Source organism: Actinoplanes sp. NPDC051537, assembly GCF_055586105.1.
In genome coordinates, this window is sequence record NZ_JBVJIU010000004.1 from 336,887 (window position 1) to 436,777 (window position 99,891).

Here is a 99,891-nt window from a genome sequence, read left to right on the forward strand (position 1 = left end):
CCAACACCCTCAACGACGAGAACATCGTGGTGCTGGGCGATCTCGAGGAGACCGACGACGACGCCAAGGTGGCCCAGAAGGAGCTGGCCGCGTACGCCCTCGCCGAGATCGACCGGATCATCATGAAGTTGTCCCGCCCGGTCTAGGTCAGCCGAGCAGGTCAGCCGAGCAGGGCGGCCAGCGGGTCGGCGTCGGCCGGCGGGTCGAACGACAGCCGGCCGGCCATGGCGATCATCATGGCCCGGTACTGCGGGCCGTGCTCGGCGAACGGGGTGGACAGCTCGAAGGTGACCAGCCGGTCGCCGGCGGCGGACGGGACGAACGCCTCCAGCTGCCACACCGGGGTCTCGGCGCCCTCGGCCAGCACGTGCTGACCCGGGATCGGCGGCGCCGGCAGCAGCAGCGTGTGCTCGAAGAACGCGACCGGCCCGTTCGGCAGGTCGAGGATGTCGGCCTGGCCGTGCTCGGCCGCCTCGGCCTTGCCGACCAGCAGGTCGCGCAGCACCAGGCGCGGGTTGCGCTCGCCCGGGAAGTCCAGCACCGCCGCGACCAGGGTGGACGTGATGACCTGGCCGTTGAGCGCGGACTGGTGGCGGCCGAGTCCGCAGTAGATCGCGTTGCGCTCGGCCAGCGCGATCAGGAAGACGTTGAGCGAGCGCAGCACGAAGTCGGCGGCCTGGCGCTGCTCGGGCGGGCCGAGCTCGTCGACGAGCTTGCGGGTCGTCTCGATGGTCTCCGGGATGTTCTCGAGCGGCAGTTCCGCGTACCCCTGGGGGATCGACAGCCAGATCGGCGCCGCCGCGTCAGTCGTCTCCGCCACCGGTCACTCCGTTCCACACCGTGCTGATCGTCTTCTTGGCCGAGCCGACCGACTTGTTGACGAAGTTGAGCCCGTCGGCGACCGCGCCGTCGAGGCGCTGCGCGCCCGGCTCGAGGATCCGCGCCGCCTCGAGCACGTTGCCGATCTTCGGGATCTTGGCGACCTGGTTCATCACGAACCCGGGGTCGTGCGCGACCGCGCTGCCGATGTCGACGATCGTCGGGAAGCCGCGGGCGCCCTCGGCGAACAGCTCACTGCCCGCCTTGATCGACTTGGTGGCGACGCCGACGCCGGGCACCAGGCCGATCACGTCGCCGCCGAGCTGGATCACCGAGCCCCAGTTGCCGGAGAAGTTGCCGTGCAGCACCTCGCCGAGGTCGCCCCGGACCTTCGGGTCGGCGAGCGTGGTGACCAGCGCGCCGGCCCCGGCCACCAGGGAGACGCCGAGCGCGATCGCGTCGATCGGCGGCGGCGTGCAGAGCGCGATCAGGCCGGAGATCGCCGAGATCGTGCTGAGCACGGCGTGGATGTCGTCGAGGTGGTCCATCACCCAGTCGCCGACCGCGTCGACGGCGTGCGCGATGCCCTGGCCGAGCCGGCTGAGCAGGCCCGGCTTGTGCGGGGCGAACTTGGCCGCGTCCTTGAGGGCGTCGGCCGCCCGGCTCGCCGCCTCGTCCCACTCGTCCTGCAGGTCGCGCGCCTTCTTGCGGATGCTCTCCAGCCGGTCCTCGGCCGCGTTCAGCCCCTCGGTCGCGTTGCGCAGGGCCAGGGCCGCGCTGTCCAGCCGCCGTTGCGCGCCCTCCAGCTCCTCGTTGGTCTCGAAGTACTGACCGGCGAGCTTGAGGTCGGGGTTGCCGGAGGCCTGCTGCTGCCGCTCGCGCGCCGCGTTCAGCTCCTGGACGGCCTGCGCCGCCTCCTGCTCGAGCGCGGTCGCGCGCTGCTGGAAGCCGGCCAGCGAGCCACCCCAGCCGCGCAGCGTGGACATCGCCTGGTTGAGCGACTGGTTGGCCTTGCCCAGGTCCTCGATCAGGGTGGAGTTCAGGTGCTGGCGGAACGCGTCGCCGGCCTCGCCCTGCCACACCGACGACTGGTCGTTGCGCAGCCGGTTCATCAGGTCGTTGGCCTGCTGCATCGACGTCGCGGCCGTGTTGATCTTCGTTTGCAGCGCCGACACGCTGTCGACGTTTCCCGGGCAAGGATCAAAACCCAGGTTCGGGTACGTCGCGGTAGCCCCCATGAATGTGTCCCTTCCCCCGGCTCAGCGGGACCTTCCGAATCGTGCCGGTCCGCCGGGCCGGTAGAGCCGCGCCTCGGCCGCCCACGGCGCTTTGCCGCTCGGCTTGTCGGGCTGCTCGGTGTACCAGCGGCGGTACTTGTCCAGCAGGTCCCAGTCGACGAACTGATACGGCGGCGGCAGCTGGCCGGCCGCCCCCGACCGCAGCGCCGCGATGCCGTCCCGCAGCGCCAGGTGGTTGAGCCACGGGTTCCAGCTGAACCGGATGTCCGCCCCCGCGCCCGGCAGGCGGTAGACGCCGATCGTGGCCGGGCTGCCGGCGAACTCGACCGCGCCGCCGGGCTGCACCAGGGCCTCGGGCCGGTCGTACGGCTTGCCGGCCATCCGGGCCAGCCGGGGCTGCGCGTAGAGCTCGCCGAGCCGTTGCCCGCTGTGCGGGTCGAACAGCTGGAACGTCTCCTCGTTGCGCGCCCAGCGGTACGACTCCCAGGCGTCGAAGGTCAGCACGCCCTTCCAGGGGTTCGCCTCGGACTGCCAGCGGCCCCACCGGTAGTTGAGCCGTTGCCAGGGCAGCGCGGCCAGCAGCGACCAGGTGTCCTGGGCGTTGGCCAGCGCCTCCTTCTCGTGCTTGCCGCCGGACGCGGCCGCCGACTCGAGCGACGGGAGGGCGGCGGCGAGCTGGGCGGCCAGGTTGGGGTCGGTCGCCAGCGCCGAGCCCGGGCGGATCTGGTCGGGGGGTGCCATGGTCGCGCTCCTGGGGTCAGCCGGCGTGGTTGAGCTGGGCACCGGCCTGCCCGACGATGCCCAGTGGCTGGCCGAGCGTCTTCACGGCGTCGGAAATCGCCGTATCCGTCCCGGTGTACGCCTGCTGCACGTCGCGGACCGCGTCGGTGGTCTCGGTGACCAGCTCGCCGAGCTGCTTGGACCCGTACTCCCAGCAGTGCTGGAAGTCCCCGGCGGCGTCGTTGAGCTTGCCGTTGCCGATCTCGGTGTCGTTACCGGAGAGCAGTTTGGGCAGGTCGGCGAGGTGTTGCTGGGCCTGCTGGAGGGTGGTCATGTATTGCCCCAGCGTGTCCAGCTCGACCTGGAAGAACTCCGCCATGTCCCACCGCCCCGTCCGACTCCGATTTCGTCACCGTGAGTAGGTCGGGACAGTACCAAACCCGGGCAGCCCGAGTGAGCCTGGTCGATCCGGCGTCAGCGCGGCGGCTCGCTGTCCCGGCCCGCTCCGGCGCGGAACCGGACGGTCTTGTGGGTGCCGTCGCAGAACGGCTTGATCGCGGAGCGGCCGCAGCGGCAGAGGGCGATCGTGTCCCGGCCGGGCTCGATCGGCTCACCGTCCGGGGTCCGCAGATCGAAGTCCCCGCGCACGATGAGCGGCCCGTCCTCGTACGGTGTGATGGTCGCCGGCATGCCGCCATGGATCCCCGGCCACCGCGTGATCAAACCCGCCGTTTAGCTGGTCCGGCGGCGGGAATCCGCCGGTCCATGAAACTTCCCGCCCCGCGTGGCACCGTGTCGGCCGCCGTGATCGACGCGCTCGGCGGCACGGCGGCCACGCTGCCGCCAGTGGCCGAGCCGGACGACGACGAGGACCTCCAGCTGGCGCTGTTCGTCTGCTACGAGCTGGCCTACCGGTCGTGGGACGGCGTCGACGACGCCTGGGAGTGGGATCTGGATCTGCTTCGGTTACGCGCCGATCTGGAAAATCAATTCGAGGCGGACGTACGCGTCATGGCCGGCCCGCCGCAGGCAGCCGACCCGGCTTCGGTGCCGTCCGGCCTGGCCGGGATCGTCGCCGCCGACGACGGTCCGTCGCTCTCGAAGTACCTGCGCGGCCGGGCCACCCACGAGCAGTTCCGCGAGTTCGTCACCCACCGCTCGATCTACCACCTGCGCGAGGCCGACCCGCACACGTGGGCCATCCCCCGGCTGAGCGGCCGGGCCAAGGCGGCGCTGATCGAGGTGCAGCTCGACGAGTACGGCGGCGGGGTCACCGACCGGATGCACCAGGAGCTGTTCAAGAAGACGATGTCCTGGTTCGGCCTCGACCTGACCTACGGCGCCTACGTCGAGGCGGCGCCCGCCCCGACGCTGGCGGTGAACAACCTGATGTCGCTGTTCGGCCTGCGGCGGGCGAACCGCGGCGCGCTGCTGGGACACCTGGCCGCGTACGAGATGACGTCGTCCCTGCCGAACCGGGCCTACGCGAACGGCCTGCGCCGTCTGGGCGGCGACCGCGACGCGACGGCGTTCTACGACGAGCACGTCGAGGCCGACGCCGTGCACGAGCAGATCGCCGCCCACGACCTGTGCGGAAGTTTCGCCCGCGCCCAGCCGGAGCTGGCCGGCCAGGTCCTGTACGGCGCCCGCTGCGCCCTCGCGCTGGACAACCGCTGGGCACAGGCCGTGCTGGACGCGTGGGCGGCGGGCCGCTCGTCGTTGCGCGACTGAGCCGTCGACGCCGGCCGCCCGGATCGCCGTACGCGCGCGTCACTTTGGCAGCTCGCCCCTCGGGATTACCGCTATCATTATTGATATCGGTGGGGAGGGCTCATGGCGTCGGCGGATCTGCTGCTGCATCCGGTCCGGTTGCGGATCGTGCAGGCGTTCCTCGGCGACCGCGCGCTGACCACCGGCGCGCTGGCCGCCGAGCTGCGCGACGTGCCGCACGCGACCCTCTACCGCCAGGTGGCGCGGCTGGCCGAGGCCGGCGTGCTGCAGGTCGCCGGCGAGCAGTCGGTCCGCGGCGGGGTCGAGCGGACGTACGTGCTGCGCGCCGGCGCCGCCCTGATCACCGCCGACGAGGTCGCCGCGATGAGCCGTGACGAGATGCGGCAGGCGTTCCTCGCCTTCGTGGCCGGCCTGCTCGGCGACGTGGACCGCTACCTGGCCCGTGACGACGTCGACCCGGCCCGCGATCGCGCGAGCTTCCGCCTGGCCGGGCTCTGGCTCGACGACGACGAGTTCGCCACCCTGCTGCGCGACCTGCTGGTCGTGCTGCAACCGGCCGCGGCCAACCCGCCGCGCCCCGGCCGCCAACGCCGCATCCTCGCCACCGTGCTCCTGCCCGGCGACGAGCCACGCGACGAGCCCCCCGACGAGCCACCTGACGAACCGAGGACATCATGAGCGTCGCGGAAAAGCTGCTCGGCCTGCTGCGAGAGGAACGGTTCGCGGAGATCCACGAGATGTTCCCGCCGAACCTGCGCCCGATGGTCGCGCCCGGGACCCTGAAGGCGGTGTGGGAGGCCGAGCTCGCCCGGCACGGCGCGCTTTCCTCCTTCGGCACGCCGGTGAGCGAGCCGGCCGGACCCGCGGCCGGCCTGATCCGGGTGCCGGTGACGTTCGCGCACGGCGCGGCGACGCTGATCGCCACCGTCAGCGACGACGGCTGGCTGACCGGCCTCCAGGTGGCCGCCCCCGCCGCCGCCGAGCCGACCCGGCCGTGGGAGCCGCCGGCCTACGCCGGGGACGCCGCGCCGGTCGAGCGGGAGGTGACGGTCGGGACCGGCCCGCTCGCCGTGCCCGGCACGCTCGCCCTGCCCGCGACCGGCGAGACCCGCGCCGCCGTGGTCCTGCTCGCCGGCTCGGGCCCGCTCGACCGCGACGAGACCATCGGGCGCAACAAGCCGTTCAAGGACCTGGCCTGGGGCCTGGCCGCGGCCGGCGTCGCCACGCTGCGGTTCGACAAGGTCACGTACGCGCACCCGGCCGAGGTCGGCCGAACCGAGTCCTTCACGGTCGACGACGAATACCTGCATCACGCCCGGGCCGCGGTGGAGCTCCTGCGTGAGGCCCACGACCGGGTCTTCGTGCTCGGCCACAGCCTCGGCGGCACCGTCGCGCCGCGGGTGGCCGCCGCCGACCCGTCCGTCGCCGGCCTGATCCTGCTCGCCGGCGGGGCGCAGCCGATGCACTGGTCGGCCGTCCGGCAGTTCCGCCACCTCGGGGCCGCCCCCGAGGTCGTCGAGGCGGTGACCGCGCAGGCGCGGGCCGTGGACAGTCCCGGCCTGTCGGCCGAGACGCCGGCCTCGTCGCTGCCGTTCGGCGTCCCCGCCGCGTACTGGCTCGGCCTGCGCGGCTACGACCCGGCCGCGGCCGCCGCCGCGCTGGGCAAGCCGATCCTGCTTCTCCAGGGCGGCCGCGACTACCAGGTCACCGTCGACGACGACCTGGCCCTCTGGAAGGCGGCGCTGGACGGCCACCACGGCGTGACCGTTCACGTCTACGACGCCGACAACCACCTGTTCTTCCGCGGTTCGGGCCCGTCGACGCCGGCCGAGTACGAGCCGGCCCAGCACATGGACCCGGCCGTCGTCGCCGACATCGCCGCCTGGGTCACCGTCGGCTCCGGGCACGGTCCCGGACGGCACGGTTCCGCCGCCGGGACGGAGATGCAGTGACCGCCGAGCACGTTCGGACCGGGAGCAGGTGGGGTACACGTCCCGCATCGAGCCGATGAGGGAGGCAACATGTCCGTGGTGGTCACCGGGGCCAGTGGCGGCGTCGGGCGGGCGGTAGCGCGCCGGTTCGGAGCTCGTGGCGAGAAGGTCGCGCTGCTCGCGCGGGGCGAGAAGGGCCTCGAGGCGGCGGCCGAGGAGATCCGCGCCGCCGGCGGGACGGCGCTGCCGCTGCCGGTCGACGTCGCCGACTACGCCGCCGTGGACACCGCGGCGGCCAAGGCGGAGAGCGAGCTCGGCCCGATCGACATCTGGGTCAACGTGGCGTTCTCCTCGGTGTTCGCGCCGTTCACGCAGATCACGCCGGACGAGTTCCGGCGGGTCACCGAGGTCAGCTACCTCGGTTACGTGTACGGCACGCACGCCGCCCTGGCCCGGATGAAGCCGCGCGACCGCGGCGCGATCGTGCAGGTCGGCTCGGCGCTGGCCTACCGGGGCATCCCGCTGCAGACCGCCTACTGCGGGTCCAAGCACGCCATCCAGGGCTTCCACGAGGCGCTGCGGTGCGAGCTGCTGCACGAGCACAGCGGCGTGCACACCACGATGGTGCAGCTGCCGGCCGTGAACACCCCGCAGTTCTCCTGGCTGCGCTCGCGCCTGCGCCGGCACGCCCAGCCGGTGGCGCCGATCTACCAGCCCGAGGTGGCCGCCCAGGCGATCGTCTACGCGGCCGACCACCCGCGCCGCCGGGAGTACTGGGTGGGCGCCTCGACCGCGGGAACGCTGCTGGCCAACGCCGTCGCGCCGGGCATTCTCGACCGCTATCTCGCGCGTACCGGAATCGACTCGCAGCAGACCGACCAGCCGCACGACCCCAAGGCGCCCGGCAACCTGTGGGAGCCGGCCGACGACGCCGGCGGCCACGACTTCGGCGCGCACGGCGAGTTCGACGACAAGTCCAAGTCCCGCAGCTTCCAGGTCTGGGCGTCGCAGAACCACGCGCTGCTCGGCGGCCTCGCCGGCACGGTCGCCGCGCTCGGCCTCGGCGCGCTGGCCCGACGGGCCAGGTGACTCCGGGCGAACGGAACGTTGCGGTAACTTGACCCGAAGCTCGCGGGAAGGGACTGGATGGAAGCGGTCGACAGTCCGTTCGAGGAACTGCTGCTGCGCGTCAAGGAACTGCGCGGCTTCGACTTCACCGGCTACAAGAGGTCCAGCCTCAGGCGCCGGGTCGACCGCCGGATGACTCAGGTCGCCATCGACTCGTACGGGGAGTACCGGGACTATCTGGAGGTCCACCCCGGCGAGTTCACCGCGCTGTTCAACACCATCCTGATCAACGTCACCGGCTTCTACCGCGACGCCGGCGCCTGGGACCACCTGCGCTCCGGCGTGCTGGAGCCGCTGCTCGAGACCAAGCCGGCGGACGAGCCCGTCCGGGTCTGGAGCGCCGGGTGCGCCTCGGGCGAGGAGGCCTACACCCTGGCCATGACGCTGTGCGAGATCCTCGGCCTGGAGCGGTACCGCGAACGGGTGAAGATCTACGCCACCGACGTGGACGAGGAGCAGCTGGCCGAGGCGCGGCACGGCAGCTACGGGCAGCGGGCCGTCGCCGGGGTGCCGCCGCAGCTGCTGGAGCGCTACTTCGAGCCGACCGGCAATCGGTACGTGTTCCGCAAGGACCTCCGCCGTACCGTCATCTTCGGCCGCAACGACCTCGTGCAGGACGCCCCGATCTCCCGGGTCGACATCCTGACCTGCCGCAACACGCTGATGTACTTCACCGCCGAGACGCAGGCGCGGATCCTCGGCCGGTTCCACTTCGGCCTGCTCGACGGCGGCGTGCTCTTCCTCGGCAAGGCCGAGATGCTGGTCAGCCACGGGCACCTGTTCGTGCCGGCCGACCTCGAGCGCCGCATCTTCCGCAAGGTGTCCCACTCGCCGGTCGGCGCGGCCTTCGGAGAACCGTCGTCGAAGTCCGGCCGCACCCCGCTCGCCGGCCTCGACCAGCTGCGTCACGCCGCGCTGCTGGCCAACCCGCTGGCCCAGATCGTGGTCACGGCGTCCGGCGTGGTCGCCTTCAGCAACCGCAACGCCAACGAGCTGTTCGGCCTGGCGGCGTGCGACGTGGGTCGTCGCCTCCAGGACCTCGAGCTGTCCTGCCGGCCGGTCGAGCTGTGCAAGCACATCGATCAGGCGCAGGCCGACCGGAGCTCGCTGCGCGTGTCCGACGTCGAGTACACCCGCTCGCCGGGCGACACCGTCCATCTCGACGTGCAGGTGAGCCCGCTGTTCGACGCCGAGGCCGGCCTGCTCGGCGTGACGGTGATCTTCCACGACACGACCGGGGCCCGGCGGCTGCGGGCCGAGCTCGGGCACGCGAACAGCGAGCTCGAGGCGGCGTACGAGGAACTCCGGTCGACCAACGAGGAACTCGAGACGACCAACGAGGAGCTGCAGTCCACGGTCGAGGAGCTGGAGACCACCAACGAGGAGCTCCGGTCGGCCGACAAGGAGCTCGAGACGATGAACGAGGAGCTGCAGTCGGCCAACGACGAGCTCCGGAGCATCAACGAGCAGCTGCGCCGCAGCAGCCGGGAGCGGGACGACGCGAACGCGTTCCTCGACGCCATGCTCGGCGGCCCGCGTGCCGGGATCGCGGTGGTCGACCGTGACCTGCGAGTCCGGGTGTGGAACCGGGAGGCCGAGAACCTGTGGGGGCTGCGGCCGGCCGAGGCGGTCGGCGAGCACCTGCTCGACCTCGACATCGGGCTGCCCGTCGACCGGCTGCACCCGCTGGTGCGGCAGGCGCTGACCGGCGACCGGAACGTGGACGACGTCGAGCTGCGGGCGGTCAACCGACGGGGACGGGCGATCACCGTACGGGTGGCCTGCAGTCCCCTGGCCGGATCGGAGGGGCCGGCCGGCGCCGTCATCGCGATGGAAGCGGGGGAGTTTGGCGCGCGCTGCGCGGGGCATCCCCCGGGGCGGACGGAGGTGTGATCGATGGTCGGGTCGCTCGGCTGGACGGTGCACGATCACGACGGGCACACCGTGGTCGCCGTGCGCGGCCGTCTCGACCTGCGCGGCGCCTCCGCACTGCGTGACGTTCTCCTGAAATGCCTGGCCGAGCAGCCGTACGCGCTGCTGGTCGAGATGTCGGCGGTCGAGCTGTGCGACGAGGCCGCCCTGTCGGTCCTCACCGTCGTCGTCCAGCAGGCCGCGCAGTGGCCGGGCACCCCGCTCCTGGTCTGCGCCCCTCGGCCGGACATCGCCGAGCTGCTCGGGCGCGGCCGGTACGGCAAGCTCCCGGTCTACCGCGACCTCGGGGAGGGCCGGCGAGCGATCGGCGACGGCCGGGCCGTCGTGCCCTCGATCAAGGACAACCTGTTCCCCGCGCCGGGCGCCATCCGGTACGCCCGCAACCTGGCCACCGAGGCCTGCGCCACCTGGGGCCTGCCCGAGCTGATCGGCCCGGCCAGCCTGGTGACCAGCGAGCTGGTCACCAACGCCGTCGAGCACGCGGGCACGATGATGACGGTCCAGTTCACCGGCAGGACGCGATCCATCCACCTTGCCGTACGGGACGGCTCGCCCCAGGCTCCGGTGCTGGCCGACCGGGTCGGCGCCGGCGACAAGGGCCGCGGCCTCATGCTGGTGAACAGCGTCGCCACGCGCTGGGGATGGCTGCCCTCGAAGGACGGCAAGGTCGTCTGGGCCACGCTGGCCGGGTGAGCGTCAGGCCTCGATCAGGTCCTGCAGACCCGAGGCGATGACGATCCGGGACGCGTACGCCTGAAGCCCCGTCACCCGCATCGCGATGCCCCGCACCCGGGCCGCCTCGTGCACCGCCACCAGCACCCCGATGCCGGCCGCGTCCAGCAGCGGCACACCGGACAGGTCGAGCCGCAGGCTGCACATCCGGGCGCCGTCGCGTACCGCCGCCATCAGCTCGTCCCGCAGGTAGCCGGCGTTGTCCCGGTCGATCTCGCCGGTCACCCGGGCCGCGATCGAGTCGCCCCGACAGGTGGCGGACAGCGCGAGCCGGTGGTCGGTCTCGTCGGCGCCGTTCCACACCGGCGGGACGTCACTGAGCATCGCCTGCCGCAGCCAGGCCAGCGCCCGGGCCAGCAGCCGCGACACGTGCATCTGGGAGACGCCGAGCTCGCGGGCGATGTCGGCCTGGCTGCGGTTGCCGTAGAAGCGCAGCGCCAGGATCCGGCGCTCGCGCTCCGGCAGCCGGCAGATCAGCCGCTCCACGCTGGTCCGGTCGTCGACCAGCCCGAGCCCGGGATCCTCGGCGCCGAGCAGGTCACCCGCCTCGGCGCCGTGATAGCCGTCGGCCTCGGCGTTCAGCGACCCCGGCGTGTACGCGGCGCCCGAGATCTCCGCCTCGCGCACGTCGGCCACGCCGATGCCGACCCGGGCGGCGACCTCCTCGTCGCTGGGCCGGCGGGACAGCTCGGCGGTGAGCGCCGACCGGGCCTGGCCGACCTCGAGGCTGAGGTCCTGAAGCCGCCGCGGCACGTGCACACCCCAGCCGTGGTTGCGGAAGTGGCGCTTGATCTCGCCGGTGATGGTGACGATCGCGTACGCGGTGAACGAGCCGCGCTCCGGGTCGTACCGGTTGACCGATTTCACCAGCCCCAGCCGCGCCACCTGCTCCAGGTCCTCCGCGGGCTCGCCGCGCCCGCGGTAGCGCCGGGCCAGCCGCCGCGCGAACGGCAGCGCCACGCCGACGAAATCGGAGCGCAGGCGCCGGCGGGTCGGGTCGTCGGCGCCGTCGCAGGCACGGGTGTATGCGGCCGCGGCGGCGTCCAGATCCTCCAGCGGTTCGAGCTCACCGGCGATCGGCATGCGCAGACTCCCTCGTCGCGACTCCTTGCCGAGTGTCAACCACGCAACGTTTCCCGGGTACCGGATTCGCAAACATCCCCACGATGAGCGTCTTGTCCGGTTGTGGTCCGCCGGGTGGGTGACCGTTTCGGCGGCGTCGTCGCCCGCCGGTTATCCGCGCGGATCGATGGGTACCGGGCAGGCGTGAGCGACGAGGGCGGAAGCTTCAAGACGGTGCTGGTGGCGGTGGCCGCGAACCTGGCCATCGCGGTGGCGAAGATCGTGGCGGCGCTGCTGACCGGGTCGGCGTCGATGTGGGCCGAGGCCCTGCACTCGGTCGCCGACACCGGCAACGAGGTGTTGCTCTTCGTCGGGCTGCGCAAATCGGCGGGCGGGCCCGACCCGCAACGGCCGTTCGGCTACGGGCAGGAGCGCTACTTCTGGGCGTTCCTGGCGGCGCTCGGCATCTTCCTGGTCGGCGGCACCCTGTCGATCGGGGAGGGCGTGCGCAGCCTGCTGCTGCCCGAGCCGGTCGAGTCGCTGTGGGTCGGCATCGGCGTGCTGGTGGTGGCGGCCGGCTTCGAGAGCTGGTCCTGGCACACCGCCCACCAGCAGCTGCGCCGCGACGCCCGGGAGAAGCAGCGCTCGGTGGTCGAGCACCTCAGCCGCGCCTCCGACCCCAGTGCCACCACCGTCTTCCTGGAGGACACCGCGGCGCTGATCGGCCTGGCCATCGCGCTCGTGTCGCTGGTCCTGCACGCCGTGACCGGCTGGGCGGCCTGGGACGCGATCGGCAGCATCCTGATCGGCCTGCTGCTCATCGTGGTGGCGTTCCTGCTCGCCCGCCGGGCCAAGGGACTGCTGCTGGAGGAGGCCGCGCCCGAGGACGTGGTCGAGCCGATCCGCCGCCGGGTCGCCGGCGCCGACTGGGTGGGCGCGACCACGGTGAGCGCGGTCTACGTCGGGCCGTCCCGGCTGCTGGTCAACGTCGAGGTGGCGCCCCGCGAGGGCGGCGACCTGGTCGCGAAGGTCGACCGGATGCGCGACGACCTGCTGTCCGACCCGGCGATCGCCCACGTGACGGTCACGCCGACCCGATCGGATCGGGACGGCCGCTCTGGGTAACATCTCCGGAGATTGCAGGGAGCTGAGAAATGCCCGGTCACTACCGCACGCGCTGACCCGTCGTCATCGCGTGCTGCCCCGAAACGTGCGGCACGTCGCCCTCCACCCGCGAAGGTGTGCCTCACCGTGCCCGCGCTTCTGCTCGCCTGCCTGGCCTATCTCAGCTCGGCCCTGCCCGGATCCACCCTCGGCCTGCTGTGGCCGTCCATTCGCACCGACCTCCACCAGCCCGTCGCCGTCCTCGGCCTCCTCATCGTGTTCGCCGTCGGCGTCTCGGTGGCGGCCAGCGCCGCGACCGGGCGGCTGCTCGCCCGGCTCCCGGCGGGCACGGTGCTCGCCGCGGGCATCGCGCTGACCGGGATCGCGCTCGCGGCCGAGTCCCTGGCACCGTCCATCGTGGTCTTCGCCGCCGGCATGCTGCTGTTCGGCGCCGGCTGGGGAGCGGTCGACGCGGCGCTCAACGCGTACGCCGCCCGGCATTTCGGCGCCCGGCGCATCAACTGGATGCACGCCGCGTACGGGCTCGGCGCCACCCTCGGCCCGGCGGTCGCCACCCTGATGCTCGGCCACGCGCTCAGCTGGCGCTGGGTCTACGGCGTCATGGGGATCGCCCAGCTCGTCGTCGCCGCCGGATTCGCCCTGACGATCCGGGCGTGGCTCAGCGTCGCCGCCCCGGCATCGGCGCCACCGGCCCGGCCCCGGCGCTCGAAGGTGGTCGCCGGCTCACTCGCCTTCACCGCCGTCGAGGCCGGCATCGAGGGCGCGGCGGGCATCTGGGGCTACGTGTTCCTGACCGGCGGGCGCGGTCTGGCGCCGGCGGTGGCCGGGCTGGTCGTCTCGGCGTACTGGGCCATGATGTTCGTGGGCCGGGTGGTGCTCGGCGCCGTCGCCGAGCGTCTCGGCGCGCGCCGCGTCCTGGCCGTCGCGGTCGCCGGCGTGTGCGGGGGCGCCGCGCTGATGACCGGCCCCGGCATGGTGGCGGCGGCCGGCCTCATCGTGGTCGGCCTGGCCGCCGCTCCGGTCTTCCCGCTGTTCACGCTGACCACCGCCGAGCGAGGCGGCAACGCCGAGACGATCGGCCTGCAGGTCGCGGCGTCGGCGGTCGGGTCGGCGGCGCTGCCGGCCGGGATCGGGCTCGCGATCGGCGCCATGGGCGCCGCGGTCCTCGCCCCGCCGCTACTCCTTTTGAGCCTGGCCATGTGCGGCGTCTACGCGGCCGTCTCCCGCTGATGCCCGCAGATGGAACGCCGCCCACGTGCGGAAGGGCCGCCACCGCGGCGCGACCTCCTCGAGCGTCGTGCCCGCGCCGTACCGCTCGGCCACCACCGCCCGCAGCCGCGCCTCGTGCTGCGGCACCGCGTCCGGGTGGCCGGCGCCGCGGACCACCACGAGCTCGGCGGCGAACGGCCCCAGCCCCTTCACCTCACGCACCTGCGCGACCGCCGCCTCGGCGTCGAGCTCCCGGAGCCGCCCGCCGTCGAGGATCCCGTCGAGGGCGGCCTCGGCCACCGCGCGCAGATATTCGGCCTTGCGGCCGGGCAGGTCGAGCTCCAGCGTGCGCAGCCGGCCCGGCGCGGGAAAGGCGCCGCCGTCCCCGTGAGCCTCGATCAAAGCGGCCCGGAGGTTCGCGGCCTGGGCGATCCGGATGCGCTGGGAGAGGACCGCCCACACCGCCGCCTCGTACGGTGAGTGGAACCCGCACGGGCGCAGACCGGGCAGCAGCCGCTGGATCGCCCCGATGACCGGGTCGCGCTCGCCGACCGCCGGCCACCCGGTGCCGTCGACGTCGAGCGACAGGAACCGGGCCGTCTGCACGGCGGCCGCCTCGAGGTCGCCGTCGCCGCCCACCGTGAGATGCGCGGTGGCCCCGTCCTGCCGCACCGCCACCTCGGCCCGCGACCAGTCCCGGTCGACGCGAAAGACCGTCCGGAGGTCCCCGGGCCGATGCGTCAGGGCGGCCGGCGTGAAGTCTTCCCAGAAGGCCCGGCACGCCGCCAGCGACCACGGTCCGGCCACCTCACGTACGGCGGTGATCTGCATGATCTCAGCGTAGGCCGTTCGCCATGTCGATCAGGTGGCCGAGCACCGCCTCGCCCGAGGTGCGCAGGCCGTCGTGCTCGTGCTCGTTCGTCACCCACGTGCGGACGTTGCCCACGGCCGCCGCCGTCGCCAGCGACAACCCCGCGTCCACGTACATGTCGTCGGCGTAGACCGCGGCCACCACCGGCACCTCGTTGGCCGCCAGCCGTTCCCGGTCGTACAGCACCGGCCAGTCCCCGGTCGCGGCCAGAATCTCGGCCGCCTCGGCGAACGGGCACAACGCGGCGATCTCCTCGAACATCCAGGGGTACATCATCTCGCCGGTGAACAGCAGCGGGTCGGCGCCGGCCGCGAACGCCGGATGCTGGTCCAGAGCCCGGGACGCGGCCCATCCGGTCGGCCCGTTGGCCTGGCCGTAGCAGTACTCCTGCAGCGCGAACAGGGGCTGGTCGATGAAGCCGGTGCGGGTCATCACCTCGTACCGGAACGTGTCCGACAGCCTCGAACCATGCCAGGCCTCGTCGAGCAGCCAGTGCACGTCGGCGTACCCGTAGCTCATGCCGAAAGCGTTGCCCAGGGTGCGAAGGCGCGCCACGGTGAGCCGGTCCCCGTCGGGCAGCCGCACGTCGTCGGACGCCAGGTGGTCCGCGATCCGCCGCACCGCCGCCCGATCGCCCGGAAACGCTTGGTAGAACTCGGCATTCTTGGCCGCCACCCGCGGATAGGTGCGCGCGTAGATTTCGTCGGCGGTCGCGGTCAGCCCGGGCAGCCCGCCGGTGACGTAGCAGGTGCGCAATCCCTGCGGCGCCGCCGACAGGTAGGCCATCGTGATGAATCCGCCGTAGCTCTGCCCGAGCGTGTCCCACTGGGCGCCGCCCGCGACGCGCTCCCGCAGGATCTCGGCGTCGGCCACGATGCTGTCGGCCCGGAACAACGTCAGATACGAGGCCAATTCCGCGCCCGTACGCCCACCAGCCGTCCCGGCGACGATGGCGGTGCTCCGGCCGGTGCCCCGCTGGTCGAGCAGCAGCACCCGATGCGTCTCGACGGCCCGGCCGATCCAGCTCTCGGCCCGCACCGGCCGCGGCGACTTCCCGCCCGGCCCGCCCTGCAGATAGAGCAGCCACGGCAGATCCTCGCCGGCCCGGCCGGCCGCCACCACCTCGCGCGCGAAGACCTCGATGGTCCCGTTCCCCGGCCGCGCGTGGTCGAGCGGCACGGTGACGGTGTGGTCGGTGAAGCGCAGCCCCGGGTGAGCGATCATGAGCCTCAGCCTAAGGTCCGGCCGGGCATCGGCTCGGCGATCGCCGCCCGCCAGGCCGGCGAGCCGAACGGGTCGCCGAAGTACTGCGTCTCGTGCGCCACGAGCCCACCCTCGAACTCCATGACGCTCACCGAGTAGCTCGGCGCCCCGTCGTACGTGATGACGCACTCGCTCACCCAGAGCCGCCCGCCGCCGCTGATCCGCCGGACCGTGAAGTGCCGGTCGGCCGGGTGCCCGCCGCGCTGCGCCGCGATCGTCGCCCGGCCGCGGAACCGCTCGCCCGACTGGGGATAGTCGAGGATCGCGTCCTCGGCGTAGATGGCGTGCTCGGCCTCGGTCTCCCCGGCCTCCGACGCCCGCCAGTGCTCCTCGATCGCCGCCCTGATCTCCTCGTCCATCTCTCGATTAGACCCCGGGTTGTCATACCGTGCTCCGATGCCTTCCCGGGCCGTTCTCCCTACCATCCCCTCATGACCGCCCCCTTCATCGACTGGTCCCTGGTCACGGCCGTCATCGACCGTCTCATCCCCGCCGACGACCACCCGTCCGCCGCCCAGGCCGGCGTCGCCGCCCAGCTCGCCGCCCAGGTCTCCGAGATCCCGCACGTCTGGCGTGACCTGCTCGCACCCGGCTTCGCCGCCCTCGCCGCCGCCGGTTTCGGCGCGCTGACCACCGCCGAGCAGGACGACCTGCTGGTGGCGATCGCCGAGGGTCGCGTGACCGCCGCGTGGCCGGTCCCGCCGGCCGAGTTCCACGCCACGCTGCTGCGGCTGACCTGCGAGCACTACTACGGCACCCGGGGCGCGGCGAGCTGGGCGATGGTCGGCTACAGCCCGGCCCTGCGGCGCGACTCCGGCGTGACCTCGGCCGCGGCCGCACCGCTGCGGGTGGGCCGGCTCGCCGACACGGCCGAGACCTACGACGCCATCGTGGTCGGGGCCGGCGCCGGGGGAGGGGTGGCCGCGGCGGTGCTGGCCCAGGCCGGGCTGCGCGTGCTGGCGGCCGATCGCGGCGACTATCTGAGCTACGAGCAGATCGGCAACGACCATCTGCGCAATTTCCGGCTGAGCACCTACGGGCACAACACGCCGCCGTACGACGATGCCGGCCCCCGGTTCCTCGGCGACACGCTCATCGAGCACCCGTGGGAGCCAGGGTGGTCGGCGCTGCCCCAGACGATCGGCGGCGGCACGCGGGTCTACCAGGGGATGGCCTGGCGGCTGCTGCCCGCCGACTTCCGGCTGGCGAGCCAGTACGGCGTGCCGGCCGGGAGCTCGCTCGCCGACTGGCCGATCGGGTACGACGACCTCGAGCCGTTCTACACCGAGGCCGAGTGGGCGCTCGGGGTCTGCGGCGACGGGTCGAGCCATCGGAACCAGGGGGCGCGCGGGCGGGCGTACCCGATGCCCCCGCTCCCCGACAACACCGAGGCGCAGGTGTTGCGCCGCGCGGCCGGGCGGCTCGGGTGGTCGACCGGCCCGGTCCCGATGCTGATCAACTCGGAGCCCCGCGGCGGGCGCGGCCGCTGCGGCCAGTGCGGGGAGTGCGTCGGCTTCGCCTGTCCCACCGACGCCAAGAACGGCCCGTTCAACACGGTGCTGCCGGCCGCGCAGTCGACCGGCAACCTCACGCTGATCGGCTCGGCGCGCGCCACCGCCGTCACCACCGGCCGGGCCGGGGCGGTGACCGGCGTCGACTTCGTCGACGAGACTTCGGGGGAGCGGCGCACGGTCCGGGCCGGTCACGTGGTGGTGGCGTGCTCGGCGATCGAGACCGCCCGGCTACTGCTCGCCAGCCGGTCGGAAACTCACCCGTACGGCCTCGGGAATCGCACCGACCAGGTCGGGCGGCACCTGCAGGGCCACGTCTACGTCGGCGCGTACGGCATCTTCGGAGAGCCGGTGATCGACGGCCCCGGGCCGAACGTCCGGATCGCCACCTGCGACCACCAGCACTCGGCGCCCGGCCTGCTCGGCGGCGTGCTCGCCAACGAGGTCGTCAAGCTGCCGATCCTGCACTGGAGCTGGGCCCTCCCGCCGGGCGCGCCCCGCTCCGGCCTGCCCGGCAAGCGCGCGATGGCGTCGCTCTACCGGCGGACGAGTCACCTGTTCGGCCCGATCCAGGAGATCCCGAACGCGGAGGCGCGGGTGACCCTGGCCGAGCCGACGCGCGACCGGCACGGCGTCCCGGTCGCCCGCATCAGCGGTGCGCTGCACCCGGAAAATCGGGGCAGCGCCGACCTGCTCATCGCCCGCGCCACCGAGTGGCTGACCGAGGCGGGCGCCGAGCGGGTGTGGAACGGCCCGTACCGCATGACCGTCTCGGCCGGCCAGCATCAGGCCGGCACCTGCCGCATGGGCGACGACCCGGCCACCTCGGTGACCGACCCGTGGGGCCGGGTCCACGGCCACCCCAACCTATGGGTCATGGACGCGTCGGTCCACGTCACCAACGGCGGCTTCAACCCGGTGCTGACCGTCCTGGCGCTGGCTTTCCGCAACGCCCACCACCTGGCGGGCGTCGCATGAGCCGCCTCAGCCGTTGCGAATGCGATTGTCGAGGGGCGGTGGCTGACTGACCCACCACTCCTCGGGCACGGCTTCCCGCATCTCGGCCGCGAGCTCACGCAGATGCGCCTCGATCGGCTGATGCCGGTGCGCGTCGGCGAGCCCCGCCAGCCGGACCTGCCACCGGGCGATCTTCTCCACGTCCACGCTGACCTGGTAGTCCATCGCTCAACCGTAGGCGAGAACCGGGCGAAAAGCGCGCATTTCCCCCGCCCACCGTGGCGCCCGCGCGGCACCGTGGCTCGTTCGGCCGCGGCTCGCGCGGGGGCTACGCGGTCGACCGCGCCCCCGTGCGCTCGTGTCCCCGCGCCCGCCGCGTGGCCTGCGCTCACCTCGGCCTCGCACTCACCCTGCGGCCTCGTGCTGACACTGCGGCCGCGTATTCACCCTGCGGCCGCGCACCGACCCCTGCGGCCTCGCATTCACCCTGCGGCCGCGCACCGACCCCTGCGGCCGCGCACCGACCCCTGCGGCCGCGCACCGACCCCTGCGGCCGAGCACTGACCCCTACGGCCGCGCATTCACCTGCGGCCGCGCACTGACCCCTGCGGCCGCGCACTCACCCTGCGGCCTCACGACGGTCCTACGCCGCGCCCGGCAGCGTGCCGGTGTTCGCGTTCTTCGCGGCCGGGGTCACGGTCGGCGCTTGGCGGCCGCCCTCGGCCTCGTGCCGGCCGCTCGCGGCGCTCACCGCCCGCTACGGCTGGGTGAGGGCCACGGCCGGCCGGCGGCGGAAGCGCAAGCGCCACAGGCGTCCGGCGGCGACGGTGATGATGAGCCAGACGACGTAGGTGAGGGGAGTCCAGGCGCCGCCGTGGGTGGTCGCGGTGCCGTTGCTGAAGGTGTAGGTGGCGGCGCTCTGCAGCCACATCACGCCGGACCACGTGTAGGTGCCGGTGGCGTGCGGGTCGACCGCGGTGACGCCGTGCTGGAAGGCCTGACCGGCCTCGCCCAGGAAGAAGTTGAGCAGCAGCGGCGTGTAGGCCGCCGCGAAGGCGGCGCCGATCCAGGAGTGGCGCGGGCCGTCGCCGAACTCGGCCACCAGGTACTGCTCGGCCAGCCGGCGACTGCCGCCGACCCGGCGCAGCGCCTCGGTGGCGCCGACGTCCTGGGTCGCCTCGAGCAGGTTGGCGCGCACCTCGCGGCGGATGGCGATGCGCTGCGCCCGGGGCAGGTCGTAAATCTGCTGGTCGAGCATCCACACGAGACGCTCGATACGCAACCGGTCGAGAGTGCGCGGCATGGAGATGTCCTTTCACGGAAGGGACCCGCAGGGCGGGAGGGACTCGCAGGGCGGAACGACGGGTCAGCGGCGCGGTCAGGAGGGCGGAAGCGGCGCGATCAGGCGGCGGCGCGATCAGGCAGCGGCGCGGTCAGGAGGGCGGCGCGGTCAGGAGGGCGGCGCGGTCAGGAGGGCGGCGCGGTCAGGAGGGCGGCGCGGTCAGGAGGGCGGCGCGGTCAGGAGGGCGGCAACGGCCGGGAAAGGACGGCGTCCACCGCCGCGATGTAGCGGGACCAGGTGGCGGTGCCGCTTGCGAGGGCCTCATGGCCGGCGGGGGTCAGGCGGTAGTACTTGCGGGCGGGGCCGCTCGGCGAGGGCACGAGGCGGGTCTCCACCCGGCCCTCGCGCTGCAGGCGGGTCAGGGCGGGATAGACGCTGCCCTCGAGCACGTCGGCGAACCCGGCGCCCTGGAGCCTCTGCACCACCTCGTAGCCGTACGACTCGCGCTCGGCCAGCAAATGCAGCAGCAACAAGGAAAGCACCCCCTTCAACAGCTGCGGATCGTGTGTGTCCGTCATGCATCTATACAAAGGCAAGTACTTGAGAATGTCAAGTAGCGGCCCGGCACCCAGGGATCGCATGCATCGCAGGTATACCGGGACAGGTACTGTATCTGATACAGTAGCTGTCGTGATTGAGGAAACACGCGACGACGGCGTGGACGTCCTCGCGGCCGATCTGCTGCGCGGCCACACCGACACGATCGTGCTGGCGGTGCTGCGCGACGAGGACCGCTACGGATTCGAGATCTTCAAACGGATCCGGGACGCCACCGGAGGGCGACATGAGATCAAAGAGGCGACGCTCTACGCGACGTACCGCCGGCTCGTGAAGGACGGCCTCATCGAGGCCTACTGGGGCGACGAGAGTCAGGGCGGCCGCCGCAAGTACTACCGGATCACCGACGCGGGCCGGGCCGTCCACCGGCGCAGCGTCGCGGCGTGGCAGCTCACCCGCGACCTGATCGACACGCTTCTCGACATCGGCGAAGCGACCGGCGACAAAGCCCGCGAGAAGGCCCCCGACCAGACCCCCGACCGGACCCCCGACAAGGCAAGGCGATCATCGTGACCAACCCCAGTGACACGGCGGACGTCCATCGCCTGCTCGACGAGGCGTTCGCGGGCATCGAGATGACCCCGGAACGACAAGATCTCAAGGAGGAGGTACGCGCGAATCTCGTCGCCCGCACGGCGGAGCTGACCGCCGGCGGCCTGTCCGGCCCGGCCGCCGCCCGCACGGCGATCGAGGAGCTCGGCGACATCAACGCGATCATCGACGGCACCGAGACGACCGGGTTCGCGGCCAACGCCGTGCTCCGGGTCCGCCCCCGCCCGGCCTTCGTGCTGCGCACCGTGCTGCTCTCGGCGGTCGGCGTCACCGGGCTCGCGGTCCTGGCCCTCGCCGCCACCGCGGGCGGCGTCGCGCTGGCGGGAGAGGCGGTCGCCGCCCTGGTCGTGGCTCTGGCCGGCGGCGCGATCACCGCCGACGCCCTGCGCCAGGAGACCACGAGCAACCACCCGCTGCCGGCCGGGCGGGCCGCCTGGTACGGGGCCGGCACGTTCCTGACGCTGGCCGGTCTCGCGTGCGGCTGGCTCTACCTGCGCGCCGACGACCTCGCCTGGATCGTTCCCGGCGCGGTGCTGCTGGTGGCCGGCGTGGGCACCCTGAGCTACCTCGGCGCGACCCAGACCAACCGCCGCAAGCAGTGGGCGATGCGGATGGCCGAGTCGCACGCCGAGGTCGGCAACCGGTTCACCGAGGACCCGTCGGCGGCGGCCCGGTTCGGCATCTACGTCCTGGTCGACTGGGTGATCGCGATCGCCGTCTTCGTCCTGCTGACCCTCACGGTCGGCTGGCTGTGGTCCTGGCTCGCGATCGTCGGCGGCATCGTGCTCATGATGATCATGGTCGCCCGCATGCTGTTCGTGCCGGCCGAGCCCGGAGAACAGAAGTAGAGGCGTGGCCGCGGTGTTGGCGCACCGCGGCCACGGACACACCCGGAGCCGTCACCTGACTCTGCCGTGCGTGCCTGCAGACAACACGGTAGCGCCCCGTGCGGCTCCTTCGCGAAAGCCCGAAGAAGGAGACCCACCATGCCCGCACCCGCACCCGCCATCGAGGCGGCGGAGCTGGTCAAGACGTACGGCAAGGGCGGCAAGGCCGTCCACGCCCTCACCGGCCTGAGTTTCGCGGTCGAGCCCGGCATCGTCTTCGGCCTGCTCGGCCCGAACGGCGCCGGCAAGTCGACCACGGTCCGGATCCTCACCACCCTGTCCCGCCCCGACCACGGCCGCGCCCGGGTCAACGGCCTCGACGTGGTCGAGCACCCCGATCGCGTCCGGCGCCTCATCGGGTACGTGTCGCAGAAGCCCGGCTTCGACCCGATGGCGACCGGCGTCGAGAACCTGGTCCTCCAGGGCCGCATCCACGGCGCCCCGGCCCGGGACGCCCGAGCTCGCGCCGCCGAGCTGCTCGAGCGGTTCGACCTGACCGAGTCCGGCCGCCGGCTCGCCGGCACCTGGTCGGGCGGCATGCAGCGCAAGCTCGACGTCGCCATGGGCCTCATGCACCGGCCGCGCGTGCTGTTCCTGGACGAGCCGACCACCGGCCTCGACCCCGAGGCGCGCCTCGAGCTGTGGGCCGAGATCGCCCGGCTGGCCCGGCAGGACGGCCTGACCGTGCTGCTCACCACGCACTACCTGGAAGAGGCCGACCACCTGGCCGCGCGGCTGGCCATCGTCGACTCCGGCCGGGTGGTCGCGGCCGGCACCCCCGACGAGCTCAAGAGCGCCCTCGGCGGCGACACGATCCGGGCCGTCCTGGCCCGGCCGGCCGACGCCGGGCGGGCCCGCGCCGTGCTCGGCTCGATCTCCGGCGTGGGCGCGGTCGGGGCCGAGGGTGGCGCCCTGCACGCCCGCGTCACCAACGGCGCGGCGGTGCTGCCCGGCGTGCTGGCCGCGCTCGACGCCGCCGGGATCGAGCTGGCCGCGGTCGGCGTCGCCCGGCCCTCGCTCGACGACGTCTACCTGCACCACGCCGGCCGCAGCTTCGGCGAGGCCGACCGCGTGGGCAACGACCGAGAGGCGGTACTGCTGTGACCCTCGCCCTGACCCACGCGCGGCTGCTGACCGGCCGTTCCCTGCGCACCCTGTCCCGCCAGCCCGCCTACCTGCTGTTCACGCTGGTCCAGCCGATGGTCTGGCTGCTGCTGTTCGGCCAGCTCTTCCGGCGCATCGCCGAGCTGCCCGGCTTCGGCGGCGGCAACTACCTCGACTACCTGACGCCCGGCGTGGTCGTGATGACCGCGATGATGTCGGCCGGCTGGAGCGGCACCGCCATCGTGCAGGACATGGACCGGGGCGTCATGGACCGTACGCTCACCTCGCCGATCCGCCGCTGGGCGCTGGTCTCCGCCGGCCTGACCCACCAGGGGCTGGTCACGATCGTCCAGTCGCTGATCATGTTCGCCACCGGACTGCTGGCCGGCGCCCGCTACCCCGGTGGCGGCGTCGGGCTGCTGGTCGTGCTCGCCTGCGCGGTGCTGATCGCGCTGATCTTCGCGGGGCTGTCCAACGCGATCGCGCTGGTCGTCCACCAGCAGGAGGCGCTCATCGCCGTCTCCCAGTTCCTGGTGCTGCCGCTGGCGTTCCTGTCGTCCATCATGATCGCCCCCGAGCTGATGCCCGGCTGGGTGGCGACGGCCGCGAAGTACAACCCGGTGGACTGGGCGGCGGTGGCGAGCCGCGAGGCGCTGACCGCGACCCCGGACTGGGGCCTGGTCTTCGGCCGGATGGGGCTGCTGGCCGCGCTGGCCGCGCTGATGGCCTGGCTGGCGGCCCGCGCCTACCGCGCCCACCAGCGGTCCCTTTAGGAACGGGCGGGGCCGGCCGGCACGATCGCCTGGTGGAACCGGAAGAACCGGTCCGGGTCGTACCGCGCTTTGACGGATTGCAGGCGGGCGTAGTTGGTCCCGTGATACGCGCGGGACCAGTCCGCCAGGCCCGGGTCCGGGAAGTTCGGATACACCCCGCCGGAGCCCCACTCCCGCACCGACGCGCGCGAGCGGGCCGCCCACTGCCGGGCGGCGGCCCGCTCGGCCGCCGGCGCGTCGATGCCCACCGTTGCCGAGTGCTTGAGCAGGAACAGCGCGTCGCGGTGGGCGAAGGCGGTGGCGTGGACCGGGACCCGGTTGTACGCGCCGCCCCACGGGGTGAAGTCGAGCTCCCGGGCCTGGCCCGGGACCCGATTGCCGATGGTCTGGTCCACCACGGCCGTGATCGCCTCCTCGGGCAGGCGACGGCCGAAGAACCCGGAGATGATGACCGTGTGCCCGGCCGGCCCGGCGTCGTCGCCGGCGCCTGCCAGGTACCGCTGCGGGTCCTCGACCGGCCGGCGGCGGATGACGGTGGAGAGCGGCTCGGCGCCGGCCATCGCCGCGAGCTCGCCGAGCAGCCGGGCCGCCGGCGGCTCGGCGTCGAGCATCGCCCCGATCAGCGTGAGAACCGGCGGCCGCTCGACGTCCGGGCCGGCGGTGAGCAGCAGGCTGGCCGCCAGCGCGTCGGGCCCGGCCGGCGCCCAGTCCTGCCAGGCCCCGATCACCCGCACGGCGTCGGCCGGCCGCCAGGCGAGCCGGAAGCCGGTGACCGGCGGCGCCGGGCCGGCGCGGAACGTCAGCGAGGTGACCACGCCGAACTGACCGCCCCCGGCGCCGCGCAGCGCCCAGAACAGGTCGGCGTCGTGGTCCTCGTCGCAGTCGACCACCCGGCCGTCGGCCAGCACCACGGTCGCCGAGAGCAGGTTGTCGCAGGTCAGGCCCCGGCTGCGGCCGACGATCCCGAGTCCGCCGCCGAGGGTGAGGCCGGCGATGCCCACCGTCGAGTGGCCCCCGGCCGGGATCGTCAGCGCGTGCTTCCCGAGTGTTTCGTAGATCTCGCCGAGCCGGGCCCCGGATCCCACCGTGACGACATCGCCGTCGAGCGACACCGACCGCATCGGCGACACGTCGATGACGATCCCCGGGCCGGACGAGCGCCCGCCGAAGCAGTGCCCGCCGCTGCGGACCGCGCAGGCGGCCCCCTGCCGGCGCGCCAGGGCGATGGCCTCGGCGACGTCCGCGGCGGACGCGCAGCGCACCACCGCCGCCGGCCGCACGTCGGGCAGCAGCGGGACGGCCGGCCGGCGTGCTATTTCATAGCCGGGCGTGCCCGGGAGAAGAACGACGACCATGCCCCGACGCTAGGGCCGGCCAGCGGCCCCGCTCTTGAACGAAACGGTCAGCGGCGCGAACGACGCCTCGTGGTCGTGCCCGTGCCCGCACGACCGCTCCACCTCGCGCAGGAACGCTCGCGGCGTCTCCCCGGTCAGCCGTACGCATTCCCGGGTCAGGTGGGCCTGATCGGCGTAGCCGGCGTCGGCCGCCGCCCGGGCCAGCCCGTCCTCCGCCGGGCGGCGGCCGCGAGCGAGGGCGTGCTGGGCCCGCGCGAGAAACCCCTGGAACCGCAGCATCCGGTGCAGCGACTTGGGGGAAACCCCGATCGCGGACCGGCACCGGCGGCGGAAGCTGCTCTCGGACACGCCCATCGAGGTCCAGATCGACCGGAGGTCGGTGGTTCGCCCCGGCATCAGGCGCCGCACCGCCTCCGCGACCAAGGGATCGACGCCGGTCGCGCGCGAGCGCACCACCTCGTGCATGACGGCCACCGCCCGATCCGGACCCGCCTCCGCCATGCGGTCGCCGGCCGCGTTCCCCCAGATCGCGGCCGCGTCCACGGTCAGATCGGCCAGCTCCGACACCGGCACCCCGAGCAGGGCGGCCGCCGCGCCGGGCCGGAAGCGAAGGCCGGCGAGGGCGCTGCCCGGTTCCAGCATCTCGACCCGCGGCCCGGTCAGCGGCCCGGCGATCCGCGGCGCCGAGCCGGCCCGCCACACCAGCTCGACCTCGCCGCCGGGGACGCTGCGGTGGGCGTAGGGCGCCGCATCCGGCCGCACGCGCCGCACCCACGCCGCCGCGACGAACGCCGCCAGCTCGGGCGCCGGCGGCCGCTCCCGATAGGTTTGCCCCGGATCGGCGACCCTGGATCGATCCATCCCCGGATTGTCGCAGCCCGCGTGGCAGGCTGTACCCCATGAGCGACGCCGGACTCGGGCTTCTCTGCCTGCCCTGCATGCTGGCCGGCGAGATCCGGCGGGCCTGGACGGTCAGTGAGGGGCGAGCGTGCTGCATCCGGCACGCGGTCGAGGACACCGACCTCGACGACATGGACCAGCACGACCTGTTCGTGGTGCTCTACGAGGCCCTGCGGAAAATGGGCTATCCGGAGGCGTACTGATCGAGGGCCGCCGCCCAGCCCCTCCGCTTCTGCTTCGACGACCCTGAATGGGGTATCCGGCGTGCCATGCGCATCGGATATTTCCTCTCCTGCGAGGAGTACACCCCGGCTCAGCTCATCGAGCAGGCCAAGCTGGCGCAGGACGCCGGCTTCCGCGGCCTCTGGATCTCCGACCACTACCACCCGTGGAACGACGCCCAGGGGCAGAGCCCGTTCGTGTGGTCGATCATCGGCGCCCTCGCCCAGGTCGTCACGATCCCGATCACCACGGCCGTGACCTGCCCGATCATGCGGATCCACCCGGCCGTCGTGGCCCAGGCCGCGGCCACCAGCGCGGCCCTGCACGACGGCCGGTTCGTGCTCGGCGTCGGCACCGGCGAGGCCCTCAACGAGCACATCCTCGGCGATCGCTGGCCGTTCGCCGACGAACGGCTCGAGATGCTCGAGGAGGCCGTCGACGTGCTGCGGCAGCTGTGGCGGGGCGAGTATGTCACCCACCACGGCCGGCACTACACGGTCGACCAGGCCCGGGTCTACACGCTGCCGGCCGAGCCGCCGAAGGTTTACGTCTCCGCGTTCGGCCCGAAGGCGCTCGAGGTCGCGGCCCGCATCGGCGACGGCTACATCTCGACCATGCCCGACGGGGACGCGCTCACGGCGTACCGCGACCACGGCGGCCGGGGACCGGCCCAGGGCGGCTTCAAGGGCTGCTGGGCGCCGACCGAGGACGAGGGCGCCGAGATCGCGCACCGGCTGTGGGCCAACGCGGGCGTGCCCGGCGAGCTGTCCCAGGTGCTGCCCTCGCCCAAGCACTTCGAGCAGGCGTCGCAGTTGGTCACCCCGGACATGATCCGCGAGTCGATGCCGTGCGGGAACGACCCGGCCGGGCACGCCGAGCAGCTCAAGAAGTACGAGGAGGCGGGCTTCGACGAGGTGTACGTGGCCAACATCGGCCCGAACTACCGCGAGCTCATCGACCTCTATCGCCGCGAGTTCCTCTGAGGGGTTTGCTGCTCCCGGGGCCGGGCATCCCGCTAGGCCCCGGGACGATGGTGGAGGCACGTGTGGCGCGGTTACGGCGGAGCGAGTTGTCCAAGCCCGGCCTGTCGCGCCGCCGCTCCGGGAAGGGCTTCACGTACCTCGACGCCGCGGGCGCGCGCCTGGGCGACGCCGCGACGGTCGAGCGGATCAAGGGCCTCGTCATCCCGCCGGCCTGGGAGAACGTGTGGATCTCGCCGGACCCGCGGGGGCACATCCAGGCCACCGGCGTGGACGCGGCCGGCCGCAAGCAGTACCTCTACCACCCGGAGTGGCGCACCGCGCGGGACGCCAAGAAGTTCGACCGGGTGCTCGAGCTCTCCGCCCGGCTGCCGAAGATCCGCGAGCGGCTCCAGGACGACCTGACCGGCCGCGGGCTCACCCGCAAGCGGGTGCTCGCCGCCATCGCCGGGCTGCTCGACATGGGCATGTTCCGGATCGGCAGCGACGAGTACGCGGCGCGCGACGAGGATCCCTCGTTCGGGTTGTCCACCTTGCGGCCCGGCCACCTGAGCACCAAGGGCGGCTGCGTGCTGCTGAACTTCCCCGGCAAGTCCGGCGTCGAGCACTCCGGCACGGTCGGCGACGGCGAGGTGTGCGCGGTGCTCAAGGACCTCAAGCGGCGCCGGCGGGGTCAGGACCGGCTGTTCGCCTACTGGGACACGCACGCCCGGCGGTGGCGGGAGATCGACGCCGACGCGGTCAACGACTATCTGAAGGAGATCAGCGGCGAACAGATGACGGCCAAGGATTTCCGTACGTGGCACGGCACCGTCAAGGCCGCCAAGGAGCTGGCCGAGGCCGGGCCCCAGCCCACGAAGGCCAAGCGCAAGAAGGCCGTCGCGCACGCCATGAAGGAGGTCGCCGACCTGCTCGGCAACACGCCGGCGGTGGCCCGGTCAGCGTACGTGGATCCCCGGGTGATCGAACGGTTCGAGGACGGCCGGATGGTCACGAACGATACTGAGCGGGCGGTCCGTGACCTGATCCGCGGGGATTCATGAGTAGGTTGTGCACATGGGTGTCGACAGCATGCGCAACGACGAGCGGCTGCGTCGTCTCGAGGCGGTCACCGACGCCACCCTGTCCCGGCTGGACGCCTCCGACCTGCTCGATGAGCTCCTCGACCGGGTGCGTGAGCTGCTCGGCGCGGACACCGCCGCGATCCTGCTGATCGACCCCCATTCCCGCCAGCTGGTGGCCACCGCCGCGAAGGGACTGGAGGAGGAGGTACGCCGCGGCGTCCGCATCGCGATCGGGCGGGGATTCGCCGGCCGGGTCGCCGAGACCCGTCACCCTCTGGCGGTCAACGACGTCACCCCCGAGAGCGTCGTCAACCCGATCCTCATCGAGCTCGGCATCCGCTCGCTGCTCGGCGTGCCGATCATCGTGGCCGGCGAGGTCGTCGGCGTGCTGCACATCGGCACCCTGCAGCGGCGCGAGTTCACCGCCGACGAGGTCCAGCTTCTCCAGCTGGCCGCCGACCGGGCCGGCGCCGCCGGGCGCATCCGCAGCCAGAAGCTCGAGCAGGCCGCCGCGCTCGCCCTCCAGCGCAGCCTGCTGCCCAGCACGCTGCCCGAGACCCCCGGCGTCGAGCTGGCCGCCCGCTACGTCCCCGGCCACGAGTTCGGCATCGGCGGCGACTGGTACGACGTGTTCACCCTGCCGTCCGGCTGGCTCGGGGTGGTGATCGGCGACGTCTCCGGGCACGGCCTGGCGTCCGCGGTGGTGATGGGCCGGATCCGGAGCGCGCTCCGCGCGTACACGCTGATCACCGACGATCCCGCCGAGGCCCTCACCCTCCTGGACCGCAAGGTCCGGCATTTCGAGGCGGGCAGCCTCACCACCGCGCTGTACGCGATGATCCCGCCCGACCGTTCGACCGCGTTCGTCTCCTCGGCCGGCCACCCGCCCCCGGTGCTGGCCGTCCCCGGCGAGCCGACCGTCGTGACCGCGCTGCCCGCCGACCCGCCGCTGGGCGTCGGCACGCTGCCGCATCGCCGCCGCACCACGGTCCTGCCCCTGCCGCCGGGCGCCACGCTGGTGCTCTACACCGACGGCCTGGTCGAGCGGCGCGGCGAGGTGATCGACGTCGGGTTCGAGCGGCTCACCCGCGTGGTGCGCGCCGAGCCGGCCGAGCAGCTGTGCGGCCGGATCATCGCCACCTCCGGCCTCGACGAGCCCACCGACGACGTGGCGCTGCTGGTCGTGCGGCGTTTCGCCGATCACTGAACCGGGCATCCACGGGCGTCATGACGCCCGAGAAACGCCGCATCGGACACGAGGACGAGAAGCACCGCTGGGACCGCAACTTCGCCGATCTGCTCCAGGAGCTGCGGGTCGCCCAGACCGGCATCCAGATCCTGTTCGCGTTCCTGCTGACGCTCCCGTTCAGCAACGGCTTCCCGAGGACCACGCCGTTCCAGAAGGACGTCTACGTCGTAGCCCTGCTGGCGGCGGCCGCCTCCACCGCAATGATCATCTCGCCGGTCGCGTTCCACCGCGCGCTGTTCCGCCAGGGCCGCAAGCCGGAGCTGGTCCGCTACGCCCACCGCATGGCCACCGGCGGCCTGGCCTTCCTGCTGATCTCCATGGTGACCAGCGTCTTCCTCATCGTCGACTTCCTGCTGAGCCGCCCGATGGCCCTGCTGCTGGGCGGCGTCACCGCGGTGTTCTTCCTGCTCTTCTGGGCCGGCATCCCGTGGTACCGCCACAACTGGATCGACGAGGACGACGAGGAGGAGGACGAGCAGGCGAGCGGCGGCGGCGAGAACGAGCCGGGCCCGCGCCACGACCCGTTCTAACCGCCGGCGATTCCGCGATTCGTCAGGGCTGACGAACCTCCACCTGCCCGCCGCGCACGCGGCACGGCAACACCGGCTGATTGCTGGCGGCCGGCCCGTGCACCACGGCCCCGTCGGCGAGGCGGAACGTGCTGCCGTGCCACGGGCAGACCACGCACGCGTCCCGGCCCGAGCCGACGATCTCGCCGTCGCCCAGGGGGCCGGTCTCGTGGGCGCAGCGCTCGATGAGGGCGCTCACCCGGTCGCCGTCGCGGTAGAACAGCACCGGCACGTCGCCCACCGTGCGGACGGCGGTCTTGCGGTCCGGCAGCGAGGCCAGCGAGCCGGCCGTCGTCCAGTCCTCGGGCAAGCGGGCGATCTCGGGAGCTGCCTGATTGGTGCCGGCGCTCTGGGCGTACGCGAGATGGCCGCCGAGGTAGGCGCCCAGGCCCGCCACCGACAGGCCGGCGTACGACAGGGCCTTGCCCCGCGCCGAGTGCCCGCGCAGCCGCGCCACCAGCGAGGTCGCGTAGAGGCCGACCGCGGTGAGGTTCGCGGCCGCGTGCACCAGGCCGACCCGCCGCCGGTCCTTGGTCATCTCCGACCAGTCCATCCAGCCGGCCCACGCCGCCGGGCCGGCGGCCGCCGTGCCCAGCGCGATCAGCGCCGTGGCCGACTTGCGCCGCCCGGGGATCAGGTCGAGGACGGCGGCGCTGATGAACGCGCCGACCGGCACCTGCACCATCACCGGGTGCAGCGGATGACCCAGCCACGTGCCGTGCAGCAGGTCGCGCAGCGCCCGGGGCCTGACCACGGCGTTGACCGCGCCCTGGATCTTGTCGCTGACCGGGTCCAGTGCGCGGGCTTCCTCAAGCCTGGTTAGCAGTCTCATTTCGGGAGAAGTCCTTTCGTTCCGCGAGCTCGGACAACCGGCGCAGCGTCTCGACGTTGCGGCCGTGCAGCAGCAAGTCGTTGACCTTGTTCTTCATCCAGTGCAGCGGCCCGGCGTGGAAGTCCTCGTGGATCGTCACCTTCGTCGCCTCCGGGCCGGCCGCCTCGAGCACGAGCAGGACCGTCGCCTCGCCCAGCGGCCAGAGCCCGGCCTTGAGCTTCAGGAGCCGGCCGGGGACCATCTCGGTCACCGTCGACGAGTCCTTCAGCGAGAGCGGCCACGGCCCGGCCTTGTGGTGCAGCCGCGACCCGACGGCCGGCCACGAGCGGTCCACGTTGCGGATGTGGGCGGTGCCGACCACCCAGTCGCTGTAGGCCCAGCCGTCCGCCAGAACGGCGAAGACGCGGTCGGGGGAGGTCCGGATCGTGCGGGTGACGGTCGCCATGGGTCTGGGGTACCCCGGCATCGGCGCTGGTAACACGCACGGGCGGCGCAACGCCGGGTACGACCCGGCCGGCCCGGCACCGAGCTGGCCGGCATGCAGCCCGGCGACCTGGGCGTCACATCGGGCGCGGCTGCCCGGTCTCTCCTGACGAAGAAGGAGGAACCGATGTCCGATGCATGGAAGACCGCGGTCACCGTGGTCCAGGAAGCCGCGCCCCCGTCGATCCCGGCGGGCGCGCACGCGATGACCATCGTCGTCGAGTACCCGCCGGGCGACCCCGGCGCGCCGCCGCACCGCCACCCCGGTCCGGCGTTCGGCATCGTGCTCGAGGGCGAGATGGTCTTCGAGCTCGAGGGCGAGGCGCCGCGGGTGGTCAAGGCCGGCGAGGCGTTCTGGGAGCCCGGCGGCGACGTCATCCACTACCGGGACGGCAACGCACGCGACGACGTGCGGCTGCGGTTCGCCGTCACGATGCTGTGCGAGCCGGGCAAGCCGATGCTGGTGCTGGTCGACGAGGACGAGCTGGCGGCCCGCAAGGACCGCCGGGTGCCGGCCTAGCTGGACGTCACATCTGGCCCGGCACGGAGCCGGGGGTGGCGGCCTCCGTTACCCTCGGCTGGTGTTCTCGCCGCAAGGTCCGTCCCTGCGTGAGCTGACCGTTCAGGCGCTCTCGTCGGTCGAGCACGGCTACGACCTGCTCGCCCCGAAGTTCGACCACACGCCGTTCCGCACGCCCGAGGTCCTCCTCGACGCGACGGAGCGGGCGCTGGCGGGGGAGGGCCCGTTCGAGACCGGGCTCGACGTCTGCTGCGGCACGGGCGCGGGCCTGCGAGTTCTCCGGCCGCTCTGCGCCGGCGCGATCACCGGCGTCGACTTCAGCGCGGGGATGCTGGACCGGGCCCGGGCGGCGTACCCGGAGGCCACGCTGGTCCGGGCCGACGTGCGCGACCTGCCGTTCGACGGCGAGTTCGACCTCGCGGTCACCTTCGGGGCGCTCGGGCACTTCCTGCCCGCCGAGCGGCCCGCGGTCTTCGCCGGCGTGTTCCGCGCGCTGCGGCCGGGCGGGGTCTTCGCGTTCCCGATCGGGGCGCCGCCGTCGCCGGCCTCGTTCTCCTACTGGGCCACGGCCGGCTTCGACCTGGCCATGCGGGTCCGCAACGCGGTGTGGCGGCCGCCGTTCGTGATGTATTACCGGACGACCCCGTTGCGGGCCCTCCGCGACGACCTGGCCGCGGCGGGCTTCACGGTGACCACGCCCGGCCTGTCCGGCCTGGGCCGCGACGAGGGCGACGACCCGCGCTTCCGGCTGCTCCTGGCCCGCAAGCCGTCAGCCCGCAAGCCGTCAGCCGGGCCGGCCGGCGCTCGCTGACAATCCGGGGGGCGGCCCGGTGGCGGACGGGATGAGCTCGGCCCAGACCACCTTGCCGTCGCCGGTGGGCTCACTTCCCCAGGTGCGCGCCACGGCGGCGACCAGCAGGAGACCACGGCCGCCCGGGCGGCGCGGGTCGGGGCGCTGAAGGCGGGGGAACTCGCGGCTGCGGTCGCGGACTTCCACGCGTACGTGATCATCGCCGCACGCCACCCGCAGCTCGCCGCCGTCCGCGGTGTGTTGCACGACGTTGTCGACCAGCTCGGTGATCACCAGCAGCACGTCCTGCACCAGCTCGACCGGCTGCCCGGTGAGCAGGTGAGAGACGATGTTCCGCATCGTCGCGTTCTCCTCGGCGCGGACGAAGCGCAGCCGGACGGAATCCATACCTTCCCTGCTACCCGGTGGAAAGCGGGATACGCCACTCGAACGGGTTAAGGTCCAGCCCCCGGGACGAGTGCTTGCGCAAAACCCATAGGCAGCCGCTGGGCGGGCTCCGACCCGGCGGTCCGCCGCCTTCTCTCGTTCCGCTGCACCGGCGCGCTCTCGCGCGTACGGCCGGAAACGCCTGCCCTCCGCGGCAAGAAGGTGGCCACGCCGTTCGCGGCCGGCCACGGCGGGCAAGCACACCGACGTGACGTTCATGAAGCGGCCGCCGCCCGGCTCGATCCTGCGGGCCGTGGTGCTGCCCCCGACCGGCGGCGACACCCAGTGGGCCGACGCGCGGGCCGCCTCCGACTCGCTGGCCGAGCCCGTCCGGCGGCTGGCCGACCGGCTCACGGCCGTGCACGACGGCAACCGCGAGTTCGGGTACTACCTGGCCCAGCGGCGCGGCGGCCGCGGCAACGAGCGGGACGGCGAGGTCCTCACCAAGCCCGAGCACATCGCCCGGCACCGCTGGCGGCCGGGCGACGTGGCCATCTGGGACAACCGCGGCACCGCCCACTACGCCAACCGCGACTACGGCGCCCGGCGCCGCGTCGTGCACCGCATCACCCTGCGCGGCGACCTCCCGCTGGGGGGGGGGCTCAGCTGCCGTAGACCCGGGTCGGCGTGATGAGGACGGCCGTGCGGTGCTGGTCGCGCATCGTGCGGTCGTACTCGTCCCAGTCGTCGTGGGTGCCGCCGGCGGCGGTGAAGATCTCGCGCAGCAGCAGGCGCAGGCCCTCGGCGTCGAGGCCGGGGCTCGGGTCGTCGGGGCCGGCGAGCTCGGCCGTGCCCTCGACCGTCGCCCAGCGCCAGCCGGTGCGGAAGCCGACGGCGAGCTGCGGGCGCGCCCTCAGGTTGGCGAGCTTCACCCGCCCGTACGTGACGAAAGCGAGCCTGCCCCCGACGATGCCGGTGTTGACCAGCGAGGTCTGGATGGTCTGGTCGGCGCGCAGGGTCGAGACCAGCGCGAGTCCCGTGTCCTGGCGGCTCAGCTCCCACGCGTCCTTCAGCTCCACCATGACAACCTACCCGAGAAGCAGGCCCGCGAGGTCGGACGCCACCGGCGGCTGCCAGCCGGGCTCGAGGCTCAGGTAGCTCTGCTCGTCGGCGCGCATCAGGCCGATCAGCACCTCGGCGACGATCCGGCCGCCGACCGGGCCGAGGCGGTCGCCGGCGGCCCGGCACTCGGCCTCCTTCAGGATGTAGAACCACAGTGGAGTGCCGCCCGGCCAGTGCCGGTGCAGCTCCTCGTCGCTGAGCGGGGCCTCGCCGAGCAGCGCCGCGACGGCCTCGCCACTGGGCAGGCCGGTCGTCTCGCCGCGGAGCAGGTCGCGTACGGCCAGGGAATGGTAGGCCTCGGTCTGCACGGCGCCGGTCACCTGCTCGGGGAGGCCGATGAGGCTCGCGGCGAGCCGGCCGTCGAGACGCTTGGCGCGCTGGGCGGGCGGACGGCCGGGCACGTCGAAGATCTGCGCCAGGTCGAGGCGCCTCTCGGCCGGCAGCGGGCCGAAACCCACCAGGTCGGGGAAGAGCGGCACCGCCGGGCCGTCCGCGGTCAGCCGGTACGTGTGGCGGATCTGCCCGTGCCCGTACCGGTAGGCGGCGTCGGCGAACTCGAGCGGGATGAACGCCTCACCCGGCTCGGGCGCGAACCACCGGCCGCCCTCGGCCAGAACCTCGTCGACCAGCGCCGGCCCGACCAGGCGCGGCAGGAAGTCGTGCACCACGATCCACTGGTAGCTCCAGGTCAGCGTGATCCGCGCCCGCTCGAAGACGTCGGACTCGGCGACGCCGTTCGCCCGCAGCCAGTCCACGATCCGGTTGTGCGCCTGCAACAGCGCGACATGCAGGGACAGAACGAACAGGTGTACGTCGTTCCGCGGGTCCCCGATCAGCGCGACACCCTGGGGGTTGCGCGGCACGTCGTCCCCGACCAGGAACTTGGCCGGGTCGTGCACGTCGAACAGGTAGGGCGAGCCGACCGGCCCGTCGGAGTAGAGCATCTCCAGGTTGAGCTTGGGCGCCCGAGCGTTCCGCAGCACGTCGGTGGCCACGCCGCCGCCGATCGGCGAGCGGTCGGCGGTGATGTCGTGCGCGACGATCTGCCCGAAGAACGGCCACCCGGCGGCCTCGGCCGCGTCGTCACCGTCCGGGTAGGCCTCGTCGAGCACGGCCGCGGCGTCGCAGATCCCGCCGGTGTCCCCGGCCCGCATGAGCAGCTGCGGATCGGTGCCGAGCGGCTCGAGCCCGCCGAACATGCGCCCGTACCGGGCCGCGCCGGTCGGCCGGTCCACCGCCCGCACCAGACTCAGGCAGTGATCCCGGGCGACGATCTGACTTCCGTGCGGCTGCCCCATGATTTTCCCCTGCATGTCAGCTAGGACCGGACAACCCTACGACTTGTGACAGCCGGCCGTCCCACCAGATCGGCGACCGCGTCTTCGACCCCGCGCCGGGAACACGGCCTCAGACACTCGGTCTCGGACTGGGACTTCCAGCTCGATCGCGGTACCGCGGTGCTTCCGACGCGCGGAACCGATGGCGTCAACCGATTGCCAGGAGGGCGAGGCCCATGCCGGCGCTCATCAGCCCGTGGCAGACGGCCGGCCAATGGGGCGTCAGATCGGCCGGGGTGGTCGCGTCGAGGCGCATCCCGCGCACCACCCACCACAGGCTCGCGGCGACGAGACAGCCGCCGAGCGCCGCGTTCACCCAGCTCACGTGGGCGGCCCCGGGGTGGTGGTGCGGCATGTGCGGGTGCGGGCCGGCGCTCATCCAGACCATCGCGGCGGCGCCGGCGGCGAACAGGATCGGCGCGGTCCGGCCGGCGGTGGGCCGGACCGCGCGGGACACGAACCATCCGGTCGTGAAGGCGAAACCGGTGATCCACAGGCTGGGCGGGACGGCGTCGCCCCAGGGCCAGATCATCACGATCATCGCGGCGCCCATCAGCAGGTGCAGCGCATCCTCCGGGGCCTTTCTCAGCCGTACGGTGTGAAAGGCCGCGGCGGCGGCGAAGACCAGCGTCAGTGACCATCGCAGCGAGTCAAGACCGATCATGGGCCCTCACGCTAGGCGGGAAAGATCCACCGGTCAGTACCGCGAGCGAGTGGGTGATGGCGAAACAACTAGGGTGAGCCCATGGCGGTGCTGGGCACCAAGCTGCGCGTTCCCGCATCGCGCCGCCCCTTGGTGCCCCGGCCCCGGCTCACCGGCCGGCTTCGGCCCGGACCCCGGCTCGTGCTGGTCTGCGCGCCCGCCGGATTCGGCAAGACCACGCTCCTGGCCCAGTGGCTGACGTCCGGCGACGCGCCCCGGGTGGCGTGGCTGTCGCTCGACCCGGCCGACAGCGACCTGCCCCGGTTCCTCGCCCACGTGGTCGCCGCCGTGCGGGCGATGGATCCGGCGGCCGGCGCGGAGGCGGCCGCCCTGCTCGAGGCCGACCCGGGCGCGGCCGCCCCGGAGGTGCTGACCGCCCTGGCCGGTGACCTCGACGGGGGCGTGCTGGCGCTCGACGACTATCACGTCATCACCGACCCGGCCGTGCACGACGCCGTCGCCTTCCTGCTCGACCGGACCCCGGTCGCCGTCGCGCTCGCCACCCGCGTCGATCCGCCGTTCCCGCTGGCCCGGATGCGCGCCCGCGGCGAGCTGCTCGAGGTGCGCGCCGCCGATCTGCGGTTCACCCCGGACGAGGCGGCCGGTTTCCTCGATCAGGTCGCACAACTGCGGCTGCCTCCCGCGTACGTCGAAGCCCTGCACTCGCGCACCGAAGGCTGGGCCGTCGGTCTGCAGCTGGCCGCCCTGTCCGCGCGCAACCGTCCCGCCCTGGGCGACTTCGTCGACTCCTTCACCGGCAGTCACCGCTTCGTCCTCGACTACCTGGTCGAGGAGGTACTCAACACCCTGGACGAGGACGTACGCCGTTTCCTGCTGGAAACCTCGGTCCTGCGCCAGATGACCGGCCCGTTGTGCGACGCCCTCACCGGCCGCGACGACGGCGACCGCGCCCTGGCCGGCCTCGAGCGCGCCAACCTGTTCGTGGTCCCGCTCGACGACGAGCGCCGCTGGTACCGCTACCACCGCCTGTTCGCCGACGCCCTCGCGGCCCGCCTGCTCGCCCAGAACCCGGAGCGGGTGGCCGGCCTGCACCGCGCCGCCGCCTCGTGGTGGGCCGGGCAGGGCGACCTGGTCGAGGCCGTCGCCCACGCCGTCGCCGCCGCCGACCACGAGCTGGTCGCCGACCTGGTCGAGCTGGCCCTGGCCGGCCTGCGCAAGCACCGCCAGGACCACACCCTGCGCGAGTGGCTCGGTCACCTGCCCGAGGCCGTGCTCCGGCGGCGGCCGTTGCTGGCCGCCCTGCGCGGCTGGAGCCGCCTCGCCGAGGGCAACGTCCCCGACGCGCTCTCCTGGCTGGACGTCGCCGACGAGGCTTTGGCGGACGCCACCCCGGGGGTGATGACCGTCGATGTGCCCGAGGCGGTCCGGCACGCGCGGGACGAGGAGCTGCGCGCGCTCCCGGCGACGATCGCGCTCTACCGGGCCGCGATCGCGCAGGCCGGCGGCGATGTCGGCGGCACCGTCGCGTACGCGCGGAAGGCCTTTGATCTTTGCGGGCCGCAGGACCATCTGAGCCGGGGCGCGGCGGGTGGCTTCCTCGGGCTGGCCGCCTGGGCCGCCGGCGACCTGCCGACCGCGGTGAGCACGTTCAACGAGGCCGTGACCAGCCTGCGGGCCGCCGGGAACATCGCCGACGCGCTGGGGGCGACGGTCGTGCTGGGCGGGATGTGGCTGGCGCTCGGTCAGCCGGTCGAGGCGCGGCGGCTCTACGAGCAGGCCCTGGGCAGCGCGGGACGGCATCGCGGGCCGGTGCTGTCGACGACCGGCGACCTGCACGTGGGCCTCGCCGGCGTGCTGCGCGAGCAGGACGAGCTCGACGCCGCCGAGGAGCACCTCCGGACGGCGAAGGAGCTCGGCGAGCGCGCGTCCCTGCCGGAGAACCGGCACCGCTGGTACACGGCCATGGCCGGGCTGCTGCGGGCCCGGGGCGACCTCGACGGCGCCGTCCGGATGCTGGACGAGGCCGAGCCGCGCTACGCGCCCGGCTTCTTCCCCGACGTCGCCCCGATCGCCGCCGCCCGCGCCCGGATCCGCATCGCCCAGGGCCGTCTCGCCGACGCCCGCGCCTGGGCCCGCGAGCAGTCGGTCTCGGCCGGCGACCCGCCCTCGTACCTGGCCGAGTACAACCAGCTCACCCTGGCCCGCCTGCGCATCGCCGAGGGCGGCGACCTCGGGCCGGTCATCGCCCAGCTCGGCCGGATCATCGACGCCGCCGAGGCCGCCGGCCGGGGCGGCAGCGTCATCGAGGCCCGTTTCGTGCGGTCGCTCGCGCACCGGGCCGCGGGCGATCCCGAGGCCGCCCGCGACGACCTGCGCCGGGCCCGCGACGAGGGGATCCCGGCCGGCTACGCCCGGCTGTTCCGCGACGAGGGCGCCGATCCGCCCGCCGGTGGCGCCGAGGGGCTGAGCGAACGCGAGCTCGACGTGCTGCGGCTGCTCGCCACCGACCTCACCGGACCCGAGATCGCCCGCCGGCTCTACGTCTCGGTCAACACCCTGCGCACCCACACCAAGCACATCTTCACCAAGCTCGGCGTCAACACCCGCCGCGCCGCCGTCCGCCGGGCCGGCGAGCTCGGCCTGATGTGACCGGCCTGATGTGACCGGCCGCAATCACATCGTCTGGTGATGTGCGCTCACCCGGCCCGTTCCTACCGTCTATCGGCATGACGATTACGACAACGCACCTGACCCGGGCCGCCGCCGCGGCCGCCGCCGTCGCCGGTCTGCTGTTCATCGGCGTCCAGATCAACCATCCGCCCATGGAGACCGCGTCCGTCACGAGCGCCGAATGGGCGATCCGCAACGTGGCCAAGGTGGTCATGGCCGGGCTCGCGCTGGCCGGCATCACCGGCCTGTACCTGCGCCAGGTCCGCCGGGCCGGCGTGCTCGGTCTGGCCGGCTACGTGCTGTTCGCCATCGGGTTCCTGACGATGCTGAGCATCGCGTTCGTCGCCGCGGCGATCCTGCCGAGCCTGGCCGCGACCCAACCGGCGTACGTGCAGGACGTGCTCGACGCCGCCGCCGGCGGCAGTGCGAAGGGCGACATCGGGCTCCTCGCGCCCGCCTTCATCGTCTCCGCGGCCGGCTACCTCGGCGGCGGCCTGCTCTTCGGCATCGCCCTGTTCCGGGCCCGGGTGCTCGCCCGCTGGGCCGCCGCCCTGCTCGCCGCCGGCACCACGGCCACGCTCGCCCTGCCCGTCCTGCCGCAGTCGTTCGAGCGGCCGTTCGCCGTGCCGACCGGCGTCGCCCTGATCGGCCTCGGCGTCTCCCTGTGGCGCCACGCCCGCGAGTCGGCGGCGCCCGCTCCCGCTCCCGCCGACGCGTTCGCCCTCCGATGACCTACGAGTTCCGGGTCGCCGGTCACCTCGACGACCACTGGTCCGCCTGGCTCGGCGACGTCACCGTCGTCCGCCGGGCGGACGGCACGTCGTCGTTCCGCGTCCCGGTCGCCGACCAGGCCCGGCTCTACGGCATCCTCGACAAGCTGCGCGACATGGGCGCCACGCTGTTGTCGGTGAATGCCCGCGGCTGATACCTACGTCATGTAGGTTTCGGGTGACGGGTGCTGCTGCGGGGGCGGGACGGCATTTCTGCATGACGACAGTGGTGCTGGCGGAGGACGACGGCGACATCCGTGCGATCGCGGCGCGAATCCTGCGCCGGGCCGGATACGACGTGATCGAGACGCCCGACGGCGCCGCCGCCCTGGAGGCGGTCCGGGCGCATCGGCCGGCGGTGGTGGTCAGCGACATCGACATGCCGACGATGTCCGGCATCGATCTGTGCCGGGCCCTGCGAGCCGATCCGGCGACCGCCGGCCTGCCGGTCCTCTTCGTCAGCGGCAGCCTGATACCCGGCGACGCCCGCCCGGCCGAGGCCGGCGCGACCGCGGTCCTGATGAAGCCGTTCCTGCCCGCCGAGCTCGTGTCCCGGCTGCGCGACGTGCTGGGCGGCGGGTAGGCGCGACCTGCCGCGGCATTTCATGCGCGGAATCGGCTCAGCCGGCCGGGAGGCGCACGACGACCCGGGAGCCCGGCTCGCCGACCGGAACCAGCCGGATGCTTCCGTGGTGCCCCTCGACGACGGCGCGGCAGATCGTCAGGCCGAGCCCGGTGCCCTCGATGCCGTGCAGGCGGGAGCGCTGCGTGCGGTAGAACGGGGCGAAGACCCGGTGCTGGTCGTCGTCCGGGAGGCCGAGCCCGGTGTCGGTGACGGTCAGCTCGATCGAGGCGTGGTCGGGCCGGGTCACGGTCACGGTCACCCGGCCCCCGCCGCGGCTGTGCTTGATGGCGTTGTCGAGCAGCTGATCGGCCACCTGCCGGATCCGGATCGGGTCGCCGGCGATCACGGCGCCGTCGCCGAGGGCGAGCGTCACCGCCACCCCGGCCGTCGCGGCGACCGGCTGCGCCGCCTGGGCCGCGGCCCGCACGACGCCGGCCAGATCGATCGGCTCCCGCGCCAGCCCGGCGTGACCGCCGTCCAGCGCGGCGAGGTCGAGCAGCTGGTCGACGATCCGCCGCAGCGCGGTGCTGTTGCGGGCGAGCACGTCGAGCGTGCCGGGCAGGTCCTCGGCCAGCGTCTCCGGGTCGCTCTCCCGCAGCATCTCGATGTACGCCGTGATCGACGTCAGCGGCGTGCGCACCTCGTGGCCGATCAGCGCGAGGTAGTCGTCCTTGCTGCGGGACAGGGCCAGCGTGAGCTCCTCGGCCCGCCGTCGCTCGAGGAACTCGGCGATGTGGGTGCCGATCCCGGACAGCAGCGTGAGGAGCGGATCGGCGGGATCGTCGACCACGCCCGCCGAGAACGACAGGACGACCAGGACGCCGCCCCCGGAGGGCGCGGGCACGGCCAGCCCCCGCCGTGCCGCCGCCTCTCGGTCTCCCGGCCCCGGCGGGACGTCGCCGGCGTCCGCGGCGATGTCGACGGTCCAGACCGGCGCGCCGGTTCGCCAGGCGGCCCGGGTGAGGGCGTCCTCGCATCCGGCCGGGCCCGGCGGTGCGGCCGGGTGCCGGGCGGCGAGCACGAGGGCGTCGGCCTGCTGGTCGACCAGCCAGATCTCGGCCCGCGGCCAGCCGAAGGCGGCGCACAGCTCGGCGAGGATCACCGGCCCGGCGTCGTGGATGCCCGCCCGCGTTCTCGAGCGCGGCCGCGACCGCGCGTTCCACGCCGCCGAACCGTTCGGCCCGCCGCCGGTCGGTGACGTCGCGGACGGCGGCCACGGCGCCCAGGCGACGCCCGTCGGCCCCGGTGATCGGCTCGGCGTCGGCGCTCACCGTCCGGACGGGCCGGCCGGGAACGCCGACCGTGAGCTCCGCACCGTGCACCTGCTCGCCGTGCAGGGCCCGCCACAGCGGGAGCTCCTCGGGCGGCAGGCGGCGGCCGGTCACGTCGGTGAGCAGGCTGTGCGTGCCGCACTCGCCGATGTGCGAGCCGATCGGCATGACCCCCACCAGCCGGCGCGCGGCCTCGTTGCTGAACACCAGCCGCCCGCTCTCGTCACAGGCCACCACGCCGGTACGCAGCTGGTGCAGCAGCGCCTCGAGAAAGCGGCGGTGGGTGTCGGCCTTCTGCTGCTCGGCGACCAGCGCGGTGCACGCCTGGGCGGCGTCGTCGATGGCGGTCAGCTGATCCGGCAACCAGTGCCGCGGCCGGAAGTCGACGACCGTGCACACCCCGACGACGTGGTCCCGCGGGTCACGGATGGGGAAGCCGGCGTACGCGCGCACGCCGAGCGCGAGGGCCGGGGCGAAGCACGGAACCCGCGGATCCTCGGTGATGTCCGGGATGATGATCGGGTGCTGGTGGCCGACGACCAGCCCGGCCAGCGTCGAGCTCGTCGGGGCCGGTCCCATCGCCGCCCAGCCGGCGGGCATGCCCGCGGCGCCCGCCACGTAGAGCCGCTCGCCGTCGTCGGTGAGATGGATCAGGGCCGTGGGCGCGCCGGCCGACCGGGCCAGCAGGGCGGCGAGCTTCGCCGCCGGGCCGTCCGGGCCGAGACCCAGGCACAGCTGCGCGATCCGGCTGCCGGCGACCGCCCCGGTGGCATCCGACGAACCCATGGTCCCAGCCAACCACCTGCGGCGCCGCCGTTCGGGTTACCGGCCGGTAGCGACCAGGGGGGCCTCGCAGATCCGGTTGCGCCCGGCGTTCTTGGCCGCGTACAGGGCGGCGTCGGCGCGGGCGGTCAGCTCGTCCGCGGTCTCGGTGCCGTTCCACACCGCGATGCCGGCCGAGAACGACTGCCCGAGCGGGGTCGCCAGCCGCATCCGGTCGACGATGTCGTGGGCCTGCTCGGCCGTCGCGTCCGGCAGCATCACGACGAACTCCTCCCCGCCGTACCGGGCCAGGTGGTCGGCCGTCCGCAGCTCGTCCTGCCACGCCGCGGCGGCCTCCTTCAGCACCCGGTCGCCGGCCAGATGCCCGTACGCGTCGTTGAACTGCTTGAAGTGGTCGATGTCGAGGATCGCCACGGTGAGCGGATCCCCGGTCCGGCGCACCCGCTCGATCGTGCGGGGCAGCTCGGTGTTCCAGGCGCGCCGGTTCGGCAGCCCGGTCAGCTCGTCGGTGACGGCGAGCGCGCGGACCTTCTCGGTCTGCACGTCGAGCTGCTTGATCAGCTGGGACATGCGGGTCACGACCAGCAGGAACAGCACCGCGCAGCCGAGCCCGATGGCCAGCGCGTCGGTGACCCGGTGCCGCGACGCCTGCATGATCAGCATCGCCGGGCCGATCAGCGAGGCGACGGTCAGGGCCAGCAGCAGCGGCCGGCTGATCCGGATCGGGCGCGGCTCGACCGTGCTGGAGAGCGAGCGGACCGCGGGGTGCAGGGCGGCCGCCCCGAACAGCAGGTAACCGGCGAGGAAGACCAGCGCGAGCAGCTTGTGCGCCATCGGCCCGGGCTCCCAGACCATCTGGTTGACCACGGCCCAGGCGCCGTCGCCGGCGAGGAAGCAGATCAGCGCGGCACAGACCAGCCGGAACGAGGTGTTGCGGGCGCTGCCGCTGAGCATCAGCCGTACGGTCATGGCGACCAGCACGATGTCGCCGACCGGGTAGGCGGTGCTGACGATGTGGCCGAGCAGCCCGATCGACGGGTCGGAGGCGGCGGGCCGGACCATGAAGACCCAGGCGAGCAGGCCCATGCCGGTGGTCAGCGTGGTGGCGTCGATCACGCTCGACCAGTCGCGGTACAGGGTGCGGCGGCGGATCAGCAGCAGCAGCCCGGTCGCGACGGCGGGATAGAGCGAGAGGTACGCGATGTCGGCCAGCGACGGGAAGCCGGGCTCGGCCTCGGTGCGGGTCAGCACGTACTCGACCAGGATGCCCCCCGAGTTCCCGGCGACGCCCAGCGCGAACAGCCACCACGTCGCCCGCATCGCCGGCCGCCGCGTCCGCACTCCCACGACGATCATCGCGGTCGCGAACCATCCGCACGCGATCTGCCAGACCAGCTGCAGCGTGCCACCGTCCGGCACGACCAGGAACCCGGCCAGCACCACCACCGCGACGGCGACGTGCCACCGCATCAACCGACTGCCCATGACTCGCCGCAACCTCCGCTAGTGCTCCCCAGCAATAGCAACGCCACCCGGTTGCGGCCGGGGTGCCTTCACGGGTGCGAATCGGTAGCGGCCGCCACGAGGCGGTGGGTGTCCGGGTCGACGTGGACGGTCGTGCTGGTCAGCCGGGGCACGGAATGGGACAGCCGGTGCTCGGCCTCGTCGGCGATGTCGTGGGCGGCCACCAGGCTGAGCCGGGCGTCGACGACGATGGCGGCCTCGGCGTGCAGGCGGTGGCCGATCCAGCGCAGCCGCAGGCCGGAGACGTCGTGCACGCCGGGGACGCCGCGCAGTGCCTGCTCGGCCCGGTCGACGAGCTCGGGCTCGACGCGGTCCATGAGCCGGTGGTAGACCTCGCGGGCGGCGTCCTTGAGCACGAACGCGATGGCGACCGTGATGGCCAGGCCCACGACCGGGTCGGCCCACCGCCAGCCGAGCCACGCGCCGGCCGCCGCGAGCACGACGGCGAGCGACGTGAAGCCGTCGGTGCGGGCGTGCAGGCCGTCGGCGACCAGCGCGGCCGAGCCGATCCGCCGCCCGACCGCGATGCGATAGCGGGCGACGATCTCGTTGCCCAGGAAGCCGACGACGCCCGCGGCCAGCACCCACGGCCGGTGCGTCATCTCCCGCGGGTCGGCCAGGCGCTCGACCGCGAGCCAGGCGGCGGCGACCGAGGACCCGGCGATCACCAGCACGATGACGATGCCGGCCAGGTCTTCGGCACGGCCGAACCCGTAGGTGTACGCCCGCGTCGCCGCCCGCCGCCCGAGCAGGAACGCGATGCCGAGCGGCACCGCCGTGAGCGCGTCGGCCGCGTTGTGCAGCGTGTCCCCGAGCAGCGCGACCGACCCCGACCACACCACGATCAGCGCCTGCAGCGTCGCCGTGACGCCGAGCCCGGCCAGCGACACCCACAGGGCCCGCATCCCGGCCCGGGAGGACTCCAGGGCCGTGTCGACGTGCTCATGGGTGTGCTTGTGCATGCCGCCAGCTTACGTCCGGCACTAGTCGTGCGACAATGTGGCAACTGCCAACGACCTGCAGTTGCTCAGGCGTGGTGACCCAGCTGCTGGAGAACGCTCATCCGGTCGGGCACGCCCCAGTGCTCGACCATGCGCCCGTCGGCGAAGCGGGCGACGTCGATCACGTCGATGCTGATCGGCTTCCCGGTCGCCGGATGCCCGAACTGGCCGGTCCCGCTGTCGGTGCCGCGGGCCCGGACGCGGATCCAGACCCGGTCGCCGGCCGCCGCCGCGTCCTCGACCGTGTAGTGCAGATCGGGGATGCCGGCCCGCAGCGCGCGCACGAATCCCTTGAACTGGTCCCGGGTCAGCTCCCGGCCGGGGCTGCCGTCCGGGGCGAACTGGTGGTCGATGATCGTCGGGGCGACGAGCCGGTCGGCCGCCTCGAGGTCACCCTTGGTGAACACCTCGTCGAAGAGCCGGGTGAAGGCCTCGATGCTCATGATCGTTCTCCTTCGGTAGAGTTACGCTCTATCGAATAGAGGACTACACTCGCCGAGTGGCTGTCAAGAGGCGGTACGAGTCGGCACACCGACAGGAGCAGGCGCGCCAGACCCGGCGTGCGGTCCTCGACGCCGCCGCCGTGCTGTTCGTCGACCCCGGCTACGCCGCCACCCCGCTCGCCACCGTCGCCGCCGAGGCCGGCGTCGCGGTCCAGACCGTCTACAAGATCTTCGGCAGCAAGCAGGCGCTGCTGTCGGCCCTGATCGACGTCACGATCGCGGGCGACGACGAGCCGGTCGCCGTGCCCGAGCGGCCCTTCACCGCCGAAATCCGGCAGCTGGCCGGTGTCCGGGCCAAGCTCGCGCGTTTCGCCGAGCACCTCGCCGGGACGCACGCGCGGCTGGCGCAGGTGATGCTCGCCCTCGAAGCGGCCGCCACCGCCGACCCCGGCGCGGCCGAGATCTGGCGCAAGAACCTCGACGACCGCCGCACCGGCATGACCATGTTCGCCGCCGAGCTGATGGCCACCGGCGAGATCCGGGCCGAGCACACCGCCGACACGGTGGCCGACGTGCTGTGGCTGGCGATGGACGTGCGCAACTACGACTGGCTCGTCCGCCGGCGCGGCTGGCCGCCGGCACGTTTCCGCGACTGGTACGTCGACACCGTCGCCGCCGCGCTGCTCGGGTCTTAAGACCCTGTCGCCGGGGTCTGTCGGCGCGCGAGGCTCGGCCCATGGAGAAGACGTCGCTCATCGAGCTCGCCGCCAAGAACCTCGCCGCCGCCCGCGACGCGCACAGCGGGCGCAGTGCGCACACCGTGCACGGCGGTCACGAGAGCGTCATGCGTCAGACGCTGATCGCGCTGGTCGCCGGGCAGCGGCTGGACGAGCACGAGAACCCGGGCGAGGCGACGCTGCAGGTGCTGACCGGCCGGGTGCGGATGACCAGCGGCGACGACCGGGCCGAGGCGAGCGACGGCGACCTCATCCTGGTGCCCGGCGCGCGGCACGCGCTGGAAGCTCTCGACGACAGCGTGGTGCTGCTGACCACCGGGCTCAGCGGTCGCGATCGGAGCTGATGTCCTCCTGGTAGGTGGCGCCGCCGTCGGCCTCCGACGTGAGCAGGCGCGCGCCACCCTCGGGCGGCCCGGCCAGGGACTGCTCGCCGGCCGCCAGGTGCGGGAACTTCGCGTCGAACGCCGGCCGCTCGGAGCGGATGCGGGGCATGTGGTCGAAGTTGCGCAGCGGCGGCGGGCACGACGTGGCCCACTCCAGCGAGTTCCCGTGCCCCCAGGGGTCGTCGACCTTCACGATCTGGCCGGCCCGGTACGAGTGCCAGACGTTGTAGAGGAACGGCAGGGTGGCGATGCCGAGCACGAACGAGCCGATCGTCGAGAACGTGTTCAGGAAGGTGAACCCGTCGGAGGGCAGGTAGTCGGCGTAGCGGCGGGGCATGCCCTCGGTGCCGAGCCAGTGCTGCACCAGGAAGGTGGCGTGGAAGCCGAGGAAGGTCAGCCAGAAGTGGACCTTGCCGAGGCGGTCGTCGAGCATGCGGCCGAACATCTTGGGGAACCAGAAGTAGATGCCGGCGAAGACGGCGAACACGATGGTGCCGAACAGCACGTAGTGGAAGTGCGCGATCACGAAGTACGAGTCGGAGACGTGGAAGTCGATGGGCGGCGCGGCCAGGAGAACGCCGGACAGTCCACCGAACAGGAACGTCACCATGAACCCGATGGCGAACATCATCGGTGTCTCGAAGCTGATCTGGCCGCGCCACATGGTGCCGATCCAGACGAAGAACTTCATGCCCGTGGGGACGGCGATCAGGAAGCTCAGGAAGCTGAAGAACGGCAGCAATACCTGGCCGGTGACGAACATGTGGTGCGCCCACACCGACATGGACAGTGCGCCGATCAGCAGGGTGGCGGAGACCAGGCCCTTGTAGCCGAAGACCGGCTTGCGGGTGAAGACGGGGATGACCTCGGTGATGATCCCGAAGAAGGGCAGCGCGACGACGTACACCTCGGGATGCCCGAAGAACCAGAACAGGTGCTGCCAGAGCATGGGCCCGCCGGTGCCGACGTCGAAGACGTGCGCGCCGACGATGCGGTCGGCGGCGAGGGCGAACAGCGCGGCGGCCAGGAACGGGAAGACCATGATCACGAGCAGGCTGGTGACCAGGATGTTCCACGTCATGATCGGCATGCGGAACATGGTCATGCCGGGCGCGCGCAGGGTCAGGATCGTGGTGATCATGTTGACCGCGCCGAGAATCGTGCCGAGACCGCTGATCGCGAGGCCGACCACCCACATGTTGCCGCCCATGCCGGGGGAGTGCAGCGAGTCACTCAGCGGCGCGTACGCGAACCACCCGAAGTCCGCGGCGCCGCCCGGGGTGATGAACCCGCACATGGCGATCGTGCCGCCGAACAGGTAGAGCCAGTAGGCGAAGGCGTTGAGCCGCGGGAACGACACGTCCGGCGCGCCGATCTGGATCGGCACCACGAAGTTCGCGAAGGCGAACACGATCGGCGTCGCGAAGAACAGCAGCATGATCGTGCCGTGCATCGTGAACAGCTGATTGAACTGCTCCGGCGACAGGATCTGCATGCCCGGGCGGGCCAGCTCGGTGCGCATCAGCAGCGCCATGAAACCGCCGATCGCATAGAACGCAATCGACGTCGCCATGTACATGATGCCGATCTGCTTGGCGTCCGTCGTGCGCAGGATCCGGGCCAGCGCCGTGCCCTTGACCTGCCGCCGAACCGGATAGGGCCGGGTGGCAGCCGGGCGCGGGGCGACTGTGGTCATGCGAGCTCCTCGGAATTCCCGTCTGACGGTGCTCCCTCGGTTATAGGCTTCTAGCCGTCTTAACCGCTCGATTTCGCCGCATTACCAACATCTAAGGCGTAATGCGCGTATGGCAGCCCGCTGCGGGGGCTCTGCTTACACATACGCGCGGGCGGTGGTGCGCGTGTGGCAGCCCGCCGTGGGGCGCCGAATAGCTCTGCTTACCTATACGCGCGGGCCGTGGTGCGCGTGTGGCAGCCCGCCGTGGGGCGCCGAATAGCTCTGCTTACATATACGCGCGGGCGGTAGTGCGCGTGTGGCAGCCCGCCGTGGGGCGCCAATCGCTCTGCTTACATATACGTGCAGCCCTCGGCCGGCGTCAGCTGCGCGGCGCGGAAGGCGGCCCTGGGTGGTGGGGCGGCCCTGGGTGGTCGGGCGGCCCTGGGTGGTGGGGCGAACCCGGCGGGTGAGGCGGGGGCGGGGGCACGGTCGACAGGTCCGGCGGCTCGTCCGGCCAGATCAGCAACACCCGGCACGGGGCGTGGTCGATCACGAAGCGGGCGTGGTGGCCGATGCTGTGCGGCCCCAAGCGGGTGTGGTCGCCGTCGCGGGCCAGCACCAGCAGGCCGGCTTCGGCGCAGGCGGCCACCACCTCGCGCTCGACGCGGCCCTGAAGCGCCAGGCGGGCGGCGGGGTGGCCGAGGCGGGCCTCGGCGGCGTCCAGGAGGTCGGTCTGGCCGTCGATCAGGACCTGCTCGGCGCCGCCGGAGTCGTGGTGTCCCCGGCCGAGCAGGCCGGCGCGGGCGCCGGCTACGGCCTGCACGGTGTGTTCGTCGATCACGTGCAGCAGGGTGAACTCGGCGTCCGGGACGTTGCGGGCGGCGTCCACGGCGGCCTGCCAGGTGCCCTCGGCGACCCAGACGACGGTCCTCATGCCAACACCCTGCCATCAAGCCGGGAGGACGGCAGCCGGAGGGTGCGGCCATCATGCCGGGCGGCGGCCAACATGCCGGGCGGCCATCACGCCGGGCGGCAGCGGCACGCCGGGCGGCAGCGGCACGCCGGGCGGCAGCGGAACGCCGGGCGGCAGCGGAACGCCGGGCGGCAGTTGGCGCGCCGGGCGGCAGCGGCACGCCGGGCGGCCATCACCCCAGGTGCTGCGGGGGAGGGGGCGGCGACTCTCACTCGGCGAGGGCGGCGGCCGGCTCGGGGGACGGGGCGGACGCGGGCAGCGGGCGCACGGCCGCGGCGATCAGGGTGGCCACGCACAGCAGGGCGGCCACCACGATCAGGGAACGCAGCACGGTGAAATGGTCGCCCAGGAAGCCGATCGTGGGCGGCCCGGCCAGGAACGCGCAATAGCCGATCGACGCGATCACGCTGACCCGGCCCGCGGCCCGGCGTGGGTCGTCGCCGCCGGCGCTCATGCCGACCGGGAAGCCGAGCGAGGCGCCGAGACCCCAGAGCAGGGTGCCCGCGTACGCGTAGGCGGGGCTCGGCCCGAAGACGAACAGCGCCACGCCGGCGATTCCCACGAGCGCGAGGGTGCGGACGACGCGGGTGCGGCCGTAGCGGTCGAGCAGCGCCGGGCCGAACCAGCGGCCCGCGGTCATCGCGGTGAGGAAGCCGGCGAACGCCAGCGTGCCCACCGCGGGCGACACGTGGTGGCCGTCGATCGCCGCCACGCTGATCCAGTCGTTGCCGACACCCTCGGCGAAGGCGAATGCGAGGACGAAAACACCGATCAGCAGCGTACGGGGTTCCCGCCAGGCCCACAGCGCACGGTGGCGCGACGGCTCGGCGGCGTCGGCCGGCGCCTCGTCGTGGTCGGGAACGAACCGCCGGGCGTGCCACGCGACCCCGGCCACCACGAGGACCGCGACCGCCACGAGGTGCACCGCGACGGCCACGTGCAGCGCGACCATGGCCGCCCCGGCCAGCGCGCCGGCGACGGTGCCGAGGCTGAACCCGGCGTGGAAGCGGGACATCACCGAGCGGCCGAGGTGGCGCTCGACGACCGTCCCCTGCACGTTCATGGCCACGTCCCAGGCGCCGTTCGCGAAGCCGAGCAGGAACAGCCCGATCACCACCGGCACGATGCCGCTCAGCGACCCCAGCGCGGCGATCGCGAGCCCGACCCCGAGCAGCACCGACATCCAGGCGACCGTGCGTGACGAGCCGATCCGGGTGACCACCGGCCCGGAGAGCGGCAGCGCCAGCAGCGAGCCGGCGGCGATGGCCAGCAGCACCAGCCCGAGCGCCGCCGAGTCCAGCCCGAGGCTGTCGCGGACCTGCGGGATCCGGGACGCCCAGCTGGCGAACGCGAAGCCGGAGCCGATGAACGCGGCGTAGGTGGCCGCGGTGGCGTCGCGGACCGCGGGCGGCGGGGCGAGGGTGGTGGTCATGTGTACGAGCGTACATATCGCGGGTCATACCATCAACCGCGTGGATGCTGCTCTGAAGACCGCGGCGGCGCTGGGGCCGTACTTCGTCTGGGAGCCGTGGGACGGCGACCCCGCCTGGCGTCCGCTCACCGACCTGCTGAATCCCGAGGTGGCGGCCGAACGGGTCGGCGTGGCCCGGCAGACCCTCGAGCGGATGACGGGGCTCGGCCCGGACGAGATCGGCGAGCGCGAGGTGGCGTCAATCACCTTTCTCGGGTACGCCTCCCGGCTCCTCTCGCCCCTCGTCGGCGCCGCCGCCCTGACCGGCGAGCGGCCCACCGCCGGGATCGACGACCTGTATTGGAAACCGGTCGGTGGTGGGCCGCTTCCTCTCGCGTACGGGAAAGTCGGAGAAGGAGAGCCGCTGAGGGTGACCGAGGCGCTGGTGTTGGTGTTCTCGCGGCGGTTCGCGCTGCCGGAGCACCTGCTGTGGGGGAACGTGGCGTCGGCGCTCGGTGGCGCCGCCGGGATGATCGCCGATGCCCGCCCGGAGCACGCCGAACGCGCCGCGCGAGTGGTCGGGGAACTGCTGAGCGATGCGCCGCTGGCCGGCACGGCCACGCTCGAGCAACCCGACCCGCGGATCGCGCGCTGGTTCCTGGTGCGGCGCAACTGTTGCCTGTACTACCGGATTCCCGGCGGCGGGACGTGCGGCGACTGCGTGCTGACGCCGGAGGACGTCCGGCGTCAGCAGTGGCAGCGGGTGCTCAGACGTCGATGAGCCCGGCCGGCGCGGTCGAGGATTTCGGGGTTTTCGGGGCCAGCAGCCGCTCCGCCATCGGCGCGAAGACCAGGCCGATCGCCGCCCACAGCACCAGTTGCGCGCCGATCGAGTAGAGCCGGAAGTTGTACAGCACGTCGGCCGGGAAGCCCGGGAACACGATCTGCCCGCCGGCGTCGGTCAGCGGCTGCGGCGTCTCGGTCGCGCGGCCGAGCGAGTCGCCCATCTCGCCGAACGACGGCAGGACCAGCATCACGATCGCCGTCGCCGCGACGAAGACGCCCCCGGCGATCAGGGTGGCGTTCCCGTTGCCGAACCGCGGCCGCAGCCGCTTGCCGAGCCACACGGCGAGCACCAGGAACAGCAGCGACGCGACGACCATCAGCAGATAGAAGGTGCTGCGCTGCTGGATGGTCTCGTCGCGCCCGATCGCCGGCGGGTTGGCCGGGTACTTCAGGAACGGCACCAGGTACATGCCGAGGAAACCGCCGCCGGCCACGAGCAGGGCGAGGTTGCGGGGGCGGATCCGGCCGGCGCGTCCGAGATAGAGCGCGTACGCCACGGCGAAGAGCGCGCCCATTGCCGCTCCGAAGAGGATCAGGGCCACGCCGATGCCGACATTGCCCTGCACGGCCCGCGAGAACACGTCGTGCTCATGGGCCTCCGCGGCGAGGCCGGCGGCCCGGTCGAGGGCCTCCTGCGCCTCGTGCCGCCCGCTCTCGTAGTCGATGGCCTGCTGGATCGACGGCTCCGCGAAGATGCGGGCGAAGACGAAGGCGAGCAGCCCGGCGATGGCGCCGGCCAGCAGGCCGCGCCCGATGATGCGCTTTTCCACGTGGTTGTCGCCGGCCCGGCTCAGTGGCAGGGGAAGCCGAGGAAGTGCCGCCCGTCGTGGACGAACTCGTGGATGTGCGTGTCGCTCCCGAACACCGACACGGCGCCCTGGTCGACCCCGATGAAGTAGTACACGGCCAGCGCGAGCAGGGCCGTGCCGACCAGCCAGTAGACGGCCTTCGACCCGGGAATGACGAGCGGCGTGGCCGCCGTGGTGGGATGCGGCATAGAGCTCACAAAAGCCTCCTTGGGGATCGTGCGTCCCTCGAACGGATGGGGCAGCGGAACGGGTGAGTATCTGACTTCCCGGCAGTTGCCGGCTCACAGTGGCGCGACCGTGCTGGCTTCGTTCCCAGCTTCCTCACACCGTTCCGGGGTCGACCCTAGGCGGCCGCGGTGAGACCCGTCAATCGGCGTGGGTCCCGGTGGCGGCCGCCACAGCGTCCTCGGCAATCCCATTTTCGTGGCAGGGCTTGCCGCCGACGGACGTGCTCTGCCCACGGTGGGCTCGCGGGTGCGCCTGCGAACGAAGGGGAGCGCCGGGGTGATCATCGGGGGCGGTTGGCGTGGGTGGCGGGCGGAGAGCCTCCCGCACCGGCAGCATGGGGGCATGAGCTCACCCACGCTGCGCGTGTCCATGGAATCCGGCGACGTCTGGGCCGACCCGTCGGAGGATCTGCTCTTCGAGCTGCTCGCCGACGTCGCCCGCGGTGACGAGCAGTTTCTGATTGTGGACCGTGCGGGCGGGGAGCAGACCTACATCCAGGTGGCCGGGCGCGACGGCGGCGGTTTTCAGGTCGAGCATCGCGACGGCGGGGCCGATCGGCACTACCAGGCGCTCATGGACGACCGGCGGGCCGTGCACGGGGTGCTCACGGCCTGGGCCTTCGGGCTGCCGGGGTGGCGGGAGAACGCGCCCTGGATGCGGCTTGCGATGCCGGACTCAGTCGACCAGGGCGGGTAGGCCGTCGATGCTGTGGGCGTTGCGGGTGCGCCGGTACTCGGACAGGTCCTCGTCGCTCTTGCGGTCGGTCCAGCGGGTCAGCAGGTCGCGGTCGCCGTCGTACGACATCAGCGGCACCTGGTAGCCGCAGGAGTCGCTGATCCGCTCGATGGTGACCTCGATGACGGCTCGCAGGCCGCGGGCCGGCGCGACCGGGAAGGCCGCCAGCAACGCCGCGAACCCGGGATCGCCGGGCAGGACCGCCCGGCCCCGGCCGTGCAGGCGGACGATCTTCGGCGGGCCCTGGAAGGCGCAGGCCATCAGCGTGATGCGGCCGTTCTCGCGCAGGTGCGCGATGGTCTCGGCGCCGCTCCCGGTGTAGTCCAGGTAGGCGGCGCGGTGCTCGTCGAGGACGGCCAGGCAACCCCGGCCGCCCTTGGGCGAGACGTTCACGTGGCCACCGGGCCCGCTCGGCGCGGTGGCCACGAAGAACACCGGCTGGTCCAGGAGGAACACGCGCATGCGGTCGTCGATCGACTCGTAAACCTTGCCCATGGTCCTCATGGTGTCACCGGGGTCGTCAGAAGTCGTGGTCGAAGCTCACACTTCCGGTCACGCCGACCTGGTAGGCGGAGACGCGCCGCTCGAAGAAGTTGGCGAGCTCCTGGACGTCCTGCAGCTCCATGAACGCGAACGGGTTCTTGCTGCCGTACAGCGGCTCGATGCCGAGAACCGCCAGCCGCCGGTCGGCCACGTGCTCGAGATAGGCCCGCATGTCGGCCGGCGACATGCCGGAGACGCCCTGGGCGAGCAGATCCTCGGCGAACTGCGCCTCGCATTCGACGGCCTCGGCCAGCATGTCCTTCACCTGCTGCTCCATCGCGGCGTCGAACAGGCCGGGCTCTTCCTTCCGTACGGTGTCGACGACGTCGAACGCGAAGGCCATGTGCATGGACTCGTCGCGGAACACCCAGTTCGTGCCGGACGCCAGCCCGTGCAGCAGGCCCCGTGAGCGCAGGAAATAGACGTACGCGAAAGCCCCGTAGAAGAAGAGGCCCTCGATGCAGGCCGCGAAGCAGATCAGGTTCAGCAGGAACGCCCGCCGGTCCTCGCGCGTGGAAAGTGACCGCAACTCGAAGACCGAGTCGATCCACTTGAAGCAGAACTCGGCCTTGCGCGCGATCGACGGAATGTTCTCGACCGCCGCGAACGCCTCGAAACGGTCCGCCTCGGAAGGGACATAGGTGTCGAGCAGGTTCAGGTAGAACTGGACGTGCACGGCCTCCTCGAACAACTGCCGGGAAAGGTAGAGGCGTCCCTCCGGCGAGTTCACGTGCTGATAGAGGTTGAGCACCAGGTTGTTGGCGACGATCGTGTCGCCGGTCGCGAAGAACGCCACCAGCCGCGACACCAGATGCCGTTCGGCGGCCGACAGCTTGGACAGGTCGGCGAGGTCGGCGTGCAGGTCGACCTCCTCGACGGTCCAGGTGTTCTTGATCGCGTCCTTGTAGCGGTCGAAGAAGTGCGGGTACTTCATCGGCCGCAGGGTCAGGTCCATTCCGGGATCGAGCAGCATTACTGGCAGGCCTCACACGATTCGGGGTTCTCCAGGGAACAGGCGACGGCGTCGGAGGCGGGAATCACCGCGACGGTCGCCTGCTGAATGCGCGTCGCGGGGCGCGAGCGCAAGTAGTACGTCGTCTTGAGCCCGGACTTCCAGGCGTGCAAATACATCGAGGAGAGCTTGCCGATGGTGGGCGCGCTCAGGAACAAATTCAGCGACTGCGACTGATCGATGTACGGCGCCCGCGCCGCGGCGAGATCGATCAGCGCCCGCTGCGGGAGCTCCCACGCCGTGCGGAACAGCTCGCGCACGTCGGCGGGCAGGTCGGCGATGCCCTGCACCGAGCCCTCGGCCCGCTTGATCTGCTCGCGGATCGGGGCCGTCCACAGACCACGGGCCTTCAGCTCGCGTACCAGAAAATTGTTGATCTGAAGGAACTCGCCGGACATCGTCTCGCGCTTGAACAGGTTGGACACCTGCGGCTCGATGCACTCGTAGCACCCGGCGATCGACGCGATGGTCGCGGTCGGCGCGATCGCGATCAGCAGCGAGTTGCGCAGGCCGGTCGCGGCGATCCGGTCCTTGAGGGCGGCCCAGCGCTCGGTCTGCGCCGGCGTCGCGCCCCACAGCTCCGGGTGCAGGTCACCGCGGGCGGCCCGGGTCTCGGGGAACGCCGGGTGCGGCCCCGCCCGCTCGGCGAGGCCCGCGCTGGCTTCCAGGGCGGTCAGGAAGATCTCCTCCTGGACGCGGGTCGACAGCTCCCGCGCGGCCGGCGAGTCGAACGGCAGGCGCAGCGTGAAGAACGCGTCCTGCAAGCCCATGAGGCCCAATCCCACCGGACGCCAGCGCGGGTTGGAAGCGGCGGCCTGAACCGACGGGTAGTAATTGATATCGATCACTCGGTCCAGGAAGACGACCGCCGTCCGCACGGTGTCGCGCAGTTTCTCCCACTCCACCCCGTCGGCCGTGACGTGCGCGCCCAGATTGATCGAGCCGAGATTGCAGACCGCCGTCTCGGTGTCGCTGTTGACCTCGAGGATCTCGGTGCACAGATTCGACAGGTGAATGGTGTTGCCCGGCTCGCCGGTCTGGTTCGAGAGGCGGTTCGACGCGTCCTTGAACGTCATCCAGCCGTTGCCGGTCTGCGCCAGCGTGCGCATCATCCGGCCGTACAACTCCCGCGCCTTGACGGTTTTCACGGCCTTCTTCTCGGCCCGCCGGTAGGCCTCGTCGAACGCCTCGCCGAACAGGTCGGGCAGTTCGGGCGCGTCGGAGGGATCGATGAGCGACCATTCCTCGTCGGCCTCGACCCGGCGCATGAACTCGTCCGGGACCCAGTTCGCCACATTCAAATTGTGGGTACGCCGGGAGTCCTCCCCGGTGTTGTCCTTCAGCTCGAGGAACTCGTCGACATCCGGGTGCCAGGGCTCGAGGTAGACGCACGCGGCGCCCTTGCGGCGGCCGCCCTGATTGACCGCGGCCACCCCGGCGTCGAGCGTTTTCAGGAACGGGACGATGCCGTTCGACCTGCCGTTCGTGCCCCGGATCAGGGCGCCCCGGCCGCGGACCCGCGACCAGGCGATGCCGATGCCGCCGGAGAACTTCGACAGCCTCGCGACCTGGTGGTAGCGCTCGTAGATCGAGTCGAGCTCGTCCCGCGGGGAGTCGACCAGGAAGCAGCTCGACATCTGGGTGTGCCGGGTGCCGGAGTTGAACAACGTGGGTGAACTGGGCAGATAGGCGAGGCTCGACATCAGGCGGTAGAAGCCGATCGCCTCGGCCGGCGTCGTGGACAGGCCGCACGCCACCCGGAGCAGCCAGTATTGCGGGGTTTCGACGACCAGCCGCGTGTGCGGGTGCCGCAGCAGGTAGCGATCGGTCACCGTACGGATGCCAAAGTACTCAAATCTTTGGTCATTTTCCGGATTTATCGCGTCATCCAGCTTGCGCGCGTTGCGGGCCACGAACTCGGCCGTCGCATCGCCGATCAAACCCTGCTGGTGGGCGTAGCGGATGGATTGGCTGAAGCTCGCGACGCCTTGGTGGCGAACTTCCTTGTCCACGTACGCCGAGAGCAGTCGCGCGGCGAGCTTGGAATACTGCGGTTCCTCGCCGATCAGCTCGGCCGCGGTCTGAATGGACAGCTTGTCGAGCTCGGCCGTCGTCGCGCCGTCGTACAGCCCGCTGATCGTCTTGGTCGCCACCCGCAGCGGGTCCACCTCGGCGAGGCCGCCCACCCATCGCTCGACCGCCTTGACAATCTTGTTGACGTCGACCGTCTCGAGGTCGCCGTTACGTTTGCGCACCTGCATGGTCGTCATTCCCCGTCCCCTCGTCCGTTTCGTCCGTCGAGAGACGCGCAGGGGGACGCCACCGGCTGGCCGGGCCGGCTCGTGGCGTCAGCCGTCCCGCGCGGCCTTCGACCGCCGCACACCGGTCGGCGTGCGGCGCGCTGGCAGGTCTTCGGACTCGCGGGCGTCGTGCTCGTGCCTACCGGCCGTCGCTTCCCAGGCCCGGGCCCAGTGCTCGTGACGGCTTTCGTTCCCACTCACCGCTGCGGGGCAGTCCCGGATTTCCACCGGGTTCCCTCTTGCCTCGACCCTCCGAAGAGGAGGCTCGAACCAGCTGCGAGAGACACCATATATGGGGGAGCCGGGTCGGGCACAACACTACGGGTTGTGTCGGCGTGTCGCGTTTCCGAGATCACTCGACGCGTCCGACGGCAGCGGTCGCGCTCGGCGTTCCGCACCCTGGAGATGTCGGCGGATGGCGGCGCCGCGCCGCCGTCACCTGGTTCGTCAGGTACTGGTTCCCGGTAACGCTGCTGCTCACGGCCGTCCTCGCAGGAACCGGCGCCTGGGCGATGTTCGACCGCGGCACCGCCGTCCCGCGGGAGCCGGTCGCCGGGACGATCGACTTCGCCATGGACGGCAACGGGCCGGTGACCGTGGCCGTCGACTACGTAACCTTCGGCAAACCACCCGCCGATCAACCGGTCGAGGCGACCAGGGTGGGTGGGGCCGAGGACCCGACCTCGGAATTGGCCGGCGGGCGCACCGGCTGGGAACCGGCCGCTCCCACGGACATCGATGGCGTGTTCATCTCCATCGACGGCATGCATCCTCTGCCCGGGAAACCCGTGCACTGGTCGATGAGGCTGACCGGCGCCGCGCGCATGGTGAACGCGGTAGCGGCTGCGAACTACAAAGGCATGGAACTCAACGCGCCCATCAATGGCATGACCGTCTCGCACTCGAACGGCCCCATCGGTCCATGGACCCACCCGCTCCATGAGAGCGAACCTGACGACGTCTTCGACTTGGCCTGCGACTGCCAATACATCGAAGGCCAAGTCGAGGACGCTTATCCAGGCGCCGGCCAGCAGGTGGTCATCTACGGAGATCTCACCGAACCCGTCGCCAGCTACGGCGCGGGCGCCACTTACCTGCGGCTGCCGTCGATCCAGGCCAACAATTACGACATCACCCCGGATTCCGATCGGATGCCGCCGCTGCACGCACCTCGGGGCTTCGCCGTTACGGTCACTGCGGGGCGACTGCATGCCGGAGACCTTGCGACGTTCACCTACCCCGAAGGTGGCGTCAAGTCGGACCCCACCTGCTGCGGCGACATAGGGCCGACCCGCACGCAGGATCCGGGGCTCATCATCCGATGGACCGGGTCTACCCTGCCTACCCTGAGAGCCGATCTGATCAACCGGGAGAAGCAGCGGAAGGCCGGCTCGCTCGTCTTCTTCGCCGGACTTGCGACCGGCCTGCTCGTGGAGGCCGGACTGCGCCTGCGGGAGAGCTCTGCACCTGCCGCCGCCCCCGAGCCGGGGACATTGGGTTCACGCCATGGGCGGGGGAGCCCTGCCCGCCGTGACCGACACCGGCGGCTCGGCGCCATGTACCGGCGCGCCCATCGGCATCACTTACCGATCCGCCGGCGGCGGGCACAGCCACCGCACCCGAAGACCGAGCATGACTTCCGCCGCGGCGGACCGCGCACAGCCGTGGCGCCGCCCCCGAAAGCCCGTCCCTCGGGTGTGCAGAGACGACCGATCGACCTGGGGCGTTGGTTGCGCCGGCTTTGGTAGGCCTGCCGCGGCCCTCGCGGCCGGGTCAGGCGTAGATCACAGCCGTCTCGACGACGGGGATTCCCTGGTCCGGTCGTGGTGAACGGTGCCGCAACCGAAAGCGCCGCCCGCAGTGGGGCGCTGCCGCTGGGCGTCGGGTACTTCCCCGCGACCCACCATCGGCCGATCACCCGTTCTCACATGCCGAGGTGGGCGCGGCGCACGGCGGCGATCGCCTCGTCCGGGCCGGACAGCTCGACCTGGGCCGCTTCCTGGCGGCCGAACAGGTAGAGCAACAGCTCGCCCGGCGGGCCGGCCAACCGGGCCTCGAGCTCGCCGCGCCGGGAACGGAACGACTGGCCCGAGCCCTCGCGCAACAGGGTGAGGCCGGCGCCGCGCAGGCGGCGGGCCAGGAGCCAGGCCGAGTGGCGGACGTTCTGCCACAAGGCGTCGTCCAAGGCGGCCGGGTGGGTGCGCGGGCCGAGGCCGTTCGCGCGGCGTACGTCCTCGTGGTGCACGTAGAACTCGTTGAGGCTGGGCAGCCGCCGCACCCAGCCGAGGCGGAAGAAGCCGTACGGCGGTCCCGATCGGAGGGTCGCGAGCAGGGCCGCGTAGTCGCGCCCGGCCAGCGAATCCTGGCGGCGGGCGGCGAAGCGGGACCAGGCGCCGGGGACCACCAGGCCGGGGGCGGCCAGCGGGTCGCGGTCGCGCAGGATCAGGTGGGCGGCGATGTCGCGGGTGGTCCAGGGCGGGAGGAGCGTCGGCGCCGCCGGGCCGAGCGAAGCCAGCAGGTCGCTGAGCTCGGCTCGTTCGGCGGCGTCGAAGTACACATCAGCGAGCGTAGACCCGGCGGCCCGCCACGTACGTCTCGTCCACTGTGGTGCCGCCGATGGCCGAGACATCGGTGAACGGATCCCGGTCCAGCACCACGAGATCGGCGACATTTCCCGGGCGAAGCGTGCCGCTGTCGTCGCGATGGTTCACGTACGCGCTGCCGGCCGTGTACGCGGTGAGCGCGGTCCCCAGATCGAGGCTCTGCGCGGGCAGGAACGGCGGATACGTCGAGCCGGGGTAGGCGCGGTTCACGGCCACGTGCACGGCGGCCAGGGGAGAGGGGTCGCTGACCGGCCAGTCGCTGCCGGCCGCCAGGGTCGCGCCCGCGCGGAGCAGGTCGGCGAACGGGTACTGCCGGGCGGCCTGGGCCGGGCCGAGGAACGGGATGGTCAGCGTGTCCATCTGCGGCTCGTGCGCGGCCCACAGCATCTGCAGGTTGGCGGTCGCACCGAGGCGGCGGAACCGCGGCACGTCCGCGGGGTGCACGACCTGGAGGTGGGCGAGGTGTGGCCGGGTGTCGCGGAAGCCGTTCGCCACCCGGGCGGCCTCGACCGCGTCGAGCGCCTCCCGCACCGCGCGATCGCCCAGCGCGTGGAAATGGACCTGGAAATCAAGGGCATCGAGCGATATGACGTACGCCCGGAGCAGCTCGGGATCGATGAAGCTGAGCCCGCTGTTCGCAGTCCGGCAGCCGCAGGCGTCGAAGTAGGGCTCGGTCATCGCGGCCGTGAAGTTCTCCGCCACCCCGTCCACCATGATCTTCACGGTCGAGCAGGTGAGCCGGCCGGTGGTCAGCTTGTCGCGGCGGGCGACCAGGTCGGCGATCTGCTCGTCGCCGCGCTCGCGGTCCCACCACAGCGCCCCGGTCACGGTCGCGGTCAGCGTGCCGTCGGTGGCGCAGGCCAGGTAGGCGTCGGACGGGTCGGGATTGCCGAGCGCCTGGCCGAGCAGCGCGTCCTGCCAGCCGGTCACCCCGAGCGAGTGCAGCATCGCCTGCGCCCGCAGCAGGCCGTCGACCCGGTCGGCCGGCGTGGGCGGGGGCACCAGCCGCCCGACCAGGCCGACCGCGCCCTCCTGCAGGCACCCGACCGGATGGCCGGCGGCGTCCCGGTTGATCACCCCGTCGGCGGGATCGGGCGTGTCCCGGGTGATGCCGGCGCGTTCCAGCGCGAGCGAGTTGACCCAGGCGCCGTGATGGTCGCGGTTGGTCAGCCACACCGGCCGGTCGGGCACCACCTGGTCGAGCAGCTCGCGGGTCGGCACACCACCGGGGAAGCTCTCCATCGACCACCCGCTCCCGGTGATCCATCCGCGGCCGGGGTTGCTCTCGGCGTACGACCGGATGCGTTGTAGATAGTCGCCCACCGCGACCGTCCCGGAGAGATCGCAGAGTCCCAGCTCGAGGCCGCCGAAGACCGCGTGCACGTGCGAGTCCTGGAAGCCGGGCATCAGCAGCCGCCCGCGCAGGTCGACCACCTCGGTGCCGGGCCCGCGCAGCTCGTCCAGGTCGTGACCGACGGCGAGGATCCGCCCGTCCCGGACGGCCAGCGCCGACCCGCTCGAGGAGCCGGCGAAGACGGGCCCGCCGGTGAACAGCAGATCGGCGGTCACGACGCGACCTCCTCGAGGACGGGCTCGGACGACGCGAAGTAGGGCGAGCGCCGCCGCCACTTGGCGACCGCCGCCGTGACCAGGCCGGCCAGGATGACCACGACCGGCACGGCCAGGCTGAACAGCCCGTTGCCGGCGCCGATCGCGAACGACGTGCTGAGCGTGGCGTAGTAGCCGGCCAGGTAGACCCCGAGCCCGAACAGCGCGAGCCCGCTGACCAGCGGCACGATCACGGCCTTGACGCCCTCGGCCGGGTCGGTGCGCAGCAGGCCCCGGAACCGGACGGCCGACGCGATCGCGGTGAGTCCGTAGTAGAGCGCCACCAGCAGCCCGATCGTGTTGACCGCGGCCAGGATCGCCTCGTTCAGCGTCGGGATCGCGGCCTCGAGGCAGGCGATGACGCCGCCGATGACGGCGACCGTGATGGTGCCGGCGGCCGGGACGCCGCGCTTGCTGAGCCGGGCCCAGATCGGCCCGAGCGTCTTGTCGCGGCTCATCGCCAGCGTGAGCCGGGCGTTCGGGATGACCCCGGCCTGCAGCGACGCGACGGCCGAGAACATCAGCGCGACCAGCGGCAGCGTCGCCCACGGCTCGCCGACCAGCCGGCTCGCGAAGTAGCTGAGGCCCTCGGCGCCGTGGTCGGCCAGCTCCCCGGCCGGCAGCACGCGCTGGAACGCGATGGCGCCGAGCACGAACAGCCCGAGCATGGTGAACAGCGCGATGTAGCCGCCGCGGGCCGCGTCCTCCGGATGGCGGGTCTCCTCGGTGACGCTGAACGCCGCGTCCCAGCCCCAGTAGAAGAAGACCGCCAGCACCAGGCCCTGGGCGAGGTGCGAGAACGAGTCGATGGCGAACGGGTCGAGCCAGGACAGCGAGAACGGTTCGTCGCCGACCACGAGGCCGGCGCCGCAGAAGGCGATCAGCACCGCGTACTCGAAGATCAGGAGGTATTTCTGGAACTTGGCCGCCTCACCCACGCCGCGCACGGCGGTCCAGGTGACGGCCGCGAGCACGACCAGGCCGATCAGGGTGCTCTGCAGCGTCGAGTTGGGGTCGAGCGCGTGCACGCCGGCCTTCTCGGCCGACTGGATGAGCAGCGACCCGCAGATGGCGGTGGTGTAGGCCAGGAAGATCGTGGTGCCGACGACCGGGATCCAGCCGGCCAGGAAGCCGAGCCACGGCCCGAGCGTCCGGCCGACCCAGGTGTACCCGGCGCCGCAGTTGGGCTCCGAACGGTTGAGCCGGGCGTACGCGCCGGCGATGCCGAGCATCGGGAGAAACGCGAGGATCAGCAGTACGGGGACCTGGCGCCCGGCGATCGAGGCCAGGACCCCGGTGCCGATGGCGATGCTGGTGGTGGCGGCGGTGCTGGAGGCGGCGATGACGACGCCGTCGACCACGCCGAGCGAGCGGGGGAGTGAAGTCGTTTCGTCCATGTCGCGTGCTCCCGGGAGAGGGGGAGTGGGTGCGAAGAATGAAACGGCATGTGAACGCCGAAGTCAACAGTGTTCACATCAGCGGTCACTTCGGCTCCTATTTGCTGCCCCGGGCCTCTACAGCGTCCAGGAGCAACCGGATCGACAGCTCGAACTGGTCCTCCTTGTCGACCTCGGCCAGGTGCTCGGCGACCGACTGGATGTGCGGGAACCGGCCCTTCGGCAGCACGAGGTACTCCCGGCTCCAGGCCAGGCCGTCGCGCTCCATGATCTCGGGCCCGACCGCGCGGGAGGCGGCCGCGAACGCCGTCCAGGCCAGCACGGTGTCGGCGATCGCCCGGTAGACGCTGGCCGCCTCGCGCCCACTCAGCCCCGCCTGCTGGACGGCCCCGATCACCAGGTCGGCGGCGCGGAACTCGGCCTCCCGCCGCAGGGTCCGGTTGGCGACGAGCAGCGCGACCCGCGGGTGCGCCTCGAACGAGCGGCGGGTGGCCCGCGACAGCGACAGCAGCCGCTCCCGCCAATCCGGCTCGTCCTCGTCGACCTGGGCGAACGCGTCCTCGAGCAGCCGCGCCCCGAGCGCGAGCAGCAGGTCGTCCTTGTCCCGGAAGTGCCGCAGCACGGCGGTCGGCGCGACCCCCAGCGCCTTGCCCAGCCGCCGGAAGGTCAGCGCGTCGGCGCCCTCGGCCTCGGCGATCTCGAGGGCGACCGTGACGATCTCCTCCTGGTTGAGAGATCCCCGCACGCGACGCTCGTCCATCCGCCCACCTTAGGAGGCGCGGCCCGGAATCCGGTCGGCGACTCCGTCAGGGGCGGCCGGCTCGGGTCGCGGCGGCCATTGGACGGCTCCGCCGGGGGCGGTCGGCTCGGGTCGCGGCGGCCGGCAGACGGCTCCGTCAGGGGGCGTCGGCTCGGGTTGCGGCGGCCAGCAGCGCGGCGGTGGGCAGCGCGAGCCGGCCCGCGGGCGTGCGGTACGGCGCGGTCTGCCGGTCGAACTCGCGCCGGATGCGGGCGATCGTCTCCGGCGTCTGCCGGCCCATCAGCACGCCGACATTGCTCAGGCCACTCGCCGGGCCGCTCCACCACGCTTCCGGGTCGGTCTCGTGCGCCCACTCCAGCGCCTCGCAGGCGACGTCGGTGACGCCGCCGGCTTTCCGGATCAAATGCGACAGGCCTTCGCGCGTACGGGGAAAGTCGACGTCCCGTGGCAGCCTCGGCAGGTCGCTGGAACGTTCCACCCCGGCCGCGTCGAAGATCGTCCCCCACAGTGCCTGGGCCGGCGGGGTCGGATTGGGCCAGATCGCGACCGCGACGCGGCCGCCCGGGCGTACGAGCCGAATCATCTCCGTGATCGCCGCAAGCGGATCGCCCACGTGATTGAGCACGAAGTTGGCCACCACCGCGTCGAACGACGCGTCCCCGAACGGCAGGCGCGGCAGAATCGCGGTCGTCACCTCGGCGCCCGGCACGCGGCGGCGGGTCAGGTCCACCATGGACGGTTCCGCATCGACGGCCGTGACCCGGGCGCCCCGCTCGGCGGCCAGGGCGGCGACCGTGCCCGACCCGGTGCCGACGTCGAGAACCCGCGTCCCCGGCCCGACCCCGGCGGCATCCAGCAGCGCGGGCGCCGGGCGGGCACAGAGAAGGGCGAAGCTGCGGTCGTACGCCTCGGCGCGCCCCGCCCAGACCGACCGCTCGTGATCATCAAATGGCACGGTAGGATGCTCGCACGCCATAGTTTTGGCTCACCGGGAAGGAGGTCAGAGCACCATGTCCGATGTTCTGCGCCCCCTCCGCGGCAAGGCGTTCCCGCGGGGCTGAGTCCTGGGGCGCTTTGTCGCCTGGAGGATTCGCCATGCCCGATCCCGTTGCCCGCCCACCCGAGGCGGATTCTGTTGCGCGCCCGCCCGCTGGTGAGGCGCGCCCGCTCGTTGCCGGGCCGCCCATCGTCCGGCCGTCCGGGGCGGATTCCGTTGCCGGGCCGCCCGATTCTGGTCTCGTCATCCGTTCGCTCGTCGATGGTGAGGAAGAGCTGTTCGCCTCGATGGCCGATCCGGTGCCGTCGCCGGCGCAGATCAGCTATGCCGACGGTGTCGCCGGCGGCGGATATCACCCCTCGCGGACCTGGATTGCGCTGCGCGACGGCCGTGTCGTCGGCCGGGCCGCCTGGCTGCTTCCGCCCGGGGCGGTGGGGAGGCCGTGGCTGGAACGCTTCGACCTGACCGCCCCGGCCGCCGACGGCGCGGCCCTGTTGCGGGCGGCGTTCGCCTCGCTGGGCGGCCCGACGGCCTGGTACGCCACGATGCCCGCGGGCTGGCGCTCCCGGCCGGATGTGGTCGAGGTCTTCGCCCGGCCGGCCGCCGCGGCGCGCGAGGCGGGGCTGGCCGAGCGGGGCGAACGGCTGCGTTTCCGCTGGGTTCCGCCGGCGCCGGGAGAGCTGGCGGCTGGCCAACCGGCCGAGCTGGCGGCTGAGCTGACGGCTGGGACGGCGGCCGACCTGGCGGGTGGGCAGACGGCTGAGCTGAGGCCATCGGCAGAAGGCGATCCCGAAAGGCGCAACCGCCCGGCCCGGTTCACGGTCCGCCCCGCAGCGAGCGCCGCTGAGATCGAGGCCCTGGTCGGCCGGATCCCGGCGCCCGATCTGCTCACCGGCAGCGAGATCGCCCGCCTGGTCGCCGGCGTCGACCTGGCCCGCCGCCCGCTCGACTGGCTGCGCGGCGGCCCGGCGCCCTGGCGGGTCGCCCTCGGCGGCGACGGCGAACCGGTCGGCCTGGCCGGACCGGCCGGTGACGCCTGCTATCCGATGGTGGCCTACCTCGGCGTGCTCGACCCGGCGGCCCGGCCCGTCCTGCTCGCCGACGCCGTCGCGACCCTGGCCGCCGCGGGCGCCCTCGAGGTCGTGGCCGACACCGACGCCGGCAACGCGGCCGTCATCGGGGACCTGGAACGGGCCGGGTTCACCGCGGTCCGCTCCCGGATCCTGTTCGCCCCGGCCTGAAGCCGCTCACCGGGCGGAGTCCGGCGGCCCGGGACCGCTCACCGCAGGGTGTTCAGCGGCCCGGGACCGCTCGCGGCGCGGTGTTCAGCGGCCCGGAACCGCTCACCGCACGGTGTTCAGCGGCCCGGGACCGCTCGCGGCGCGGTGTTCAGCGGCCCGGGCCCGCTCACCGCGCGGTGCTTCACGGCCCGGGACCGCTCACCGCACGAAGCTCAGCCGCCTGAAACCCTCACCGCACGGCGCTCAGCGGCTCGGCGGTCTTGCTCTCCGCGGCCACCACCGGCGGCGGCGCGGCCAGGGAACCGTGCCGGAAATGCGGGTGGTGGCGGGCCGGCCGGGCGCCGCTGATGGTGAGGGCGGCCAGCGCGCCCGCGGCCACGCACAGCAGGGCGCAGATCAGGGCGGCCGTGTGGAAGCCCGCGGCGAACAGGGACGGGTCCAGATAGGCCGCTCCGGTGATGCCGGCCGCGGCCGGGAGGACGGCCACCGCGATCAGCGACGCCGCCCGGGCCACGTCGTTGTTGACGGCCGAGGCCACGCCGGCGTGCTGGGCGGGGACGGCGGCCAGCACCGTCGCGGTCAGCGGGGCCACCGTGACGGCCAGGCCCAGGCCCAACACCGTCAGGGCGGGGAGGACCTCGGTGACGTACGGCGCGGATGGCCCGATGCGCAGGAAAAGCGCGATGCCGGCGCCGACCAGGATCGCGCCGGCGGTCATCGGCCAGCGCGGGCCGATGCGGGACGCCAGGGCGCCGAACCGGGCCGACAGCAGCAGCATGACCACGGTGATCGGCAGCATCGCCAGGCCCGCCTGCAGCGGCGAGTAGCCCGAGACCTGCTGCAGCTCGATCGGCAGCAGGAACAGGGCGCCGCCGAGCGCGCCGTAGACCGCGAACGTCACCAGGTTCGTCGAGGTGAACGCGGTCGACTTGAACAAGTGCAAGGGCAGGATCGGCATGCGCGTACGCCGTTCCCAGGCCACGAACAGGACCAGCAGCCCGACGCCGAGCCCGATGCTCAGCCCGCCGGCCTGGATCAGCCCGTACGTCAAACCGATGAGGCCGAGCGTGACCAGCGCGCCTCCGATGAGGTCGACGCGCCCGGTTTCGGTGGTGTCGCGCGACTCGGGGACGTGACGCGCGGCGATGACGGCGACGGCGATCGCGATCGGCAGGTTGACCCAGAAGATGAGCCGCCAGGACGCCGACTGCACGAGCCAGCCGCCGAGGAACGGTCCGATCGCGCCGGCCACGCCGCTCAGGCCCGACCAGGCGCCGATCGCCTTGGCGCGGTCGCCGGGCGCGAACGACGCCTCGAGGATCGCGAGGCTGCCGGGGGTGAGCAGGGCCGCGCCGACGCCCTGGAGGGCGCGCGCGGCGATCAGCGTCTCGGCGGTGGGGGCGACCGCGCACAGCACCGACGCGGCGGCGAACCAAAGCACGCCGAGGGTGAAGACGCGGCGGCGGCCGTAGCGGTCGCCGAGCGCGCCGGCGACCAGTAGCAGGCCGGCCAGCGTGAGCGTGTACGCGGTGACCACCCACTGGAGCGTCTCCAGCTCGGCGCCGAAGTCGCGGCCGATCGCCGGCAGCGCGATGCCGACGGCGTTGGCGTCGATGGCGGCGACCGCCGAGCCGCCGACCGTGGCCGCGAGGACCCAGCGGCCCTGCGCGCGGTTCACCGGGACTGCCCGAGCTCGTAGACCTCGCGGACGGCGTCGGCGAACGCGGCCGGCGCCTCCTGCGGCAGGTTGTGCCCGGCGTCGGCGACCTGCCGGTGCACGCGGCGGCCGGTGAAGCGGGCGGCGTCCTTGCCGCCGTTGCCGGCCGGGAAGTTCCCGTCGGCGGTGCCGTCCAGCGTCACCGTCGGCACCGCGATCGGCGGCAGCGTCGCGAGCTGGGCCTCGGCGCCGGCATACCGCGGCGCGCCCGGCGCCTGTCCGAGACGATGCCGGTACGAGTGGAGCACCACCTCGACGTAGTCCTGGTTCTCGAACGAGGCGGCCGCCCGGTCGAGGTCGCGCGGCTCGAACATCCACTTCGGAGAGTTGCGCCGCCAGATGACCTCGGCGATCTCGCGCCGGTTCGCGGTGAGGCCGGCCCGGCCCCGCTCGGTGAGGAAGTAGAAGAAGTACCAGAAGCCGGCCTCGAGGTCGGGCCGCAGCGGCTTCGCCGAGGCGGCGATGTCCTGGATCAGGTAACCGTTGACCGACACCAGCCCGGTGACCCGCTCGGGGTGCAGGGCCGCGGTCACGCAGGCGGCCCGCCCACCCCAGTCGTAGCCGGCGAGGATCGCCCGCGGGATGCCGAGGGCGTCCAGGAGCTCGACGACGTCGGCGCCGAGCGCGGCCTGCTGCCCCGATCGCGGTGCGTCGTCGTCGAGGAACCGGGTGGGCCCGTGGCCGCGCAGGTAGGGCACGATCACCCGGTACCCGTCCCACGCCAGCAGCGGCGCCACCTCGTCGTAGCTGTGAACGTCGTAGGGAAAGCCGTGCAGGAGGACGACGGGCCGGCCGTCGGCGGGCCCGGTCTCGTGATAGGCCACCTCGAGCACGCCGGTGGTGACACGCTTGATCATTACCTGCTCCCGTGCTGCCGTCTCAGTTTGTTGTCAACTCAGACAGCGCAGGTCCGGGATCTGTGACGCGGCCGTCGCCACCCCACCCCGTCCCCACCCCACCCCGTTCAGTGGGTGGGGAGACTTTACGACCCGCCTACGACAATTTCGCGGAACCATCCACAGGCCGGATCTCCTTCGCCACCATCAAGCGGGGAACGGCGCTCGTGTCGGGTGAGCGAGCGTGAAAGACATGCAGATGCGCGATCACCACGTCACCCGGCGATCCGGTCAGCTCCACGACCTCGACCGGCACACCGTCGATCTCCGCCGCCGCCCCGACCAGCGACCGCCCGTGATCCGGCAGCGAAGCGCCGTCGAGGAGACGGGCCAGCCACGGGTGATGACGCATGAACCGAACCCAGTTCTCCTTGCCGGCCCCGAGCGGCGCCGGCAGCGCGGCCCGGTAGCGGTCGACCAGCCGATGCGTGCCGGGCGCCAGCATCGTCCCGCCGCCGCGCGGCCCGACCTCGCCGGCGAACGCGAACAGCTTGACCGCGGGCACCGGCCAGGTCGCGTGGTCGAAACCGCAGTCGATGTGCCAGCCGTCGGGCATGACCCACGGCCCCGGTTCGGGACGGGAGAACAGGATCTGGGCGCCGGGCCGCGGCCGACGCCAGCCCCCGGCCCCGAAGATCGCGTCCAGGGCGCCGCTCACCGCCGGGTTGTCGACGAGGGGCCGGAACACCGGGTCGCGGTTCATGCCCTGCCAGTTCACGACCGGCGAGTCCGCCGAGCCGGCGCGGAGCAATATCGCGTCGCGCATGGCGGCCGCCTCGCCGGCCGTGAACGCCCCGTCCAGACGTACGACACCGGTGGCTTCGAAATCGACCGTCGACATGGTCCCAGTGTGTGGATCCGCGGGCGTAAAGCCACCCAAATACGCCTACCGATGCGGCTGCCGCGCCACCAGCTCGGCCGGCACCGCGGACCACGGCCGCGCTGAGCACGTCCTCCTCCTCGATCTCGGCCGTGCTCAACGCCACCCGGCGGTTGCGGGGCAGCGCGAACGCCACCAGCAACCCGGCCGCCGCCGCGACCCCCGCGCCGGCCATGAAGATCGCCACGTACTGCGACTCGTGCGGGAGCGGCACGCCGGGGACGAGATTGCGGGTCAGCATGGTCACCACGAAGGCGGTGCCGAGCGACATCCCCACCGAGCGGGCGATCGAGTTGACGCTGTTGGCGATGCCGGTCTCGGCCGGGGTCACGTTCTCGATCAGCAGCGCGGGCAGCGCCGCGTACCCGAACATGACCGCGGTGTTGACGATGGCCGCGCCGACGATGACCTGCCACGTCGCGCCGTGCAGGAGGGCGAGCATCGCGAAGCCGGCGAAGGCCAGCGCGGCGGCGACGACCAGGGTGTTCTTGGCGCCGAAGCGGGCCACCAACCGGCCGCCGAGCGGCGCCGTGACGACCCCGCCGGCGGTGCCGGGCAGCAGGTAGACGACGCTCGCGGCGAGCACGGTGGAGCCGAAGCCGTAGCCGGTCACCGACGGCGGGGTCTGCACCAGGTACGACACCGCGAGGAACACGGCGAACATGGCGAAGCCGAGGAACAGGCCGGCCGCGTTGGCGATCACGATCGGGCGGTGGGTGAGCATCCGGGTGCTGACCAGCGGCTGGGTCATCCGGCGCTCGACCAGCACGAAGACGGCCAGCACGACGACGGCGGCGGCCAGCAGCAGGATCACCCGCGACGAGCCCCAGCCCCAGTCGTTGCCCTGCTCCAGCGGCAGGAGCAGCAGCACCAGGCCGAGGCCGAGGATCGCGGCGCCGACCGCGTCGAGGCGGCCTTTGGCGACGCCGGCGCGGCGGGGCAGCAGCCCGACGCCGGCCAGCCCGATCACGCTGAGCGCGGTGGCCAGCCAGAACAACTCGTGGTAGTCGCCGCCGTGCCGCATGAGCAGGCCGGTGACCGTCAGGCCGAGGCCGGCGCCGACCGCGAGCATGCCGCTGACCAGGGCCATCGCGCCGGTCAGCCGTGGCGCCGGGAGCTCCTCGCGCAGCACGCCGATCGACAGCGGGAACAGGCCGAAGCTGGTGGCCTGCGCGACCCGGGCGAGCAGCAGCAGCGGCAGGCTGGAGGTGGTGGCGGCGAGGATCGAGCCGGCCAGCACGACCAGCAGCACGCCGAGCATGACCGGGCGGCGGCCGTGCAGGTCGCCGAGGCGGCCCAGCACGGGGGTGAGCACGGCGGCGGCCAGCAGGTTCGCGGTCACCACCCAGCTCGCCGCGGTGGCCGAGACGCCGAGGTCGGCCTGGATGTTGGCGACGACGGGCACGACCAGCGTCTGCAGAGCCGAGACCAGGAGCACGGCGTACGAGGCGACCGGCAGCGCGAGCCGGGAAGAGGGAACCGTCATGACGCGAACCTAGATCCGATGCCGACGATTCTCAACACAGTGTCGAAAACCAAAGATGTGACGTCGAATGCACCCGACGACGAGGTTGTACGATCGGCGTGTGCCTGCCATCGGAAGCCGCCGCGGCCCCACGAAGGGTGACCAGCGGGAACTGGCCCTGCTCGACGCCGCCCGCGAGGTGTTCCGGGAGAAGCCGATCAGCCAGGTCACGATCGACGAGCTGGCCGGCGCGGCCGGGATCGCCCGGTCCGGCTTCTACTTCTACTTCGAGTCCAAGCAGGCGCTGCTCGCGGCCCTGGTCGACCAGGTGATCGGCGAGAACGACGAGGAGATGGCCGAGTTCCTGGCGTCCGAGGGGATCGACCGCGGCGCGCTGCGCCGGGGGCTGGGCCGGTCGCTGTCCCGCTGGCTGGTCGAGGGCCGCTGGCTGCGCGAGGCCTTCATCACGCCCTGCCCCGGGCCGGAGATGCTCCAGGTGCGCGAGCGGCTGATGACCAACGGCTGCACGGCGTTCCGCGCCCGCATCGAGAAGGACCTGCGGGCGGGCCTGCAGGTGAGCGGCCCGCCCGAGCTGGTGGCGACGATGGTGATGAACTTGCGCATCATGACCTTCTCGGACGCGTACGGCGACCCGGACGCGTACCACCATGAGGTGCTGCTCGATGCCCTGACCGACGCGATCCTGCGTCTCGTCTACGGGGTGACCCCCGGCATACTGGCGCCGTGAGTGATCCACTGACGCCGGGACAGCCGGAGAAGCCGCCGTCCGCCGAGCGGCTCGTGTTCTTCACCGACGCGGTGGCCGCGATCGCGCTGACGCTGCTGATCCTGCCGCTGCTCGAGTCCGTCAACGACGCCGCGAGCGAGATGTCGTTCCCGGAGTTCGTCGACGTGCACCTCGGCCAGTTCGGGGCGTTCCTGCTCAGCTTCGCGGTCATCTTCCGGTTCTGGTGGGCGCATCACCGGCTGTTCCGGCACGTGGAGACCATCCGTGGGCGGCTCGTGCTGCTCAGCGCGCTCTGGGCGTTCGCGATCGTGCTGCTGCCGATCCCGACGGCGCTGATCACCGCGTACGCGCCCTCGGCCGGCACCGTCGGTCTCTACGGCGGGACGCTCGCGCTGTCGAGCGGGTCGCTGACGCTGGTCGCGCTCTACGTCTACCGGCATCGCGCGGTCAGCGAGGGCCGCACGCCGGCCACCCGCGAGGAGGTGCTGGGCAACCTCACCATCTTCGCGACCCAGCTGCTGGCCACGGCGGTCGGCGCGATCTTCTACGACACCGTCAACTACTGGGCGTTCCTGCTGATGTTCCTCACCGGCCCGGTCGAGGCCGTCGTGAAGTCCCGATGGAGGCGGCACGAAGTAGTGAGGTGAGTTGCCGTCCCGGCGGGTTACCTGGGGTGTATGCGACGACTTCTGCTTCTGATGGCCGCTCCCGCGCTGCTCGTGGCCGGCTGCTCGGCCCCGTCCGGCCCGGCCGCATCGGGCTCGGCGGCATCGGGCTCGGCGGCATCCGGCGCCGGTGCCGCGCCCACGGGCGCGCCGACCGCGACATCGAAGCCCACCGCGACCGAAGCGGAACCCGGTTCCGGTTCCGGGTCGGGCTGCGGTGGAGCGACCCCGCGATGCCACAGCAACGACGTCAAGCTGAGCCTGGGCGAGACGGATGGCGCGGCCGGCAGCCGGTTCACCCCGCTGGTCTTCACGAACGCCTCGGACCACACCTGCACGCTGTACGGCTACCCCGGCGTCTCGTGGGTCGCCGGCGACGACGGCCACCAGGTCAACGAGCCGTTCGAGCGTCAGCGGTCCACTCCGAAGGTCACCGTCACCCTGACCGCGGGCGCCGCCGCGCACGCCACGCTCCAGACCCACGACGTCGGCTTCTTCGACGCCGCGAAGTGCAAGCCGGTCGCGGTCCGGGGCTTCCGCGTCTACCCGCCGGACGAGACGAAGTCCCTCTTCGTAGCGCTGCCGGAGAAGGCCTGCTCGGCCAAGGCCGTCAACGAGGGCGTCGTCACGACGATCACCAAGGGCGCCTGAGGAGAGCGCCGTCACAGCGCGGATTGTCACGCCGCACGCCGCGAGATCCGTCGTTGTCGCATGAGCGAACGATTCACCTGGGCCACCGCCAACCCGGCCGGCTTCGCGGCCATGATGCAGATCGAGAAGTTCACGCGGACGACCGTCGACGCGAAACTGCGCCACCTCATCAAGATCCGCGCGTCGATCCTCAACGGGTGCGCGTACTGCCTCGACATGCACACCACCGAGGCCCTCGCCGACGGCGAGGACCAGCGGCGGCTGTTCGCGGTGGCGACCTGGCGGGAGGCGACCGACCTGTTCGATGAGAGGGAGGTGGCCGCGCTCGCGCTGACCGACGCCGTCACCCGGCTCGGCGAGCACGGCGTGCCCGACGACGTCTGGGAACAGGCCACCAAGCAGTACACCGAGGCGGAGATTGCCGATCTCATCCTCGTCATCGGCATCATCAACGTGTGGAACAGGATCTCGGTGAGTACCCGGCACCAGCCGCCGGTGAAGTGACGGCGAACTTCGAGGAGCACCGCCCGATGCTGACCGGGCTGGCCTACCGCCTGCTCGGCAGCATGCACGACGCCGAGGACGTCCTCCAGGAGGCCTACCTGCGCTGGGCGGCCGCCGACCGGACGACCGTGGAACAGCCGCGCCGCTACCTGACCCGGGTGGTGGCGCGGCTCGCCGTCGACCACTTGCGGGCGCGGCAGGCCCGGCGGGAGAGCTACGTGGGGGAGTGGCTGCCCGAGCCGGTCGCGACCGATCCGTCGCCGTTCGGCGCCGTCGACACGTCCGACCTCTCGTTCGCCGTGCTGCACCTGATGGAGCAGCTCACCCCGCCGCAACGCGCGGTCTACGTGCTGCGGACCGCCTTCGATCTGCCGTACGCGGAGATCGCCACCATCGTCGAGCGGCGCGAGGAGGACTGCCGTCAGCTGTTCCGCCGGGCCGAACAGGCGCTGCACGAGAACCGGCAGCGGTTCACCCCCGCCCCCGGCGAGCACCGCCGGCTGCTCGAGGACTTCGTGGCCGCCGCCCGCGGTGGCGACCTCGACCGGCTGCGCGGCCTGCTGCACGACGACGTGATGTCCTGGTCGGACGGGGGCGGCCGGGTGCGTACGGCGCTGCGGCCGTTGATGTCCCCGGCCAAGGTGGCCCGCTTCTTCGGCGCGATCTACACCCGCCCGGCCGAGTTCCGGGCCGAGCCGCTCGAGGTCAACGGCGCCCCGGCCCTGCTCGTCCGGTTCGGCCCGAACCGGCACGTGCTGGTGGTCGAGCCCCGCGAGGGCCGGATCGGCAAGATCTTCGTCCAGTCCAACCCGGACAAGCTCACCCCAGCGTGATGGTGATCCGGGTCGGCCCGCCGAGCGGACTGTCGATCTCCAGCCGGCCGTCCACCGCGTCGAGCCGATCGGCGATGCCGCGCAGCCCGCTCCCGCCGGCCGAGCCTGACGAAACGGACAAAGCCGCCCCGCCCAGGCCGTCGTCGGTGATGAGGATCTGGTTGTCCAGGAACGTGACCGTGGCGGCCCCGGCGCTGCTGTGCTTCACGACGTTGCCCAGGCACTCGGCGACCGCGAAGTAGAGCGCCGTCTCGGTGGCCGGCGACGCCGTCGCGAACGACCCGGTCACGGTCACCGGGACGGCGAGATCCAGCGCCAGCGCCCGGACCGCGTCCACGATGCCCCGGTCGGCCAGCACCGGCGGGTGGATGCTGTGCATGACCGCCCGCAGGTCGTCGAGCGCCGCCACCGCCGTCTGCCGGGCCTCGGCGATCAGCTTCTCGGCCCCGGACGGGTCGCGCCGCAGCAGGTCCCCGGCCAGCCCGAGGGCCAGCGCGAGCGACACCATCCGGGCCTGGGCACCGTCGTGCAGGTCGCGCTCGACCCGTTTGAGCTCGGCCGCCTGCCGGTCGAGGGCGCCGGTGCGCGAGCGGGACAGCGTGGCGACCCGCGCCGCGAGCTCCCGCTCCCGGCGGCCGGGCGGCCGGCTGGCCAGCCACGCGTGGGCGCCGAGCAGCAGCGACAGCCCGGTCATGGTCCAGACCGGCCAGAAGTAGCCGCCGCCGCTGAGCACGTAGACGGTCACGTCCACGGTCGCCAGCACGACGCAGAACGCGGCGTCGACCGCCAGCCACCGCCGCCGGCCGCCCTCGACCCGCAGCGCGCGACGGAAGGCGTACGTGCCGAAAGTTATTGTCGCGAAGCCGAAGTAGACCCACCGTGGCCAGAATTCGCCGCGCCCGGTCGCCGCCCAGACGGCGGTGACCGCGACGCTGAGCGCCACGGCCACACCGGCGAAGACGCGGTTCATCGGTACGCGATCCGGCGCAGGAGGACCTCGGCCGGGCCGCGCCCGTTCATCCGGGCGGCGACGGCCACCGACACCAGCCAGACGGCGACGGCCGCGAGCACCGCCACGTAGGTGTTGCCGCCGAGGTCGAGCGCCCACGGCGAGAACAGCGTGATCCAGCAGACCGACTGGAAGAGGTAGCCGCTGAGCGAGCGCTGCCCCAGGGCGGCGATCCGGGGCCGTGTGGTCATCCGGGCGGCAATCAGGCCGAACAGCGCCACGTACCCAGGGCCCCCGTACTCGCCGGTGACCGCGTGAACCATGGCCATGGCGTCGACCGTACCGGCATCCACGTGCAGCAGGCCCGCCGACACCAGGGCGTAGGGCAGCGCGCCGAGGATCGAGAAGCCGAGGCAGCCGATCGCGGTGCGGCGCAGCAGGGTCAGGTGCCGGCCCGGCTCCTCGAGGATGCGGTGGCGGGCGGCCCAGATGCCGAGCCAGACGATGACGATGAACGGGATCACGGTGGCGGTGTGCACGGGCCACTCGGCGAGCCGGTGGACCATCGAGGACAGGTAGGAGCCGGCGGCCAGCGACGGGTTCGGGCTGTTCACGATCGCGGCGTCGCCACCGTGGGCGGTGCCCACCGCGATCACGGCGAGGACCAGTGCGTACACCGTCTGGAATCCCCAGAGCCAGAGAACCACGCGGTGGAAGCGGTCACCGCGCCGGAGCAGCAGGGCGGTGCAGATCAACCCCACGATCCCGTACGCGCCGAGAAAGTCGCCGAAGTAGAGCAGGCTCGCGTGCACCAGCCCGAACCCGACAAGGGCGGCGTTGCGGCGCACCAGCACGCGCCGCGGGCTGCGCCGGGACAACTGCACCAGGCTGTAGCCGAACATCACCGCGAACACCGGATAGGCCCGGCTGTCGACCAGCGTGGTCATCAGGAAGTTCACGAGCCGCTGGAGCCCGTGCGGCGTGCCGTCGATGCCGGGCTGCCCGGCGAACGCGAAGTTGGCCGCATTGGCCAGCGCGATGAACAGAAGCATGGCGCCGCGCGCCAGATCGGGGGCGAGGGCCCGTCCGGTGCGGGCCGGCGTTTCCAGGATCGCTGTCATGCGAATCAATCTCGTCGACCGCGGCGCGAGTCACGAGAACACTGGAACCCATCTCGTAGTGGTATTAACACCCCTATGGATCTGCTGTCCGCCGCCGTCCGGAACAACGCCGAGTGGTGCGCCCTGGTGTGCCGGACCCACGGCGTCGCGTCGCGCTTCGGCGAGCGGGCCTGGCGCGCCGACGGGCAGCCGCCGCCGTACTACCCGTCCGCGGTCACGCTGACGCCGTCGGCCGGGCCCGGCGACGTGCTGCCGGCGTCCTCGGTGAAGGACAGCTTCGCCGCCCTCGACCTGCCCGGATTCGCGCCGCTGTTCGAGGCCCAGTGGATCCACCGCCCGGCGCCGGCGGCGGTGCCGGGCCCGCTCGCCCGGCGGGTCGCCACGCCCGCCGAGCTTCGCGAGTGGCACGCCGCCTGGGGCGGCGGCGACATCTTCCGGCCGCCGCTGCTCGACGACCCGGACGTGGCGATCCTGGCCGTCGACTCCCGCGGCGGCGCCGTCCTGAACCGGGCCGCCGGCGTGGTCGGCGTTTCCAACCTTTTCGCGACCGTCCCGGCCGACCTGGACGGCGTCTGGTCGGCCGCCATCCACGCCGCCGCCGCGCTGTTCCCCGGCCTCGACCTGGTCGGCTACGAGCACGGCGAAGACCTGACGGCGGCGCTGGCGGCGGGTTTCGCCCGGATCGGCCCGCTCCGGATCTGGGCCCGCGCCTAGCCGGCCGCGCCGACCTCGAATGTGGCCGCGAGCTCGGCGGTCGAGCTGCCGCCCACCCACACGTCGAAGGTGGAGTCGTCGAGCACCCAGTCGCGGGCCACGGCGTTCCAGTAGCGGCGGTGCTCGGGGCCGATCGCGAACTGGACCCGCCGGTTTCCGCGCGCCGGAACCACGACACGATCAAATCCCTTGAGCTCCCGTACGGGACGAGAGGCCGTCCCGTGGCGCTGGTGGAGGTAGAGCTGCACGACCTCGGCCGCCTCGCGGTCCGACTCGTTGGCGACCTCGACCGACACCGTGACGGTGCCGTCGGCCGGGATCGCGGCCCGGTCGACGGTCAGGTCGCTGTACCGGAACTTCCCGTAGCTCAGGCCGTGCCCGAACGGGAACAGCGGCGTGCTCTCCTCGTCCCAGTAGCGGCGGGCCTGGTTGTCCGGCTCGTGCGACGTGGTGTGCGAGTAGATCATCGGGATCTGGCCGGCCGTGCGCGGCCAGGAGAACGGCAGCTTGCCGCCCGGCGAGACGGCGCCGAAGAGCAGGTCGGCCACGGCCGCGCCGCCCTGCGTGCCGGGGTACCAGATGTCGAGGATCGCCGGCACGTTGGCCGCGGCCCAGCGCAGGTCGAGCGGCCGCCCGTTCATCACCAGCAGCACGGTCGGCGTGCCGGTCGCCACGACGGCCTGCAGCAACTCCAGCTGGCGGCCCGGCAGGTCCAGCGACGACCGGGACGCGGCCTCGCCGATCATGTTCTGCCACTCGCCCAGCACCACGACCGCGACGTCGGCGGCCGTGGCCGCCTCCACGGCCCGGGCAAACTCACTGTCCGCGTCGAACCCGTCGGGATCGGTCGGGGCGTTGCCGCCGAACATGTCGAACATCGACGGGAACGTACGCTGGCCGGCCGCAATGCCCCGGGCGTAGGTGACCGCGGCCTTTTCTCCCACGGCGGCGCGGATGCCGTCGAGCACGGTGACGGTCTCGCCGAGGTCGTAGTCGAACACCCACGGGCCGAGCGTGTCCCGCTTCGAGTCGGCGAGCGGCCCGATCACCGCGATCGAGCCGGGCGCGGCGGGGTCGAGCGGCAGCAGGTCGCCCTCGTTGCGCAGCAGGACGGCCGAGCGCTGGGCGGCCTCGCGCGCCGCCGACCGGTGGGCCGGATCGGCCAGCACCTCGCGGGCCCGGTCCTCGTCGACATACGGGTCGTCGAACAGGCCCAGCCGTACCTTGGCCTCCAAGATCTTGCGAACCCGCTCGTCGAGCACCTTCTCGTCGACGGCTTTTTCTGCGACGGCGCCGGGCAGATGGGCGTACGCCGGATCGGTGATCGCCATCTCCATGTCGACGCCGGCCGTCACCGCGCGGGCGCCGGCTTCGGCCAGGTCCTTGGCGAAACCATGAGTGACCAGGTTGCGTACGGCGTTCGCGTCGCTGACCACGAACCCGTCGAAGCCCCACGTCTCCCGCAGCACCTCGGTGAACAGCCAGTGGCTGGCCGACGCCGGGATGCCGTTGAGGTCCATGTACGCGGTCATCACGTTCCCGGCGCCGGCCTTGATCGCGGCCTCGAACGGCGGGAAGTACACGTTCCACAGCTCGTGGTCGGAGAGGTTGGCCTCGTCGTAGTCACGGCCGCCGAGCGCCGCCCCGTACCCGCCGAAGTGCTTGGGCCCGGCGATGATGTGCTGCTGGAACCCGCGCACCTGGGCCGCCGCGACCGCCGCGCCGAGGAACGGGTCCTCGCCCGCGCCCTCGATGATCCGTCCCCACCGCGGGTCGCGGGCGATGTCCACCATCGGCGCGAACGTCCAGTGGATGCCGACCGCCCGCGCCTCGCGCCCGGCGACCGCCTGGCCGCGCTCGATCGTCTCCAGGTCCCACGAGGCCGCCATCGCGATCGGCACCGGGAAGATCGTGCGCAGGCCGTGGATGACGTCGAACCCGAACAGCAGCGGCACGCCGTGCGCGTTGCCCTCGACCCCGAGCCGCTGCAACCGGTTGATCTCGGCCGGGTCGGTGACGAACAGCAGCGAGCCGGCCGCGCCCCGGCCGAGCTCGGCCTCGACCGCCCGGGGCTGCGCCTCCGGGTCGAGGCCCAGGGCCGGGTCGGTCTGCGCCCCGGCCGGCAGCTTGAAGTAGAAGAACTGGGTCAGCTGCCCGGCCTTCTCCGCCGGGGACATCGTCGCGAGCAGGTCGTCGGGGTTGGCCATGGTCATGATCCTCCGCGCTGGTCGTCTCGCTTACACGTGTAAGTGAGGATTCTACGCCGGTTCCCGGGGTATGCCATCGGCATGGCCGACACCGCGATCTTCGACGTCGACGGCACCCTGGTCGACACGAACTACCAGCACGCCCTGGCCTGGTACCGGGCCTTCCGGCGCTCCGGCATCACGCTCCCGGTGTGGCGCCTGCACCGGGCCATCGGCATGGGCGGCGAGCAGCTCGTTCCGGCGGTGGCCGGCGATGCGGTGGAGCGTTCGCACGGGGACGAGCTGCGGGACGCGCAGACCGAGGAGTTCGACAAGCTCATCGACGAGGTGCGCCCCTTCGACGGCGCCCGGGAGCTGCTCGAGGACGTCCGGTCGCGCGGCTTCCGGGTGGTGCTCGCCAGCTCGGGCAAGAAGAAGCACGTCGACCACTTCCTCGACCTGCTCGACGCCCGCGACCTGGCCGACGCCTGGACCACCGCCGACGACGTCGAGAACAGCAAGCCCGCCCCCGACCTGGTGGCGACCGCCCTGCGCCGCGTCGGCGGCGCCGACGGCATCATGATCGGCGACTCGACGTGGGACTGCGTCGCGGCCGGCAAGCTCGGCGTGCCGACGATCGCCGTGCACACCGGTGGTTTCGCCGTTGATGAGCTCACCGAGGCCGGCGCCGAGCGGGTCTTCGACTCCCTGGTCGAGTTCCGCGAGCACCTGGGGGAGACGCCGCTGAAGGCGGCCCGCTGAGGGACGCTCTGACCGCCCCACCCAGCCCCGCCCTCCGAGGGTGGGGCCACCCTAGCGCCCGGCTCCGACACTTTCGCGACCCGCGAGCCAATCTTGATTAATTCCAGATTGGGGCCTAGGGTTCGTCGGGTGACCGACCACGAGGCGCAGCTCCGGGCGTCCTCGTTGCGCGTGACCCGACCCCGGCTGGCCGTGCTCGCCGCGCTGCGAGAGCACCGCCACGTCGACACCGACACGGTGATCGAGCTGGTGCGGGCCGATCACCCGACGGTCTCCCACCAGGCGATCTACGATGTGCTGCGAGCGCTCACCGACGCCGGTCTGGTGCGCCGCATCCAGCCCGCCGGTGCCACGGCGCGTTATGAGACCCGGGTGGGGGACAACCACCATCACGTCGTCTGCCGCTCCTGCGGATCCATCGCCGACGTGGACTGCGCCGCCGGTCACACCCCCTGTCTCACCGCCTCGGACGACCACGACTTCGTGATCGACGAGGCGGAGGTCGTCTATTGGGGCGTCTGCCCCCAGTGCCAGAAATCCGCCCGCTCGGAAGGAAGCAAATGAGCGACAACCTGGACCCGAAGGCCGCAGGCTGCCCGGTCGCGCACGACTCGGCGACCGCGCACGGCAGTGAGAGCGAGAACCCGGCGATCGACGCGCCGCAGCCGCACACCGGCGGTCGCCCCCGCACGAACCGGGACTGGTGGCCCAACCAGCTCGACCTGTCCGTGCTGCACGCCCACTCGTCCAAGGGCAACCCCCTCGGCCCCGACTTCAGCTACGCGAGCGAGTTCGCCAAGCTCGACGTCGAGGCGCTCAAGCGCGACATCACGACGGTCCTGACCACGTCGCAGGACTGGTGGCCGGCCGACTTCGGCCACTACGGCGGCCTGATGATCCGCCTCAGCTGGCACGCCGCCGGCACGTACCGGATCGAGGACGGCCGCGGTGGCGCCGGCGACGGCGGCCAGCGGTTCGCGCCGCTCAACAGCTGGCCCGACAACGCCAACCTGGACAAGGCCCGCCGCCTGCTCTGGCCGGTCAAGGCCAAGTACGGGCAGAAGATCTCCTGGGCCGACCTGCTGGTGCTGGCCGGCAACGTGGCCCTGGAGTCGATGGGCTTCACCACCTTCGGATTCGGCTTCGGCCGCGAGGACGTGTGGGAGCCCGAGGAGATCTTCTGGGGTCCCGAGGACGCCTGGCTCGGCGACGAGCGTTACGTCTCGGAGAGCTCGATGGCGGACACCGTCGGCGCGACCGAGATGGGCCTCATCTACGTCAACCCCGAGGGCCCGAAGGGCAGCGCCGACTTCCTGGCCGCCGCCCACTTCATCCGGGAGACCTTCGGCCGGATGGCGATGAACGACGAGGAGACCGTCGCGCTCATCGCCGGCGGCCACACCTTCGGCAAGACCCACGGCGCCGGCATCGCCGACAACCACGTCGGCCCCGAGCCCGAGGGCGCCCCGATCGAGGCGCAGGGCCTCGGCTGGCTGAGCACCAACGGCTCGGGCAAGGGCGCCGACACCATCACCAGCGGCCTCGAGGTCACCTGGACGGACAAGCCGACCCAGTGGAGCAACCGCTTCTTCGAGATCCTTTTCGGGTACGAGTGGGAGCTGTCCACCAGCCCCGGTGGCGCGAAGCAGTACGTCGCCAAGGACGCCCCCGACCTCATCCCGGACCCGTTCGACCCGTCGAAGAAGTACAAGCCGACGATGCTCACGACCGACCTGTCGCTGCGCTTCGACCCGACCTACGGCCCGATCTCGCGCCGGTTCCTGGAGAACCCCGACGAGTTCGCGCTGGCGTTCGCCAAGGCCTGGTACAAGCTGCTGCACCGCGACATGGGCCCGGTCAGCCGCTTCCTCGGCCCGTGGGTGGCCGAGCAGCAGCTCTGGCAGGACCCGGTTCCCGCGGCCGAGGGTGAGCTGGTCGGCGACGCCGACATCGCCGCGCTCAAGGCCAAGGTGCTCGAGGCCGGCGTCCCGGCCGCGCAGCTGGTCTCCACCGCGTGGGCGTCGGCGGCGAGCTTCCGCTCCACCGACAAGCGCGGCGGCGCGAACGGCGCCCGCGTCCGGCTCGAGCCGCAGAACGCCTGGGAGGTCAACCAGCCGGCGCAGCTCGCGTCCGTGCTGAGCGTCCTCGAGGGCATCCAGAAGGAGTTCAACGAGGCGGGCGGCGCCAAGATCTCGCTGGCCGACCTGATCGTGCTGGCCGGCTCGGCCGCGGTCGAGAAGGCCGCGAAGGACGCCGGCGTCGAGGTGACCGTGCCGTTCCGGCCGGGCCGCACCGACGCGACCCAGGACCAGACCGACGTCGAGTCGTTCGCGGTGCTCGAGCCGCGTGCCGACGGTTTCCGCAACTACCTGCGGCCGGGCGAGAAGACCCAGCCCGAGGTGCTGCTCGTCGACCGGGCGTACATGCTGAACCTCACCGCGCCCGAGATGACCGTGCTGGTCGGCGGCCTGCGCTCGCTCGGCGCCAACGCCGGCGGCACCCGGCACGGCGTGCTCACCGACAAGCCGGGCACGCTCACCAACGACTTCTTCAAGAACCTGCTGTCGCCGGGCACCCGGTGGAAGGCGTCGGAGTCCGAGGAGCAGGTGTACGAGATCCGCGACCTCGCCACCGACCAGGTGAAGTGGACGGCGTCCGCGGTCGACCTCATCTTCGGCTCGAACTCGCAGCTGCGGGCCCTGTCCGAGGTGTACGCGAGCGAGGACGCCCACGGCAAGTTCGTGGCCGACTTCGTGAAGGCCTGGACGAAGGTCATGGAGCTGGACCGCTTCGACCTCGTCTGATCGTCTATTTGCGACGAGCCCGGCCGTACCGGCCGGGCTCGTCCCTTGCTGTTGATCTTTTTAGCGGGTGCCGTTGAGGGTCGACGGCATCAGCGGTCCGGCCACCGGCGGCCGCTGCGCCTGAACCGCGGTCGCGCTCAGCGTCGAGGCGGTCGCTGAGCCCTCGGGGTCGGTCGGCAGCGGCTCCAGGAACGGCTGGTACTCGCCCTGGCACACCTTGCCCTTGGCCGGCAGGGTGAGCTTGAGCAGGTAGGTGTCGATCGCGCCGGTCGCGCAGGCCGACGTGCCGTACGACGTGTGGCCCCAGTTGGTGTTCGACAGCAGGCGACTGTTGGGCAGCCGCTTGGACGCCGAGACCGCGTCGTCGTAGTTGGTCGCCGGGTCCCACTTGGTGCCGACGATCAGCACCGGCGAGGCCGTCTTGCGGTTCCAGGGCCCGGTGTACGCGTCCTCGTCGCGCACGGTCCAGGTGTTGCGCGCGCACGGCGCCGTCGCCCAGCCCCACACCCGGCCGAAGTAGGGCGCCCGCTTGTCGGCCTTGGCCATCAGCGCCGGCCACTGACCCGCGTCCTTCGGGTGCAACGCGTCGGTGCAGTCGACGCCGGTGAACGACTCGACGCTGTTGTCGTACGGGAAGTCCCGGCTCGCCTTGGCCTTGGCGTCCCGGATCCGCTTGATCAGGCCGGCCCGCGCGACGGACTTCGCCTTGGCGCTCGCCGGGTTGAGCAGCGTCCAGATGTACTGCGCGTCCAGGGTGACCCAGTCGCCGGCCCCCACGTCGTACAGGTCGCCGAGGATGCCGCCCACGAAGTCCGCGTAGGTGATCGTGAAGGTGCCGTCCTCATCGGACACGACCAGCGGCTTCGCCCGCAGCTTCTGGGCGATGACGTCGAAGTTCTTGACCGGGTTCCCGGCCGCGAACACGCAGTACTTCTCGCCCGCCTTGTCGCAGCGCTTGAGGATCTCCTGCAGCGCCCGGTACGCCCCGTCGGCCGAGCGCAGCCGCTCGTCCTGCTCCTGGGCGGCGGTCTTCTTGGTGCCGACCCAGTGCTCGGGGTCGAGCACGCCGTCGACCACGATCGAGCGGAACCGGTCCGGGAACATGTCGGCGTAGTACTGCCCGATCGCAGTGCCGTAGGAGAAGCCCAGGTAGTTCAGCTTCTTGTCGCCGACGGCGCGGCGCAGGACCTCCATGTCGCGGACGACCTCGGCCGTCGACATCGAGCCGGACAGCGGCTTGCCCGTGGTCGAGCAGGCCTTGCCCAGCTTCTTGGCCGCGTCGACGTACTTCGCCTCCTCGGCCTTGCCCCACGGGAACGCCACGTTCATCTGGCCGAGCACCGCGGTCTGGTCCTTGACCGACTTGAAGCACTTGACGTTGTCGCTGAACGCGATGCCGCGCGGGTCGAATCCGACGATGTCGAACCGGTCGAGCACCGGCTTGCTCAGGAAGTCCGGCGCCCCGTACGCGATGCTGGTGCCCGATCCGCCGGGCCCGCCCGGGTTGAGGAACAGGCTGCCGATCTTGTGCTTCTGATCCTTCGCCTTGATCCGGAGAACGGCGATCTCCGTCGTGGCGCCCTTCGGGTTGTCATAGTCGAGCGGAAGCCGGGTCGTGGCGCATTCGGCGATGTCGTAGCACTTGTACCAGCCGAGCTTCGGCGTCGGCACGCGGTCGACCCGCTTACGCTCCTGGGCGCTGGTGTGATCGGTCTTGGCCGCGGCCGCCGAGGCCGGCGCCGCAGCACCGGCGACGAGCAGCCCAGCGACCATTCCGGCCACCAGGACGGTTCTGCCGAGACGTGGCATGCACAATTCCTTCCGTCGATCCCTGCGCGGCCTCATCGCCGCGCTCGGCATAGTAGGAAGTGAATGCCACACATTTGGGTGGACCGTTTTCTAATCAGGTCACAATGTTTCCCGCAGAGCAAAGATTGCTCGATTTAGTAGCGAGATTGGGCCGCCTTTTCGCCGCTCGGCCGATTGGGATTGGCACGATCCGGCGAGTGCGGGTGACCGCCGCGGGCGACCCTGAACGCGTTGCAGAATGCATTCGGTGGGGCGGTTTCATGGGCCGGGGTATTCGGATGGGTGTCGCGCCCGGTTGCCGTTGGGTCGCCGCCCACGTTGGCGCCGGCGGCGGCTTGTCGCTCACGTCGGCGCCGGCGTCAGTTTGCCGCTCACGTTGGGCCGTTGGCGGCTTGTCGCCCGTGTTGGGCCGGTGGCGGCTTGCCTCCCGTGTTGGGGCCAGTGGCGGCTTGTCGCCCGCGGTTGGCCGGCTCACCGCCCACGTCGCGTCGCCGCTGGATCGCCGTCGCCGCTGGATCGCCGTCGCCGCTGGATCGCCGTCGCCGCTGGATCGCCGTCGCCGTTGGGTCCCACGCCGGGTTCCACGCCGTTGGGTTCCAGGCCGTTGGGTTCCGCGCCGTTGGGTTCCAGGCCGTTGGGTTCCGCGCCGTTGGGTCCCCACCCCGTTAGCGGGTGGGGCGAATGTAGGGCCGGCGTATGACATTTCTGGGCCGGCCGTCCACAGGCGACCGCGAAAGTGTCAGGGGGTGGCGGTATACCGATGGTCCGACGAAGTGCGGCGGGAGGAGCAGCGACGATGCGATGGTCGGAGATGGCGGAGCGGCAGCCCCGGCTGGCCGAGGCCGGCCGCCGGCGGCTGCTCGCACCGGGAGTGGTGCTGGTCGTCACGATCCGGCGGGACGGCACGCCGAGGCTCAGCCCCGTCGAGCCGCTCGTGCTCGACGGGGAGCTGTGGCTGTCGATGATGCCGGCGTCGGCCAAGGTGCGCGACCTCGATCGGGACGCGCGACTGCTGGTGCACAGCGTGATCACCAGCCGGGACGGGGGCGAGGGCGAATACAAGATCCGCGGTACGGCCCGGGCCGAGACCGGGGTCGCCGTTCAGGAGCGTTATGCCGCCGTGGTGTCCGAAGTTCTCGGCTGGCAGCCGGTGCCGGGGGACTTCCGGCTGTATGCGGTCGAGATCGGTGACGTCACGGTCATTCGCTATGACGATGCCAGCGGCGACCAGTTCGTCACGCGCTGGCCCGACGGCGGTGAGTCCGTGCGCCGGGGCACCTCAGCCACGACGCTCGGGCCGCCGGGACCGCATCATGACCTGCTCGATTAGTCGGGGCAGCGGGTGCCGACCGAAATGTGCACGGTGGTCGTCCGGCCGGCGGCGCTCACCTGCAGAGGGACGCACGCGGGCCGGTCCAGCGAAAATCCGCCGGGATACACCAGCCACGCCCCGGGCGGCGACGGCGGCTGCGGGCAGGCCGGGATGTGCAGGCTGGTCGTCCACTCGGCCGCGTGATTGCCCCACGCGATGGAGAGGCGGGAGGCCCACGGCGCGGGCACGGTCAAGGTTGACTCGTGCCCGGCGTGAACGAGGAGTCCGGTCTTGGCGAAGAGACGGTGCGGGTCGGTTCCGTCCGTGGAGTTGGCCTGCAGAGTCGACGTGTCCAGGGCCACCGCGTCGAGAACGCCGGCGTACGGCGTGGGCGGCGCCGGCACGACGTCGATCGAACCGGCACAGTCGAGACCGATCGTCCCGGCCGGCAAGGTCGCCGCCGCGCTCGGGGAAGCCGGTGCGCCCACGCGTGCCGCGCTCGCGCCGGGTGCCGCGCTCGCGCCGGGTGCCGCGCTCGCGCCGGGTGCCGCGCTCGCGCCGGGTGCCGCGCTCGCGACCGGTGCCGGCGTGGGCTTCGGCTTCGCGGTGCAGCCGGCCGCGCAGCACACGGCGGTCACCACGGCGACGGTTCTCGCTGACCGCATCGAGCCCTCCCCGGCACTAGGTAGCGCTCCTATGACACCTCGGGGGCGGTTCGGGTTCCCGGCGAGGGCTCGTCGAAGCGGTAATGCAGCACGATCGTGCCGGTGCGGGACCACGCGGTGCTGTGCGCGGCGAGACGGTGATAGCGGCGCCAGCCCGGGGGAAACTCGGCCACCTCGGGCTCACGGCTGAGGAGGATTTCCCGTACGAGATGAAGCCGTTGATTCCATTGTTCGGGCTCGTGGGGATCGTCCATGCCGGGGAACCGGATGAGGCCGGCGACCGAGCTCGTGCCGCGGGCGTGACGCGCCACGCGTACGGCGAATCGGGTGTAGCTGTTGAAGACGATCTCGCCGCGCGGGAAATGGTCGAGCAGGCGGTTCCACAATGTCACCAGCTCGTCGCGGCTGAGGAAGCCCATCAGGCCGTCGGCGACGATCACGGCGGGCCGGCCGGACGGGATCGCGCCGAGCCAGCCGGGATCGCGCACGTCGGCCGCGATGACGTTGCCGCCGGGCAGGAGGCGGCGGCGGGCCTCGGCCACCTCGGGGAGATCGACGTCGTACCAGTCGGCGGCCGGGAACGAGCCGAGCCGGGCCAGCCGGGTGTCGAGGCCGGCGCCCAGATCGAGGCCGATCGCGCCGGGATTGCGGGCCAGGAACGCCGAGGCGACCTGGTCGAGCTTCCGGGCCCGGAGCGCGACGTTGAGAATCAGGTTGGTGTCGGGGTGCAGCGCGGCGAAGTCGTAGTCGACCTCGCGCACGATCCGGTCGGCGGTGGTGTCGCCGAGAATGGGCCGGGCGCGGCGGCTGTCCAGGGCCCGCGCGTTCAGCGTGACGAAGAGGCTCTCTTCCAGCGGCGTGAAAGTCGTCGAAATAGTCATGCCGTGAGCCTCCCGGCGCGGCGCCGGGAGCACGTCCACCGGAGGGTGGAATTCATTCCAGCAGCGCGAGCGCGCGGGCGCGGGCCACCGCGGAGGTACGGCTGTGAACGCCCAGTTTCCGGTACAGATGAATGAGATGGGTCTTGACGGTGCTCGGTTCCACGTAGAGCCCGGCCGCGATCTCGGCGGTCGAGCAGCCGGCCGCCACCAGTCGCAGGACTTCCTGTTCACGCTCGGTCAGCGGCTCGATCAGCGGGGACGGGTGGGGTGCGCGGGATGCCGGCAGGTCTGTGCGCGGTGGCGGGAGGTCTGCGCGCGATGCGGGCGGCGCGGGCTGCGCGGGTGGCAACGTGGACAGCGCGAGCGGCGCTGGCAGCGCGGGTGGCACGGGTAGCGCGGGTGGCGCGGGTGGCGCGGGTGGCGCGGGTGGCGCGGGTGGCGCGGGTGGCAGCGTGGGCGGCTCGGGTGGCGCGGGTGGCGCGGGTGGCAGCGTGGACGGCTCGGGTGGCGCGGGTGGCAGCGTGGACGGCTCGGGTGGCACCGGTGGTGCGGGCGGCAGCGACGCCAGTCGCGTTCGCAGCCAGCCCAGGCCGTGCCGCGCGGCCAGGTCCCGGGCGATTTCCCGATGCCGTTCGCCGAGGCCGGCGGCGACCAGGATGCGGGCCGGAGTGACCGCCACGGCCTCGACCCCGGCCGCCCCGAAGCGCAGCATGTCGGCGAGCACGCGCGGCTCGACCGGGCCGGTCCAGGCGACTGCGGTGGCCCACTCGACGGCCGCGTCCCGGTCGCCGCGGGCCAGGCGTACCCGGGCTTCGGCCGCTTCGAGCAGGCGGGTGACCATCGGGTACGGGCCGCCCTGGACGAGTGGCCGCACCTCGTCCAGCACGGCCTCGGCGGCGGCCGGGTTGCCCTCGGCCAGGTGCAGCCGCACGACCGGCAGAGCGCCCAGCAGCACGAGCGGCGGCGCGTCCCCGAAGTCGCGCGGCGCCGCCATCCCGTCGATCGCCGCCGGCCACGCGGCGGCCAGGTCGTGGTGGCCGGTCGTGGGTGGCAGGGCCGAGGCCAGGTCGTGGTGGCCGGTCGTGGGTGGCAGGGCCGAGGCCAGGTCGTGGTGGCCGGTCGTGGGCGGCAGGGCCGAGGCCAGGTCGTGGTGGCCGGTCGTGGGTGGCAGGGCCGAGGCCGGGGCCGGGCCTTCCCCATCGGGCATTGAGGCCGCGGCCAACTCGTGCTCGTCGATCAGCAGGTCGGCCAGGACGGTCCGGAGCCGGCCCACGACCTGGTCGCCGGCTCGGGCCAGGGCCGCGCGGGCGGTGGCCAGCGCCTGCCGGTGGGCGCCGCGCAGGCGTTGGACATTGATCTGCTGGGTGGTTGCGGTGAGGCTTCCCTGGGCCAGCCCGGCCCGGCGCGCGAGCCGGGCGGACTCGGCGAACGCCTGCTCGGCCTCGTCGAGCCGGCCCAGGGCGAGCGCGGCCTGCCCCAGGCTCATGGCCGCGACATTGCGGTAGGCCTCGTCGTCCGGCGGAAGGTCACGCCGGGCACGGGAGGCCAGGCCGCGGGCGATATCGGGTGCCACGTCGGGCGCGACGGTCGAGAGATAGGCGCGGGTCGCGGCCACCGCGGCGGCATCGGCTACTGCTTCGCCCGAGAGGAGAGCCGCATCGAAGGCCGCGAAGGCCGCGGAGGCCGCGGAGGCCGCGGAGGCCGCGGGGGCGACGAAAGCGGCGGAGGCGGTGGGCGCGGCGAAAGCGGCGGAGGCGGTGGGCGCGGCGAAAGCGGCGGAGGCGGTGGGCGCGGCGAAAGCGGCGAAAGCGGCGGAGGCGGTGGGCGCGGCAGAGGAAGCACGCGAGGCAGCATCGACCCACATCACGGCCTCATCCAGCTCCACGCGATGGATCAGCAACCAGGCCCGGGCCAGGCACAGACGCGGCCGGCTCCGGACGACCGCATCCGGCAGCGCCCCCAGCCACTCCGCAAGCAGGGGATGAATGCCCATGGTCGCGAACAGGGACGGTGCCAGCGTCTCGACCCACGATGCCGCCTCCGTGATCGCGCCGCCGGCCAACCCGTGGCCGATGGCCTCGGGAAGCAGCCCGGCCCGGCCGAACCACGCGGCCGCCCGCCGGTGGAGCGACCCCGAATCCCCATCTGCCTGCGCCCGCAACGCGTCGGCGAACAAATGGTGGTAGCGGTACCAGATTCGCTCGTCGTCCAGCGGCACCAGGAACAGGTTGGCCCGCTCCAGCTGCTCCAACATCTCCCGCGCGTCCGAGGTGTCCAGCAGTTCGTCGCACAGCGGCGCGCACATCCGGTCCAGCACGGCGGTGGCCAGCAGGAAGCGCCGCACCGGCGGTGGCTGCCGGTCCAGCACCTCGGCCGTCAGGTAGTCGGCCACCAGCCGGTTTCCGCCGGCGAAGGCGGCCACGAACGCCGCCGGGTCGGTGCGGTCGCGCAGGGCCAGCCCGGCCAGCTGGAGACCGGCCGCCCAGCCCTCGGTGCGCTCGACCAGCGCCGCCACCTCATCGCCGCCGAGACGCATCGGAGACCGGGCGCCGCGACTCGTCCCCGAAAGGAACACCGCCGCCTCGGCATGTGTAAAGGCCAGATCCGCGGCGCGCACCTCGGCCAGCTGACCTCGGGCGCGCAGGCGGGGCAGCGGCAGCGGCGGGTCCGAGCGGCCGGCGATCACCAGATGCAGGGCGGGCGGGAGGTGCTCGAGGAGGAACGCGACCGCTTCGTGCACGGCATCCGCCCGTACGAGGTGATAGTCGTCCAGCACCAGCAGGGCGGGCGTGGTCAGCGCCGCCAGGTCGTTGACGATCTCGGTCAGGACGAGGGAGGCCGGTGGGGGCCGCGCCGCGTCGAGGCGGACCAGCGCCGTACGCCCGCAATCGGAAGCGACGGCCCGCAGCGCGGCAATCAGATAGCGCAGCACCTGGCCCGCGTCCCGATCCCGTTCGTCCAGGGTGAGCCACCCGGCCGGCCGGTCCACGCGGGCCAGCCACGAGGCCAGCAGGCTGGTCTTCCCGGCGCCGGCCGGCCCGGTCACGACGGAGCATCGGGCGGTGGCGAGGCCGGCGTCGAGCCGATCGAGCAAACGCGGCCGGGTGACCAGACCGGGCGGCGGCCGGGGAACGAAGAGCTTGGTCGCGAGCAGCGGAAACCCGGACACGCGTACGGCCAGAGCGGCCGCCGCCTCGGTCAGGCGCGCGGCCGTCAGATCCCTGCCCTTGCCCAGGTAGAGCTTGTGCTGGCGGCCGGCCGCCGTGCGATAGGCGACCCAGTAGGCGCCGCCACGCTGCCGGCTCTCCTTGCGCGCGGTGTAGGTGCCGGCCGGCGCCCGGTACGAGAAGGACCGCGCGTCGTCGCCGCCGAGCCAGGCGAACCAGCCGGGGGAGTCCACGGTCAGTTCCGCCGCGGTGCCCCGCAGCCACCCGTCCACCACCGTGGGAACGCGCATCAGGCACCCAAAGTACCCAACGGCACTAGGTCGAAGGAACGACCAGAGCGGGGACGCGACGGAGACCGGCCGACAGGAAACCGCTGATCACGACGAAGACCAGCGACAGCGAGACGACCGCGGGCCAGCCGGCGAGCGACCACGCCACCCCGGAGAGGCTGCCGAAGATCGACGAGCCGGCGTAGTAGGCGAACAGGTACAATGACGCCGCCTGGCCGGCCGGCAGCCCGCCCGCGTGCGCCCGCACCGGCACCCAGCCGCTGGCCACGCCGTGCACGCAGAAGAACCCGGCGGTCATCACCGCGAGCCCGATCACCACGACCGGCAGCCGGTCGGGCAGCGTGAGCAGCAGCCCGGCCGCGGTGAGCAGGCAGCCGAACGGCATCACCGCCCGCCGCCCGAACCGGTCGGCCAGCCGCCCCGACACCGTCGAGCTGAGCGTCCCGACCGGATAGACCAGGAAGACCGCGCCCGCCGCGCCCGCGCCGAGCAGGAACGGCGCCGACGTCAGCCGGAAGCCGATCGCGTTGTAGACGGCCACGAAGGCGCCCATCGCGCACGCGCCGATCCCGTACAGCGACAGCAGCGCCGGGTCGGTGAGCGTCCGCAGCGTCGCCGCCCGCTCCCGGCGCGGCGCGAAGTTGCGCGACGCCGGCAGCACGAGCGCGACCAGCACGGCGCAACCCAGCCCGAGCAGGGCGACAACGGCCAAGGACCAGCGCCATCCGTACGCCTCGGCGACCCCGGCCGTGACCAGCCGGCCGGCCATGCCACCCAGCGCGGTCCCGCCGATGTAGAGCCCGGCCGCCCGGGCGTGCGTGGAGGCGTGCAGCTCCTCGCGCAGGTAGGCGGTCGCGACCGCGGGCAGCCCGGCCAGCGCCACGCCCTGCAGCAGCCGCAACCCGAGCAGCGCGTGCCATCCGGGGGCGACCGCGCAGGCCAGTCCCACGATGCCGGACGCCGCCAGCGACACGTGGATCAGCCGGGTGCGGCCCACCTTCTCCGACATCGGGCCGGTGACCAGCAGCGCGACCCCGAGCCCGACCGTCGCCGCCGACAGCGACCAGGAGCTCTGCGCGGGCGTCAGCGCGAACGCGCCGGCGAGCTCGGGCAGCACCGCCTGCGTGCTGTAGAGCAGGGCGAACGTGGCCACCCCGGCCGCGAACAGGGCGAGGCAGACGCGGCGGTACCCGGCTTCACCGGCGCGATATCCGTGGGTCACCCGGCCGACGATGCGCCGACCTGCCACCATGCGTCCAATACATCAAAAACAATGGACTCATGCGTACGGCGTATGCTCCCTGCCGTGCAGATCGAGGATCTCCGGGCGCTGCTCGCCCTGGGTGAGCACCGCCACGTCACCGAGGCGGCCGCCGCCCTGCACACCAGCCAGCCGACGCTGTCCCGGCTGCTCGCCCGGGTCGAGCAGGAGCTGGGTGCGCGCCTGTTCGAGCGCGACGCCCGGGGCGTGCACCCGAACCCGCTGGGCGACCTTGCGCTGGCCGCGGCCCGCGACATCGTCGAGCGGCACGACCGGCTGCGGGGCGACCTGGCCAGCGTGCTCGATCCGGAGGCGGGCACGGTGCGGCTGGCGTTCCTCGACTCGATGTCGACCTCGCTGGTGCCGCGCATGCTGCACGACGTCCGCGCCCGGGCGCCCCGCCTGCGGATCGAGCTGCGTCAGGAGCCGCACCACGAGATCGTGCGCGACCTGGCGGACGGCGTGGCCGAGCTGGCGGTGACCGCGCCGCGGCCGGATGGCCCGTACGGCTGGATCATGCTCCAACGCCTTCGCCTGGCTCTCATCGTCCCGGCCGGGCACCGCCTGGCCGGCCGCCGCACGGCCCGGCTCGCCGACGTCGCGGGGGAGGATTTCGTCACCGTGCCGCCCGGGTTCGGCTTCCGCGCCCAGGTCGAGGAGCTGTTCGCGGCGGCCGGGGTGACGCTGCGGGTGGCCTTCGAGATCGGCGACCTCGGGACGGTGGAGGGCCTGGTCGGCGCCGGGTTGGGGGTGGCGCTCGTGCCCGAGCAGTTCGCCGGCGCCACCGGCACCGTCGGCATTCCGCTGTCGGCGCCCGGCGCCGAGCGGGTGGTGGGGCTGACCTGGCGCACGGATCGGCGCCTGGCGCCGCCGGCGTCGCGCTTCCTGCGGTGGATCGAGGAAGCCGGGCCGTACGACTGATCCGCTCTTCTCCTCCTCCGGTCGACAGGACCGCCGTCGGCGAGTAGACCTGTATTGATCGAGCCTCATCGACCTCTCAACGACGCGAGGGAGTCAGCATGGCCGAAAACATCAGTCGACGCTCTGTTCTCGTCGCCGGCGCGGGAGCCGCCGCCGGCCTCGTCCTCCCCAGCACTGCCGCTCAGGCCGGCGGCCACCACTCGACCGCTGTCCGCTTCGTCCTCAATGCCGTGACGCTCGACGGCGGCGAACAGGTCGTCGCGCTCACGCTCGACGCCGCCCGGCTCGGGCCGATCGACCCGGCGAGCCTCACCACCGGCACGTTCGCCGTGCACGCCAAGGCGACCAGCCCGATCCCGATCGCCGCCGGGGACCAGATCTTCAGCGAGTACGACCTGGACCGTCCCGTCACCCGGGCCCGGCTCGACCGGCGCGGGAACATCGTGCTCGAGCTCAGCTACGCCGAGGGCCAGCTCGGGGGCGGGACGCTCGGGTACATCGTCAGCAAGGGCCGCAACGTCCGGCTGAACCTCGTCTACACGATCACGCAGACGGCGCCTCTCATGCGCCGGCACGGCGGCGGACCGGTCACGATCTCGCAGTTCGTGCAGGGCCGGCTGGTCAACCCGGAAGTGGACGCGTACAGCTACCACACCTCCGGTTCCGGCATGAAATATCGGCTTTTCTCGCCGCATCACGGGCGCCGCAGCCCGTTGGTCGTCTGGCTGCACGGCGGCGGCGAGGGCGCCTCACTGCCGGACAACTACTACGACAACGAGACCACGCTGCGGGCCAACCGCGGGGCGCTCGGCTTCTCCACCCCCACCGCGCAGCGCATTTTCGGCGGCGCCTACGTGGTAGCGCCGCAGAGCACCTCGTACTGGATCGAGGACGGCCCGCGCTTCGGCCCGCAGATCCTCGAGATCATCCGCGAGGTCGGCCGCCGTCACGACGTCGACCGCGACCGCATCTACGTGGTGGGCTGCAGCAACGGCGGCTACATGAGCCTCGAGATGACCGTGCTCTACCCCCGCCTGTTCGCCGCCTCGGTGCCGATCTGCGGCGTCGTCGAGCCGTTCGAGCCCGGCGCCCCGCCCCTGGTCCCCGACGCCGCGCTGGCGAAGATCAGCACCCCGACCTGGCTGGTGGCCTCCCTCGACGACGACACGGTCAACCCGCAGAACAACACGATCCACGCCCACAGCCTCATCCCGGGCGCCGAGATGACGCTCTACGACCACGTCATCTGGAACGGTCACCAGTTCCCCGGCCACTGGTCCTGGATCTACGTGGCCCGCAACGACCCCAGCATCCACGGCACCCACATCTGGCAGTGGATGGCCCACAAACGACGCTGACCCACCGCCCGGCCGGCAGCGTCCCCAGGGCGTTGCCGGCCCGCGCCGCCGCGCGCCGCCAAGCCGCGGCTCGCATCGCCCCCGCGCCCCGGGCCGTCGCGCCCCGCCGGGCCTCAGCTCACCGCGCCACCGTCGCGCCGCAGAGGGCCGCCCTCTCGCCCGCCGTGCCTCCGCCTCGCCCGCCGGCCCCGCCGCGCCGCGCCCAGCCCAGCCCGCCGGCCCCGCCGAGCCCGGGACCGCCAGCGCCCCCGCGTTCTCAGCGCGTGGCGGGATCCGGACCGCGGAAGGGCAGGTCGGGCGCCGGCCCGTTCGCCACGCCCACCGCCGCCGGCGTCAGCCGCCAGTTGAACTGGTAGATGCCGCCGAGCGCCGGGCTGCTCGTCTGCCAGCTGCGCACGGCGCCCGCGGCGCAGGTCTCCAGCGGCCGGTCGTGGCTCCAGGTGATCTCCTGGCCCGCGACGGTGACCTCCGCCGGCGGGAAGGTCAGCGTGATCGACAGGTGGCGGGTGGGCCAGCGGACCGCCCGGCCCAGCCAGTCGCCCCACTGCGTCCAGTGCAGCGCCCAGCCGCAGGCGACGACGGCGGTGTCGCCCGGGTAGACCGGCTGCGGGGCGCCGGCCGGGGCGAACAGGATGTCGAGCCGCTTGTAGTCGGGCCGATCGTGGATCGGCGTCCAGGGCGCCGGCTCGCCGTCGAGGGTGGCCCAGAACCCGGCCCGCGCCATCTCGACCGGGTTGTCGGTGTAGACCGTCCGCGACCGGTAGGGATCCTGCGGGCACACGTCGGGGTCGATCCGGGTCGGAAAGCGGGTCAGCGGCCGCGGGCCGACGTTGCGGAGATGCCGCACGATCACGATCTGGTAGACGCCGTCGGCGCCGAGCGTGACGCCGGTCTGCTCGGACTCGATGATCACCTCACTGCCGGACGCGACCGGCGCCGGTGCCGGCGGCCGGCTGTCGGGCCCGTGCAGATCCCGCCAGAAATGCGCGAACGCCTCGTTCAGCCGGCCGTCGGCGGTCAGGGCGTCCTCGGCGCGCCGCACGAACTCCGGCGTGGGCCGGTGCCGCCCGTGCTCCACGTGACTGATGTAGGACGGGTCGACCCCCATCCGGAACGCCAGATCCTTCTGACTGAGCCGGCGCTCGTGGCGCACGGCGGCGAAGATCTGCGGGAAAGTGTCGTCCTGGCCTGGTGCGGTGGTCTCCATCGGCGAAACACCTCGAACCCGGGACTCCAGGATCAGCGCGCCCGCCGACAAAGCGCAAGGTGATGCCCTGCACGGCATTGCTGTCGGGTGCCTGCTTGACATTAATGCGTTGCCGGTATTCGTTTCGATCTTTACCGTGAAACGGCAGCCATTGTTTTCCCTTTTCATTCACGCGGTTGTAGCTCAGCAGGTAGAGCGCCACCTTGCCATGGTGGAGATCACCGGTTCAAACCCGGTCAACCGCTCTTTGCCGCCATCGCTCGGCCGGTCGGAACGCCGCCCGGAAAGGCACCCGGCGACACCCTGGAGAGGCCAGCCGATGGGCGCCGGCCACGGTCCCGAACGCGGGTCAAGTGCGACGCGGGAGCCGCCCGGCGCGAGCCGGCGCGGTCCTGGGCGTGATTCAGTGCGGCGCCGAGCCGGCCAGCGTGGCCTCGCGCGGCTCGGGGCGCGGGTCGGCCCGGCGCCGGGCGCGGAGCAGCCCGAGCCCGAGCGCCACCAGGACGGCGCCGCACAGCGTCAGCCAGACCGGCAGGCGGGGCGGGATGCCGAGGTAGGTGACGATGCCGAGGATGCGGTGCGGGCCCCACGGCAGCAGCGCCATCTGGTCGTTCCACACGGTCAGCGCGCGCTCGAGGCCGACCGACCAGATCAGCGCGCCGATCGCGAGCACGGGCACGCCGGCCGCGAGCACGACGGCCCCGGCGACCCGGGTGCGGGACCAGCCGTACCGATGGCGCAACACGGACCCGGTCGCGACGAAGAGCCAACCGAAAAGCGCGAACGCGACGATGACGTACGCCGCCCGAGCCCCCGGATCGGTCCAGAACGCGAACCAGTAGTGCCCCGGCCCGCGCACGGCGAGCACCGCGGCCAGCAGCGCCGACCGCAGCAGCGCCACCCCGCCGATGACGGCCCACAACGCATAGGCGTCGCGGCCGCCGACCAGAAGCCGCGCGACCAGGGCGAACAGCAGCCAGGCCCCGAGCGTGACCAGCAGCTCGGCCGGCGCCGCGAACCAGGTGTGGATGCCCCGGCTCAGCACCAGCGCGACGGCCGGCACGAGGACCGCCACCGCGACGTTCCCGCTCGGCGCCGCCCGCCACGGCATCACCCCGGCCAGCCAGAGCCGGCGGATCGGCGGCACCAGGATCGACGCGATCAGCAGCCCGAGCAGCACGCGGGCCAGCGTTGCCATGGCCGGGTCGCGATCGAAGCGTCTGCTGCCCAGGTCGGCGGCCGTGAAGTTGTAGGCCGGCCGCGCCAGCGAATCACCATATTTCTTGATGTGCGCGGCCTTGGCGGTCGTGTACGCGACCTCGGCCGCCTTCCATTGCGCCCGCGCGACCGCCGACCCGGTGTCGAGCCACTGGGCCCGGCGCAGGAACATCGCCCGATAGGCCCCCAGCGTCTCGTACAGGTTGACCTGATAGTCGAGCGTGTCCAGCAGCTCCTGCCGCAATGCCGGATCGCGCCAGGTCGCGGGCGTGGTGGCGGCGATCTCCGCGCGCTGCTGCCGGGCGATCTCGACCGCCCGGTCCCCGTCGGCGATGGTCTGATCCACGTGGTCGCGCCCGATCGCGTAGATGCTGTCCAGCATCGCCGAGTCCCCGGTGACGATGTCCCACTCGAAGATCCACATCATCGGCGGCGGTTCCAGCCCGAGCGCCTTGACGGAGTTGTCGGCGTACGGCGTCAGGTAGAGCCCCTTGGTCACGGCCTCCCGCGAGGACGCGAACATCCGGCCGATCGCCGCGACGGTGGCGGGGTCGTCGGAGAACGTCTGGCGCACCCAGTCGGCGGTGATCGTGGCGGGGTCGGTCGCCGGTGCGCGGGCGAGCCGGCCCATCGCGTACGCATTCAGGTCGTAGAGCTGCCAGAACCCCGTACGCAGATAGAGCGTCATCGGCCCCGCCCGCAGCGGGCCACCGTCCTGCGTCCACAGCCACACGCCCTCGATGTGCGGGTTCCGCCGCAGCAGCTCGTGGAGAGCCGCGGCGTGCAGCGCGGTCAGGTCGTCGGGCAGCGAGCCGAAGCCCTCGAACTCGCGCCGGCCCTGGAACTCGACGATCCGCCGCTGATCGCCGGCCGCGAGCGTGGCGTTGAGCGGCAGGTGACTGTAGAAGTCGCCGAGCGTGAACTTGGTCGACACGATCAGGTGCGGGTCGTCGAAATCGCCCAGCACCTCCTCGTACGACCGCGGGTTGGTGTGCAGATCGCCGACCGCGCCGACGCCGACCGTCCAGGTGCGGAAGATGATGTCCCGGTTTCCCTCCGCCGCCACCGCGAGAAAGGCCCGCAGCATGGCCCGCACCTTCTCCGGCGTGGTGACCGCGATGCGCGAGAAGTAGTCCCAGCCCGGCGCGCGGTAGGCCGAGCCGCCCTCGCCGATGCGGATCATCAGGCCGGACGCGAACGGCATGCTCGCGAACAGCTCGCGCAGCCCGTCCTGGTAGATCGGCCAGGGGTCCTTCTGTTTCCTCAGGTACGCGTCGAGCGGCTCGGAGAGCGCGAGCATGTCGGTCATGAAGTAGACGCGCATGCCCTGGTCGGCGGCGTACCGGAAGACCGGGCCGAACGCCGCGACCATGGCCCGGGCGCGGTCGAGGTGCGGATCGCCGGGCTGGTACACCTTGTCGCCGAACGTCACGTACTCGAGGAAGCCCGGCACCACGACGCCGTTGTACCCCTGTGTGAGGTCGTGGTCGACGAGCTGCCGGAACTCGGCGGCGACCCGGTCGACCCGCGCCCGGTCGACCCACGGCTGCCGGGGGAGCAGCGTGCCGGTGACGATGTCCGAGTTGAGCGAATAGTCGGTGCCGGTCCGCCACGCCGCCGGGTCGGGCTCGCGGCCGACCGAGCCGGCGTCGGTGAGCCGCAGGGGCAGCTCACGCGTCGCGGCACCGGCCGTGAGCGGCGACGACTCGGCCATCACCGGGGCCGGAACCCAGGACAGCCGAAGAGCGCCACCGAGCCCGTACGCCATTCCGGCGCCCAGGGCCAGCAGCAGGATCACCACCAGGAGACGCCGCATGCGTCGTTTCTAGAGCACGCGCGTTCCGGATTCCACCCCCATCTTCCGGCCTGTGGATATCGAGCCATTCAAGTACGTTGAGGCGGTTGTCGGACTCAAGGGGAGAGCTCCATGACACATCGCCTCATCGTCGGCGCCGCCATCGCGGCCGCCCTGGCCGGGGGCTTCGTGGCCCCCGCGGCCGCCACCGCCCACCCGGCCGTCGCCTGGACGGCCTGCGCGGACGGCTTCGAGTGCGCCACCGTCGCGGCGCCACTCGACCACGACCACCCGCGCGGCGCGCAGATCGGGCTGGCGCTGACCCGCCTGCCCGCCACCGACCCCGCCCACCGGATCGGGTCGCTGCTGGTCAACCCGGGCGGCCCCGGCGGCTCCGGGGTCGACTTCGTCCAGCTCGCGGCCCCCTACTTCCCGGCCTCGGTGCGCGAGCGCTTCGACATCGTCGGCTTCGACCCGCGCGGCATCTACCGCAGCTCGCCACTGCTCTGCTTCGACTCGTACGAGCAGGCCGTCGCGTCGCTGCCGGCCCTGCCGTTCCCGCAGACGCCGGCGCAGGAGCAGCTCCAGCGGGCCGCGGACGACAAGCTCACCGGCGCCTGCGCCCGGCACGGCGGCGCGATCCTCGACCACATGTCCAGCGCCGACGCCGCCCGCGACCTGGATCTGCTGCGGCAACGGCTGGGCGACCGCAAACTGAGCTATCTCGGTTACTCGTACGGGTCACTGCTCGGCCAGAACTACGCGAACATGTTCCCGGGCAACTTCCGCGCGCTGGTGATCGACGGCGTGGTCGACCCGATCGCCTGGGCCACCGGCCGCGGCACGCAGGCCCGCACCACGCCCGTCGGCACCCGGATCGGCAGCGCCGACGGCGCGCAGGCCACGCTCGGCGAGTTCTTCCGCCTGTGCGACGCCGCCGGCGCCGGCTGCGCCTTCTCCGGCCACGCGAGCACCCGGTTCGCCGCGCTGGCCCGGAAGCTGACCGCGCATCCGGCCACGGTCCAGGACCCGGAAACGGGCGCATTGGCCACGTTCACCTACAACCACCTGATCGCCGTGACGCTGGGCGCCCTCTACACCGCGGCGGTCTGGCCCGACCTGGCCGGCTTCCTGGCCGCGCTGGAGGCGGGCGCGTCGCCGGCCGTGCTGGGCGACCTGCTGTCCCGGATCCGGGCCGGCCTCGGCGTGACCGGCGCCTACTACCCGAACGACGTCGAGGGCTCCCCGGGCGTGACCTGCTCGGACACCGTCAACCCGCGGTCGTTCGCCGCGTGGCAGCGTGCCGCCGACCAGAACGAGCACCGGTACGGCTACTTCGGCCGCATCTGGAACTGGACGTGGAGCTCGTGCCGCACGTGGCCGTCCTCCGCCGGCCAGGACCGCCACCTCGGCCCGTGGAACACCCGCACGGCCGCGCCGGTGCTGGTCGTCGGCAACTACTTCGACCCGGCCACCCGCTACCAGGGCGCCGTGACCGCGTCGCGCCTGCTCCCGAACTCGCGCCTGCTCTCGTACGCGGGCTGGGGGCACGCGGCGTACTTCATCGCCTTCAACACCTGCGTGAACGACCAGGTCTCGCAGTACCTGATCACCGGCCGGACCCCGCCCGCGGGCACGGTGTGCCAGCCGCAGGGGTCGCCGTTCACGCCGCCCGCCGCCGCGGCGAAGGCGGCGTCGAACGCGGCCACCGCGGTGCTCCTCCCACCGGCCGTGCGGGACGCCCTGCGCGCCCGCTGATGCGCCCGGGTCCGGGGGGGGGGGGGGGGGGGGGGAAGGAAGGAACACAAGCGAGGAGGAGGCGAGAGGGGGAGAAGAAGAAAGGGGTGT

96 protein-coding genes, 1 tRNA gene, 3 pseudogenes and 1 riboswitch (1 of these 101 running past the window's edge) are annotated in these 99,891 nt (G+C 72.5%); of the genes and pseudogenes, 47 read left to right on the forward strand and 53 right to left on the reverse strand.

The window, feature by feature from the left end; all coding sequences use genetic code 11:
* Positions 1 to 146, forward strand: partial view of a phospholipase D-like domain-containing protein gene (locus ACZ6TB_RS11295; protein WP_465553154.1) — the end only. It extends 955 nt beyond the left edge of the window; only the last 146 of its 1,101 coding nucleotides appear in the window; the start codon falls outside the window, past its left edge; it ends in the stop codon at positions 144 to 146.
* A 14-nt stretch (positions 147 to 160) separates the two neighbouring features.
* Here ACZ6TB_RS11295 and ACZ6TB_RS11300 read toward each other — a convergent pair whose 3' ends face one another.
* From ACZ6TB_RS11300 to ACZ6TB_RS11320, 5 genes are all read right to left on the reverse strand, one after another.
* Positions 161 to 820, reverse strand: coding sequence for a hypothetical protein (locus tag ACZ6TB_RS11300; RefSeq protein ID WP_465553156.1), 660 nt, complete (start codon positions 818 to 820; stop codon positions 161 to 163).
* Positions 804 to 2,057: a putative T7SS-secreted protein gene (locus ACZ6TB_RS11305; RefSeq protein WP_465553158.1), complete on the reverse strand. Its 1,254-nt coding sequence runs from the start codon at positions 2,055 to 2,057 to the stop codon at positions 804 to 806. The genes ACZ6TB_RS11300 and ACZ6TB_RS11305 overlap by 17 nt, the downstream gene beginning before the upstream one ends.
* A gap of 21 nt (positions 2,058 to 2,078) precedes the next feature.
* Entirely contained in the window at positions 2,079 to 2,798 is a 720-nt protein-coding gene (locus tag ACZ6TB_RS11310) for a hypothetical protein (RefSeq protein ID WP_465553160.1), read from the reverse strand.
* A 16-nt stretch (positions 2,799 to 2,814) separates the two neighbouring features.
* Complete coding sequence (locus ACZ6TB_RS11315; protein WP_465553162.1) at positions 2,815 to 3,156, reverse strand: hypothetical protein; 342 nt, start codon at positions 3,154 to 3,156, stop codon at positions 2,815 to 2,817.
* A gap of 95 nt (positions 3,157 to 3,251) precedes the next feature.
* On the reverse strand, positions 3,252 to 3,467 hold the full coding sequence (locus tag ACZ6TB_RS11320) for a CDGSH iron-sulfur domain-containing protein (protein ID WP_465553164.1): 216 nt from the start codon (positions 3,465 to 3,467) through the stop codon (positions 3,252 to 3,254).
* A 75-nt stretch (positions 3,468 to 3,542) separates the two neighbouring features.
* Here ACZ6TB_RS11320 and ACZ6TB_RS11325 point away from each other — a divergent pair, with 75 nt between their 5' ends.
* The 6 genes from ACZ6TB_RS11325 to ACZ6TB_RS11350 all read left to right on the forward strand — a co-directional run bounded on the left by ACZ6TB_RS11325 (position 3,543) and on the right by ACZ6TB_RS11350 (position 10,192).
* Positions 3,543 to 4,508 carry an iron-containing redox enzyme family protein gene (locus ACZ6TB_RS11325; protein ID WP_465553166.1) on the forward strand — a complete coding sequence of 322 codons (966 nt, stop codon included), beginning with the start codon at positions 3,543 to 3,545 and terminating at the stop codon, positions 4,506 to 4,508.
* A gap of 102 nt (positions 4,509 to 4,610) precedes the next feature.
* Positions 4,611 to 5,186, forward strand: coding sequence for a helix-turn-helix domain-containing protein (locus ACZ6TB_RS11330; protein ID WP_465553168.1), 576 nt, complete (start codon positions 4,611 to 4,613; stop codon positions 5,184 to 5,186).
* Positions 5,183 to 6,460 carry an alpha/beta hydrolase gene (locus ACZ6TB_RS11335; protein WP_465553170.1) on the forward strand — a complete coding sequence of 426 codons (1,278 nt, stop codon included), beginning with the start codon at positions 5,183 to 5,185 and terminating at the stop codon, positions 6,458 to 6,460. The genes ACZ6TB_RS11330 and ACZ6TB_RS11335 overlap by 4 nt, the downstream gene beginning before the upstream one ends.
* A gap of 69 nt (positions 6,461 to 6,529) precedes the next feature.
* Complete coding sequence (locus ACZ6TB_RS11340) at positions 6,530 to 7,528, forward strand: SDR family oxidoreductase (protein WP_465553172.1); 999 nt, start codon at positions 6,530 to 6,532, stop codon at positions 7,526 to 7,528.
* Positions 7,529 to 7,585: 57 nt separating this feature from the next.
* Positions 7,586 to 9,460 carry a CheR family methyltransferase gene (locus tag ACZ6TB_RS11345; protein WP_465553174.1) on the forward strand — a complete coding sequence of 625 codons (1,875 nt, stop codon included), beginning with the start codon at positions 7,586 to 7,588 and terminating at the stop codon, positions 9,458 to 9,460.
* Between the two features lie 3 nt (positions 9,461 to 9,463).
* Positions 9,464 to 10,192 (forward strand): ATP-binding protein, encoded by a 729-nt coding sequence (locus ACZ6TB_RS11350; protein ID WP_465553176.1) that lies wholly within the window; start codon positions 9,464 to 9,466, stop codon positions 10,190 to 10,192.
* Between the two features lie 3 nt (positions 10,193 to 10,195).
* On the opposite strand, the gene ACZ6TB_RS11355 is transcribed toward ACZ6TB_RS11350, so the two are convergent.
* The gene (locus ACZ6TB_RS11355; RefSeq protein ID WP_465553178.1) at positions 10,196 to 11,314 is read right to left on the reverse strand and encodes a sigma-70 family RNA polymerase sigma factor; all 1,119 of its coding nucleotides are present in this window, start codon (positions 11,312 to 11,314) and stop codon (positions 10,196 to 10,198) included.
* 183 nt (positions 11,315 to 11,497) lie between these two features.
* On the opposite strand from ACZ6TB_RS11355, the gene ACZ6TB_RS11360 reads away from it, so the two are divergent.
* Both ACZ6TB_RS11360 and ACZ6TB_RS11365 read left to right on the forward strand, forming a co-directional pair.
* Complete coding sequence (locus ACZ6TB_RS11360; protein ID WP_465553180.1) at positions 11,498 to 12,418, forward strand: cation diffusion facilitator family transporter; 921 nt, start codon at positions 11,498 to 11,500, stop codon at positions 12,416 to 12,418.
* A gap of 126 nt (positions 12,419 to 12,544) precedes the next feature.
* A complete protein-coding gene (locus tag ACZ6TB_RS11365; protein ID WP_465553182.1) occupies positions 12,545 to 13,648 on the forward strand; it encodes an MFS transporter in 1,104 nt (367 codons plus the stop codon).
* On the opposite strand, the gene ACZ6TB_RS11370 is transcribed toward ACZ6TB_RS11365, so the two are convergent.
* The 3 genes from ACZ6TB_RS11370 to ACZ6TB_RS11380 are packed head-to-tail and all read right to left on the reverse strand — an operon-like array spanning position 13,595 to position 16,120.
* Positions 13,595 to 14,458, reverse strand: coding sequence for a DNA-3-methyladenine glycosylase family protein (locus ACZ6TB_RS11370; RefSeq protein ID WP_465553184.1), 864 nt, complete (start codon positions 14,456 to 14,458; stop codon positions 13,595 to 13,597). The genes ACZ6TB_RS11365 and ACZ6TB_RS11370 overlap by 54 nt on opposite strands.
* Positions 14,459 to 14,462: 4 nt before the next feature.
* Positions 14,463 to 15,722: an alpha/beta fold hydrolase gene (locus tag ACZ6TB_RS11375; protein WP_465553186.1), complete on the reverse strand. Its 1,260-nt coding sequence runs from the start codon at positions 15,720 to 15,722 to the stop codon at positions 14,463 to 14,465.
* A gap of 5 nt (positions 15,723 to 15,727) precedes the next feature.
* The gene (locus tag ACZ6TB_RS11380; RefSeq protein ID WP_465553188.1) at positions 15,728 to 16,120 is read right to left on the reverse strand and encodes a nuclear transport factor 2 family protein; all 393 of its coding nucleotides are present in this window, start codon (positions 16,118 to 16,120) and stop codon (positions 15,728 to 15,730) included.
* Positions 16,121 to 16,192: 72 nt separating this feature from the next.
* On the opposite strand from ACZ6TB_RS11380, the gene ACZ6TB_RS11385 reads away from it, so the two are divergent.
* Entirely contained in the window at positions 16,193 to 18,250 is a 2,058-nt protein-coding gene (locus tag ACZ6TB_RS11385; protein WP_465553190.1) for a GMC oxidoreductase, read from the forward strand.
* Positions 18,251 to 18,256: 6 nt separating this feature from the next.
* Here the strand turns inward: ACZ6TB_RS11385 and ACZ6TB_RS11390 are convergent, their stop codons facing one another.
* The 3 genes from ACZ6TB_RS11390 to ACZ6TB_RS11400 all read right to left on the reverse strand — a co-directional run bounded on the left by ACZ6TB_RS11390 (position 18,257) and on the right by ACZ6TB_RS11400 (position 20,089).
* Complete coding sequence (locus tag ACZ6TB_RS11390; RefSeq protein WP_465553192.1) at positions 18,257 to 18,454, reverse strand: hypothetical protein; 198 nt, start codon at positions 18,452 to 18,454, stop codon at positions 18,257 to 18,259.
* 532 nt (positions 18,455 to 18,986) lie between these two features.
* Positions 18,987 to 19,532, reverse strand: coding sequence for a hypothetical protein (locus ACZ6TB_RS11395; protein ID WP_465553194.1), 546 nt, complete (start codon positions 19,530 to 19,532; stop codon positions 18,987 to 18,989).
* Positions 19,533 to 19,747: 215 nt separating this feature from the next.
* On the reverse strand, positions 19,748 to 20,089 hold the full coding sequence (locus ACZ6TB_RS11400; protein WP_465553196.1) for a PadR family transcriptional regulator: 342 nt from the start codon (positions 20,087 to 20,089) through the stop codon (positions 19,748 to 19,750).
* A 112-nt stretch (positions 20,090 to 20,201) separates the two neighbouring features.
* Here ACZ6TB_RS11400 and ACZ6TB_RS11405 point away from each other — a divergent pair, with 112 nt between their 5' ends.
* The 4 genes from ACZ6TB_RS11405 (at position 20,202) to ACZ6TB_RS11420 (ending at position 23,445) form a co-directional block, all read left to right on the forward strand.
* A complete protein-coding gene (locus tag ACZ6TB_RS11405; protein ID WP_465553198.1) occupies positions 20,202 to 20,642 on the forward strand; it encodes a PadR family transcriptional regulator in 441 nt (146 codons plus the stop codon).
* Positions 20,639 to 21,529, forward strand: coding sequence for a permease prefix domain 1-containing protein (locus ACZ6TB_RS11410; protein ID WP_465553200.1), 891 nt, complete (start codon positions 20,639 to 20,641; stop codon positions 21,527 to 21,529). Before ACZ6TB_RS11405 ends, ACZ6TB_RS11410 begins: the two co-directional genes overlap by 4 nt.
* 138 nt (positions 21,530 to 21,667) lie before the next feature.
* Positions 21,668 to 22,672 (forward strand): ATP-binding cassette domain-containing protein, encoded by a 1,005-nt coding sequence (locus ACZ6TB_RS11415; RefSeq protein ID WP_465553202.1) that lies wholly within the window; start codon positions 21,668 to 21,670, stop codon positions 22,670 to 22,672.
* Positions 22,669 to 23,445, forward strand: a complete 777-nt coding sequence (locus tag ACZ6TB_RS11420; protein ID WP_465553204.1) for an ABC transporter permease — start codon at positions 22,669 to 22,671, stop codon at positions 23,443 to 23,445. The genes ACZ6TB_RS11415 and ACZ6TB_RS11420 overlap by 4 nt, the downstream gene beginning before the upstream one ends.
* Here ACZ6TB_RS11420 and ACZ6TB_RS11425 read toward each other — a convergent pair.
* Both ACZ6TB_RS11425 and ACZ6TB_RS11430 read right to left on the reverse strand, forming a co-directional pair.
* Positions 23,442 to 24,800, reverse strand: a complete 1,359-nt coding sequence (locus tag ACZ6TB_RS11425) for an FAD-binding oxidoreductase (protein ID WP_465553206.1) — start codon at positions 24,798 to 24,800, stop codon at positions 23,442 to 23,444. The genes ACZ6TB_RS11420 and ACZ6TB_RS11425 overlap by 4 nt on opposite strands.
* 9 nt (positions 24,801 to 24,809) lie before the next feature.
* Complete coding sequence (locus tag ACZ6TB_RS11430; RefSeq protein ID WP_465553208.1) at positions 24,810 to 25,661, reverse strand: DUF6597 domain-containing transcriptional factor; 852 nt, start codon at positions 25,659 to 25,661, stop codon at positions 24,810 to 24,812.
* Between the two features lie 38 nt (positions 25,662 to 25,699).
* Here ACZ6TB_RS11430 and ACZ6TB_RS11435 point away from each other — a divergent pair, with 38 nt between their 5' ends.
* The 5 genes from ACZ6TB_RS11435 (at position 25,700) to ACZ6TB_RS11455 (ending at position 29,745) form a co-directional block, all read left to right on the forward strand.
* The gene (locus ACZ6TB_RS11435; protein WP_465553210.1) at positions 25,700 to 25,903 is read left to right on the forward strand and encodes a hypothetical protein; all 204 of its coding nucleotides are present in this window, start codon (positions 25,700 to 25,702) and stop codon (positions 25,901 to 25,903) included.
* 66 nt (positions 25,904 to 25,969) lie between these two features.
* Positions 25,970 to 26,905, forward strand: a complete 936-nt coding sequence (locus ACZ6TB_RS11440; RefSeq protein WP_465553212.1) for a TIGR03557 family F420-dependent LLM class oxidoreductase — start codon at positions 25,970 to 25,972, stop codon at positions 26,903 to 26,905.
* Positions 26,906 to 26,952: 47 nt separating this feature from the next.
* On the forward strand, positions 26,953 to 27,945 hold the full coding sequence (locus ACZ6TB_RS11445) for a DNA topoisomerase IB (RefSeq protein WP_465553214.1): 993 nt from the start codon (positions 26,953 to 26,955) through the stop codon (positions 27,943 to 27,945).
* A gap of 13 nt (positions 27,946 to 27,958) precedes the next feature.
* A complete protein-coding gene (locus ACZ6TB_RS11450; RefSeq protein WP_465553216.1) occupies positions 27,959 to 29,173 on the forward strand; it encodes a PP2C family protein-serine/threonine phosphatase in 1,215 nt (404 codons plus the stop codon).
* A gap of 20 nt (positions 29,174 to 29,193) precedes the next feature.
* Positions 29,194 to 29,745, forward strand: a complete 552-nt coding sequence (locus ACZ6TB_RS11455; protein WP_465553218.1) for a DUF6328 family protein — start codon at positions 29,194 to 29,196, stop codon at positions 29,743 to 29,745.
* Positions 29,746 to 29,767: 22 nt separating this feature from the next.
* On the opposite strand, the gene ACZ6TB_RS11460 is transcribed toward ACZ6TB_RS11455, so the two are convergent.
* Positions 29,768 to 30,616, reverse strand: a complete 849-nt coding sequence (locus tag ACZ6TB_RS11460; protein ID WP_465553220.1) for a Rieske (2Fe-2S) protein — start codon at positions 30,614 to 30,616, stop codon at positions 29,768 to 29,770.
* Positions 30,594 to 31,061, reverse strand: a complete 468-nt coding sequence (locus ACZ6TB_RS11465) for an SRPBCC family protein (RefSeq protein ID WP_465553222.1) — start codon at positions 31,059 to 31,061, stop codon at positions 30,594 to 30,596. Before ACZ6TB_RS11465 ends, ACZ6TB_RS11460 begins: the two co-directional genes overlap by 23 nt.
* Before the next feature lie 165 nt (positions 31,062 to 31,226).
* Here ACZ6TB_RS11465 and ACZ6TB_RS11470 point away from each other — a divergent pair, with 165 nt between their 5' ends.
* Positions 31,227 to 31,619 carry a cupin domain-containing protein gene (locus ACZ6TB_RS11470; protein WP_465553224.1) on the forward strand — a complete coding sequence of 131 codons (393 nt, stop codon included), beginning with the start codon at positions 31,227 to 31,229 and terminating at the stop codon, positions 31,617 to 31,619.
* Between the two features lie 61 nt (positions 31,620 to 31,680).
* Positions 31,681 to 32,430, forward strand: coding sequence for a class I SAM-dependent DNA methyltransferase (locus ACZ6TB_RS11475; RefSeq protein ID WP_465553226.1), 750 nt, complete (start codon positions 31,681 to 31,683; stop codon positions 32,428 to 32,430).
* Here ACZ6TB_RS11475 and ACZ6TB_RS11480 read toward each other — a convergent pair.
* Positions 32,404 to 32,817 carry an ATP-binding protein gene (locus ACZ6TB_RS11480; protein WP_465553228.1) on the reverse strand — a complete coding sequence of 138 codons (414 nt, stop codon included), beginning with the start codon at positions 32,815 to 32,817 and terminating at the stop codon, positions 32,404 to 32,406. The two genes, ACZ6TB_RS11475 and ACZ6TB_RS11480, sit on opposite strands and share 27 nt — an antisense overlap.
* A 181-nt stretch (positions 32,818 to 32,998) precedes the next feature.
* Here ACZ6TB_RS11480 and ACZ6TB_RS11485 point away from each other — a divergent pair, with 181 nt between their 5' ends.
* Positions 32,999 to 33,487: a TauD/TfdA dioxygenase family protein gene (locus ACZ6TB_RS11485; protein WP_465553656.1), complete on the forward strand. Its 489-nt coding sequence runs from the start codon at positions 32,999 to 33,001 to the stop codon at positions 33,485 to 33,487.
* Here the strand turns inward: ACZ6TB_RS11485 and ACZ6TB_RS11490 are convergent.
* The 3 genes from ACZ6TB_RS11490 to ACZ6TB_RS11500 form a co-directional block, all read right to left on the reverse strand.
* Positions 33,459 to 33,878, reverse strand: coding sequence for a TIGR03618 family F420-dependent PPOX class oxidoreductase (locus ACZ6TB_RS11490; protein ID WP_465553230.1), 420 nt, complete (start codon positions 33,876 to 33,878; stop codon positions 33,459 to 33,461). The genes ACZ6TB_RS11485 and ACZ6TB_RS11490 overlap by 29 nt on opposite strands.
* A 6-nt stretch (positions 33,879 to 33,884) precedes the next feature.
* Positions 33,885 to 35,216, reverse strand: coding sequence for a peroxidase family protein (locus ACZ6TB_RS11495; protein ID WP_465553232.1), 1,332 nt, complete (start codon positions 35,214 to 35,216; stop codon positions 33,885 to 33,887).
* A gap of 187 nt (positions 35,217 to 35,403) precedes the next feature.
* Entirely contained in the window at positions 35,404 to 35,919 is a 516-nt protein-coding gene (locus ACZ6TB_RS11500; protein ID WP_465553233.1) for a DUF5134 domain-containing protein, read from the reverse strand.
* An 81-nt stretch (positions 35,920 to 36,000) separates the two neighbouring features.
* Between ACZ6TB_RS11500 and ACZ6TB_RS11505 the strand changes: the two genes are divergently transcribed.
* From ACZ6TB_RS11505 to ACZ6TB_RS11520, 4 genes are all read left to right on the forward strand, one after another.
* Positions 36,001 to 38,568: a winged helix-turn-helix domain-containing protein gene (locus tag ACZ6TB_RS11505; protein WP_465553235.1), complete on the forward strand. Its 2,568-nt coding sequence runs from the start codon at positions 36,001 to 36,003 to the stop codon at positions 38,566 to 38,568.
* A gap of 77 nt (positions 38,569 to 38,645) precedes the next feature.
* Complete coding sequence (locus ACZ6TB_RS11510; protein WP_465553237.1) at positions 38,646 to 39,320, forward strand: hypothetical protein; 675 nt, start codon at positions 38,646 to 38,648, stop codon at positions 39,318 to 39,320.
* Entirely contained in the window at positions 39,317 to 39,514 is a 198-nt protein-coding gene (locus ACZ6TB_RS11515; RefSeq protein WP_465553239.1) for a hypothetical protein, read from the forward strand. The genes ACZ6TB_RS11510 and ACZ6TB_RS11515 overlap by 4 nt, the downstream gene beginning before the upstream one ends.
* Before the next feature lie 62 nt (positions 39,515 to 39,576).
* A complete protein-coding gene (locus ACZ6TB_RS11520) occupies positions 39,577 to 39,942 on the forward strand; it encodes a response regulator (protein ID WP_465553241.1) in 366 nt (121 codons plus the stop codon).
* A gap of 37 nt (positions 39,943 to 39,979) precedes the next feature.
* Here ACZ6TB_RS11520 and ACZ6TB_RS11525 read toward each other — a convergent pair whose 3' ends face one another.
* On the reverse strand, positions 39,980 to 41,086 hold the full coding sequence (locus ACZ6TB_RS11525; RefSeq protein ID WP_465553243.1) for a sensor histidine kinase: 1,107 nt from the start codon (positions 41,084 to 41,086) through the stop codon (positions 39,980 to 39,982).
* A 130-nt stretch (positions 41,087 to 41,216) separates the two neighbouring features.
* A pseudogene (locus tag ACZ6TB_RS11530) lies at positions 41,217 to 41,492 on the reverse strand (ATP-binding protein); the annotation flags it as partial.
* On the opposite strand from ACZ6TB_RS11530, the gene ACZ6TB_RS11535 reads away from it, so the two are divergent.
* A complete protein-coding gene (locus ACZ6TB_RS11535; RefSeq protein ID WP_465553245.1) occupies positions 41,389 to 41,610 on the forward strand; it encodes a hypothetical protein in 222 nt (73 codons plus the stop codon). The pseudogene ACZ6TB_RS11530 and the gene ACZ6TB_RS11535 sit on opposite strands and share 104 nt — an antisense overlap.
* Positions 41,611 to 41,633: 23 nt before the next feature.
* On the opposite strand, the pseudogene ACZ6TB_RS11540 reads toward ACZ6TB_RS11535, so the two are convergent.
* The 4 genes and pseudogenes from ACZ6TB_RS11540 to ACZ6TB_RS11555 form a co-directional block, all read right to left on the reverse strand.
* Positions 41,634 to 42,041, reverse strand: a pseudogene (locus ACZ6TB_RS11540) (GAF domain-containing protein); the annotation flags it as partial.
* A 36-nt stretch (positions 42,042 to 42,077) separates the two neighbouring features.
* Complete coding sequence (locus ACZ6TB_RS11545) at positions 42,078 to 43,523, reverse strand: GGDEF domain-containing protein (protein WP_465553247.1); 1,446 nt, start codon at positions 43,521 to 43,523, stop codon at positions 42,078 to 42,080.
* Between the two features lie 68 nt (positions 43,524 to 43,591).
* The gene (locus tag ACZ6TB_RS11550) at positions 43,592 to 44,524 is read right to left on the reverse strand and encodes a cation diffusion facilitator family transporter (protein WP_465553249.1); all 933 of its coding nucleotides are present in this window, start codon (positions 44,522 to 44,524) and stop codon (positions 43,592 to 43,594) included.
* Positions 44,525 to 44,589: 65 nt separating this feature from the next.
* Positions 44,590 to 45,006, reverse strand: a complete 417-nt coding sequence (locus ACZ6TB_RS11555) for an ester cyclase (protein WP_465553251.1) — start codon at positions 45,004 to 45,006, stop codon at positions 44,590 to 44,592.
* A 56-nt stretch (positions 45,007 to 45,062) separates the two neighbouring features.
* On the opposite strand from ACZ6TB_RS11555, the gene ACZ6TB_RS11560 reads away from it, so the two are divergent.
* Together ACZ6TB_RS11560 and ACZ6TB_RS11565 are read left to right on the forward strand one after the other, a co-directional pair.
* Positions 45,063 to 45,701 (forward strand): TetR/AcrR family transcriptional regulator, encoded by a 639-nt coding sequence (locus ACZ6TB_RS11560; RefSeq protein ID WP_465553253.1) that lies wholly within the window; start codon positions 45,063 to 45,065, stop codon positions 45,699 to 45,701.
* A gap of 41 nt (positions 45,702 to 45,742) precedes the next feature.
* Positions 45,743 to 46,087 carry a cupin domain-containing protein gene (locus tag ACZ6TB_RS11565; RefSeq protein ID WP_465553255.1) on the forward strand — a complete coding sequence of 115 codons (345 nt, stop codon included), beginning with the start codon at positions 45,743 to 45,745 and terminating at the stop codon, positions 46,085 to 46,087.
* Here ACZ6TB_RS11565 and ctaD read toward each other — a convergent pair.
* The 3 genes from ctaD to ACZ6TB_RS11580 form a co-directional block, all read right to left on the reverse strand.
* A complete protein-coding gene (gene ctaD, locus ACZ6TB_RS11570) occupies positions 46,065 to 47,822 on the reverse strand; it encodes an aa3-type cytochrome oxidase subunit I (protein WP_465553257.1) in 1,758 nt (585 codons plus the stop codon). The two genes, ACZ6TB_RS11565 and ctaD, sit on opposite strands and share 23 nt — an antisense overlap.
* 358 nt (positions 47,823 to 48,180) lie before the next feature.
* Entirely contained in the window at positions 48,181 to 48,735 is a 555-nt protein-coding gene (locus tag ACZ6TB_RS11575) for a universal stress protein (protein ID WP_465553258.1), read from the reverse strand.
* Between the two features lie 247 nt (positions 48,736 to 48,982).
* Entirely contained in the window at positions 48,983 to 50,206 is a 1,224-nt protein-coding gene (locus ACZ6TB_RS11580; RefSeq protein WP_465553260.1) for an MFS transporter, read from the reverse strand.
* A 40-nt stretch (positions 50,207 to 50,246) separates the two neighbouring features.
* Here ACZ6TB_RS11580 and ACZ6TB_RS11585 point away from each other — a divergent pair, with 40 nt between their 5' ends.
* On the forward strand, positions 50,247 to 50,966 hold the full coding sequence (locus ACZ6TB_RS11585; RefSeq protein ID WP_465553262.1) for a (2Fe-2S)-binding protein: 720 nt from the start codon (positions 50,247 to 50,249) through the stop codon (positions 50,964 to 50,966).
* Here the strand turns inward: ACZ6TB_RS11585 and ACZ6TB_RS11590 are convergent.
* Together ACZ6TB_RS11590 and ACZ6TB_RS11595 are read right to left on the reverse strand one after the other, a co-directional pair.
* On the reverse strand, positions 50,953 to 51,801 hold the full coding sequence (locus tag ACZ6TB_RS11590) for a CbtA family protein (RefSeq protein WP_465553264.1): 849 nt from the start codon (positions 51,799 to 51,801) through the stop codon (positions 50,953 to 50,955). The two genes, ACZ6TB_RS11585 and ACZ6TB_RS11590, sit on opposite strands and share 14 nt — an antisense overlap.
* A gap of 20 nt (positions 51,802 to 51,821) precedes the next feature.
* Positions 51,822 to 52,028 (reverse strand): CbtB domain-containing protein, encoded by a 207-nt coding sequence (locus ACZ6TB_RS11595; RefSeq protein WP_465553657.1) that lies wholly within the window; start codon positions 52,026 to 52,028, stop codon positions 51,822 to 51,824.
* A 382-nt stretch (positions 52,029 to 52,410) separates the two neighbouring features.
* Between ACZ6TB_RS11595 and ACZ6TB_RS11600 the strand changes: the two genes are divergently transcribed.
* Positions 52,411 to 52,764: a hypothetical protein gene (locus tag ACZ6TB_RS11600; RefSeq protein WP_465553265.1), complete on the forward strand. Its 354-nt coding sequence runs from the start codon at positions 52,411 to 52,413 to the stop codon at positions 52,762 to 52,764.
* On the opposite strand, the gene ACZ6TB_RS11605 is transcribed toward ACZ6TB_RS11600, so the two are convergent.
* From ACZ6TB_RS11605 to ACZ6TB_RS11615, 3 genes are read right to left on the reverse strand one after another with little or no spacing between them, the layout of a single operon-like run.
* Positions 52,744 to 53,298 carry a pyridoxamine 5'-phosphate oxidase family protein gene (locus tag ACZ6TB_RS11605; protein WP_465553267.1) on the reverse strand — a complete coding sequence of 185 codons (555 nt, stop codon included), beginning with the start codon at positions 53,296 to 53,298 and terminating at the stop codon, positions 52,744 to 52,746. The two genes, ACZ6TB_RS11600 and ACZ6TB_RS11605, sit on opposite strands and share 21 nt — an antisense overlap.
* Before the next feature lie 25 nt (positions 53,299 to 53,323).
* Positions 53,324 to 54,319: a ribonucleotide-diphosphate reductase subunit beta gene (locus ACZ6TB_RS11610; RefSeq protein WP_465553269.1), complete on the reverse strand. Its 996-nt coding sequence runs from the start codon at positions 54,317 to 54,319 to the stop codon at positions 53,324 to 53,326.
* Positions 54,319 to 56,619, reverse strand: a complete 2,301-nt coding sequence (locus ACZ6TB_RS11615) for a ribonucleoside-diphosphate reductase subunit alpha (protein ID WP_465553659.1) — start codon at positions 56,617 to 56,619, stop codon at positions 54,319 to 54,321. Before ACZ6TB_RS11615 ends, ACZ6TB_RS11610 begins: the two co-directional genes overlap by 1 nt.
* 125 nt (positions 56,620 to 56,744) lie before the next feature.
* A riboswitch (cobalamin riboswitch) is annotated at positions 56,745 to 56,948 on the reverse strand.
* 45 nt (positions 56,949 to 56,993) lie between these two features.
* On the opposite strand from ACZ6TB_RS11615, the gene ACZ6TB_RS11620 reads away from it, so the two are divergent.
* Positions 56,994 to 58,406 carry a hypothetical protein gene (locus ACZ6TB_RS11620; protein WP_465553271.1) on the forward strand — a complete coding sequence of 471 codons (1,413 nt, stop codon included), beginning with the start codon at positions 56,994 to 56,996 and terminating at the stop codon, positions 58,404 to 58,406.
* Between the two features lie 176 nt (positions 58,407 to 58,582).
* Here ACZ6TB_RS11620 and ACZ6TB_RS11625 read toward each other — a convergent pair whose 3' ends face one another.
* The 5 genes from ACZ6TB_RS11625 to ACZ6TB_RS11645 form a co-directional block, all read right to left on the reverse strand.
* Positions 58,583 to 59,215, reverse strand: coding sequence for a TIGR03085 family metal-binding protein (locus ACZ6TB_RS11625; RefSeq protein WP_465553273.1), 633 nt, complete (start codon positions 59,213 to 59,215; stop codon positions 58,583 to 58,585).
* A gap of 1 nt (position 59,216) precedes the next feature.
* Positions 59,217 to 60,830, reverse strand: a complete 1,614-nt coding sequence (locus tag ACZ6TB_RS11630; protein WP_465553275.1) for an amidohydrolase — start codon at positions 60,828 to 60,830, stop codon at positions 59,217 to 59,219.
* Positions 60,827 to 62,266, reverse strand: a complete 1,440-nt coding sequence (locus ACZ6TB_RS11635) for an APC family permease (RefSeq protein WP_465553277.1) — start codon at positions 62,264 to 62,266, stop codon at positions 60,827 to 60,829. Before ACZ6TB_RS11635 ends, ACZ6TB_RS11630 begins: the two co-directional genes overlap by 4 nt.
* A gap of 97 nt (positions 62,267 to 62,363) precedes the next feature.
* Positions 62,364 to 63,026: a TetR/AcrR family transcriptional regulator gene (locus tag ACZ6TB_RS11640; RefSeq protein ID WP_465553279.1), complete on the reverse strand. Its 663-nt coding sequence runs from the start codon at positions 63,024 to 63,026 to the stop codon at positions 62,364 to 62,366.
* Positions 63,027 to 63,162: 136 nt separating this feature from the next.
* Positions 63,163 to 63,981, reverse strand: coding sequence for a class I SAM-dependent methyltransferase (locus ACZ6TB_RS11645; RefSeq protein ID WP_465553281.1), 819 nt, complete (start codon positions 63,979 to 63,981; stop codon positions 63,163 to 63,165).
* A gap of 140 nt (positions 63,982 to 64,121) precedes the next feature.
* On the opposite strand from ACZ6TB_RS11645, the gene ACZ6TB_RS11650 reads away from it, so the two are divergent.
* Positions 64,122 to 65,264 (forward strand): acetyltransferase, encoded by a 1,143-nt coding sequence (locus ACZ6TB_RS11650; protein WP_465553283.1) that lies wholly within the window; start codon positions 64,122 to 64,124, stop codon positions 65,262 to 65,264.
* 229 nt (positions 65,265 to 65,493) lie between these two features.
* Here ACZ6TB_RS11650 and ACZ6TB_RS11655 read toward each other — a convergent pair whose 3' ends face one another.
* From ACZ6TB_RS11655 to ACZ6TB_RS11670, 4 genes and pseudogenes are all read right to left on the reverse strand, one after another.
* On the reverse strand, positions 65,494 to 66,942 hold the full coding sequence (locus tag ACZ6TB_RS11655) for an MFS transporter (RefSeq protein ID WP_465553285.1): 1,449 nt from the start codon (positions 66,940 to 66,942) through the stop codon (positions 65,494 to 65,496).
* Positions 66,939 to 67,838 (reverse strand): alpha/beta fold hydrolase, encoded by a 900-nt coding sequence (locus ACZ6TB_RS11660; protein ID WP_465553287.1) that lies wholly within the window; start codon positions 67,836 to 67,838, stop codon positions 66,939 to 66,941. The genes ACZ6TB_RS11655 and ACZ6TB_RS11660 overlap by 4 nt, the downstream gene beginning before the upstream one ends.
* Positions 67,839 to 67,974: 136 nt before the next feature.
* A complete protein-coding gene (locus tag ACZ6TB_RS11665) occupies positions 67,975 to 68,718 on the reverse strand; it encodes a phytanoyl-CoA dioxygenase family protein (RefSeq protein ID WP_465553660.1) in 744 nt (247 codons plus the stop codon).
* Between the two features lie 355 nt (positions 68,719 to 69,073).
* A pseudogene (locus tag ACZ6TB_RS11670) lies at positions 69,074 to 70,243 on the reverse strand (MFS transporter); the annotation flags it as partial.
* A 100-nt stretch (positions 70,244 to 70,343) separates the two neighbouring features.
* Here ACZ6TB_RS11670 and ACZ6TB_RS11675 point away from each other — a divergent pair.
* Genes ACZ6TB_RS11675 through sigJ form a run of 5 tightly spaced genes read left to right on the forward strand, consistent with a single transcriptional unit; the run spans position 70,344 to position 73,623 of the window.
* The gene (locus tag ACZ6TB_RS11675; protein WP_465553289.1) at positions 70,344 to 70,970 is read left to right on the forward strand and encodes a TetR/AcrR family transcriptional regulator; all 627 of its coding nucleotides are present in this window, start codon (positions 70,344 to 70,346) and stop codon (positions 70,968 to 70,970) included.
* Positions 70,967 to 71,617 carry a TMEM175 family protein gene (locus tag ACZ6TB_RS11680; protein WP_465553291.1) on the forward strand — a complete coding sequence of 217 codons (651 nt, stop codon included), beginning with the start codon at positions 70,967 to 70,969 and terminating at the stop codon, positions 71,615 to 71,617. Before ACZ6TB_RS11675 ends, ACZ6TB_RS11680 begins: the two co-directional genes overlap by 4 nt.
* A 30-nt stretch (positions 71,618 to 71,647) precedes the next feature.
* The gene (locus ACZ6TB_RS11685) at positions 71,648 to 72,286 is read left to right on the forward strand and encodes a DUF4232 domain-containing protein (protein ID WP_465553293.1); all 639 of its coding nucleotides are present in this window, start codon (positions 71,648 to 71,650) and stop codon (positions 72,284 to 72,286) included.
* Positions 72,287 to 72,346: 60 nt separating this feature from the next.
* Complete coding sequence (locus tag ACZ6TB_RS11690; protein ID WP_465553295.1) at positions 72,347 to 72,790, forward strand: carboxymuconolactone decarboxylase family protein; 444 nt, start codon at positions 72,347 to 72,349, stop codon at positions 72,788 to 72,790.
* A complete protein-coding gene (gene sigJ / locus ACZ6TB_RS11695) occupies positions 72,742 to 73,623 on the forward strand; it encodes an RNA polymerase sigma factor SigJ (RefSeq protein WP_465553297.1) in 882 nt (293 codons plus the stop codon). Before ACZ6TB_RS11690 ends, sigJ begins: the two co-directional genes overlap by 49 nt.
* On the opposite strand, the gene ACZ6TB_RS11700 is transcribed toward sigJ, so the two are convergent.
* Positions 73,610 to 74,593 carry a sensor histidine kinase gene (locus ACZ6TB_RS11700; protein ID WP_465553299.1) on the reverse strand — a complete coding sequence of 328 codons (984 nt, stop codon included), beginning with the start codon at positions 74,591 to 74,593 and terminating at the stop codon, positions 73,610 to 73,612. The two genes, sigJ and ACZ6TB_RS11700, sit on opposite strands and share 14 nt — an antisense overlap.
* The gene (locus ACZ6TB_RS11705; RefSeq protein ID WP_465553300.1) at positions 74,590 to 75,693 is read right to left on the reverse strand and encodes a DUF418 domain-containing protein; all 1,104 of its coding nucleotides are present in this window, start codon (positions 75,691 to 75,693) and stop codon (positions 74,590 to 74,592) included. Before ACZ6TB_RS11705 ends, ACZ6TB_RS11700 begins: the two co-directional genes overlap by 4 nt.
* Positions 75,694 to 75,768: 75 nt before the next feature.
* Here ACZ6TB_RS11705 and ACZ6TB_RS11710 point away from each other — a divergent pair, with 75 nt between their 5' ends.
* On the forward strand, positions 75,769 to 76,407 hold the full coding sequence (locus tag ACZ6TB_RS11710) for a hypothetical protein (protein ID WP_465553302.1): 639 nt from the start codon (positions 75,769 to 75,771) through the stop codon (positions 76,405 to 76,407).
* Here the strand turns inward: ACZ6TB_RS11710 and ACZ6TB_RS11715 are convergent.
* Positions 76,404 to 78,614, reverse strand: a complete 2,211-nt coding sequence (locus tag ACZ6TB_RS11715; RefSeq protein ID WP_465553304.1) for a glycoside hydrolase family 3 N-terminal domain-containing protein — start codon at positions 78,612 to 78,614, stop codon at positions 76,404 to 76,406. The genes ACZ6TB_RS11710 and ACZ6TB_RS11715 overlap by 4 nt on opposite strands.
* An 81-nt stretch (positions 78,615 to 78,695) precedes the next feature.
* Between ACZ6TB_RS11715 and ACZ6TB_RS11720 the strand changes: the two genes are divergently transcribed.
* The 3 genes from ACZ6TB_RS11720 to katG all read left to right on the forward strand — a co-directional run bounded on the left by ACZ6TB_RS11720 (position 78,696) and on the right by katG (position 82,159).
* On the forward strand, positions 78,696 to 79,355 hold the full coding sequence (locus ACZ6TB_RS11720; protein WP_465553305.1) for an HAD family hydrolase: 660 nt from the start codon (positions 78,696 to 78,698) through the stop codon (positions 79,353 to 79,355).
* Between the two features lie 129 nt (positions 79,356 to 79,484).
* On the forward strand, positions 79,485 to 79,919 hold the full coding sequence (locus ACZ6TB_RS11725; RefSeq protein ID WP_465553307.1) for a Fur family transcriptional regulator: 435 nt from the start codon (positions 79,485 to 79,487) through the stop codon (positions 79,917 to 79,919).
* On the forward strand, positions 79,916 to 82,159 hold the full coding sequence (gene katG, locus ACZ6TB_RS11730; protein ID WP_465553309.1) for a catalase/peroxidase HPI: 2,244 nt from the start codon (positions 79,916 to 79,918) through the stop codon (positions 82,157 to 82,159). Before ACZ6TB_RS11725 ends, katG begins: the two co-directional genes overlap by 4 nt.
* A 60-nt stretch (positions 82,160 to 82,219) precedes the next feature.
* Here katG and ACZ6TB_RS11735 read toward each other — a convergent pair whose 3' ends face one another.
* The gene (locus ACZ6TB_RS11735) at positions 82,220 to 83,968 is read right to left on the reverse strand and encodes an alpha/beta hydrolase (protein ID WP_465553311.1); all 1,749 of its coding nucleotides are present in this window, start codon (positions 83,966 to 83,968) and stop codon (positions 82,220 to 82,222) included.
* Positions 83,969 to 84,764: 796 nt separating this feature from the next.
* On the opposite strand from ACZ6TB_RS11735, the gene ACZ6TB_RS11740 reads away from it, so the two are divergent.
* Entirely contained in the window at positions 84,765 to 85,298 is a 534-nt protein-coding gene (locus tag ACZ6TB_RS11740; RefSeq protein ID WP_465553313.1) for a pyridoxamine 5'-phosphate oxidase family protein, read from the forward strand.
* Here ACZ6TB_RS11740 and ACZ6TB_RS11745 read toward each other — a convergent pair.
* From ACZ6TB_RS11745 to ACZ6TB_RS11760, 4 genes are read right to left on the reverse strand one after another with little or no spacing between them, the layout of a single operon-like run.
* Complete coding sequence (locus ACZ6TB_RS11745) at positions 85,295 to 85,945, reverse strand: hypothetical protein (RefSeq protein WP_465553315.1); 651 nt, start codon at positions 85,943 to 85,945, stop codon at positions 85,295 to 85,297. The genes ACZ6TB_RS11740 and ACZ6TB_RS11745 overlap by 4 nt on opposite strands.
* Before the next feature lie 29 nt (positions 85,946 to 85,974).
* Complete coding sequence (locus ACZ6TB_RS11750) at positions 85,975 to 86,826, reverse strand: class I SAM-dependent methyltransferase (RefSeq protein ID WP_465553316.1); 852 nt, start codon at positions 86,824 to 86,826, stop codon at positions 85,975 to 85,977.
* Between the two features lie 52 nt (positions 86,827 to 86,878).
* Positions 86,879 to 90,283: a winged helix-turn-helix domain-containing protein gene (locus tag ACZ6TB_RS11755; RefSeq protein ID WP_465553318.1), complete on the reverse strand. Its 3,405-nt coding sequence runs from the start codon at positions 90,281 to 90,283 to the stop codon at positions 86,879 to 86,881.
* 25 nt (positions 90,284 to 90,308) lie between these two features.
* Positions 90,309 to 91,535 carry an MFS transporter gene (locus ACZ6TB_RS11760; RefSeq protein WP_465553320.1) on the reverse strand — a complete coding sequence of 409 codons (1,227 nt, stop codon included), beginning with the start codon at positions 91,533 to 91,535 and terminating at the stop codon, positions 90,309 to 90,311.
* Between the two features lie 54 nt (positions 91,536 to 91,589).
* Here ACZ6TB_RS11760 and ACZ6TB_RS11765 point away from each other — a divergent pair, with 54 nt between their 5' ends.
* Both ACZ6TB_RS11765 and ACZ6TB_RS11770 read left to right on the forward strand, forming a co-directional pair.
* On the forward strand, positions 91,590 to 92,465 hold the full coding sequence (locus tag ACZ6TB_RS11765) for a LysR family transcriptional regulator (RefSeq protein WP_465553321.1): 876 nt from the start codon (positions 91,590 to 91,592) through the stop codon (positions 92,463 to 92,465).
* A gap of 98 nt (positions 92,466 to 92,563) precedes the next feature.
* Entirely contained in the window at positions 92,564 to 93,823 is a 1,260-nt protein-coding gene (locus ACZ6TB_RS11770; protein WP_465553323.1) for a prolyl oligopeptidase family serine peptidase, read from the forward strand.
* Positions 93,824 to 94,079: 256 nt separating this feature from the next.
* Here the strand turns inward: ACZ6TB_RS11770 and ACZ6TB_RS11775 are convergent, their stop codons facing one another.
* Entirely contained in the window at positions 94,080 to 95,030 is a 951-nt protein-coding gene (locus ACZ6TB_RS11775) for a helix-turn-helix domain-containing protein (RefSeq protein WP_465553325.1), read from the reverse strand.
* A 172-nt stretch (positions 95,031 to 95,202) separates the two neighbouring features.
* On the opposite strand from ACZ6TB_RS11775, the gene ACZ6TB_RS11780 reads away from it, so the two are divergent.
* Positions 95,203 to 95,275: transfer RNA gene (locus ACZ6TB_RS11780), tRNA-Gly, on the forward strand.
* A gap of 158 nt (positions 95,276 to 95,433) precedes the next feature.
* Here the strand turns inward: ACZ6TB_RS11780 and ACZ6TB_RS11785 are convergent.
* On the reverse strand, positions 95,434 to 98,064 hold the full coding sequence (locus ACZ6TB_RS11785; RefSeq protein WP_465553327.1) for a hypothetical protein: 2,631 nt from the start codon (positions 98,062 to 98,064) through the stop codon (positions 95,434 to 95,436).
* A gap of 111 nt (positions 98,065 to 98,175) precedes the next feature.
* Here ACZ6TB_RS11785 and ACZ6TB_RS11790 point away from each other — a divergent pair, with 111 nt between their 5' ends.
* Positions 98,176 to 99,801, forward strand: coding sequence for an alpha/beta hydrolase (locus tag ACZ6TB_RS11790; protein WP_465553329.1), 1,626 nt, complete (start codon positions 98,176 to 98,178; stop codon positions 99,799 to 99,801).
* Positions 99,802 to 99,891: the final 90 nt, after the last annotated feature.

Coding starts and splice junctions, on each gene's coding strand:
- ACZ6TB_RS11465 (WP_465553222.1), bottom strand. CDS start 31,061: ATGGCGACCGTCACCCGCACGATCCGGACCTCCCCCGACCGCGTCTTC.
- ACZ6TB_RS11455 (WP_465553218.1), top strand. CDS start 29,194: ATGACGCCCGAGAAACGCCGCATCGGACACGAGGACGAGAAGCACCGC.
- ACZ6TB_RS11350 (WP_465553176.1), top strand. CDS start 9,464: ATGGTCGGGTCGCTCGGCTGGACGGTGCACGATCACGACGGGCACACC.
- katG (WP_465553309.1), top strand. CDS start 79,916: ATGAGCGACAACCTGGACCCGAAGGCCGCAGGCTGCCCGGTCGCGCAC.
- ACZ6TB_RS11515 (WP_465553239.1), top strand. CDS start 39,317: ATGACCTACGAGTTCCGGGTCGCCGGTCACCTCGACGACCACTGGTCC.
- ACZ6TB_RS11400 (WP_465553196.1), bottom strand. CDS start 20,089: ATGACGGACACACACGATCCGCAGCTGTTGAAGGGGGTGCTTTCCTTG.
- ACZ6TB_RS11700 (WP_465553299.1), bottom strand. CDS start 74,593: ATGAACCGCGTCTTCGCCGGTGTGGCCGTGGCGCTCAGCGTCGCGGTC.
- ACZ6TB_RS11565 (WP_465553255.1), top strand. CDS start 45,743: ATGGAGAAGACGTCGCTCATCGAGCTCGCCGCCAAGAACCTCGCCGCC.
- ACZ6TB_RS11635 (WP_465553277.1), bottom strand. CDS start 62,266: ATGGACGAAACGACTTCACTCCCCCGCTCGCTCGGCGTGGTCGACGGC.
- ACZ6TB_RS11605 (WP_465553267.1), bottom strand. CDS start 53,298: ATGGGCAAGGTTTACGAGTCGATCGACGACCGCATGCGCGTGTTCCTC.
- ACZ6TB_RS11790 (WP_465553329.1), top strand. CDS start 98,176: ATGACACATCGCCTCATCGTCGGCGCCGCCATCGCGGCCGCCCTGGCC.
- ACZ6TB_RS11640 (WP_465553279.1), bottom strand. CDS start 63,026: ATGGACGAGCGTCGCGTGCGGGGATCTCTCAACCAGGAGGAGATCGTC.
- ACZ6TB_RS11315 (WP_465553162.1), bottom strand. CDS start 3,156: ATGGCGGAGTTCTTCCAGGTCGAGCTGGACACGCTGGGGCAATACATG.
- ACZ6TB_RS11435 (WP_465553210.1), top strand. CDS start 25,700: ATGAGCGACGCCGGACTCGGGCTTCTCTGCCTGCCCTGCATGCTGGCC.
- ACZ6TB_RS11390 (WP_465553192.1), bottom strand. CDS start 18,454: ATGGACTACCAGGTCAGCGTGGACGTGGAGAAGATCGCCCGGTGGCAG.
- ACZ6TB_RS11755 (WP_465553318.1), bottom strand. CDS start 90,283: ATGCGCGTTCCCACGGTGGTGGACGGGTGGCTGCGGGGCACCGCGGCG.
- ACZ6TB_RS11770 (WP_465553323.1), top strand. CDS start 92,564: ATGGCCGAAAACATCAGTCGACGCTCTGTTCTCGTCGCCGGCGCGGGA.
- ctaD (WP_465553257.1), bottom strand. CDS start 47,822: ATGACCACAGTCGCCCCGCGCCCGGCTGCCACCCGGCCCTATCCGGTT.
- ACZ6TB_RS11720 (WP_465553305.1), top strand. CDS start 78,696: ATGGCCGACACCGCGATCTTCGACGTCGACGGCACCCTGGTCGACACG.
- ACZ6TB_RS11440 (WP_465553212.1), top strand. CDS start 25,970: ATGCGCATCGGATATTTCCTCTCCTGCGAGGAGTACACCCCGGCTCAG.
- ACZ6TB_RS11510 (WP_465553237.1), top strand. CDS start 38,646: ATGACGATTACGACAACGCACCTGACCCGGGCCGCCGCCGCGGCCGCC.
- ACZ6TB_RS11580 (WP_465553260.1), bottom strand. CDS start 50,206: ATGACCACCACCCTCGCCCCGCCGCCCGCGGTCCGCGACGCCACCGCG.
- ACZ6TB_RS11310 (WP_465553160.1), bottom strand. CDS start 2,798: ATGGCACCCCCCGACCAGATCCGCCCGGGCTCGGCGCTGGCGACCGAC.
- ACZ6TB_RS11595 (WP_465553657.1), bottom strand. CDS start 52,028: ATGCCGCATCCCACCACGGCGGCCACGCCGCTCGTCATTCCCGGGTCG.
- ACZ6TB_RS11665 (WP_465553660.1), bottom strand. CDS start 68,718: ATGTCGACGGTCGATTTCGAAGCCACCGGTGTCGTACGTCTGGACGGG.
- ACZ6TB_RS11785 (WP_465553327.1), bottom strand. CDS start 98,064: ATGCGGCGTCTCCTGGTGGTGATCCTGCTGCTGGCCCTGGGCGCCGGA.
- ACZ6TB_RS11320 (WP_465553164.1), bottom strand. CDS start 3,467: ATGCCGGCGACCATCACACCGTACGAGGACGGGCCGCTCATCGTGCGC.
- ACZ6TB_RS11470 (WP_465553224.1), top strand. CDS start 31,227: ATGTCCGATGCATGGAAGACCGCGGTCACCGTGGTCCAGGAAGCCGCG.
- ACZ6TB_RS11575 (WP_465553258.1), bottom strand. CDS start 48,735: ATGAGGACCGTCGTCTGGGTCGCCGAGGGCACCTGGCAGGCCGCCGTG.
- ACZ6TB_RS11610 (WP_465553269.1), bottom strand. CDS start 54,319: ATGCTGCTCGATCCCGGAATGGACCTGACCCTGCGGCCGATGAAGTAC.
- ACZ6TB_RS11550 (WP_465553249.1), bottom strand. CDS start 44,524: ATGCACAAGCACACCCATGAGCACGTCGACACGGCCCTGGAGTCCTCC.
- ACZ6TB_RS11355 (WP_465553178.1), bottom strand. CDS start 11,314: ATGCCGATCGCCGGTGAGCTCGAACCGCTGGAGGATCTGGACGCCGCC.
- ACZ6TB_RS11500 (WP_465553233.1), bottom strand. CDS start 35,919: ATGATCGGTCTTGACTCGCTGCGATGGTCACTGACGCTGGTCTTCGCC.
- ACZ6TB_RS11460 (WP_465553220.1), bottom strand. CDS start 30,616: ATGAGACTGCTAACCAGGCTTGAGGAAGCCCGCGCACTGGACCCGGTC.
- ACZ6TB_RS11480 (WP_465553228.1), bottom strand. CDS start 32,817: ATGGATTCCGTCCGGCTGCGCTTCGTCCGCGCCGAGGAGAACGCGACG.
- ACZ6TB_RS11690 (WP_465553295.1), top strand. CDS start 72,347: ATGAGCGAACGATTCACCTGGGCCACCGCCAACCCGGCCGGCTTCGCG.
- ACZ6TB_RS11600 (WP_465553265.1), top strand. CDS start 52,411: ATGAGCTCACCCACGCTGCGCGTGTCCATGGAATCCGGCGACGTCTGG.
- ACZ6TB_RS11325 (WP_465553166.1), top strand. CDS start 3,543: ATGAAACTTCCCGCCCCGCGTGGCACCGTGTCGGCCGCCGTGATCGAC.
- ACZ6TB_RS11430 (WP_465553208.1), bottom strand. CDS start 25,661: ATGGATCGATCCAGGGTCGCCGATCCGGGGCAAACCTATCGGGAGCGG.
- ACZ6TB_RS11395 (WP_465553194.1), bottom strand. CDS start 19,532: ATGCCGCGCACTCTCGACCGGTTGCGTATCGAGCGTCTCGTGTGGATG.
- ACZ6TB_RS11345 (WP_465553174.1), top strand. CDS start 7,586: ATGGAAGCGGTCGACAGTCCGTTCGAGGAACTGCTGCTGCGCGTCAAG.
- ACZ6TB_RS11710 (WP_465553302.1), top strand. CDS start 75,769: ATGGATCTGCTGTCCGCCGCCGTCCGGAACAACGCCGAGTGGTGCGCC.
- ACZ6TB_RS11340 (WP_465553172.1), top strand. CDS start 6,530: ATGTCCGTGGTGGTCACCGGGGCCAGTGGCGGCGTCGGGCGGGCGGTA.
- ACZ6TB_RS11650 (WP_465553283.1), top strand. CDS start 64,122: ATGCCCGATCCCGTTGCCCGCCCACCCGAGGCGGATTCTGTTGCGCGC.
- ACZ6TB_RS11330 (WP_465553168.1), top strand. CDS start 4,611: ATGGCGTCGGCGGATCTGCTGCTGCATCCGGTCCGGTTGCGGATCGTG.
- ACZ6TB_RS11715 (WP_465553304.1), bottom strand. CDS start 78,614: ATGGCCAACCCCGACGACCTGCTCGCGACGATGTCCCCGGCGGAGAAG.
- ACZ6TB_RS11660 (WP_465553287.1), bottom strand. CDS start 67,838: ATGATCAAGCGTGTCACCACCGGCGTGCTCGAGGTGGCCTATCACGAG.
- ACZ6TB_RS11760 (WP_465553320.1), bottom strand. CDS start 91,535: ATGGTGGCAGGTCGGCGCATCGTCGGCCGGGTGACCCACGGATATCGC.
- ACZ6TB_RS11775 (WP_465553325.1), bottom strand. CDS start 95,030: ATGGAGACCACCGCACCAGGCCAGGACGACACTTTCCCGCAGATCTTC.
- ACZ6TB_RS11335 (WP_465553170.1), top strand. CDS start 5,183: ATGAGCGTCGCGGAAAAGCTGCTCGGCCTGCTGCGAGAGGAACGGTTC.
- ACZ6TB_RS11490 (WP_465553230.1), bottom strand. CDS start 33,878: ATGGTGGAGCTGAAGGACGCGTGGGAGCTGAGCCGCCAGGACACGGGA.
- ACZ6TB_RS11375 (WP_465553186.1), bottom strand. CDS start 15,722: ATGATCGCTCACCCGGGGCTGCGCTTCACCGACCACACCGTCACCGTG.
- ACZ6TB_RS11495 (WP_465553232.1), bottom strand. CDS start 35,216: ATGGGGCAGCCGCACGGAAGTCAGATCGTCGCCCGGGATCACTGCCTG.
- ACZ6TB_RS11425 (WP_465553206.1), bottom strand. CDS start 24,800: ATGGTCGTCGTTCTTCTCCCGGGCACGCCCGGCTATGAAATAGCACGC.
- ACZ6TB_RS11615 (WP_465553659.1), bottom strand. CDS start 56,619: ATGCAGGTGCGCAAACGTAACGGCGACCTCGAGACGGTCGACGTCAAC.
- ACZ6TB_RS11705 (WP_465553300.1), bottom strand. CDS start 75,693: ATGACAGCGATCCTGGAAACGCCGGCCCGCACCGGACGGGCCCTCGCC.
- ACZ6TB_RS11370 (WP_465553184.1), bottom strand. CDS start 14,458: ATGCAGATCACCGCCGTACGTGAGGTGGCCGGACCGTGGTCGCTGGCG.
- ACZ6TB_RS11380 (WP_465553188.1), bottom strand. CDS start 16,120: ATGGACGAGGAGATCAGGGCGGCGATCGAGGAGCACTGGCGGGCGTCG.
- ACZ6TB_RS11685 (WP_465553293.1), top strand. CDS start 71,648: ATGCGACGACTTCTGCTTCTGATGGCCGCTCCCGCGCTGCTCGTGGCC.
- ACZ6TB_RS11545 (WP_465553247.1), bottom strand. CDS start 43,523: ATGGGCAGTCGGTTGATGCGGTGGCACGTCGCCGTCGCGGTGGTGGTG.
- ACZ6TB_RS11740 (WP_465553313.1), top strand. CDS start 84,765: ATGCGATGGTCGGAGATGGCGGAGCGGCAGCCCCGGCTGGCCGAGGCC.
- ACZ6TB_RS11415 (WP_465553202.1), top strand. CDS start 21,668: ATGCCCGCACCCGCACCCGCCATCGAGGCGGCGGAGCTGGTCAAGACG.
- ACZ6TB_RS11450 (WP_465553216.1), top strand. CDS start 27,959: ATGGGTGTCGACAGCATGCGCAACGACGAGCGGCTGCGTCGTCTCGAG.
- ACZ6TB_RS11505 (WP_465553235.1), top strand. CDS start 36,001: ATGGCGGTGCTGGGCACCAAGCTGCGCGTTCCCGCATCGCGCCGCCCC.
- ACZ6TB_RS11305 (WP_465553158.1), bottom strand. CDS start 2,057: ATGGGGGCTACCGCGACGTACCCGAACCTGGGTTTTGATCCTTGCCCG.
- ACZ6TB_RS11385 (WP_465553190.1), top strand. CDS start 16,193: ATGACCGCCCCCTTCATCGACTGGTCCCTGGTCACGGCCGTCATCGAC.
- ACZ6TB_RS11735 (WP_465553311.1), bottom strand. CDS start 83,968: ATGCCACGTCTCGGCAGAACCGTCCTGGTGGCCGGAATGGTCGCTGGG.
- ACZ6TB_RS11445 (WP_465553214.1), top strand. CDS start 26,953: ATGGTGGAGGCACGTGTGGCGCGGTTACGGCGGAGCGAGTTGTCCAAG.
- ACZ6TB_RS11555 (WP_465553251.1), bottom strand. CDS start 45,006: ATGAGCATCGAGGCCTTCACCCGGCTCTTCGACGAGGTGTTCACCAAG.
- ACZ6TB_RS11745 (WP_465553315.1), bottom strand. CDS start 85,945: ATGCGGTCAGCGAGAACCGTCGCCGTGGTGACCGCCGTGTGCTGCGCG.
- ACZ6TB_RS11750 (WP_465553316.1), bottom strand. CDS start 86,826: ATGACTATTTCGACGACTTTCACGCCGCTGGAAGAGAGCCTCTTCGTC.
- ACZ6TB_RS11520 (WP_465553241.1), top strand. CDS start 39,577: ATGACGACAGTGGTGCTGGCGGAGGACGACGGCGACATCCGTGCGATC.